This window comes from Bacteroidota bacterium, assembly GCA_016720935.1.
GTDB lineage: Bacteria > Bacteroidota > Bacteroidia > AKYH767-A > 2013-40CM-41-45 > JADKJP01.
Map to the genome: position 1 here is coordinate 288,358 of JADKJP010000004.1, position 115,343 is coordinate 403,700.

The following is a 115,343-nucleotide window of genomic DNA, read 5'->3' on the forward strand; positions in this document are numbered from 1 at the left end:
GAGTATCAATTTCTTTACGGCGATAGAAACGTTCTGTCTCAGGAAGGAAAAGCTCAGCAAGCGTTTCTTCATTCTGATCATCATCCCACTTGATTTTCTCGCGCCAGTTAATTCTTTCTCCATATTCACCCTCTTCAATGAGGTGCTCTCCACCAATCAGACGGTGAGCCAATGAATCACGCACCCAATACACGAATTGGCGGTATTCGTTATTGGTGATTTCGGTATTGTCCATGTAGAACGCAGGAATGGTCACGGATTTCGCTTGTGCAGTAATTGCATAAGGTACGTCCTGATCACTCGGGCCCATGTTATAGGAACCAGCCGGGATATAGACCATCCCGTAAGGGTCGGCCTGATACCATCTTTCCCTGTTCGGAACGCCGGTGAGTTCACCCTTGTTCCCGCTGCCGCAGCCCGCCAGGCTCAACAGAACAATGGAATACAGAAAACCAAATTTCTTGATCCCTAAGGTCTTGAGATTCATTTTTTTATGAGAAGTTGAACTGTTTCCAAATAAGAATTTGCACTCAATCAATTGAAGCCAGTTTTGGTGTGACATCCTTTAACGGCCTGATACACCTTTGGTTTCATCAAATCTAAGCAATCATTTCCCTCAATAACTGTCAATTGTCACAAGAATCTTACATTCCGGTGGAACTGACGCTTTACTACTTTATTAGGTTTGAAACAATACCCCAGCATCACCTCGTGCGTTCCGCTGCTGTATGTTTTGATATCTGATGTTGTCAGATCGTAAGAATACCCCAATTTCAGGTTCGGTACAATTTCCAGTCCTGCCAATAGTACGATAGCATCCTGTAAACGATATGAACCCCCGACCCAGAAACGATTATTGATCCAAAGATTCGCGTTAAAATCAGCCTGCGTAGAAACCGCATCCGATTTCAGCATTATCATTGGTTTTAGTGTTAACGAAGAAGTTAAGTCAACATTGTATCCTGCCATTAGATAATAATGGCGGGCAAGAGAGGTGGTGATGTTACTATACTTAATATCACCTTGTGTTAGGTGCTGGGCCGACAGACCCACATACAAACGATCGGTATTATAATAAGCTCCAAATCCAAGATCGAAAGTACCTCCGCTCACGGAATTCAGAGGGATACTCTGATCACCGATGTCGTTGTAAATGAATTTAGAACCATCGATAGACTTCTGATGATAACCCAGATTTACTCCGATACCAATTCTTCCTGCACCCAGGTCTGCGCGATACGCGTAAGCGCCTCTCAGGCTAAGATTTTTTTCAGCACCCAGATTATCGGCAGCATAAATGGATAAGCCAACTGCTCCATGGATCACATCCAAAGGCATATCAGCTGTAAACAACATGGTTTTCGGCTCGCCGCCAAATCCTGTCCACTGATTGCGGTACAATAAGGTTCCACAGATCGCGTCATTAGCGCCTGCGACACCTGGATTCACCGACAATTTGGTGAACATATTTTGGCTGAATTGGGGGTCCTGTTGTGCAAGAGCAGCCAGGCTGCTCCCCAGGATGGCAATAAAAAACGCAACCGTAAGTGTTTTACGCATCTTCGGACTTTGTACTGGAATGCGGTTTTTGCATTCCAAATCGTGTTGAGCGGGTAAAGTAATGAAAAAATAAAACTATAAACAAAATTTTTTTGAGTAGCCCGATGTTAATATTCGCCCGGATTTTTCCATGACTTTTTCGCCTGATTCTTACACGTTAAGAATCAGCAAAAGTTACCCCTTCAGAAAAAAAGACTTAGCTGAGTTTTTGAAATGCCTGCCACCAGCGTTCCGGCATCTCGTCATTGCACGCGGTTTCGTAATCCCTGTATGAGCAGGGCACAAGATGGTGCTTGTGATACCGGACTTTATTACCCGGATACGGTACTTCCATCCACCAGCGTTCGCTTTTGTTACTCTTGTAAAAAACAATTTCCTGGTCCGACTTCTTGATATTCACCCGGTACTTGATAAATTCTGTCTTGCTCTTCAGCGGAACATCTTTTTTGCGATTGTAAAAACCATCCATCAGATACCAGATCATCTGAGCTGCCAGATGAGAAGTTTGATCATGGTTGTCGAAAAGCGGATTGATCTCGTAGAGGCCGAATGATGTAAGCTTATCACTCAAACCGGCATAACGAACTATCTGGCAGGCTTCCTCACCATAAAAACCATTGGGTGTCGCGTTGCCATTTCCGGGTGCATCACTCTGACGAATTGCAGTAATATCAAAAGAAAGAATATCCGCGTTCCGTACGATGGGTTCAACTTCTTCCATATCCCTTCGAACCTGCCCGAGGCGATACGCATCAAAGTAGAGCTTCTCCATCAGATCGATCTGTTCATGACCTACAAAATAAGTCTGGTAACCGATATTGCTGAAGTTGAACAGAAAATTCGGCTCGTGCAAAACGATTTTTCCAAGATATGAATCTGAATTATTCGGTTCTTCTGAGGTTCCCAGATCGAAACGCGCATCCACCGAAACTATATTGACGGTCTCTTCCAATTTCTGATATGCTACATACTGCGCGAATGTGAGATCCTGACTGCCGCCAAGTATCACAGGAAGAACACCTTCTTTAAACAACTCAACCAAAATTGCCGAAACAGCAGCATAGGTATCCGTGAGACTTTCACCCGGAATAATATTACCAAGGTCAACTACTTTGTAAGGATAACGGGCTGTGCGTAGTGTGTAAAGTTTCTCACGAACAACATCCGGTGCTCTTCCACAACCATCATTGTGTACAGCTCCACGGTCTTCCTCAACACCAATAATCGCAATGTCGCAACCCGTAAAATCAGGGAACTTCTCCGGATCAATAAATTTCTGAACCACCGAGCCCAGACAATTTTTTTGCTCCGTCGCCGCTCCGAACCTGTCGGGATTTAAGGGTTTGAAATAGAGAGAAAGATCCAAGATGAGTGTGAGTGTGGGGTGTGAGGGTGAGTGTGGGTGTGAGTGTGAGTGTGGGTGTGAGTGTGGGTGTGGGTGTGAGTGTGAGTGTGAGTCGGGAGTAAATGGGCTTTTATCCGAGATTATCGGTTATCGAAACGAGAAGATAATCTTTTGCAGTTTTCGTATCCTTTTTCTAAGCACCACCCACTAAGCACTAAGCACCAACCACTAACAACTAAGAACTAACCACCAACATCCAATCACGCCTTCTTCTTCCGCCATGCCGCCTTTTTCTTCGGGGTCACAGGAGTGGAAGCGGCGATTTCGTGAATTTCAGTGAGGCTGAGGGATTTGGGATCACGGTCTTTGGGGATCTTTATATTACGATCTCCATAAGCGATGTACGGGCCCCATCGACCGTTGAGTACCTGAACGGTTTTATCCTCTTCGAAGGATTGAATTATTTTTTCCGCGTTTGATTTTCTTTTTTCTTCGATCAACTCAACACAGCGATCATAAGTGATCGTGTATGGATCTTCTTCTTTCTTGATAGAAACATAGAAATCACCAAGACGCACATATGGACCAAACCTTCCGATCGAAACCTGTACTTCAGTATCTTCATACAAACCAAGTTTGCGCGGCATTTTGAAAAGATCCAGCGCTTCCTCGAGCGTGATGGTATCGAGACGCTGATCGTTTCTCATTTTTGCATAGCGTGGCTTCTCAGTTTCTTCTGTAGTTCCAATCTGCGCCATCGGACCAAAACGACCTACTCTTACCAATAATGTAAGTCCGCTTACAGGATCCTTACCAAGAATTCTTTCTCCGGTTACGCGTTCTGATTCCTTTTCGGTAGTTGTGACAGTAATATGGAACGGCCCGTAAAACTCCTTGATCATTTTTTGCCATTTCAATTCACCATTGGCGATATCGTCGAATTCTTTTTCGACATAGGCAGTAAAATTATAATCAAGAATCTCTTTAAAATTCAGAACAAGGAAATCATTCACCAACATACCTATATCTGTAGGGAATAATTTATTTTTTTCTGCTCCGGTAATTTCCGTTTTTGTCTCGGTAGTGATTTTACTCTTTTTCAAAGTAAGCACCTGGTAAGGACGTTCTCTTCCCTGGCGTTCTTCTTTCACTACATACCCACGTTTTTGAACGGTAGAAATTGTCGGCGCATAGGTAGAAGGACGACCGATACCGAGTTCTTCCAGTTTTTTTACGAGGGATGCTTCTGTATAGCGTGGTGGCGGATATGTGAATCGTTCTGTAGCTGTAACCTCATTGAGTTTGAGTTTGTCGCCAACTTTCATCGGAGGCAAAATGCCTTCCTGATCTTCCGGAGCTTCATCATCCGTACTTTCCATGTACACTTTCAGGAACCCGTCGAATTTGATTACTTCACCGGAAGCGACAAAATCTTCTTTGGTTTGTGTGGAAGTAATGGTCACAACCGTTTTTTCCAATTGCGCATCCGCCATCTGTGACGCGATGGTACGTTTCCAGATGAGGCTGTACAGTTTTTGTTCGCGTGAATCCGCTTCCACCTCTTCTACGGCAAGATCAGTCGGACGAATGGCTTCGTGAGCTTCCTGAGCCGAGGCGATTTTATTTTTGTACTGATGTATCTCTACGTATTTCTTTCCGTAATTTTTTGTGATCACACTTTCCGCCATGGTGAGTGCATCCTGTGACAGCGCCACAGAATCGGTACGCATGTAAGTGATCTTACCACTTTCATACAATCGTTGAGCAAGAACCATAGTTTGCGCGACGCTGAAACCAAGTTTTCTGCTGGCCTCCTGCTGGAGAGTAGAAGTCGTGAATGGCGCTGATGGTGAACGTTTGCCGGGTTTTATTTCCAGATTTTTTACACTGAAATTCGCGCCGATACATTGTTCCAGAAATTTCTGAGCCTCTGCCTGAGTTTTAAAACGTTTTGGCAATTCGGCTTTAAACGATTTTCCATCCGCTTCAAAAATTGCTACGACTCTGAAAGAAGAAGCGACTTTGTGCGCGTCAATTTCGCGTTCGCGTTCAACGATGAGTCGTACTGTTACGGATTGTACCCGACCGGCCGAAAGCTGAGGGCGGACTTTTTTCCAGAGAACCGGTGATAACTCAAAACCTACAAGCCGGTCAAGAATTCTTCTGGCTTGTTGCGCGTCAACAAGATGTTTATCAATCTTCCTGGGATGTTTGATGGCTTCCGTGATCGCTTTTTTTGTGATCTCATGAAACACAATACGATGTGTATTTTTATCATCCAGTTTGAGGGCTTCAAACAAATGCCACGAAATGGCTTCTCCTTCTCGGTCCTCATCCGTCGCGAGCCAGACAACATCTGCCTTCTTCACCAACTTCTTCAGATCATTGATCACATCCTCCTTGTCCTTGCTGATTTCGTATACAGGTTCAAAGTTTTTCTCAACTTTAATTCCCATTCCACTCTTCACCAGATCGCGGACATGACCATAACTGGATTTCACGGTATAGTCTTTTCCGAGATATCCTTCAATGGTTTTTGCCTTTGCCGGTGACTCAACGATTACAAGATTTTTTGCCATCCTTTATATTTCAGTGGGCGCAAATAAAAGAATTTTCTTTTTAATAGAACAAATCCTTTGTCTTCTGCCGATTTTCAAATGTCTTCAAATCCTTTATTGACGCGGAAATCAAGTGATTGAAAATATTTTTGTAACAAAAACAGAATCTATCCAATTTCTCTGAATCATTGATTTTGATTTTTTTCGCGAAAATTTTCTCAAACACCGAAGAAAGATGTTTTGAATTTTTTACACAATTTTTGTTCGCAGGTTTTTAAAAGTTCCCTCTTTTTTAAAACAAAATAATTGATTGGCTAAAAAATCCAACGCTCAATTTAATGGAATCTGAATGTTTCAGAATATTGAATAAAAAAATCAGGAACGAAAGAAGAAGTCTGATGGATTATTATTATTCAATTCCAATTAATCAAAACCTTTTGAGATCCCGGCAAAATCACAGAACAATCCAAACGCGATGGAAGAATTTTATTCCGTTTCTTCACCCCAAACATCCGATAAATACAACCATTTGTTGTTGCATTTAATCCGGATTCTATATGCCTTGAATTTGCCATTGTCAACCATCTTCCTTGCAGCCTCAACAAAAGTGGAGATGATATCTATTTCTGAACGCTGGTTCATTAGCGCATTTTGAATCGCGGTTGATGTAATCTCAAAACAATCAGAAAACCCCGAATTATCGGAACTTACAGAGAGGCAAAGACTTTCAAGTTTGATGGACATATAAAATCTGTAGAAATTGAATTTTAATAGATTGGCAAGATAAGGAGTCCTGTTTCAATCTAACCCCTGGGGGTAGAAAAATAATTTCACGCTCATACTTCGTTCGAATTCCATCTTATGATATAATTAATACGTTGCATATCAACAATCTGATTCAATCCTTAACAAATCGTGATGTGTACAACTTATGCCCGGAAATGATTCTGAGCATATACACTCCCTTCTCAATTCCGCTTAATTTCAGCTCAACATCAAAGGAATTCAACATTTCCCTCATCACTTCTTTTCCCGTCAAATCATATACTATTAATATAGGTGTAACATTCTGTTCCGAAGGAAAGCGAATATGAAGCAGTGATCCGGCAGGATTTGGAGATAAAACCAACCCTTCCTCTTGTGGAAACCGGGAATTAAGACTAAGAATCAATGGCATTCCCGGCACACAAGAAGCAACATCTGTAAAATCATTATTTGGAAATGGAATCACTTGCTGAATACTCGCCTGATTTCCAGAAAAACTGAATTGAACTATTGATGAAGGATATTGGGAATTTCCACTTCCGAAAACAACATAGAATTCATCATTAAGAAGAAAGCATCCATATGCGTGAGTTGTATTCACACTTATTGCAAAAGACCGTATTAAGTTTCCTGAAGGGTCAATTACCACAATGGAATCAGATTGAAGGGCTTGTGTTCCAACCATACACCAGATATTGCCCAACGCATCTACCGCAATATCTGCAATGGTGAAATTATGTCCATACGGTAAGATGAAAATTGTATCCTGATGAATTCCATCAAAACGGATGATCGCATCGCTTAATGAACCATGTATCAACGCCTGAAAATAAAGATATGAATGGTAGCCTCCTGCATTGGGAACTGTGGCTCCACCGGGAAAAGGAAGTGTATCCCAATCTTGTCCATTGTAATAATACAGGTCACTTCCATGATAGGAATTTGATCCATAAAATGTTCTTGAAAGCGTTCCCCCATTGAGATTATCCGTATAGGCAATCGAGACCATTGGAGATGTTTGAAAAATCGTGTCCGTCAATGAAACAGAGTTGCCGGATAATTGCCATTGTAAAATGGCACCCTGAGCATCAACTGTCCAGAAATTCAATTCTTTGCAAACAATTTCGGTCAACAGTGAAGACTGTTTTTGAAGATTGCTTTCGATTAGCGGTTGCGTATTTGAACTTGAGAGACTCCCATCAACCGAACTTAGCGTTTGAGCATCTGTCTTACCGATTCCAAGCAGGAAAAGATTGGCAATGACAATAAAAATCAACCAGAAGAGCGTTGATTTCCTGATTTCCTGATAATTTGATTCTTCGTGTGTCATGATTGGACCAAAGTATGTTAATTACACAAATCCCGAAAAAAGAAGTTCTCAAACCTGAAATAATTGCCGTTGAACGGGAATTTTGGATTTCCAATCGGGAATGCTCTCTTTTAATGTGGACGAGTTCCTTTGAAAATCCAATAAAGCGGAATAGCAATTTACATTCAAGATTTTACTTCATCAGAGAATTAAAGATTTTCATGTTATTGAATTACAGCTATTTACTTTTGTTAAAGTAGATTCCAAATCACTCTGCCATCTTGTCAGACACCATTTTAAGATGTATCTTTGCATTCCCCAAAAAATCTTGAATGGAAAGTGAATTGAACAAAGTAATTGATGAATCGCGGCAGGGAGAAGTTCTTGTAAAAGAAACGCCATTGAACACGGGTAAAAAAATGTACCTGGAGAGTTATGGCTGCGCGATGAATTTTTCGGACAGCGAGATCATTGCGTCCATCATGACTGATTTGGGGTTTCAGACAACATCCTCCACGGATGACGCGGATGTAATCTTTTTAAATACCTGCGCGATCAGGGACAATGCTGAACAACGAATTTGGGCGAGACTCAAAGATTTTCGTCAGAAGAAAAGGAAAAATCCGGGACTGATTGTTGGCGTTCTGGGTTGCATGGCGGAACGACTGAAGACAGAATTACTCGAGAAAGAAAAACTTGTAGACATCGTGGTTGGTCCTGATTCATACCGTGATCTTCCAAACCTTGTGAAAGCTGCAGGCTCAGGACAAAAAGCCGTGAATACGCTTTTGTCGAGAGAAGAAACTTACGCGGAGATCAGTCCGGTTCGTCTGGGTTCAAATGGAATCACCGCGTTCATTTCAATCACACGAGGATGCGACAACATGTGCGCATTTTGCGTGGTACCGTTTACACGAGGCCGTGAACGCAGCCGTGATCCTGAATCAATAATCAAAGAAGCTAAAGAATTATTTGATCAGGGTTATCGTGAAGTTACTTTGTTGGGACAAAATGTTGACTCCTACCTCTGGTGGGGTGGTGGTCCGAAAAAAGATTTACCGGAAGATAAAGCACATGCCGCGCTCTCACACAATCTCCCTGAAGATGAACAGGCACAGTTTACCACCTTCGCGGATTTACTGGATCGGGTAGCAGCTGTAGATAAAAAACTACGGATTCGTTTTTCAACATCCAATCCGAGAGACATGACAGATGCGGTGTTGTATGTTATGGCAAAACATGAAAACATCGCGAAATACATCCACCTTCCGATACAAAGTGGCAGTACGGCAATCCTGGAAAAAATGAATCGTGGGTATACACGTCAGCAATACATGGACCGAATTGAATCCATTCGAAGGATACTTCCGGGCTGCAGTTTGTCTACGGATATCATTACCGGTTATTGCACGGAGACAGAAGAAGATCACCGTGAAACTTTGAGCATAATGGAATGGGCAGGATATGATTATGCTTACATGTTTAAATATTCTGAACGTCCGGGTACGCTTGCCGCGAGAAAATATCCTGACGATATTCCTGAAGAAGTGAAAAGCAGGAGATTGACAGAGATAATCGACATGCAGAAAAAATTATCTCTTGAAAGTAATAAGAGAGATATCGGTATAACAGTAGAAGTATTGATTGAATCCATTTCAAAGCGTTCGGAAGATCATTTATCCGGAAGAAGCAGTGAAGGAAAAGTTGTTGTATTCCCAAAAAAGAATTTTAAACCGGGTGACTACGTTCATGTGAAAATAACGGATTGCACAGGTGGAACACTCATTGGTGAAGTTCTTTAATAAAGAGGGAAAGAACAGATTAATCTACCAACACAATGACCATTAACGAAATAAAAGCCCGCTTCGGCATCATCGGGAATTCTCCCCAGCTCGAACATGCCATTAATGTAGCGCGGCAGGTTGCATCTACGGATGTATCCATTTTGATTTTCGGGGAAAGCGGAGTTGGAAAGGAAGTTTTTCCTCAGATCATTCATCAACTCAGCGCGCGTAAACACGGTACTTATATCGCGGTAAACTGCGGTGCAATTCCTGAAGGAACGATTGATTCCGAATTGTTCGGACATGAAAAAGGTTCATTCACCGGCGCTCATGAAGCACGGAAAGGATATTTTGAAGTCGCCAATGGAGGAACAATTTTTCTGGATGAAGTAGGCGAACTTCCCTTAAATACCCAGGTACGTTTGCTTCGCGTACTTGAATCAGGTGAATTTATAAAAGTTGGCTCATCGAAATCCCAGAAGACAAATGTTCGTGTTGTCGGAGCAACGAATGTAGATCTCATCCAGGCCATAGAACACGGAAAATTCAGGGAAGATCTTTATTACCGTTTGAATACTGTTCCGATCCGTGTCCCTCCATTGCGTGACCGGAAAGAAGATATATTATTGTTGTTCCGGAAATTCGCGCATGACTTTGCTGAACGTTACCGTGTGCCGGCTTTGAGTCTGCAACCGGATGCACAGAAACTTTTGATTGATTACCGATGGCCGGGAAATATTCGTCAGCTTAAGAATCTGTCGGAACAAATGTCCATTCTCGAAAAAAATCGTGAGATCACCGCTGAAACACTCATGACCTACCTGCCTCCTGCTCCGCTGAGCAATTTGCCGGTATTGTTGCGTGATGATTCGAAAAGCAGCCAGGAATTTTCGGAAAGGGAATTGTTGTACAAAGTTTTGTTCGACATGAAAAAAGACATGAACGACATGAAATCACTGATCAGTGAAATCATGAAAGGCGCAGGCAATGATCCATCCTGGCACGAAAGAAACGCGACGCTGATCAATTCCATTCATGCCGAGGCTCAGCCGGCAATTTTCCCTACATCCAATCCCGGTGTAACTATACAACCCAGCAGTATTCAGCCAAATGTTACTGTTAGTCCGATTCAACAACACACGGAAGTAGAAGAATCCTTATCATTGGAAGAAAAAGAAAGAGAGTTCATTCAGAAGGCACTTCAAAAACACAAAGGCAGAAGAAAAATGGCAGCCAAAGAGCTGGGTATCTCTGAACGGACTTTGTACAGGAAGATGAATGAGTATAATTTGCATTAAGGAGGGACGGGAGACGAGGGACGGGGGACTGGGGACTGAACTAAGAAAAACATTAAAACACAGTATCTGGTACATTGTACCTAATACCTTATACTTAATACCTTATACCAATTACCATAACAACAAATTGAAAAAAGCACTATCACTTTTTTTTCTTCTCATCTCATTTGCGGCGTGTAAGGTAAACTACTCCTTGAGTGGTGCATCGATATCACCGGAGGTGAAGACAATTACGGTGAGATTTTTTCAAAAGACAGCAGCTTTGGGGCCGGCTTCCCTGAGTCAGACTTTTACGGAAGCATTAAAAGACAAATTCATTTCACAAACGAATCTGAATCTGGTCGACAGGGAAGGAGATCTGACATTTGAAGGAAGCATCAGCAATTATACCATTCAGCCTCTTGCCATCCAGGCGAATGAAACGGCGGCCAAGAACAGATTGAGTATTACCGTGAATGTAAAATTCACTAACTTGAAAGACGAAAAACAGAATTTCGAAACCGGCTTTACACGGTATGCTGATTTTGAAAGTTCACAGAATATATCATCCGTAGAAGATCAGCTGATCAAGGAAATCAACGATCAACTGGTAGACGATATTTTTAACAAAGCAGTGATTAACTGGTAATGGATCAAAGGCATTTCAAAGAATTGATGGAAAGCAGTCGGATTACCGGCAAGGAAAACCTTTCTTCCCTGCAGGAAATGACGCGTGAGTATCCGTACTTCCAGACTGCACATTTTTTACTTGCAAAAGCATACCATGACCAGGAACATGTTCGTTACGACAGGCAATTAAAATTGGCTGCAGCATATGCCGGTGACCGGAAAATGCTTTTTGAATTGATTCACCGTACTACAGCTCCTGCTCAAAAATTATTTACTCCGGCTGAAGACATTTCATCCCCTTTCATTCTGGATGAAAAACCAAAGACAGAAACAAGTCCGGTTAATTCTATTTCACTTGAATCAGCAACTGCTGATATTCATCCTTTCATTGAAAGTCCGGTCAGTATTCCGGAAAATGAAAATGAAATAAAAGCGAAAAATTCTGCCGAAGAATTTAACAGAGAAATTTTAAATCTTGTTCAATCCGCATCCAGAGAAGAAGAAACATTTTCATCCGGATTCAGTGAGGAACAAGAAGTAGAATCTCTGCCGGCTGATTTAAATCCGGCTCCCTTTGAAGATCCCAGAGAAGTACTGAAGAGGAGACTAACAGAAATACTGGGAGAGACGACAGAAACATCAGTCCCTGAAAATAAAGTTGCTGTTCCTGAAGTAAGCAAAGAGGAGACTCCGGTAATTTCTGTACCGGAAAATTCATCGTCAGAATTAAAAACTACAGAAGTAATTGTAAACGAGAAACACATTACGCCTGAATCTGAGATTCCACTTCTCCCTGAAGAAACGAAATTGAATGAGCCGGAGATGGAAGCTGCTGAAATTATTCTTCAGGAAAGTCATAAGCCTCTTGACATCATTGAGAAAACTGAGCTCGAACATGCCCTGGAAGAAACGCTGCTTCATTCGTTGGAGAATCTTCCGGTGATTGAGAAAGAGGTTGTCTCAATTTTTCCCGGGGAGAAAAAAAGTTCAGAACACATTGAACCTGAAAATATCACTCCCCGTTCTTTTGCTGATTGGTTAAAATCGCGCCACAGCACTAATTTTGGTTTTGTGGAGGAAGTGCACGCGGAAGACAACAACGCCTTCCCGGCAAATATTGATGTCAAAAATCACCATCAGGCTATTGAGTTTCAACCTGAAACATCTTCAGTTGAAAAGGAAAATGCTCCTATTCCGGTAGATTCAAGCTCAAAATCAGCTCTGATTGACCGTTTTATTGCCACCGAGCCGAGGATAGTTCCTTCGAAAGCGGAGTTTTATTCGCCGGTAAGTCAGGCAAAAAAGAGTGTTGCCGAACACGAAGATCTTGTTTCTGAGACACTTGCAAGGATTTATTTACAGCAAGGCAATTACCACAAGGCCAGATGGAGTTATGAAAAATTAAGCTTGCTTCATCCCGAAAAAAGCAGTTACTTTGCCGCCCTTGTCAAGGAAATTGACGAGCAATTCAATAAACTGAATAAAGAAGATCTGTAATGTATACTGTAATTACCGTATTGATCATTTTAGCTTGTGTACTCCTTGTATTGGTAGTACTCGTTCAAAATCCAAAAGGCGGCGGTATTGCCTCCGGAATCATTGGTTCCAACCAGTTGATGGGCGTTAAGAAAACAAGCGATTTCGTTGAAAAACTGACTTGGGGCTTAGCTGTTTCCCTGGTAATCCTCTGCCTTGCAGCAAGTTTTTCACTTCCGAATAAAGACCAGCGTACCGTTGGATCTTCCATGCAGGAACAAATTGACGCGGGCGCGGCTCCTTCCAAAACTCCGGTAGCGACTCCTCCGGCGCAGAACCAGCCTGGTCAGGCTCAGCCACAACCGGCACAGCCAGAACAAAAATAATCCGAATGATGAAAAAGCCCCTCTTCCAGAGGGGTTTTTTATAATATCCCTGTGATCGAATCAGGAAATCCTCTTCACCGCAGAAAGGATGATCTGGAAAGAATTCTTCAGGTGTCAGCGTGTCACACATTGCTGACAAGATATTTCATCCCTTCAACCGAAACTGGAAATCTTGTCAGAAAACGGGCAAATCCGCGCTGCTGGCATCATTTCTGACCTTTGCAAGAGGATTAAATTTCACATTGTATTTTATTATTAAAACTTAAAAACACATAATCAAATGGGTAAAGTTGCATTGAAACCGTTGGCAGACCGCGTGCTTGTTGAAGCAGCAGCTGCAGAAGAAAAAACAGCAGGTGGAATTATCATTCCGGATACCGCAAAGGAAAAACCACAACGCGGTAAAGTTATCGCTGTAGGTACAGGAAAAAAAGATGAGCCCCTGACTGTTAAAGTTGGCGATTCTGTTCTTTATGGTAAATATGCCGGTACAGAAATTACCATCGAAGGACGTGAATATCTTATCATGCGTGAATCTGATATTTTCGCAGTGATCTAAACTGAAAACATTTTCGCGGGAGAAATTTAATTTGAATTCTTTCCTGCTTTTCTATTAAACCTAAAACTAAATCCAAATCAACAATGGCAAAAGATATCACATTTGACATCGAAGCGCGTGACCGTCTGAAAAAAGGCGTGGATGCATTAGCAAACGCAGTAAAAGTTACCCTCGGACCGAAAGGCCGTAATGTTATCATTGATAAAAAATTCGGCTCACCAATTATCACAAAAGATGGTGTAACTGTAGCGAAAGAAATCGAACTGAAAGACGCCATCGAAAACATGGGCGCTCAAATGGTGAAGGAAGTCGCTTCCAAAACCGCTGACGTTGCCGGTGACGGTACAACAACAGCTACCGTGCTTGCACAGGCAATTGTTACTGCAGGACTGAAAAACGTAGCTGCCGGAGCGAACCCAATGGATCTGAAACGCGGAATCGACAAAGCTGTCGAGAAAGTTGTTGAAATGCTCCAGAAGATGAGCAAGAAAGTTGGCGATGACAACAAGAAAATCGAACAGGTTGCTTCTATCTCCGCTAACAACGACCACGAAATCGGCAAACTGATTGCTGACGCGATGGCGAAAGTAAAGAAAGAAGGAGTTATCACTGTTGAAGAAGCAAAAGGAACAGAAACTACTGTTGAAATTGTAGAAGGTATGCAATTCGACCGTGGTTACATCTCTCCTTACTTCGTAACCAACGCTGACAAAATGGAAGCTGTTCTTGAGCGTCCACACATCCTGATTTATGATAAAAAGATCAGCAACATGAAAGAACTGTTGCCGATTCTTGAGAAACAAGTACAGACAGGAAATCCATTGCTCATCATCTCCGAAGAAATCGACGGAGAAGCACTGGCTACACTTGTTGTGAATAAAATCCGTGGTTCATTGAAAGTCGCTGCTGTAAAAGCTCCGGGCTTTGGTGATCGCCGCAAAGCAATGCTTGAAGATATCGCGATTCTCACCGGTGGAACACTCATCAGTGAAGAGCGTGGTTTCAAACTTGAGAATGCTGACCTCAGCTACCTCGGTAAAGCGGAGAAAATCACTATCGACAAAGACAACACAACTATCGTTGGCGGTGCAGGTAAAAAAGCCGATATCACAGCGCGTGTAAATCAAATCAAAGCTCAGATCGAATCTACTACATCTGATTACGATCGCGAGAAACTTCAGGAACGTCTGGCGAAACTGGCCGGTGGTGTTGCGGTTCTGTACGTTGGTGCAGCTACTGAAACTGAAATGAAGGAAAAGAAAGATCGCGTTGACGATGCATTGCACGCTACCCGTGCTGCTGTTGAAGAAGGTATCGTACCGGGTGGTGGTGTCGCGTACATCCGTACCATCAACACGCTCGAGAAGATGACCGGCGATAACGATGACGAAACAACCGGTATCATGATCGTGAAACGCGCTCTCGAAGAACCTCTTCGTCAGATTGTGGCGAATGCAGGTATCGAAGGTTCTATCGTGGTTCAGAAAGTTCGTGAAGGCAAAGAAGACTTCGGTTACAATGCCCGCAGCGATAAATACGAGAACCTGTATGCAGCAGGAGTTATCGATCCTACTAAAGTTACACGTGTAGCTCTTGAGCACGCGGCTTCTATCGCCGGCATGTTGCTGACTACTGAATGTGTACTTGCTGATATCAAAGAAGACAAACCAGCTCCTGCAATGCCAGGCGGTATGGGCGGCGGAATGGATTACTAAGAATCCCATCCCCATGATAAAAACAAAGAGGCTGTTCGAAAGACAGCCTCTTTTGCTTTTTACAGCTCCCGATAAAATACTACCTTTCCTCACCAGGAATTTACAAGGTGAAAATTTCCCGCTTACTCTCTTCTTTATTTTTGTTCTTGTCTGTCGCAGTGAACGGACAACAAACTCTCACCGGCGAATATCACGGCAAGATCAAAAGTGATTCGGTTTTTATTTTTGTGGATGAAATTTCAGGTTCTTCCATCAATGGAAGAATTCAGAATGCAGATGGATTATTTCCCTTTGAAGGAAGCGTGAATGGCAATGAAATCCAAAGCGCGAGGATCCATCGTGAAAAACAATATCAGAATTTCCGTGGTCGATTCCTTAGCGACCGGTTGTCACTGACTTTTGATCTCTTTGATGAAGTAAAGCTGGAACACAAACAGGCGACCACAGAGTTTCTGAAAATAAGCCGGGCAAGTATCGCCGTCATCACTGACACATTTAAGATGGGTTCCGGCGGTGAAGGGCCCCCTGTTCCCAATGGAAAATCCGTGATAACATTTGAACACGACTCAAGACTTGTAGGACTCTGGGAATCCATTACAAAGCACAGCAATCCAAAGCCACCGGTAGCAACTTCTGAAACACGTACCTTGCATGTTTTCTTTGCTGATGGAGGCTGTGGCAGTAGCAGCGGAAAACCGTATCGCCCGGGGTCAATTGACACAAGTGATTTCAAAGTAAGCATTCCAACCAGGGACAGCGCTTTATCGTGGTACACTACAAACAATACACTTATATTTTTCGAAAAACCAAACCCTTTAAAACCGATTTACAAAGTAAAATACCAGTTTACAGGTGAAACACTTTATTTCATCAATCAGAATGGATCCTCTGTTAAGCTGAGAAGGAGAGAAAACAAATAGTGGGTTTTAGATTCGCCAGGAACAATTTTCATGAATAATCAATGTAGTTTCTAAAAATCATACAGGCTTTTCTGAGGAATCAAGGATATCTTTATACAACCGAATCTCTCCGCCATGATTTTCTCAAAAATAAATTTAGAAAACGAACTCATTCGTATTCGTACACAAAAGCAACATTTAATTGACGATGTTCACGAGATTCTTCAGGCAGCCCAAAAGGATGACGAGAAAATTCTTGGGCGTTTAAAATCTACCTCCGCGGAAAGAGATCTTGGCATCCGGATCAATGACAAAGACAGGAACAGGATTTTTTCAGTTGAAGACATTAAAACAATCTGCATCCGTTATCGTCTGCGTTTTCTGGACTCGCATTATTTCCGTTCCGAATATCCTTATGAAGCCATTGCACAGATCAGGCAGTTTGAAACGGAGTATGGATTAAAAATCGGACAATTTAAAATCATCGCGCCTGAACATACTTTCAACCTGGAAAACATCAACAAAGACCCTTTGCTTTTCGCACGTCTTGATGACAATACTTTTTATCTCATTCACAAATGGGGGCAGGACCTTGCCTGGTACAAACGTTTTCTTCTCTGGCCATTGCAAAATCTGCAAACCTATCTCATTTCACTTTTCCTGATCGCAGCAACATTTTCATTTCTCCTCCCCGCTTCCGTGATGAATATCTGGAACATTGAAAGCGAACTCTACCTTCGCATCTGGCTCACGCTCCACACCTTCATTGGTATTTTTGGCTTGAGCTTGTGGGCAGGACTATCGTTTGACAAGACGTTTAGTTCGATGAATTGGGATAGTAAGTACTACAATTATTAGTTCGAGGCTCGAGGTTCAAAATTTCATCAATTATTTCAGGTAGGGTATTGAAACTAATTTATTCTTTTCGATCATACGCCCATCCTTTTAAAAAAATCTTACTCTCCTGATTTTTCTCATTCATGAACTCACAGGTTTTATTATGTCAATCCTGAAAGATGACCGTCTTCCATAAGGATTTATTTTATGGGCTCGCAAAATTTAATCTGTGTCCCCTACATCTTCATGCAGTCAGCCAATTAGTGAGAAAAGATAATTTTGGTATATCAATAAAGCATCCATTCGCTTCAATATTCCAAATACTATTAGATTATGAAAATTCCCAGGCTTCTAATCTTTATGTGCTTCATTTCTCTTGTCAAACCAGCCTATCCTTCTATGACATTTTGGGCAGACCGTTGGAATATTTTAGAAGCGGCTCCCGCAGCATTCCATGCGGTACCGGATTTTGGATTACCAGGAGCAGTGTATATCTGGAGAATAAATAACACCATAGTTCAAAACGGTCCGGATGCGGATTATTATATCGCCTATGTTTGTTTTGAAGACCTGAAAAATCTATCCTGTGAATACACCGATGGAATAAACAGTACAACAGCTGGAATTGAACAAGGAATGACAGACGGAAATTATATTATTGAATTTCCGTATCCAGCTGTTAACATGGTTCAAACAAACCCCTGCATGGGAACATTAGTTGATTTTGTTGCCGTGACGAACGCGGACCCTGGAAGCATTGTAGATTATGACTGGTCCGTGAAAGATCAAAATGGAGTTATACTAGACATATTTCCGGGAGAAGCTGAGACTTTTTCATACGTAATTGGAAACAATGGTTGGATTGTCACATGTACGATCAATGCCATCTCATTATGCGGTCCTATTGTAGCCTATTCAAGAGAATATTCTCCTGCTATGGAGGATGGCATACCTGATGTGTTCCCACTAATTACCTGTTCAGCAGACCATTCACCAATTTGTCCGGGAGGAGTGAATACATTAACAATAACTGTTGATGATCCGACAGGTATTTTATTGAACACAACCTATACCTTCGCCCGAAATGGAGTTGAAATTCTTCAAACCGGGCCTTCGAATATCTATACAACCTCGTCCTTAACCGCCTTTGACACGGTTCAATTTGGTACATATTCAAACTTTACAGAGCTTTGCCCACCATATGGTCTTGGTATTTCCGGGGGGTGGCAAAGAAAAATCCGGGTAGATCCTTGTAATAACGAAGTTTCTCTTGTTGTCTCCGCTTTTTTTGACGGCTACTTCATGATGTCCGATCCAAATAAACCATGGGTATCCCCTTTACACGGTGGAATAATGGAAACCCGTCTTTCTAATGCTGAACCTGCACACTATTACAATGCTGTTGATCACATCACTATTGAATTACATAACTCCACTACACCATTTTCACTGGCGGCTACAAGTATTGGAATTATTAATATTTGGGGAGAGGTGACGGTGGTCTTCCCCGCAGCCATTGCAGGACAATCCTATTTCATTGTAGTCAGGCATCCTGGTTCCCTAGAAACATGGAGTACAAATCCTGTACTATTCAATGCTCCTCAGATCAGATACGATTTTACCAACAGTGCATCAACTGCCTTTGGAAACAATTTAAAAGAAGTGGCACCTTCCATATTTGCAATTTACAACGGCGATATCAATGGCGATGGAGCCATTGACATCAACGACGTGAATGCTGTCGCCAACCAGGCTTCCCTTCATGCTTCAGGATATGTTCCCGAAGATCTCAACGGAGATTTGCTTGTTGAATCCGCGGATTACAGCCTTGCTGAAAATAACCTGGCCCTTGGGGTTAGTGTGATGAGACCATAATTTCCAGATTAGAGATCAAACACTAACTGGAGTAGATATCAGCAGTTTTTATTTTAAAAAATACAAGCTTCTATCAATCACCTTCCACACTTCACTTGACCAAAATTTCATCCACAAAAATATGTGAATCATAACCTGCTCCGGGATGCCAGGAAGGTAAGGGTCCGTAGGTGGTAGCGACAATTTTTAGATAGCGGGAGGAAACAGGATTTATTTTTCCTGTATAATCTTTTACCTGTGCTTTCATGTCGGTATCCGGAATGGTATTGGAAATTTTCAGAACAGAAGAAAAATGTTTCCCGTCATTCGAAGTAAAATATTCTACTTTCTTTGGGAACATTATCCACGGACTAACATCCTGTAAAAAGCCGGCGCCGACTTCTGAAATTTTCTGAACGGATCCCAGGTCAACAACAGCGACAAAATCCTCTCCCTGGTATCCCTGCCAGCATCCTTTTCTCCAATCGGTAGTTCCTCTTACCCCGTCAATAATTCCATTATCACCACCGGCAGTATACTGAGCACTGTAATGCGAAAGTATTTTCACTTTCCAGTTTGGGTGTTTGTTCCGGATAAAACTTGCGGTGGCAACAGCACTACTCACATCTTTTCGAATCGCTACGGCTTTAATGGTGGTATCGTTGTCGATGAAAATTGGATTCGAGTAAACTGTAGAAGCTGTAGTCGGTTCAGAACCATCCGTAGTAAAGAATATTCTCGCCCCATATCCCGCTTTAATTTCAATCCGGGTGCTGTCAGTAAATGTAACACCGGGATCACTGAACACCGGAGTTGTTACAAGATTGAGCACCTCCGGTTCACCCGGCATTGTTGATGGAGGGAAATCAGTCCCGAATGTTTTTTCTGGAACAGGTGACATAGTATATTTCAATGTGCCACCTTCGCGGAGAATCGCATTCTTAATCCAATTCAATGTGTAAGGCTTATCGTTAAGTGTGATCGACGAAACATAAAAGTTCTCCTTCGAAACAGACGGAGCAAGGGTAGTGAATGACTTTCCGTTCTCAAGGTGAATCACAGTTTTCTGAAACAATGGTGTACCTAAACACAAATAACCGGAGCCGGGAGTTACAGAATAAATGCCCAATGCACTGAGTACATACCACGCGCTCATTTGTCCGCAATCTTCATTACCGCTCAATCCATCCGGACTACTGTGATATTGTCCGTCGAGAATTTGGCGTATGCGCTGCTGTGATTTCCATGGTTTGCCAACATAATTGTAGAGATAAGCCATGTGATGACTTGGTTCATTACCGTGAGCATACTGACCAATCATTCCGCTGATATCCGCCTGTTCTCTTCCGGTGGTGGAACTATTGGTTGAAAACAAACTATCCAGCTTCGCTTCGAATTTTATTGGACCACCCATCGCGATGATCAATCCCGGAATATCCTGAGGAACAAAAAAAGAATACTGCCAGGAGTTCGCTTCTGTATAATGATTGTTCACCTGGTAAGGGTCGAAGGGAGAAAGCCAGGCAGCATTTTTCTTTGGCCGCATGAAATGAGTTTCCGGATCAAAGGAATTTTTCCAATACTGCGCACGTTGATAGAATTTTTTTGATTCCTCAAAATTGTATTGCAGTGAAGCATATTTCGCGATGCACCAGTCATCGAAGGAATATTCCAATGTTCTTGAAACAGATTCCGGCTGATCATTCACATCGAGTCCGGCGTGTTCCATATAGGCGCCAAGGCCAAAACGATTTTTGGATTGCGCGCTTTTTAACATCGCCTGTAAAGCCTTGCCTTCATCGAAACCGCGAATACCATTGATGTAAGCATCCAGAATTACAGGAACAGCGTGATAACCAATCATGCATTCCGTTTCGTAGGCCGACAATTCCCACACCGGCAACAATCCACCTTGCTCGTATTGATTCAAAAATGTTTTGACATAGTCCAGTGTACGTTTACGATCAATGATGGCCATTAAAGGATGCAATGCGCGAAATGTATCCCAGAGCGAAAAGACGGTGTATTGCTGAAAGCCGTCAGCAGTGTGAACTTGCTTATCCATTCCACGATAACGACCGTCAACATCCGTATACAAATTCGGAACCACCATGCAATGATAAAGAGCTGTATAAAATGTGACTTGTTGATCCTGTGTTCCACCACTCACTTCAATTTTTGAAAGCTCTTTATTCCAGGCAGTCCGCGCGTCCGCTTTTACTTTTTCAAAATTCCAATCAGGAATTTCTTCTTCAAGGTTATGTCGCGCGTTTTCTTCTGAAACGGCGGAAATACCAACTTTTACGTATACTACTTCGCTTTCATTTGTATTGAAATGAAATGCTATCCGGATGATTTTAGAATTGTATGTCTTTTGAAGGTTTTTTCCTTCTAAGAGCACCGAATCAATGACACCACTCACTCTGCTATATGGCTTTGAAAATTCCAATGCAAAATAAACCAACTGATCCTTAGACCAGGCACTCGAACGTCGGTAACCTTGAATGTGCATGGAATCAACAAATGTTATTTCGGAGGAAAGAACTTCATCGCGATGAGTAAGATCGAGGAGAATTTTTGACTGATCGGATTTTGGAAAGGTATATTTATGAAAACCTGCTCGTAAGCTGCTGGTCAGCTCTACGTTCACTCCGCTTTCAGAAAGTTTCACAGAATAAAATCCCGTTGATGCTTTTTCGTTTGCATGAGAAAATGTTGATTTGACTTTCTTATCACTTTCAAATTTCCCAACAAAAGGCATAAGTAAAATATCTCCGTAATCCGAACAACCTGTACCACTCAGGTGTGTGTGGGAAAAACCGTAAATTATTGAATCGCTGTAATGATAGCCTCCGCAGCCATCCCAACTACCATCGATGCGTGTATCCGGGCTCAATTGAACCATCGCGAAGGGCAAAGTAGCTCCCGGGTAGGTATGTCCATGACCGCCGGTTCCGATGAAAGGATTGACGAGAGCAGCATAATCAGCTTGCGCCATAGAAGAAAATCCGGTTAAAATTAAAATGGCGAACAGCAGATTTTTTTTCATGAAAATTTATTTGGCTCTTAAGATTTCGAAGTTATCCATTCCCTTTTTATCATTCAGGAATTCCGCCTCCAGCTTCATTTCTTTTCCCGTGATTCCCGCAGGTATTTGTATTCGTGATTCTGCATTGGGTAGTATGTCAAAATAATTTAATTCAAACTGATCATTTCCGTTTGCACGAAGGCTGAGGTTTTTGATAAGAACCTTGGATCGAATAGAAAGGAAAGTACCGCTTGAATCTAAACTAAATTCCGGTTTCGCTTTGGGAAGGATCAGGTCTTTCGGTTTTCTAAAATAAAACACCCTCTGATCCAGCGTAACGCCATTACTGACCACTGATGCAAGCAAATATCCTTTCGCAGGATCGATCTTTTGCTTTGTAAAACCGGTATCAATTGAAAACGAAAGTGTACTACTCCCCGCTTTTAAAGACAACTTCTGCTGATGCAACCAGCGTTCTTTTCCATCAAATGAAAATAATTTAAGAACGAGGATGCAGGAAAGGTCATTAATAGAATCTGAAACGATATAGGTATTCAGGTTTGATCCTTCAATCACCGGAGAAACAATGACATTTTTAAATCTGTCTTTCACAACATAAGCAGATGCTTTCCAATTTCCATAATAATCAAGGGCACTCCAGGAAATTCCGGGCCAGGGATCATTCCATTGCCAGAATAATGTTCCCATACATTTCGGCTTTGCTCTGCGATGCGCTTCAATCGCAGTTTGCAGACCATCCGCCTGTAACAACTGGGAGTAATACCGATATTGATTTGCATTCATTGGCTCGGGATAATCCCGTTTCATGTATTCAGAAATTGTCTCAAAACCGGTCGGATGTTTCTGATGTGATTTCAGCACAGGATCAGACGTTTTCCAATTGGCTTCTGTGCCAAATGATTCAATGGTTGAAGTTGATGGTAATCCCTGGAAACCATATTCAGACATAAATCGTCCAACTTTATTTTCGTAATTACTAAAGGGTTCCATTCCCCACCACACACCCCAGTAATGTGAATCTCCTTGCTGTAAACTTTCTTTATGCCCCCAGCCTATTGAAGGAGAGGATGGCCAATAAAATCTTGCAGGGTCTTCCTGCTTTAACACTGAAGGAATCACATCCGCAAACAATTTATTGTAATCGTTCCAGATCTTTAAAGAATCAACTGATGAATATTTGTATTGCTTTTGCCAACCCCAGTTTTTCCAGCCTTCATCCGCTTCATTATTACCGCACCACAATGCAATACTTGCATGATGCCGAAGCCGGCGAACATTATCTGTTATCTCCTCACGAACAGAAGAAATAAATGCTGAATCGCCGGGTAACATAGAACAGGCAAACATAAAATCCTGCCAGACCAGGATTCCTTTTTCATCACAACGTTTGTAAAATGCATCGTCAGGATAGATGCCTCCGCCCCAAACGCGCAGCATATTCATATTGCATGTTGCCGCATCATCCACCAGACTGTCAATTGTGCCTTGACGAATATTTCCCGGAAACATATCCATAGGAACTACGTTTGCTCCTTTTGCAAACACTGGAACTCCATTCAATTTAAAATAGAAGCTCTTTCCAATGCTGTCTTTCTCCTGTACAAGTTCAAGAGTACGTAAACCATATGAAAATTCTTTCCTGTCAAAATTCCCTTTGAAATCAGCGCCCTCAAAATAAAACGTATAAAGAAAAGGTTCGCCATATCCATTGCACCACCATTTTTTTGGTCCAAAAATCTGATAATCGTATGAAATGGTATTCATTCCCTTTTTCAAATCTTCGTTCCTGCCAAGACGCTGTCCATTTCCTTTGTTGATCATTTTTAAATTAAAAAAACCGGTATCATTCGCGAGCACATCGACTTCCATCCGCAAAGTGGCGCGTTTGTCTGTCAGTTCTTTCAGCTGAATTCGAACATCCTGAAAAGTGAAGTGATTCCAAAAATGCAGTTCAATTGGTTTCCAGATACCACATCCCAACAGTCGTGGCGCGAAATCCCATCCAAATTGATAAGCAGCTTTTCTGGTAAACACACGATCTTCTCCGGGAAGAGTATATGAAATTTCTGCAGCCGCTTCAGATGCTTTTTTCAAAGCGGAATAAAAAACGACACGCAGTGAATTCGCCCCCGGTTTAATCAGTTTCTGACAATTGACTTTCCAAGTGCGGAACATATTATCCGCCTGAAGGATATTTATATCATTCAAAAAAACATCAGCGTATGTATCCAGACCTGAAAGTTCCAATTCCACCTCCTGGCTTTTAGCCAATTCGTCGGATAAGATAAAGGAACTCTGGTATTCCCACTCTGCACTATCGACCCATTGAAGGTGGTCAGCATTGTCTTTCAAATATGGATCCGCTATCAGCTTGTTGGACAACAAATCAGTATACACACTGCCGGGCACTGTAGCCGGATGCCAGTTGGCATCACCAACTTTCCGGAATTTCCAATCGGAATTTAACTTTACGATTTCCGCACCATTGGTTATTTGCAGGAGAGAAACCGACAAGCAAAATAAAACGAGAAATCTTTTCATCATTGTCACGTACCTTTTTCTGAATTGAATACTATTTTTTTTAATCTGCGAATATCCTCCGGATCAGGAATTGGATTGGATACATTCGAATCTCTATTTCCATGACCTGTAAGATTATTCAACGAAAATCCCTTATGAGAAGACCCAAAATTAAGACAAGAAGAATGTATTTCCGATGATCCCGTAAAACGAATAATCTCTGAAACATTTTCCTCTCTGACTCCACCTCCCGGCATAACAACTAATTTATTCTTGCTGAATAAGATAAGCTCGCGAATTCTTTCTTTTCCCAACAAGGCATTTGAAGCCTGGCCGGAAGTTAACAATCGGTCACATCCACAGGAAATAACATCTTCTAAAATCTCAGGGTAATTTGCTGCAACATCAAAAGCACGATGAAAAGTGACTGACATTGGTTTGGCAAGAGAAACCAATTCGCGTGTTTTGTCAGTATCAATTTTCCCATCCGGTAATAAACACCCCAGAACAACACCTTCAACTCCGATGTCTTTGCAGAAAAGAACAGAATCCTTCATGAGCAACAACTCTTCTGCGGAATAAACAAAATCACCCGATCTTGGTCGAATCAATACATGCAGAGGCAGTGGTGAATTTTTTTTTGCTAATCGGATAAAATCAAATGATGGGGTTACACCACCTGTCTCCAGTTTCTCGCATAGTTCAATCCTGTCGGCACCGCCTTGTATTGCCGCATGCACGGATTCGATGTTTGTGCAAACTATTTCCAGGAGCATTTTACAAATTGAAAATCAGTAGTGGCTTTTAGCATCAATCAGTATATTCGAAACTGAATTGGAATACACAGCATAATTAAATCCTGTTTGGAGACAGTAAGAGCCGTATTCGCCGTGCTTATTCAATGCCAAAAATCCAACCTGAATTTCTTTTGATTTTTTTGGTTGATTTTTAACAATACGTTCAACAGCGATGCGGCAGGCTTCTTCAGGATTTTTTCCCTGACGCATCAACTCAACCACTAAGTGTGAACCACAAATGCGGATGACTTCTTCACCTACTCCGGTTGAAGTGGCTGCTCCAACTTCATTATCTACAAATAATCCGGCACCAATAATCGGGGAATCTCCTACCCTTCCATGGAGCTTATAAGCCATACCACTGGTGGTACAGGCACCGGATAAATTTCCCTGCTGATCCATAGCGATCATTCCAATAGTATCGTGATTTTCCCAATTAACAACAGGTTTATACTGCGATGTTTTTAACCACTCCTTCCAGGCAGCTTCTGATTCGGGGGTAAGCAGGTTTTCTTTTTTGAATCCCTGGTCAAGCGCGAATTTCAAAGCGCCTTCTCCAACCAGCATCACATGAGGAGTTTTTTCCATCACCATTCTTGCAACAGAAATCGGATGCATGATATGTTCCAGAAAAGCGACAGAACCACAACCCGCATTTTCATCCATGATGCATGCATCCAGAGTAACACGACCATCGCGATCAGGAAGTCCTCCATAGCCAACAGATGTAACTTTCGGATCAGCTTCCGGTATTCTCACACCCGCTTCCACCGCATCCAGTGCCCGTCCACCCTTTGAAAGAATTTCCCATGCAGATGCGTTTGCAGGAATACCATGCGACCAGGTGGAAAGCACAATAGCTCCTGAAGAGGTCACAGGTTTTTTCTCTGCAAATAATTTGGGGAGGTTTAGAAAAACCAGGGAACCAAGACCGGAGATTTTTATAAAATCTCTTCTGCTTTTCGTAGCCATGTATCTAGTGTTATTCAATCATGATTTCATCACAAAATAGCCAGGCAGGATTTCCTTCTCCGGCTTTACCGTTTGGAATTGTTCCGCTATTTTCCGCGATGACTTTTACAAATTTCGCTGTTGTTCTCCCGAGATTTAGTGTGATGAGTCTTTGTCCGGGTTTAATTTCAGAGGAAGAAATTTTCTTCAAGGACTTAAAAATTACACCATCATCACTTACCAATACTTCTACTGATGTCGGTAAATAGATCCAGCTTGCCTCATCCTGAAGAACATCGACACTTACTTTTGTAAAAGTAACTGGACGACTAAGGTCAATAGTAGCATCCAGGTTTTTTCCACTCCAGCCCAGCCAGTCTGAACCATTCCAGGGTAAATTTCCGGTAACACCATTCAACAATGAGAATCCGCCCCCACGACAATATTCTTCATGAGGTACATCTTTTAAAATGATCTCTTTTCCTGTTGCAAAATTGAGTTTGAACACCTGAGAAAAGTCACGGCCACGCTTGAACTGTCCATCGAAAACCGCAGCTTTGATATTTGCAGATTGTCCCAATGGAATTCTTCCATTGTAAACAGGTGATTGCAATTTAGGTTCAGAGCCGTCATCCGTATAATGAATCACTCCTCCTTCGTACTCGGTATTCAGTTCGAGTGCGACTCCTTCTGATCCGCTGTTTGGATACACAAAATAATTAACATCAAACACCGCTTTGGAATAATTCACCTTCAGAAAATCGAGCATTTTAAAATGACCTACGAGCCGGTGGGTAAAACTCTTGTAATTCTTTTGTTCTGAGGGTGACCATAAAACTTCCGAGAGCGCTGCCATCCGTGGCATGACCATGTATTCTACCTGTGAGAAATCAGGTATATATTCTGTCCAGAGATTTCCCTGCGCACCTAATATATGTTTGCGTTCTTCTGCATTGAGTACATCCGGACAAGGTTCAAACTGATATACACGATCCAAAGGAAGATAACCTCCGATCGCGAGCGGTTCTTTTGCATCTCTGGACTGATAATAATCAAAGTAGCAGGAGCCTGTCGGAGTCATCACTACATCGTGATTTTGTTTCGCGGCCTCTATTCCTCCACTGTATCCTCTCCATGACATTACAGTAGCTTCAGGTGGAAGGCCACCTTCCAGAATCTCATCCCAGCCTATCATTTTCTTCCCTTTTGATTGAAGATATTTTTCGATTCGGCGGACAAAATAACTTTGCAATTCATGCTCATTCTTTAAGCCCTCCTTTGCCATCAACTGTTGGCAATGCGAGCATTGTTTCCAGCGATCTTTCGGACATTCATCTCCACCAACATGAATATATTTTCCGGGAAACAAATCAGAGACTTCACTTAACACATTTTCCAGAAAAGTAAACGTCTCTTCTTTGGGACAATATACATCCTGAAAAACGCCCCAGGTTTTTCCTACTTCAAATGGCCCTCCCGTGCAGGAAAGTTCGGGATAAGCTGCAAGCGCCGCAAGAGCATGTCCTGGCATTTCAATTTCAGGAACTATGTTCACATGTCGTTGCTTCGCATAGGCTACGATCTCACGAATTTCATTTTGTGTATAATAACCACCGTAGCGAATGGTGTCATAACGTTCAGGAATTTCTCCGTAATGACCGATTAGTGTTCCTTTGCGATACGCGCTGATTTCCTGAAGCTTTGGATATTTTTTTATCTCAATGCGCCAGCCCTGATCATCGGTAAGGTGCCAGTGAAAAGTATTCATCTTGTACATTGCAAGATGATCAATATATTTTTTTACAAACTCCTTTGAAAAAAAATGTCTGCATACATCAAGATGCATTCCTCTCCAGGCAAAGCGTGGATAATCTTCAATTTTAGCTGTAGGAATTTTAATTGTCGGTGTTTTACCGGCAGGTAATAATTGTATCAAGGTCTGGATACCGTAAAATACACCTGCTCCGGAACCGCCGTGTAAAGAAATTTTCTCAACACCAATATCCATGTGGTAAGCATCCGGAGTAAGTTTAGCATCCGTTGAATCCCGAAAAAAATTCAGTGCCTTTTTACGCTCTTTTATCGAAGTAGAAATTTCCAAACGGAAACCGTAATGATCAAAGAGATATGCATTAAAGAGAGCTGCATCCTTTCTGGAATTCTCATCGTTAACAACAATCTGCGTTTCCGGCAAGAGCTGAAAACTGCCGAAGCCAGGTAAAAAAGATACCGGTTTTGGAATCAGCGGGAATTTATCAAGATTATCTTGCGCCTGCGAAGACAGGTTCATGACGACTAGTATCAAGATTGTTAATTTCCAATTAAAGCGAATGATCATGTGTGATTTCAAACTAATTTTTTATCCAACTCCTTCCATGCAAGAGAAGCCGCGCCGAGGATGGCAGCATCATTTTCAGGCAAAGAAGATGGAAGAATTTTTATTTTGTTCTTATAGATATTCAGAAGATTCTTTTCGAAACTCAAAATTGTCGGATTAAAGAGAAGTTCTCCCGATTGCGCTAGCCCACCAAACAGAAATATTGCTTCCGGGCTTGTGTATGCGACACTATTTGCCAGCGCAAAACCAAGTAATTCTCCGGTATAATTGAATGCATAAAAGGCAGCTTCTTCTCCTGCCAAAGCCTTATCATAAATTGTTTTTGCATTGATCTTATGAAAATCAATGTTGTTGTACATAGCCGGATCATCATTTTTCAAAATCTCCAGATAGGTTTTAACAATTCCTGTTGCACTGCAATATTGTTCAAGGCAGCCTCTTCGCCCGCATCCGCACAACCGACCATGCTGGATGATGAGGGTATGACCTATTTCCCCTGCGAAACCATCATGGCCGTAAACCAATTCTCCATTCACAACAATACCACTCCCGAGTCCGGTACCCAGTGTGATGAATAAAAAATCCTTCATTCCTTTAGCTCCACCGAAGTACATTTCACCAAGGCTGGCGGCATTGGCATCGTTGGTAAGCACAGAAGGAACCTGAAGTTGATCGTGGAAATATTTGGCAAGAGGAATCACACCATACCATTTCAGATTGGGCGCGAATTCAATGGTGCCTTTGAAATAATTTCCATTCGGGGCTCCAATTCCAACTCCAACAATTTTTGCATCAAAATCAAAAGAGGCCAACTGTTTTTCTGCCTGTTTGCAGACAGCTTTTACAAGATCTTCGGCTTGTGGAAAATCGCTTGTAGCTATTACATTTTTCGGATAAATGTGTCCTTGCCGGTCCACAAATCCAAACGATGTGTTCGTACCTCCAATATCTATACCCAGCGCTAGTGTTTGCATAGAAATATCCGGAATCCGGCGATGCTTGATTCTGTTTTCTGAAAGCCAAAGTAAATGAAACTATTGAACGGAAATACTATTCCTTCCGAAGAAATCAGTTTCCAATCAGGTTTTTATTATCAAAAAAGCAATTTAATACAGAACTCTCAAATTCACCTGAATCATAATTTTTTAGAGAATTCCAATAAGGTTTGGAGTTTTGCTCGAAATAATCACATCATTCTCATTTTCAGTGATATATGCTTGATCTTCTCCGTTTGATTCGGCAACATTTGAATGATAATTAGTATTCATCCTAAAAACCATTATCTATGAATTTCATTCATAAAATTGAAACATGGGGTGATTTCCATCAGTCAAAATGGTTCGCATTACTCAGATTGAGTCTGGGATTGATCATTTTTTTCAAAGGGATTGTATTCATTCGCGACACTGGGGCGATTATTGGAATGATTGCAAACAGCGCTGGTTCTATTTACGCTGTTATGCTCGCTCAATATGTGGCGCTGGTTCCTTTCATGGGCGGCTTTTTAATTTCCATCGGATTGATCACCAGAGTTGCGGTTTTGTTCCAACTACCGGTGTTGATGAGTTTATGCGGACGCATGAACACACGTGAGGGATTTTGGATTTTGGATTGTAGATTTTAGATTGATGATTGTAGATTTATAAAATGGTTTGTGAGTCGACAATATTCTTCATTTGTTAAGGCTAAATAATCTAAAATCAGCAATCTAAAATCTACAATCCAAAATCTTAAATAAAAAAAAACGGGAACCTCGAAAAGGTTCCCGTGGCAGACGGTAGTTATTTTTCGTTACTGGATCTTTCTCACGTTAACTGCATTCTGGCCTTTTTTGCCATCAATAACTTCAAACTCTACTGAATCGTTCTCACGAACTTTTTCGATGAGACCGCTGTGGTGAACAAACACCTCAGCTGCGTTGTCATCAGCTACTATGAATCCGTATCCTTTGGACTCATTGAAGAATTTTACTTTACCGGTTTTCATTGGGTAATGGTTTACTTCACAAGGGTCAGCTGCAACCCGCGAGCAACTGCCGTTGCGAGTAATTAATTGTCAAATGCGGGTTTAGGAATTTCAAAGGTAATAATCTATTCCAAACACGCAAATCCTGAAAGGCCTAATTTCCGGAAAGGAGTTCTTTAACCAATTGGGAAACGATTTTATTATCGGCTTTTCCGGCAAAAAATTTAGATGCGGCACCCATTACTTTTCCCATTTCCTGTGGGGAACTGGCCCCAACTTCGGAAATAATTCTTTTTAATTCGGACCGGATTTCGCTTTCGTCCATTTGTTTTGGGAGGAATCGCTCGATCACAGCAATCTCTTCGAGTTCCGGTTTTGCCAGATCAGGACGATTTTGCTGCTGATAAATTTCAACAGATTCTTTTCTTTGCTTCACAAGTTTTTGAATCATTTTGATTTCATCCTCCGCGCTCATACTTGTTGCACCCGATGTTTTTGCCATCAGGATTCCTTGTTTGATCGCGCGCAATCCACGAACAGAAGCTTCGTCTTTTGCAAGCATAGCGGTTTTCAATTCGCTATTGATTCTTTCTTCGAGAGTCATGTTGTAGAATATTTAATTCCGGGTTAACCCGGTGTTTGCATTCAATGACGAAGATACAAATAAAAAAACCCTCCCCGTGAAGGGAGGGCAGGGATCAAAACTTAACATGAAAACTAATCGCGTAGACAGCTCACGGAAATTGCCGGGAATTAATCTACATTATCGTGTAAGAAAGAATTGTTCTGACGCAATTCTGTCTTTTTCTCATCTTCGTTGGTGAGCGTATATCTTGAAACACTGGATTCACTGGAATGAGGAACTGAATCCAGTTTGATATTCCTGCGTTTGTAAGCCGGCTCCTTTTCCATATCGGTAATATTTGTGTTTCCGATACGGTAGCTGAGTGATTTCAATTTGAGAATACGCTCACGGGATTTGCGAAGCTGTTCTTCCGTAGGATCCTCTTCCAGAGTATGATCATGAAGGTTGTAAACTACAGGATCTTTCTTCTCTGACGGTTCATCGCGTTTCTCAGCGATAGGTGTACCGATAGCTGATTCCTTACCGGCCGGACCTACATTGAATTCGAAACTGATTTCATTGCTTTCGGAGTAAGTCTCTTTATTTTCAGTAGTGTGAACCGATTCGTTTGACTTCATCAAAGTCGGCTCCATCGATGATGGCTCCTGGATCTGTTCTTTCTGAATAGAAGGAGCAGGATTAGCCGGAGTTTCTTTTCCGAGCACATGTACTACTTTCGCGGATTGTTTCACCACTTCAAGATCGTGACCCAGTTCTTCACGGGTTTTAAAACCGGTAGCGATGATTGTCACGTTGATTTTATCTCCAAGCGATTCTTCATGACAATTTCCCCAGATGATATCCGCTGTTAAACCGGCTTGCTCCTGGATGTAATCCGTGATTTCACCAATCTCATCCATAGTCACTTCACGTGTACCGGAAGCGATGTTCATGAGAATATATCGAGCACCTTTAATGTTATTGTCATTCAGCAGAGGCGAAGCCAATGCCTGTTCAACAGCTTTGATAGCTCTGTTCTCGCCTTCCGCCATGGATGAACCCATGATCGCAACTCCACTGTTCTGCACCGCGGTTTTTACATCTTCGAAATCCACGTTGATGTAACCTGTCACCGTGATAATTTCAGCGATACCTTTTGCCGCGGTTGTAAGAATATCATCGGCATGAGAAAAAGCTTCTGACAATTTCAGATTGCCGAACATTTCACGAAGTTTCTCATTCCGGATAATCAGGATTGTATCCACACTGCGCTTCAGTGCTTCGATACCTTCATCCGCCTGGATCTTACGTTTCTTTCCTTCGAAATCGAATGGAATTGTAACGATACCAACGGTGAGGATTCCCATTTCGCGGGCTGTCTGCGCGATAATCGGCGCTGCTCCGGTTCCTGTACCACCACCCATTCCGGCGGTGATGAAAACCATCCGGGTATTATCAAGAAGAATCCGGCGGATGTCTTCTATATTTTCAATCGCTGCATTTCTTCCGACTTCGGCGATAGATCCCGCTCCGCGTCCTTCGGTAAGGCTTGAACCCAACTGAACTTTCGAAGGTACAGGTGACATTTCAAGAGCTTGCGCGTCGGTATTGCAAATAATAAACTCCACACCCTTGATGCCCTGACGGTACATGTGGTTCACCGCATTGCTACCTCCTCCACCAACTCCAATCACCTTGATGATAGAGGTATGTTCTCTCTGAAGATCGAATTCCATGTGTAAATAGTTTTTGTTAAGTTTTATTTATTCCCTTTGTTGTTGATCACTTCAATTCATTATCGGGTTCCTCTTCGAAAATCTTTTTGATGGCATCAAAAAATCCACCACCTGTACGGCTTGGCGATACGAGTTTGCCAGGCTTTCCTTTCTTTTCGGAATCCTCCTTGTCGCGCATTTTTTTCTGAGCGAGTTTCTTTTTCTCCATTTCCTGAAATCCTTTGATGACCAAACCTACGCTGGTCGCATACATCGGACTCTTCAGTTCATCCGCGCCTTTTGCCAGATGCTCATTTGGGTAACCGATTCGGGTATCCATACCGGTAATAAACTCGACCAGCTGAACAATATGGCGCAATTGCGCGCCACCACCCGTGATCACAATTCCCGCAACAAGTTTTTTCTCAAAACCTGAATTTTTTATTTCGTAATAAACGTGCTCTACGATTTCTTCCATCCGGGCCTGGATGATGTTAGCCAAGTTGCGGATCGAAATCTCTTTTGGCTCCCTGCCGCGCAAACCGGGAATAGAAACGATTTCATTTTCCTGGTTCTCACTGGCCAACGCGGAACCGAAACGAAGCTTGAGCAGCTCAGCCTGACTGCGGATAATAGTACAACCCTCCTTAATATCTTCAGTAATAACATTTCCACCGAAAGGAATCACTGCAGTGTGCCGAATGACTCCATCCTGGAAAATAGCGATATCGGTAGTACCACCACCGATGTCCACCAACACAACTCCTGCTTCTTTTTCCTCATCGGTCAATACCGCTTCGGAAGAAGCAAGGGGCTCCAGAAACAATCCTTCTGTATGAAGTCCTGCCCTGTTTACACATTTGTAAATATTTTTCGCTGCAGTAACCTGTCCGGAGATGATATGACAATTGGCTTCCAGGCGGATACCAGACATTCCTATCGGATTTTTAATCCCCTGTTCGCTGTCGACGATATATTCCTGAGGAATCACATGAATGATTTCTTCTCCCGGAGGCATTGCCAGTTTGTACATGTCTTCAACGATCGCATCGATATCGGTCTGGCTGATTTCGTCCTCGAGAGAGTTACGCATTTTCTGTCCGCGGTGCTGCAAACTTTTTATGTGCTGACCGGCAATGCCGACATACACATTTCCAATTTCAACATTGGATCGCCCGGAAGCTTCCTGTACGGACATTTTGATGGACTCGATTGTATTCACGATGTTTGTTACGACACCACGGGTTACTCCCAGTGATTCGCACTTCCCATAGCCGAGAATATCAATTTTCCCAAACTCATTTTTTTTGCCGACAATCGTACAAATTTTTGTTGTACCGATGTCGAGACCTACAATGATATCGATCGTTTCCATCTTATTTTTTCGTGCAGACCACCTGGTCTTTGTATTTTAAATTAATGACTTTGTATTTGTTCCATCCTGTTTTATTTAAACCTTCAGTATAGAACAAAAACAATTTTTCAAACTTTTCTTCAATGTGTTGATCATCTCCTAAAACAATGGAATGATCTCCCACACGCGGTATCAATTCCAGATCCCCGTTGGCATTGACATAGATCTGTTCGATCTGTGCATTCCAGAAATCGTGGTGGTGAATATAATCTGCAACTCTGAATACTTTTTCAATCCGCGAAAGGTGAACACTCGTATCAACAGGATCTTCATCAATCACCCTTACACTTCTTTCAACTTCTTTATCGAAAATATATCCATTTGCAACAGGTACACGTGCTGTATATTTCTCCGACCTGGGCATGAAAACTCCTTTGTCGTCAATGTAAAAGCTTTCATTATTAAAGTTCATAATTCTTACTACAGGAAGACGTTGTTTTACTTCAATATTCAGCTTTCCATCAACGGTTGAAAATACTTCGGCTCTCGAAATGAATGGGTTGTTATTAATGATTTTTTCCAACAAAGCAATGTTGATAGAACTAACCGGCTGACCTTTCAATTCTCCAAACTTGTCGTGGAGGATATTTTGAATATCTGATGTTTCAACAAATGCGAATCCGGTTGAATCCTCTACCACAATGCGAACGTCAGTACAAAGAAGGTTCGCCTGCTTGCTTTCCGTAAACCCAACGGTCACGGCAAAAGCAATCAAGACAAGCACCCAGGTGCTCACTTTCCCTGCTTTTTTCCAGTTTATATTCATTTTCATCATGATAACTAATCAATTATGAACCAAAAGATATTCCCTGATCGGACTAACCAACTGATCAATGTCACCTGCTCCGAGGGTAAGCAAAACGTCAAACTCATGTTTATTAAGAATGCCGGGGAAGTCAGACAAATGTGCCAATGACTTATTTTGAAGTGTAACTTTATCAAGAATCAACCGGGAATCTACTCCGGGAATAGGTTTTTCCCGTGCAGGATAAATGTCAAGCAAGACCAAATCATCCAGCATCGAAAGGGAATTTGCAAAACCGTCGGCAAAATCCCGGGTTCGCGTGAACAGATGAGGTTGAAAGACACCCAGAATTTTCTTTCCGGGGTAAAGCTCCTTGGCGGATGCTATGCAGGCTCTCAATTCCTCAGGGTGATGAGCATAATCATCGATATAAATCACATTTCCATTCTTCACCTGGTAATCAAAACGTCTTTTGACTCCGGTATAAGCCGCCAGCCCTTGCCGGATTTTATCTTCTGCTATTCCGAGTTGCCTTGCAACAGCGATCGCCGCGACAGCATTTTCTACATTGTGCAGTCCGGGCATTTCTGAAGTCAGGTCCTTAATCGTCCCCAACTTATCATTCCAGTTAAAATGATAACGGTGATTCTCTATCCGGATTTCAGTAGCAGAATAATCGCTGTTTTTATCGACTGAATAATTGAAATAAGTGTGATCTCCCTGAACAGGACCAATAGGCAAATCTTTTTTATAGATCAACTTTCCTCCCGGCTTGAGTTGACGGGCAAATAAACGATAGGATTCTTCCATATATGTTTTGTCACCATAAATGTCCAGATGATCAGCATCCATGGATGTGATAACGGAAATATCCGGAAACAAAGTAAGGAAGGAACGATCGTATTCATCCGCTTCAACTACGACTGTGCTTTTTGCAGCACCTGAGCCAATGAGGAGGTTAGTATTGTAATTTTTTGTAATTCCTCCGAGAAACGCGGAACAATCTACTCCGGCATAACGAAGCAAATGAGCAATCATGGAAGATGTAGTGGTCTTCCCGTGTGTTCCCGCAACAGCGATGGTGAAACTGTTCTTTGTAATCAAACCCAACACTTCCGACCGTTTCATGACTACATAACCATTCGCCTTCAGAAAATTTAATTCCTGGTGATCCTTTGGCACTGCAGGTGTATACACTACCAGGGTTGTATTTTGCGCTTCATTATTTTTAACAATTGCAGAAGGAAGCAGAGAAACCTCATCCTTGAAATGCACCTCTATTCCTTCACGAATCAATTCATCTGTTAAAGGTGTTGGTGTTTTATCATACCCTGCTACTTGTTTTCCAATGGCTTTGAAATAACGTGCCAGCGCAGACATACCAATGCCTCCGATGCCGATAAAATAGACGTTATTTAGCTTATTGAAATCCACAAAATTTATCTTTTACTTTTATTTCCTGCCAACTCATATACAATCTCTGCGATTCTTTTTGCTGAATCCGGCAATGCCATTTTTTTTATCTCAGCAGACAATTGAATTTGCATTTTTTCATCATGAACCAAATCCAGTACCGCCTTTATCATTTCTGTTTTTGCATTCGCATCCTTCACCAGAACCGCTGCATTTCTGTTGACCAATGCCATCGCGTTCTTTGTCTGATGATCCTCCGCTACATTGGGAGAAGGCACCAATATGGAAGGTTTTCCGGTGAGGGTCAACTCCGAAACCGAACTTGCTCCTGCCCTGGAAATCACTACATCCGCTGCCGCATAAGCCAGATCCATTCGTTGAATAAACTCTGTTATACAAATCCCTTTCTTTATTGCTTCAGACTTCAGACCGGAAACTTTCGGAAAGAAAAACTTTCCTGTTTGCCAGATCATTTGAATATTCTCATCTGCAATTTTTTCCCAACCCTCCAACAGGCACTCGTTAATCGTTCTGGCACCCAGACTTCCGCCAATCACCAACACAGTCTTTTTTCCGTCTGATAAACCGAAGGCACGAAGTCCTTCCTCTTTTTTCCCTTCCAGATTAAGTATATCCTGTCGGACAGGATTACCGGTAAGCACAATCTTTTCTGCAGGAAAATACTTTTCCATGCCTTCATAGGCCACACAGATTCGCTGCGCTCGTTTTGAGAGAATCTTATTGGTGATTCCTGCAAATGAATTTTGCTCCTGGATCAGCGTTGGAACATGCATTGATCCCGCAGCATATAACAAGGGACCGCTGGCATAACCGCCAACACCTATCGCGACATCAGGTTTGAAAGAACGCACTATGGCTCTCGCTTTGAGAACACTTTGAATTATTTTGAATGGAAGTTTCAGATTTGACAAACTGAATTTCCGTTGTATGCCACTGATGTTTAATCCTTCAATCCTGTAACCTGCGGCAGGCACCTTCTCCATTTCCATCCGGCCATTGGCACCCACAAACAGGATTTCATTTTTTTCATTCATCGCCTTCAGCGCATTCGCGATGGCAATGGCCGGGAAAATATGTCCGCCCGTACCACCTCCGCTGATGACAACTCTTATCTCAGGCTGCTGCAAGCTCCTGTCCTCCTTCTTTTTTCTCTTTTTCTACCTGCCGGCTTACACTCAACACTATGCCAATGGAAATACTCGTAAACCATATGGATGTACCTCCCATACTCAGCAGGGGCAGGGGCTGACCGGTTACCGGAAACAAATTCACAGCGACGGCCATATTGATCATCGCCTGGAATACCAGGCTGAACGCGCATCCGATGGCAAGCAATGTTCCGAATGCCATCGGACTGTGATGAATAAACCGAATGACACGGAAGAATAACCAGATGTACAGGAAGATGATTAGCACACCTCCTATTAAACCATATTCTTCAATGATGATTGCATAGATGAAATCAGAATAGGGATGCGGAAGATAATTTCTTGCTTTGCTGTTCCCGGGGAATCTTCCAAACAATCCACCACCCGCGATAGCAATTTTAGCCTGATCGGTTTGGTAATTATCCTGATTGTCATCACTCGTAAATCTTTCAACCCTGGCTTTCCAGGTTTCTATTCGCCCTGTTTTACCAATAGCCAGGGAAACAACTATGAATAAAGTAAACAATACAATAGCAACACCGAAAAGACCCAGGATAAACTTCATGTTAATCCTGCCGATAAACATCAGAAAAGAACAGGAAATAAATAAAACAGCAGCTGTCGAAAAATTCGCCGGAAGAATCAATGCACAAATTCCTATTATTGGAAGGACAATGGGCAGAAACGCGCCTTTAAAACTTTTGATCTCATCTTGTTTTTTTGAAAGCATCCTCGCTACAAACATGATCAGTGCAAGCTTCGCGAAATCTGAAGTTTGAAATGTAATATTCATCCCGGGCAATGTTATCCAACGACTGGCTTCATTCAGATTTGTACCGCTGAACAAAGTCAAAATCAGCAATGGCAGGGAGAGAAGGAGCGCTATTGTTGAAAATTTCGAATAATAAGTATACCGAATAGCATGAGCTGCATACATCAATCCAAGTCCCAACACAAGAATAGACAGGTGCTTGATGAGATAATATTCAGTATTCCCGCTTTTGAATTTATATGCAAGCGTCCCCGTACTGCTGTACACTGCAAGTAATGAGAATATGGAAAGAATAAAGACGATTAACCAAATGGTTCTGTCGCCTTTAAAATATTTATCCAGCCAGGTAGCCTGCATTGTATTCGGGGATTTTTTGTGAAAGAAATCTGATGATGTTTAACTCAGCATTACTCAGAGCGCTTTCACCGCTTTTTTAAACTGGCGTCCACGATCTTCATAATTTTCGAACAAATCAAAACTCGCACAGGCCGGCGACAACAATACTACATCACCCTTCTTGCCAATTTTATAACTTGCCTGAACGGCTTCTTCAGCAGTGGAAGTCTCTACAATTTGTTCAACTACATCCTTAAACGCTTTGATGATTTTCTTATTGTCGGTACCCAGACAAACAATCGCCTTTACTTTTTCTTTCACGAGATCGTGAAGCATTGTATAATCGTTTCCTTTGTCAACGCCACCCAGGATCAAAACCACAGGGCGATTAAAACTCTCCAGAGCATACCATGTAGAATTTACGTTTGTAGCTTTTGAATCGTTGATAAATTCAATGCCGTGAACTGTCGAAACGTGTTCCAGACGATGTTCAACATTTCTGAAATCAGAAAGACTTTCGCGGACTACTTCTTTCCGGATTTCCAGAACGCGGGACGCAATGCCTGCCGCCATGGAATTATACAAATTGTGTTTACCCTGTAGTGCAAGTTCATGGATCAGCATAGAGAAGTGGGGTTGGTTGGTTAGTATGTTTATGATTATATTTTCATTTTCAAGCCACGCGCCTTCTTCAAGTTTCTTTTTGATAGAAAAAGGAAAGCGGTGAGCTCTGATATCGACCTCGCCGATATGAGCATTGGTGATCTCGTCATCCACGCAGTAAATAAATGCGTCAGTAGAGGTCATATTTTGTGTGATGCGGAATTTTGACATCACGTAATTTTTCAATTCATAGTCGTACCGATCGAGATGATCAGGAGTGATGTTTGTAAGAATCGCGATGTCACATTTAAAATCGTACATGCCATCCAGCTGGAAACTGCTCAGTTCGATGACATAATAATCATGATCCTTTTCAGCTACCTGCAGAGCAAGACTCTTCCCCACATTACCGGCCAGTCCTACATTCAAACCTGCTTTCTGAAGAATGTGATACGTCAGCAATGTGGTGGTCGTTTTACCATTGGTACCGGTAATACCAATCATCTTTGCTTTGGAATATCTCCCTGCGAATTCAATTTCGCTGATCACCGGAATTCCGGCTTTGCGAATTTTCTTTACGATCTCCGCTTTTTCAGGAATCCCAGGACTTTTTACAACTTCTGTAGCATTCAGAATAGAGTCTTCCGTATGCATTCCTTCTTCGAAACGAATCTGATGCTGTTCGAGTAGATTTTTGTACTGATCCTTGATTTTTCCTCCATCCGAAACAAATACATCATAGCCCTTTTTCAAACCAAGCACAGCAGCCCCCACTCCGCTTTCTGCGGCGCCGAGGATGACGAGTCTTTTCTGATTTGAAGTTTGCATTTGATCTGTTTATTTAATCCGACGAATTCAGCTTTTATCTCAATTTCAGCGTTACTACAGTGAAAATGGCCAGCATGATTCCGATGATCCAGAATCTTGAAACTATTTTCGCTTCGTGATATCCTAATTTCTGATAATGATGGTGCAAAGGAGACATCTTGAAGATCCTTCTTCCTTCACCATATTTTTTCTTTGTGTATTTGAAATAACTGACCTGGATCATGACAGAAAGATTTTCAACTACGAAAATTCCGCACAACACCGGAATCAGTAATTCTTTGCGAATGGCTATCGCGAATGTGGCGATGATTCCACCCAAGGCCAGACTGCCGGTATCGCCCATGAATACCTGGGCAGGATAAGCGTTGTACCATAGAAAACCCACGCAGGCTCCAACGAAAGCAGCGATGAACACCACCAACTCGCCTGCATTTGGGATATACATAATGTTCAGATAATTCGCGAACACTGTATTACCGGAGACATATGCCAAAATGCCGAGTGTAGCTCCGATAATTGCCGATGTCCCTGTTGCCAACCCATCGATTCCGTCGGTGATATTGGCTCCGTTCGAAACTGCTGTTATAATCAGAATGACAACCGGAATAAAAATGAGCCATGACCAGCGACGATAATCCGGTCCCATCCATTTCAGGAAGGACGCATAATCAAACTCGTGACTCTTTACAAAAGGAATTGTGGTCTTGGTGCTCTTCACGGACTGAGGAGAAACAAGAATATTTTCATTCTGACGAATATTCTCAATAACATTTGTCGCTTCGGTGTGCAGACGAATTTCACTCTTACTCGATTTCTCTTTTACAACAACATATGGATTGAAATATAGAGTGCAACCGATAATAAGTCCCAACCCAACCTGTCCCATAATTTTAAAACGACCGGCAAGTCCAGCTTTATCTTTTTTGAAAACCTTGATGTAGTCATCAATAAAACCTATCAGACCAAGCCATACAGTTGTAACGATCATGATGATGACATACACATTGAGCAATCGGGCAAATAATAATGTCGGAATGAGAATCGCGCCGAGCATGATCAAACCGCCCATGGTTGGCGTTCCCTGCTTTTCTTTTTGTCCATCAAGACCTAAGTCACGCACAGTCTCTCCAACCTGCATGCGATGCAGGTATTTGATAATGCTCTTACCAAAAATCAACGCGATGATGAGCGACGTAATGATCGCCAATGCTGCTCTGAACGAGATATACTGGAACACTCCTGCTCCCGGCAGGTCGAATTCTTTGTGTAAATATGCAAACAGGTAGTAGAGCATGTCAGTTCATGAGATTGAAAAAATCCTGTAATACTTTTTTATCGTCAAATGGAGTACGCACGCCTTTTACTTCCTGGTATTTTTCATGTCCCTTTCCTGCAACCAGGATAATATCTCCGGGTTGAGCAAGAGATACCGCCGTCTTGATTGCTTCTTTCCTGTCAACAATGGAAAGTGTTTTTCTCACCTCACCCATCGGAACACCTTTTTCCATTTGCTGGATAATTTCTGTCGGGTCCTCTGAACGGGGATTGTCGCTTGTCAGAATAACACGATCACTCAATTCACACGCGATCTTGGCCATGACCGGACGTTTCGCCGCGTCACGATCACCTCCGCAACCGACAATAGTTATTACTCGTCCCTGACCGGATCTCACATCATGAATCGTGGACAAAACATTTTGTAAAGCGTCAGGCGTATGTGCGTAATCGACTACACCAACAACGTTGGCTCTGGACGTAAGAAAATCAAATCGACCTTCCACGGGAACCAGTCTGCTCAGCGCAGTGAGCGCTTCCATTTTTGATTCATTGAGAATGACTGCCGCTGCATAAGTCGCTGTAAGATTGTACGCATTAAAACTTCCGATCAATCTGCACAACACTTCGTGTCCGTCAAGATTCAGGAGCAATCCGGAAAAATGATTTTCAATGAGTTTGCATTTGTAATCACTCATTGAACGGAGACTATATGTATATTTTCTTGCCTTAGTATTCTGAAGCATCACCACACCATTCTTATCGTCAAGATTCACGAGCGCGAATGCCGACTCAGGTAATGCGTCAAAAAATCCTTTTTTAGCTTTGATGTATTCTTCAAAAGTCTTGTGATAATCGAGGTGATCATGAGTGATATTTGTAAAAATGCCACCAACAAAACGAAGTCCCGCAATACGTTTCTGAACAACTGCATGCGAACTCACTTCCATAAACGCGTGAGAACATCCATCATCAACCATTGCTGACAGCAGCGCATTCAGTTGCAATGGATCAGGTGTAGTATGTGTGGACGGAATCACCTGGTCGTTGATCTGATTTCTTACGGTAGAAATCAATCCGCAGGGATGACCAAGAGATCTGAATAACTGAAAAAGCAAAGTCGCTGTAGTCGTTTTTCCATTGGTTCCGGTAACTCCTACCAATTCCAGTTTTTCAGAAGGATTGCCATAAAAGTTGCTTGCTATCTGTGCAAGAGCGAGAGAAGAATCACTCACTTTTACATAGGTCACGCCACTGATCAATTCATCCGGAAATTTTTCACAAACGATAGCAATTGCACCTTTCTCAATGACAGCCGGGATGAATCCATGTCCATCCGCTTGCGTACCACGCACAGCAACAAAGAGACTTCCTTCTCTGACCTTACGGGAATCAAAACACACATCCGAAATGATCGTGTCCGTAAATCCGGCCACATCAAGGATGCCTGTCTTGTATAAGATATCTTTCAGTACACTCATTGCTCAGCTTAATTCAATCAGGATTTGTTGCCCTTTTTTAACTCTTGATCCCGCCTGGATTGATTGTCTGGTTACCCAGCCTTTACCATTGATACGGACATTGAGTCCGGCATTTTCAAGGATGTATAATGCATCTCTCAAACCCATACCAACAACATTTGGCACTAGTCCTGAAATAGTTTTTCTTTCGTTCGTTTTTAGTTGGGCAGACCTTGCATCAACACTCACCCAGTATGCATCCGGATCTGATGATTCGTTTGTGAGATTCAGTTTGGCAAGTACTTTATTCAAATCCTTCTGCTGACCTGCTTTCGCTACAGGGATTGTTTTTACAATGGAATCTGTTTGAATTGGAGATTCGTTCATGTCAAGGTGGTTCGAATAAACCTTATCCGCGATCTCCTTGAAAATTGGTGCGGCTACTGCTCCTCCGTAATACACATCATTGGATGGAGCATACACCACTACTATGCAGGAATATTTTGGCTTGTCAGCTGGAAAATACCCGACGAATGAAGCCTGATAAGTCATGTGCTCCTTATCGTATCCGTACTTGTTATTAAAGATTTGAGCCGTACCGGTTTTCCCTGCGATCTTATAGGGTGATTTGTTCAAAACCGAAGCTGTTCCGCGTTGAACAACACCTTCCAGCAATTGTCTTGCTTTCGCAAGTACATCGGGAGAAGCGATGGAATCCCTGATAATTTCAGAGGAAAATTCACGAATCACTTTTCCGTGATTGAGAATTTTACTTACAAACATCGGTTTTACAACCCGACCGTTATTCGCCACAGCATTATAAAATGTAAGTGTTTGCAGTGGTGTTAATTTGGATTCATAACCGATAGAAATCCATGGAAGCGATAAACCTGACCAGCTTTTATCCGTAACATTTTTTATAAAAGGCTGACCTTCTCCTTCAATCTGTAATCCGAGTTTCTGAGAAAGTCCAAAAGATTTTAAACGGGAAACAAATGCCTCAGGACTCTTGAGGTAATGCTGATAAATCACTCTTGAGATTCCGACGTTTGAAGAAGTTTCAAATGCCTGTTGAATTGACAACTTGCTCGATTTCGGCGCATGCGCATCCGGCATTTTCTTTCCATAATAGGTCGCTGTTCCGTCGCCTACATTCACAGTATCTGTCAATTCAATCAATCCGTCCTGCAAAGCAGCCATCAATGAAGCGAGCTTGAAAGTGGAACCGGGCTCTGATGCTTCAGCTATTGCGTAATTAAAATTCTCCACGTATTCGCCCTCTTTGGTACGGGAAAGATTCGCGATCGCTTTGATAGCACCTGTAGATACTTCCATCAACACCGCGCAACCATGATCCGCGTTGTGTTCCCGGAGATGTTGTTCCAAAGAATGCTCCGCTACATCCTGAATATTGATATCGAGTGTAGTCACCAGGTCATTTCCATCACGCGGTTCGACTTCATCCTTATCACGCACCGGCATCTTGACATTGCCGCCAATTCTTTGCATCAGCCTTTGTCCGCCGGCACCTTTAAGATCGCTGTTGAAAGAAGCTTCGACACCAACAGGTTTAATATCCCGAACAGTTCCGATCGTTCTGGAAGCCAGCTGTCCGAAAGAGAGCTGACGCATATTTTTCTCATCGATAATAAGGCCGCCCTTGTTGCGTCCCATCCGGAGAATTGGAAACTTTTTAAGTTGCTGGAGTTCTGTATAACTCACATTTCTTTGAATGAGGTAATACCTGTTCTTTTCAGACCGGGCTTCTTTAATTTCATGATGATAATCCTGCCAGGTTTTATCTTTAAAGAGTGTTGACAAAGCCTGAGCAAGTGAATCGATTCCGGCATTAAAAACTTCATCGGTCAGTGAATTCGCGCGGGTATCAAAACGGATATCATAGATGGGAACTGAAGTCGCGAGCAGACTGCCATCATCTGAAAAAATATTTCCGCGGGAAGCTTCAATGGGTTCAAAAGAAAGTGTCATGCTGTCTTGCTTGGCTCTCCATTCATCCCCCTGTACAAACTGAATGCGTACGATCTGAACAATAATCGCCAGGCCCATCGCACAGATGAGAAGAAACGCGAGGTAAATCCTCCAGAGAATGTCTTTTTTCACGTCCATCTTCTTGCCTTCAACTACTTTTTCTTTCTAATCGGATCCGTCACGATAATCATCTTTGGCGGCTCCGTTGTTTCCTTTATGTTTACGGATTCAAGAGCTCCGGCAACCTGCGACTGGCGACTGTTGTTCATCAGCATGGATTTTGTGGAAATGTATTCCGCTCTTTTTTCCTTCAGTTCCGATTTCGTTTTATCGATTTCGCGGATCACACGCTCAGCATAATAGCTGTTGGCGATGTATCCGATGATCAGCATTGTGACAAAGAGTATAAAAGGCATTGCATGTACGATCTGGTTTCGGTCCAGAACGCCAAAAACATTCACCATTTTAATCAGGCGTCTTGCGGGACGAGAAGAGCGTTTTCTCGGCTTTGGCTCCGGAACAGCTTCCTCCTGAACTTCTTCTTTCAATTTATTCTCTGCCATAAATTATATTCTTTCCGCTATTCTGAGTTTCGCGCTTCTTGCTCTTGGGTTTCGTGCTATTTCTTCCGGGCTTGCTTCCAAAGGTTTTTTGGTGATGGCCCGAAATGGCACTTCCACTGCGTTTCCAAAAAGGTCTTTTTCTGTTTCTCCCTCAAATTTTCCCCTTGCAATAAAATTTTTCACCAGCCGGTCTTCCAGAGAATGATAAGCGATCACCACCAGCCTCCCTCCCGGCTTTATTATTTCAGCGGATCGCATCAACAATTCCTTCAGCGCACCCAACTCATCATTCACTTCTATTCTCAGTGCCTGGAATACTTTGGCATAGTATTGCGACTCATATTGTCTGTCCACACACGGAGAAATTCTTGTTTTAAAATCTTCTATCTCGTCAAACTTCTTTTCCTTTCTCAATTCCAGAATCATGCGAACAAGACTCCTGGCATTTCTTACCTCTCCATATTCAGAGAGCACTTTCAGCAATTGCGCCTCCGGATATTCGTTCAGCACACGAGCCGCGGTGAGATCCGATTGTCTGTTCATACGCATATCCAGGGGTGCATTAAAACGAATTGAAAACCCCTTCGAAGCTTCATCGATCTGGTAAGAAGAAATGCCCAGATCAGCGAGCAATCCATTCACCGGAAGCACATCGTAATACCGGAGAAATTGTCTGACATAACGGTAGTTGTGACGAACAAGTACAAAGCGAGGATCCCTGATTTGATTTCGCTGCGCGTCCTCATCCTGATCAAAACCGATAAGCCGGCCTTTGGGTCCGAGATGCTTCAGGATTTCCCGGCTGTGACCTCCTCCACCGAAGGTGACGTCCACGTAGATTCCATCCGCGACGATATTCAGCGCATCAACGCTTTCGGTCAGTAATACCGGATCATGATACGTCGTCGTCATCCCGTTGCTTCTTACCCATCACATCTTCCGCAAGCTGTGCGAAATCAGATGATTCATCCTTCATCATCCGTTCGTATTCCGCCTGAGCCCAGATTTCAATGCGATTCCCATATGCAAAGAGCACAATGTCTTTTTCAATACCTGCAAAATCAGCGAGTGTCTTGGGGATCAACAAACGATTGGTTCCATCCAGATCAATTTCTGTAGCGCCTCGGTTGAATTTGCGGATGAACTCCCTGTTCTTCCGCACATAGAGATTCAGCTCGTTCACTTCCTCGCTGATTTTCTCCCAGACCTTCTTTGTGTAAATGATCAGGTGCTTTTCAATACCGCGATGCACCACAAAATGCTTTTGCTCCTTCACCGGAATCTGCTTCTTCAAAGCAACCGGAAGGAGGAATCGCCCTTTTGCATCAATCGTGCATGGAAACTCTCCGATATAACCCGCCATCACTGATTTTTAGATGCGCTAATGTAGAAAAAATATTCCCACTTACTACCACTTTTTACCACTTTGTTGAAAACTTTCAAAAACGAGCCATGGACGCGGTTTTCCAAGGGCATGCTTCGCCCCGGGTTCGGTTTATTGGGTCCGAAATGGATATAAAAACCGGAATTTTTGTTCCCCGTGGTAATTTGTGTAAGCCCTAAAAATGTGGCTCTCCGGACTGGTTTCATTACAAATCCGGTCGTTCCGACATTCAATTTTTTTCCAACACCACGTTCATCGTAAACAATCAAATTGTCCGTGTCATTTTTCTTTTTTTCTATACATTTGGAAAAACAATTCAGTATGCGTTACGAAATCAAACGCGAGAACGATTTCCAGTACATCGAAGAAGGACAAGGAAAACCTTTGATCCTGTTGCACGGCTTGTTTGGAGCACTCAGCAACTGGATGGATGTCGTGGAGAAATTTTCGAAAGAATACAGAGTCATTATTCCTCTGATGCCCATTTACACCTTACCGGTGCTCAACACCAACGTAAAAGCACTGGCGGATTTCGTACACGACTTCATCACCTTCAAACAATACAAAAACCCCATCCTGATCGGTAACTCACTCGGCGGACATGTAACTCTCGTTTATGTCAAAAAACACCCGGAAGTCGTGAGCGCGATGGTTCTCACCGGAAGTTCCGGCCTATATGAGAATGCGATGGGTGGCTCATTTCCCAAGCGGGAAGACTATAACTTCATTCGCACCAAAGTTGAATACACTTTCTACGATCCTAAAACCGCGACAAAAGAACTGGTTGACGAGGTTTTCGGAATTGTCAATGATAAAGGCAAACTGATCCGTATCCTGAGCTTAGCAAAATCAGCGATTCGTCACAACATGAGCGAAGATCTCAAGGATATGAAAATGCCGGTTTGCCTCATCTGGGGCAAACAAGACACGATCACTCCTCCTAAAGTCGCGGAAGAATTTCACCGCTTACTGCCGAAAAGTGATTTGTTCTGGATCGACAAGTGCGGCCATGCTCCGATGATGGAACAACCACACGAATTCAACGACATACTCGATGCCTGGCTGAAAAAATTTCAAGCTTCGCAGTCGGCCTGATATTTTCTGATTAATTCTGATTTCCTAAAATTTCCTGATGACCATTCGTGAAGCGCGTTTTATTGCAAGCCAGACAACTTATACCAAGTGCCCTGAGCCTGTTTTTCCTGAATACGCCTTTATCGGTCGTTCAAATGTGGGCAAGTCTTCACTGATCAATATGCTCACCGGAAAAAAAGGATTAGCAAAGACTTCCGGAACACCCGGCAAGACTCAGCTGATCAATCATTTCATGATCAACGAAGCCTGGTACCTGGTTGATTTGCCCGGTTATGGATTCGCAAGGGTCGCCAAAACGGCAAAGGCAACCTGGGATAAAATGATCCGTGACTATCTTCAGAAAAGAACCAACCTGATGACGGTGTTCATTTTGATTGATATCCGGCTTGATCCGCAAAAAATAGATCTTCAGTTCATTCAATGGGTTGGCGAAAACAACATTCCTCTCGCATTGGTTTTCACCAAAGCTGATAAGCTTTCTAAACAACAGGTTATTTATTCTGTTGAATCTTATAAAAAAGAATTGAGAAAAACCTGGGAAGAACTCCCTCTGCTTTTTATTACTTCAGCAGAAAAGAAAACAGGCCGTGATGAAATACTGGATTATCTTGAACTGACCAACAAAGATTTTGTCAATCCTTCGGCATCACCTTTTAAATTCAAGACCTGATTATTTACCTGCCGACTCAGCGATTTTTTTTCCAAATGCCTCAGCAAACTGCCTGATTTCTCCGGCCAGTTGAGGATCATTGGTCGCGCGCAAATAAGTATCTGCCATCGTCACAAAATTTTCGTAGAAAAAACGTTTCATGTCGTCTACGAGCATGTCCTTTGTCCAGAGATCTATTCTTAACGTCGTATTCTCCTTTGGATCCCAGATCGACATCATCGTAGCATTACAGGGTTTTCGACCTTCTATTCCGCTATCCGTCGCTTCCCATTCCAAACGGGAAGGAATTTTTTCTTCATCAAGAGTTACCAGAAATTTTATTTCAGATGTTTTCATTTTCGATTTTTTTTAACTCTAAAAACGCATCCAATATTTAACGTGCCGGTTTGTATTTCGACTCCTGAAATACTTTTTGCAAGTCCTTATTCTCCATCAATTGTTGCAGTGAAATATCAGGATGATGATCCATATACGATTGAACAATTTTCCAGCCTATAAACTGCCCGATATTCCCGGGAGATTCCTTTGGAAAACCATTGGTGGTTGGCGCATCGTTAACATACTTCATGAGCAGGTTTGGATCGGTACTGAACAACAATTGCTGGTCCACAAAAAACGACCATACTTTCGACTCGTTCTCTCTGCACCAATTGAGCTGTGCTCCTGTATAACCAATCTTTAAACTGTCAGGAGTTTCAGGAAAAAGTAAATCAAGCGCATAGATAATTTTCCCTTGTGAAATCATCATCTCAACCATCTTGGCCTGGGATTCATCCACCATGTAATCACTTTGCAGCCACCCGCGCAAAGCATCAATCGCGGCGTATTCGCGGGTCATCCGCAAGCGTAAATACAAGGGCAAGGGAGGCTCTATCGTGGAATAATAACGATAAGATGTTCCCAGATACATGTCCAGTCCGATTCCCAAATGATTCGAATCGGCAACAACCGGAAATGAAAAGGCGGACAACAGAGTAATCACCTCCGGCACCTGTTTGCCCGGAAAATAATACCTGTAATATTTAAACGCTTCAGAAAGTTCTTTCTTCAAAGATTCGCCATCACCAAATTCCTTCTGGATATCGCGATAAACAGCTCTGAAATTCGTATCCGTGATAAACTGCCTGAATTTATCACGGGTCAGGATGGAATCAGGAGAACCCAGACTGGTGATCCTGTAAGCGAAGAGATCAAAAAAGTTCCCATACTTGCTTTTTAACTGCGCAAGTGATGACCCCATATTATTGGTGTCAAGTGAAAATAAATCCTGATCGAAATGCCGGAAAGAAAAGGAACCGTCTATGGAACTCACGTCCACTTTTTCCCTGTCGTGACTACAAGAAGTAATCAACAAACCGATGTATAAAAAGGCGCTGAATATAAGCGCCAGCCGTAGCCTTATTTTCATTAACATTGCAGTATAATCCGGGCAAAAATACCGATTTGAAACGGCTCTGGTTCAAAATTATAAAAAATACTACTATGAAAAAGATTATTTTCCTCAGCATCCTAATGATCAGCACACTTGCAGTGGTGGCACAAGATGAAAGCAATGTTCATTTCGGATTAAAAGCTGCTCCGTCTTTTGCATGGCTCAGAACCGATTCCAAAAATTTCAGCACGAATGGCTCAAAATTTGGCTTCAGTTACGGCCTTATGACCGAATTCAATTTCACCAAACGTTATGCCTTCGCGACGGGTATTGATGTAGCTTATCGTGGTGGCAAATTAAAATCAATCATCTCCCTGCAAAATGCATCCGGCGTTGATACTGCCATTTTTACGACGGAACAAGCAATGACTCTTCAATACATCGAAATTCCGCTGACGTTGAAATTGAAAACAAATGAAATTGGCTACCTGACCTACTACCTGCAAGTCGGGGTTTCTCCCGGAATAAATATTCGTGCAAAAGCAGATTATAAATCAAGCAATCAGATAAATGGTGTTACAACAACCTCATCAGAAGATGCTGCGGATATCAAAAAAGATATCAATAGTTTGAATTTATCCATGATCATCGGTGGTGGAGTTGAATACACGCTCAGTGGCTCAACCTCTCTTTTATTGGGTGTTCAATTCAACAATGGCTTCATGGACATCGCTGATGGCGATGATTTGAAAGCAAATAGTAACTATCTGGCCCTCACCGTAGGAATTTTATTCTAAGAAAGGTTTATCTACCTTTGTCCCGTCAGGTGAAAAACCCTGACGGGATTTTTTTTATGCGTATCGCACTCGCACAGCAAAATTATGTCATCGGCGATTTTACGGAGAACGTCCGTAAAATGAAGTCGGCAATCCGTTTGGCAAAAGAAAAAGGCGCTACCCTCATCGTATTTCCGGAACTTTCCATTTGCGCTTATCCTCCACGTGACTTTCTGGAGTTCGGAGACTTTATTCAAAAATCGCGGGAAGCTGTCTTAGACCTTGCGACTGAATGTACAGGCATCACTGCCATCGCGGGGTTACCGACAATTAATGAAAAGCCGGAAGGAAAAAATCTTTTCAATTCCGCCGTTGTTTTGAATAACGGGAAAATTTCCGATACAGTACACAAAGCGCTTTTACCGAATTATGACATCTTTGATGAATACAGATATTTCGAACCGAACAGACAGTTTCATTGCATTGAAGTAGATGGAATAAAAATCGCGCTTACGATTTGCGAAGATCTTTGGAACATCGATGATGATCCCATGTATGTGCATTGCCCTATGGATACCTTAATCAATGAGCGGCCAAAACTCATGGTCAATATCGCTGCATCTCCTTTTGATTACACACATGCCAATAAAAGAAAAGCGATTCTTTCCAGAAATGTCAAACAATACCAGATTCCTTTGCTCTATGTAAATCACGCAGGAGCCCAAACAGAATTAATTTTTGACGGAGGCTCACTCGGAATTACCGTGGATGGAAAATTCATTGGCGAATTAAATTCTTTCCATGAAGATCTTGGCTTTTTTGATTACGATGAAAAGACAGGTTCCCTCGATGCCTTACCGCAAGCGGTTTCTGGCACAGTTCCGGCAACCGATAAAATCGCTTCCATCTACAATGCTTTGGTGCTTGGCATTCACGACTATTTTAAAAAACAAGGGTTCACAAAAGCCATTCTCGGACTTTCCGGAGGAATTGATTCAGCTGTTGTAACTGCGCTGGCAGCAAAAGCCCTCGGGCCTGAAAATGTTAAGGTACTTCTCATGCCTTCTGAATTTTCTTCTGAAGGTTCTGTGAACGACTCACTTGAACTGATAAAAAACCTGGGGGTCAGTTATGAAATAATTCCGATCGCTCCTGTTTACAAACAATATCTCGAATCGCTACAACCGGTATTTAATAACCTGCCATTTAATGTAACCGAAGAAAATATCCAGGCCAGGATCCGTGGAGCATTGTTGATGGCTATGTCAAACAAGTTCGGTTATATACTCCTGAATACATCCAACAAAAGTGAAATCGCCGTCGGTTATGGTACTTTATATGGCGATATGTGCGGAGGAATTTCAGTTATCGGAGATGTTTACAAAACCGAGGTCTTCGAACTGGCCCGTTTTATCAACAGGGAAAAACAGATCATCCCCGAAATAATCATTACAAAACCTCCTTCAGCGGAATTACGTCCCAATCAAAAAGACTCCGATTCATTACCCGATTATTCAGAATTGGACAAAGTTCTTTATCAATACATAGAACAACAAAAAGGCCCCTCCGAACTGATAGACATGGGATTTAACGAAAGCCTTGTCAAACGGATTCTTAAATTGGTTAATACCAATGAATACAAACGTTATCAGACTCCCCCTATTCTTCGTGTCTCTCCGAAAGCTTTCGGGATGGGCCGAAGATTACCGATTGTTGGAAAATACCTGTCCTAAAAAATGTAAATAAATGAAAAAAAGACAGTTTTTATAGTAAATTTGTTCAACCACTGATTACATTTACATTTCAGAAATTCTCAGAAAAAAAATTCTAACTGAACAATTCACTCAAATTCAATCATTCACCTAACAAATTTTAATTATCAACCCACTAATACATTCACACATGAAAAATCTAATCAGTTTAAAAAAATCCTTAAAGCTTGCGCTTGCTTCTGTTGCACTTCTCGGAATGCAGGCAGTTCCAACTAATGTATTTGCTGCCGACCCTGCTTTTGATCAGGGTTCTAATACAATTGCATTGGGTGTTGGATTTGGTGTAAATTATTATTCTAATGCCACGGTTTCCCCTGCATTCGCTTTTATTTATGATCATGGCTTCTTTCCTGAAGTAGGGCCGGGAACAATTGGAATTGGTGGAATCATCGGATATAAATCAGCATCCTACGATTGGGGTTTCGGTGGCTACAAACAAAAATGGACAAATACCATCGTTGGAGTACGTGGTACATATCACCTCACCATTCTTGCTGATAAGAATAATAAATTTGATCCTTATGCCGGAATAATGATTGGACTTCGATTCAATTCCTATTCAAACAAAGGATACGATGATTGGTATTACAATAACTTTGGCTACAATTATAACTACAACTACAACAAAACTGACCTGGTGAGCGGCGCGTTCATCGGAGCAAAATACAATTTCGCTAGTGCAGTGGGTGCTTTCGCTGAACTCGGTTACGATATTTCATATGCGAAAATCGGAATCAACTTCAATTTCTGATCACGAAAATCCACAAACAAAAAAGACTCGTCAATGACGGGTCTTTTTTTTTCTCAACTCCAAATAAAAAAAAGCGTCCCGACGGAACGCTTTTGAAATTATCATTTTAAAGATTAATTGATCGTCCAGGTTTCTCTGCCCTGTAAAAGAGCATCCAGATCACCGGCACCTTTTTTACTCTTCGCATCAGTCAATTGCTGCTGCATTTTATCTTCGTAACGACCACGGTCCTCTGTGTAGAATACACCAAATGGACGTGGCAGGTGATTCGGATTTCTTGGATTGTCAAAGAAACGGGAAAGAATGCCCGCTTTCACACGGTCAGTCTCATCATGAATCCAGCAATCATTCGCTGAGATTCCGTCACCAAGAGTAACAACAACCGGAGTGAAACCATCGAGTTTAATTCCCTTGTCATTGTTTTCTCCAAACACCAGCGGTTTGCCACTTTCCATGAAAAGCGTTTCGTTTTTCTTGGAAGTCTTTTCAGTGAATACCTCAAATGCTCCGTCGTTGAAGACATTACAATTCTGATAAATCTCCACGAAAGAGGCACCACGATGATCGTTGGCTCTTTTGAGAACAGCTTGCAAATGTTTCGGATCACGATCCATGGAACGAGCCACAAATGTCGCGTCAGCACCCATGCACAAAGCAATCGGATTGAACGGATGATCCACAGAACCCATCGGAGTTGATTTCGTTACTTTACCTTCTTCCGAAGTTGGTGAATATTGACCCTTGGTCAAACCGTAAATTTCATTGTTGAACAACAGGATATTCACATCAAAATTCCGGCGAAGCATATGAATCGTGTGATTTCCTCCAATGGAAAGACCATCACCATCACCGGTAACAATCCAGATACTGAGTTCCGGACGAGACGCTTTCAAACCACTTGCAATCGCGGTGGCACGACCGTGAATCGAATGCATACCGTATGTTTCCATGTAATACGGGAAACGGGAAGAGCAACCGATACCGGAAATGAAAACGATATTCTCACGCGGTATTCCGAGATCCGGAATAACTGTTTGAGCTTGTTTCAATATTGAATAATCTCCACAACCCGGGCACCAGCGAACTTCCTGGTCGGTCGACAGATCCTTCGATGTAAATTTCTCAACTGGAGTGCTTGGAATTTCCATGCTATATTTTGTATTTTATTTGTTAACCGAAATTGTAATTGCGTTCAAGCCGTCATTAAATATTATTTCAACGTCTCTTCAATTTTCACGAAAATTTCCTCCGCGCTAAATGGAAGCCCCTGAACTTTATTCAAACCTTTCGCCGGGATCAGGAATTTATCACGGATAACTTTAATAAGCTGACCGCAATTCAATTCAGGGATGAGTACATGTTCGAAGTTATACAACATCTCGCCGAGGTTTTTCGGGAATGGCTTGATGTAACGCAAATGCGCATGGGAAACATCGTAACCCTGTGCACGCGCTTTCAATACCGCGCTCTTGATCGCACCAAATGTTGATCCCCAACCGAGGACAAGCATTTTGCCTTTGGAAGCACCAACTTCAGGCTGGATATCCGGAATGTAGTCTGCAATTTTTTCCACTTTGGCTTCACGCATATGCACCATGAATTCGTGATTCATTGGGTCGTAACTGATGTTTCCTGTTTCGTGTTGTTTTTCAAGACCACCAATGCGGTGCTCGAGATCTTTTGTTCCGGGAATAGCCCATGGACGAGCAAGCAAATCATTGCGCTTGTATGGCAAAAACTTTTCTCCGTCGCCGGCAGGTTTCGCGAACTGAACTTTTATTTCAGCGAGATCACTCGCTTTCGGGAACTGCCATGGTTCAGCACCATTGGCAATATATCCGTCTGTTAAAAGGATAACCGGTGTCATCGATGTAAGAGCGATACGACAGGCTTCATAGGCCATCGTGAAACAATCGGAAGGAGTCGCAGCGGCAATCACCGGAATCGGAGACTCACCATTCCGGCCGTATACAGCCTGAAGCAAATCACTTTGCTCCGTCTTTGTTGGCAATCCTGTAGAAGGACCTCCACGCTGAACATTCACAATCACCAATGGAAGTTCCAGCATCAAAGCCAGACCCATCGCTTCTGTTTTCAACGCGATACCAGGACCGGATGAAGTAGTCACGCCCAATGATCCGCCAAAGCTTGCGCCGATGGTTGAACAAATAGCCGCGATTTCATCTTCAGCCTGGAAAGTTTTTACACCAAAATTTTTATGACGGGATAACTCATGCAAGATATCGGATGCAGGAGTGATAGGATAGGTTCCACAGAACAATTGCAAACCTGATTTCTGTGAAGCAGAAATCAGACCAAGCGCAGTAGCCTGGTTACCCATGATGTTTCTGTAAACACCGGGCTGCATTTTTGCCGGACCAATTTTATATCGGGTAGTAAATTCTTCTCTTGTATCACCGAAATTATAACCTGCACGCAACACATCAATGTTCGCTTTCAGGATATCCGGCTTCTTACCAAATTTTTCATTAAGAAATTTCTCGGTATGCTCCATCGGACGATTGTACATCCAGTACAGGAAACCAAGCACGAACATGTTTTTCGCGCGATCAATTTCCTTTGTGCCCATTCCGCTTTCCGCCAGAGCGGCACGCGTCATTTTGGTCACGTCCATTTTGATCACCCGGTAATTTTCGAGCGACCCGTCTTCCAGCGCGTTCTTCCCTTCAGGAATTCCGGCGAGACGTAAATTTTTAGGATCAAAACCATCTGTATTTGCAATGATAATCCCGCCTTTGCGGAGATTACGGAGATTGGCTTTCAATGCAGCCGCGTTCATCACTACAAGCACATCACAAGAATCACCCGGTGTGAAAATTTCAACACTTCCGAAGTGAAGCTGATAGCCTGATACTCCTGCAAGAGTTCCTTGCGGGGCCCGGATCTCGGCAGGGAAATCCGGAAATGTGCTGAGGTCGTTGCCAAACAAGGCAGCTGTGTTGGTAAATTGTGTCCCGGTTAACTGCATACCATCACCGGAGTCACCGGCAAACTTGATGATAACATTATCAAGGATTTCATTCTGACGTTCCATAGGAATTGTATAGGTAGTATTGGATAATGAGAAAGGTCCGCAAAGATAAGAATTTTCAGGCTTGCGACCTCTGGAATGTGTAGTGGGAGCGCAATTTAAGCGCTGCAGTTCATTGTACTATGATAATAATCAGCTGTTAATTAAAGCCACTTTTGCCCCAAAATATCATGTGTGTGATAGCTGATAATAATGCCGGCACCTGCACGGGCGAAAGCATACATATTTTCCATCACAATACGTTGTTCATCGATAAAGCCCATTTTTGCGGCTGTTTTGACCATGGTATATTCCGCTGAAACATTGTAGCAGGCAACCGGCAAAGTAGTGTTCCTGCGGACAGCCCGGATAATATCCAGATAGGCCAAAGCAGGCTTTACCATCACAATATCAGCGCCTTCTGTCTCATCAATTTTGGCTTCACGAACTGCTTCACGGGCATTTCTATAGTCCATCTGATAGGATTTCCGGTCACCTTTTCCGGGTGCCGAATCCGCAGCTTCCCTGAAAGGCCCGTAATAAGCGGATGCAAATTTGGTTGCATACGACATCAAAGCGGTATTTTCAAAATGATGCTGGTCCAGCATCTGGCGTATCGCGAGAACCCTTCCATCCATCATATCACTCGGAGCCACCATATCGGCACCGGCTTCGGCGTGTTTTAAAGCCATCTTGGCGAGTATATCCAGAGTCGGGTCGTTCTGTACATAATCATGCTCCAGAATGCCACAATGGCCATGGGTGGTATAAGCGCACAGACAAACATCGGTAATCACATACAAATCATCCGCGAAGTTCTTCTTCAGCAGACGCACCGCATCAGCGACAATACTGTGATCGTCATAAGCTGAATGTGCATCCTCCGCCTTGTCTTCCCCAACCCCGAACAACAACACTTTATTGACTCCCATCTTAAGTCCTTTTTCCACATCCTGCATCAAAGTATCCGCCGAAAAACGGCTGATGCCCGGCATGGCTTCTATCGGTTGATTTACTTTCTTTCCCTTAGTAACAAAATAAGGATAAATAAACATGTCCTTGGAGAGTCTTGTCTCCGCTACCATTTCGCGAACGATAGCGTCGCGTCGCATTCTTCTGGGTCTGTGTAACATCTCAGTTTTATTTTTTTATCCGGATCAGTGTTCTATTTTCAATATCACCCGACTCCGTCTATTGTTTGTTGATTTCAATTATTCCTTTTCTCGCATTCAAATATCCTTACCACTCATTCCAAACACCGACCGTACAATTCCTGAATCATCAAATGCATCAGGTTTGGTCAATTTCATGACTCCAAACTGACGCAAAGCGTTCGCTGTGGCGTCACCCATGGCAATTACTTTATGATTGGATTCAACACGAAAACGTTCGAACCACGCTTCTACATTGGAAGGAGAAGTAAATACAATCATGTCAGCCTCCGGCATCTGTCCATCGTTTTTCTTGATGGTTTCATACACGATAAGATCAATTACCTGTTCAGCTTTCACGAATTGTTGCTGGATAGAACGCATGCTTCCTTTTGCCTGTGGAAACAACACCTTGCCGGAACCAACTTTTGCCGCGAATTGTTTCCCTGTCATTTTTGTATCTGTAGATGAACCGATGAAGTCGGCACGCTGACCATACTTTCTCAATTCCTCTGAAGTGGCCTTGCCAACGCAAGCGAATTTTTGTCCATTCAAATTCGGTTTCTGACGGAAGAAAAATTTCACAGCTTGCTTACTGCTGAAAAAGATCCAGTCACAATCAGGAACATTCTGAAACGGTACGGCTACTGTTTCAATCAAAGCTCTTCCTTCCAGCTTGAATCCCAAACCTGGCAAAACATTTTGCAAATAATTATCAGGACGTAGGTCACGAGTAATAAACACCCGACAAGGTTTTACCTGTCCGATTTTTTCGACGATACGTTCCGCCATTCCTTCGGGAGAAGCTGACTCCATATATACAGAAACAGGAAGTGTATCCCAGGCTGCCGCTTTGCTGGCTCTCACTTTATACAATTCCTGATCCTCATCGTACTCAGCGTAAACACCAACAGGCATCTGACATCCACCCTGAAACAGGTTCAGCACTTTACGCTCGATGCCGATGGTATTGGCAACAGCCACATGATTCATCGACTGAAGGGCTTTGTATAAATCAGTATCGGAGGCACGGATTTGTATTGCAAGAACACCTTGTGCAGGCGCCGGAATAAATTCCTTTGGATCCAGTTTCTCTACATGAAAATCACTCAGATCAATTTCCAAACGCTCCACTCCTGCAGCCGCGATGAGAATAGCATCATAACTTTTCTCACGCAATTTGTTGATCCGTGTGGGTACATTCCCTCGAAGTTCTTTCAGTTGAATATCCGGACGAAAAGCCAGCAACTGCGATTTACGTCTTGCAGAGGATGTACCAACTTCCGCTCCATTTTTCAGGGAGAATTTTTTTGAAGGATCTACTGCTTCCTTACGGATCAGCAACAGCTCGGATGGATCTTCACGGTCGGATACTGCCGCGATCATCAGCTCTGCAGGAGATTCAGTAGGTAAATCTTTGTGCGAATGAACGGCAATATCTGTTTCACCGCTCAACAAGGCCGCTTCGATTTCTTTTGTAAAAAATCCTTTGCCTTCGAGTTTGTCGAATGACAAATGTTGGATCAGATCGCCTTGAGTTTTGATGATTTTTATTTCACTGGGGAGACCTATACCTTCCAATAAACTTTTAACAAAATGTGCCTGCCACAATGCAAGATCGCTCCCGCGGGTTCCAATGATTAAAGGACTACGCATAAAATTAAGACTGAATAAGATGAGAATCGGAAAATACGCACAAAATCCAAAAGCCCTGTAAAAAGAATTCGGAAAAACGGGTTTATATCAATTGGATGTTTCAAGGATAATCTCCTTCGCCAGGACCATGGGGACACTGATGCACTTTTTCTCCATGTAATCCAGCACTTTACTTAATAACTCTCTTGACTTTTCATCCATCCCTTCGATCTCCTTGGCGAAAATATCATTCAATGCCCGATCCTTTATTTCACGGATCTTTTCAGGCACCTCTTTCATTTTCAGTTCCAGGGAACGAGTACGGTGAAGATGACGGAATTCATGGATGTTCTCATCAATGATTTCCTCGGCCGACATGAACTCAGACTGGCGTTCTTCCATATTCTTATCAGCGACAGCACGTAGCTGGCTGATGTCTATTAGTGATATGGAAAAATTATCGGCAACATCCGGATGTACATCAGCAGGCACAGCCAGATCAATCAGAATTTTTTGGTTAGTATCTCCTTGCAAAAGGGATTCATAAATAGAAGGGGTAATCACAGGTGTCGCAGAACCTGTGCAGGTGATCAGCACATCAAACCCACGATTGTAGGTGCTCAGTTCGGTGAGCGTGTGTGCCGTTGCAGCGATCTCAACAGTGCCGGTTTGACGTGCTAATACTTCGGCATTTTTTAATGTTCTGTTAAAGATCGCGAAATCTTTGAAGCCTTGTTTAACAAGGTATTTAAGAAGATTCGTATTGGTTTCACCGGCTCCGACGATGAGGAATCGAGCGTCTTTGGGAAGATTATGTTCACGTAACTTACGCTCTGCAAGAGATACAACAGAAACCGGGTTATTGGCAATTTTTGTTTCAGTATATACTTTCTTTGCGGTTGTGATTGTGCTTTTGACAACAAGTCGCAACAAATCACCGGTAAGTCCTTCCGCGTTGCAGGTATCGTATGATTTCCGAACCTGTGTAATGATTTCACGTTCTCCAACAACCAGTGAATCAAGTGATGAAGCTACACGATAAATATGACGTAACGCTTCTTCGCCTTCATATACCTGTGCATGTTCTACAGCAAACTCAATCTCTTCATTGGTCCAGTCAACTCTGAAATTTCTAAAAAATCTTCTGAGATATTTTTGATCACAATCAAGGTGACTGGTAAAAATAAATTCTATGCGGTTACAAGTAGCCACATATAAAATCTCGCTGATATCTGTAGAAAACTTAAGAAAAGCCAGTCGCTCTTTACGATTCTCCTCATGCAAAAAGAACCTGTTGAGTTCCTTTATAGGAGTGTGGCGATGGGTAAAAGCTATAGTTTTTAACAGATGCAATGGGATCTCGTGTTTTTCCGGCTGCAAAGGTCTTAACCATGAATTTTTTTCTGTCATGGTAATGTCACGAGAAATCCGGTTTAAGATCATGGCTGTAAAGAAAGAGGACACCGTGTAATGGCAACATGATACATGTCATGAATTGCTTTGGAAGATGTCAGTTAACAGTGTAAAGATCACCTATGATTCTGTAAGAATACTGAGGGAGATAAAAACTGTTGTCTTTATTAACAAAAAAAAATGCATTGTCATAAAAGTGTCAGCCACACTTTAGTTCAATTGGAAATTTCTTTTTTAAAATAACAATGTTTAAGAAAAAAAAAAGAAACCATCCGGACAAAACATACGGACAGGCATTAATCCTCTGCAAGATCTTCTAAAACTTTTTCCTCGAGCCATCGGAAATCAGCAATCTGCCGTACTTGCCGGATATCCTCCAGAAGGACTTGCAACTTTTTCTTATTCCCGGAATCCCGCAACAGTCTTACTATATAGCGAACAAAATTTCGGTAAATCTTTCGCTGATAGTCCGACATCAATCTGTTCCGGCTAAGAAACGAACGGAAAGCGGAAGCCTGGTAATAGAAAGGCTCATCATCGTCTAATTCAAAATATGTCTTCAATAAGATTGCTCTCACATCCAGCTGGTAATACAAATCCGTGAATTCCACTTCCTGAAAAAGTTTTAAGGTTTCCTTATATTCCTTCCTGAAAAAATGCCAGTTGGCCAGATTGTAAACCATGGCGTTATACTGCTGGCCTGCTTCGATGTACTTATTATAATCATCAATGAATTTTCGGACCCACTCAAATTCTTTCATCCTTAAACCGATGGTCACAATGTTTTTGTATTCCCATGGCGACATTTTCTCACTCCTCAAAGCTTTTTTATTCTGCAAACTGAGTTTATAGATTTCGAACAACTGCTGTACAAATTCCGATTTCCCCAGGTTGATTTGTTTGATGCAAAAATTCTTCAGATACTGAACAATTTCCTTTTGTTCTTTCAATGAAAACAAATCTCCTTTTTCCACAATGAACTTTTTCAATTTTTCAAAATGAATATATTTTTCAGGTTCTGTAAGGGATAAATAAATAGTCTGATACAGCTCAATGGATGGTACAGATGCGAATTCAACATCCGAGGCTAATGCATTCACCTGATCCAGAAGTCTTGAACGCAATTGCCCGGCAATCACGTTCTGAGCATTGATTTGCCCGGAAGCGATTTGTAATTTACGTGCAACATAAAATCTGTCGAGATAAGAACTGATTGCTTCAAAATCAAAGCTTGATTTCCGGCTTTTTTGCACTGCCTGAAATTCCATTTCATTTAATGCGGAATCATGCATGGCAAGCAGCACTCCAGAATCCTGATTCCCTTCATCAAGTAACTGTCTGACTTCAGCAGTCACATATTGAAAAGCTTTCAAACAGTTCCTGTCCATCAATGCCTTTTGTTTTGCCAATACGAAACTTCGTGGAAACTCCTGCATCCATTTCTGCGTGATAAAATTTTCAAGGTGCTTTGTCAGTGAAGAAGAAAGGTATCTGAAATGTTTGTCATCAAATTTTCCGCTTCCAAATACTACTGCATACAACATCTTTTTATCCTCAGGGAATGGCTTCTTTTCAATCCAAAAATTGTGAATCACATCGTAAAAAAGGAGAAGTTCCTGATCCTCATTGAAAAATGGTGATGACAGATATTTCCGGGCACGATTGTAATCATGCCCGTCAAATGTACCCAGAAGTTCGTATAACTTACTTTTAGTCAAAATTTTTTGCTTGGCAATTTGTAAATATAGTGAGTTTTTTATTTACTTTTTGTTCTTTTATTTCACTTTTTTAAGCTTTTTTACATATTTTATATAAATACATTGTCCGGCTAACTTACTTTTTTGTAATTGTTTTTGAAGCATTCTGAATGGTATGTTTGTATTGTGGAATTCCAACCTCTACAAAAATTCTCAACAGGAAAAAACACATAATCCTTCTACCATGAAAAGGACTCTCAATTTCTTCATAGGAGTAATGACCACACTCCTGATGTCATTCCAGGCAAATGCTTCCCACATCATGGGAGGAGATGTCAGTTATAGCTGGCTCGGAGGAAATGACTATCAATTTGAACTTACTCTATACAGAGATTGCTCAGGCATTCCCGCCCCGGCAAACTTTTTCCTGTATATGTCTTCCCAATCCTGCGGCTTAAGTGATACCCTTACCTTGACACAAGTAAATGGAACTGGTCAGGAAATCACTCCTATTTGCCCGGGAGTTCAAAGTACCTGCAATGGGGGTACTGCAATGGGAGTTCAGAAATATGTATATCAGGCAACAACAACCCTGGCAGGGAATTGCAGCGACTGGGTATTCTATAGTACAGATTGCTGCCGGAATGCTTCCATTACAAATATCCTGACTCCGGGATCTTACGGAATCTATATTTCCGCGACACTCGACAATTTGAATTTCCCTTTTAACAACTCTCCTTCTTTTGGAAATGATCCGATCGTCTTCCTGACAACCGGAAGCACTCATACTATCAACAATGGTGCTTTTGATCTGGATGGAGATTCCCTGGCTATCTCTCTTACTTCTGCATTGGATATGACCGGCTACTCTGTAAACTATGCATCCGGTTTTAGTCCAACCAATCCTATCATGTCTTCTCCCGCAATGGTGACGAACCCATTTAATGGGGATATTACCGTAACACCAACACAAATGGGAGTGGATGTTGTGGTTTACAAAGTGGACGAATACAGAAACGGACAATTGATCAGTTCGGTATCCAGAGATATTCAGGTTATTATTAATAACTCAACAAATCAGCTTCCTTCAATTAGCGGAATCAATGGCAGCGGATCATTCGTCACCAGTGTTTGTGCCGGAAATACTCTTCAGTTCACCGTCCAAAGCAATGACGCGGATGCAGGCGACAGCACATTTATCAATGTTCAGTCACCTGGAAATTTAAACCCAACTATCTTGTCTTTCGGCGGGCAACAAGACTCTGTTAGTATCACCCTTCCTACTGACACGAGCATGATCAGTGCTCAACCGTATATCTTTTATATTACTGTAATTGACAATGCCTGTCCATATAAAGGACAACAACAATACGCCATCGAAGTTTACATCAATGCCTGCAGTCAGGATGTTTGGCCGGGCGATGCAAACTCAGATCTCACATGCGACCTGTACGACCTTCTTCCAATAGGCGTAGCCTACGGCGCAAGCGGCCCTGTTCGTTCAGGCGCATCCACTACATGGGTGGCTCAGCCATCCACAGACTGGGGACAAACTTTAGCAAGCAGCGTGGACTACAAACACGTGGATTGCAATGGTGATGGAATAATTGACGCTAATGACACAACGGCAATCGGTTTAAATTACGGCCAGACGCACCCCCTGCGTCTGGCACCGATGCCGTCTATCGATGCAGTCAACAACATTTATCTCATCGCCAGCAGAGATTCTGCAGGACCAAGTGACACCTTCGCGGTGCAGACTGTTCTCGGAAGCAGCATGAATCCGGTAAGCGCAATCTATGGAATCGCATTCCGTGTGGAATTCAGTCCGACAGTTGTTGACTCTACCGCATCTTCATTACAGTTCATCAACTCTTCTCTTGGCACGCCCGGAACTGACCTGCTCACATTTGTAAGACCAAACTGGGCGGCAGGGTTCATCGACGCGGTAGCGGTTCGTACCGACCACTCCAATGTCTCATCAGATTCCACGATCTCCCTTTTTGATGTAGTGATCATCGACAACGTTTCCGCGCGAATGACCTGCAATTTCCGACTTAGCAAAGTTCGTGGTATCATGAATGACGGTACCATCCAGAATTTTGTACCAATTGACGACTCCGTAAATATCGCGAGCAGCACTACCGGAATCGCAGGAGTGGACGCAGCTTCCAACTTCTTTGCTTTCCCAAATCCGGCGCGTGACATTGTTACTCTTTATTCGAAAGCTGAAATAAATGCTGTTTCAATTCTTGATCTCACAGGCAAACAAATGATGAAGATCAGAAATTACACTTCCGGTACTTCTATTGATGTAAGTTCTTTACCGCAGGGTTGCTACATTCTCCGTACAGAAAACAACTCAGGGCTTCATCAAAAACTTTTGAATATCACGAGATAGTTTATTGTTGATTGATTCGAGGTCCTCCCGGCATAAAAAACCGGGAGGTTTTTTTTGTCCGTTTGTTAAGGTAAATGACTTTGGAAATGAATATCGCTGAGCAATTTTCAATAAATATCATGAGCATTATAAAATCCATTTTTCCTGAACCTATTCTTATGACATTGAATTGACACTGCGAACGTTTCATTAGGATAATTTTAGTTTATGATTATAAATTTTATCCAATGAATACTAATCGGAGTATTTTCGTAGTGTTTGTTTTGCTTTGCACGCAAATTTTCGTTGCATCGCCATGTTATTCTGCAGAAGGAAAAATAAAAATCACTGTTCTCGAAGAGGGCACCAACGAGCCCGTCCCATTTGCTTCAATCAGTCGAATTGAAGGAAATAAAATAACTCCGATTTCAGTTACAGATATAAATGGAGAATGTTATCTTGAAGGGTTAGTTAAAAATTCGAAACTGAAAATTTCATGTGTAGGCTATACTTCCACTGAAGTTAAAGTCAATAAAAACAAAGGTCAGCTTGATATTCATCTTAATATCGGAATTCTCCTGCACGAAATATCGATCCGTTGTTTCGAAACAACAATGCATGCATATGCAATCCGATGTGGTTATACTAACTGTACTCTTCACCCGGTGGCTACCCGCGGGGATAGCGCTAAGGTTGACTCTATAATTAAGAAACAGATTGAACCGGAGAATGAGAATTTGACAGTGTACCCAAACCCTGCCGTCAGCAACGTTTATCTCCGTTCGAATGTCTTGAAATATTCACTTGAAATATTTGACACATCCGGTAAATTAATTTTAAGTATTGTAGAATTCAGCGATAACAACACACTCAATCTTGAAGACCTGAAACCCGGCACCTATATTGCCAGGATAACCTCCGGAAAAAATATGAAAACTGCGCGCTTCGTAAAGAATTAAATTTGAAAAGGCTAAAATAAAAGGAAATACAAGATCCTTAATTACCCTGATTTTTCCTTAACTCCTGAAGCATAACAATAATTTTGTCAAGCTTTTCAAGTTCTATTGTATTTAATTGCTTTTGCAAAGCTTCTATTTCCAGTTTTGCATCCAGATTTGTCTGGTAATCCGCCTGAGCCTGTACACGATCTCTTTCATTCTGCCGGTTCTGGGACATCATGATGATAGGCGCTGCATACGCTGCCTGTGTGGAGAAAAGCAAATTCAGGAGAATGAAAGGATACACATCCCAGTGATACACAAAACCGATCATGTTTAGGGTCATCCAGAGAATGACCAGGATGGTTTGAATAATAATAAACTTCCATGACCCCATTCCATTCGCAACCTTATCCGCCAGCCTTTGTCCAAACCCCAAAGCTTCCACATGTTCCTGATGCCAATTTTTATTTTTTGCCATATAAATTATTTTTCAAACACCACTAACAACTAAGCACTAACCACCAAGCACTAACCACTAACAACTAACAACTAACAACTAATTCAACGCGCTTTTCGAAAACCCCATCACCTTCAAACAAGCCAACTCAGGGGATCGTTGTGCAAAAAGAATCTTTCCCACTTCTTCAAAACAATCATCTGTAAAAGAAAAAAGTTTCTCCAGCTCTTCATTTCGCTCACTTTTGCTAAGGTTCATGACATAACTTCCGTCGACTCCAAAAGAAATAATCAGTTTTCCTGTTTGCTCAAGGAGCAATAACCTGAATTCACTCTGGTACATTGCATGCTGATCGGTAAATTCACGAATGAGTCTGAACTTTTGTTTCGGAACAATTATCGGAAGCTGAACACTTGCGATAAAGTTGCCATAGGGATGATGAAGTGAAAAATGACCTTCCGCTCTGCATTTCTGCAAATCAATATCCGCGAAATAGATTTTACGGTCTTCGGAATCCCGAAAGAAAAAAGAACACCCACGCTCAGTCAGCCACTCTGCCACCCAATTATTTTGCGACAACTTTTCTGTGGCTTTCAAAACAGCCTCCTCCGTCAATTCCTTTTCCTTTTTGCTTCGGGCTCTGGATTTAAAATAACTCACAATAAGAATCACAGTGATGTAAATAATAATACCTGGTATCATTGTTTCAGCTTTTGGGTGAAATTTGAATTTATTAAAACATTGAAATATAAAGGTAAGCAAATTGGTTATGGAAAATCCTTCACGCTCATGTGAATTCCAAACTCAGATTCAGATTACGCAGCTTGGCAGAGCTTAAACTCCATTTGGTTCACCATCTTTCTTTCTTTTTTGAAAATCCAAGCTGTTTCCTCAATACCTTTATTCCCTCATGCCTGAGTTCACATCCTTTTTATAAGACAACCAGAACAAGAATGAACCCGGCAATCAACCTTATTTTTATTACATAAAATGGAATACAGAAAACTTGGAAATTCAGGATTACAGGTGAGCGCATTATCACTTGGGAGCTGGCTGACATTTGGAAAATTGATTTCCGACGAAATCGCGGAAGAACTCATGATTACAGCTTACGATGCAGGGATCAACTTCTTTGACAATGCAGAAATCTACGCCCGTGGCAAATCGGAAATTGTCATGGGGAAAATTCTCAAAAAACAAAACTGGGATCGCAGTTCCTACCTTGTCTCAAGTAAGGTTTTTTTCGGTCTGGGTGAAGCGAAACCAAACCAGCGCGGATTGTCCAGGAAACACATCGTAGAAGGTTGTCATGGCGCTTTAAAACGGCTTCAAGTGGATTACCTCGACTTGTTCTTTTGTCATCGCCCGGATAAAAACACTCCGATCGAAGAAACGGTCTGGGCTATGCACAATTTAATTTTACAGGGAAAAATTCTTTACTGGGGGACATCTGAATGGAATGCTTCTGAAATCATGGAAGCTCATCTTGTTGCCAGACAAAATCACCTGATTGCTCCTCTCATGGAACAACCACAATACAACATGTTTACCCGTGAAAAAATGGAAAAAGAATATCTCCATTTATTCAAACATCATGGCCTTGGAACCACCATCTGGTCTCCCCTGGCTTCCGGAGTACTGTCAGGAAAATATCTTGATGGATTTCCGGAAGGAACACGATTGGGCGCTGAAGGACTAGAATGGCTGAAAGACCGTTGGGTGCGAGAAGATCTGTTATCCAAAACAAAAAAACTAAAAACAATTGCAGATAACCTGAAAACAACCCTCCCGAAATTGTCACTCGCCTGGTGTCTGAAAAACCCGAATGTAAGCACCGTGATTCTTGGGGCATCAAAAGTGTATCAACTGCAGGAGAACCTTGGAGCAATTGATTTACTCCCTCAATTGGATGCTGCTGTGATGCTGTCGATAGATGATATACTGAGCAATAAACCCGTTCAGCCGGAGTTCTGAATATTCTCCCATAAAAAAGAAATGGGGCCCGTAAAACGAGCCCCATTTCTTTTTTAGATAAATCTTTTGTTTATGCTTCCCCTGGTAAATTTGATTTTGGAGTCGCTGAATACGGAACAGTCTGAGGAATGAAATCATCATCAGCTCCCGGCTTGCCGTAATCATATGGCCAGCGGTAAACTGTAGGAATTTCACCGGGCCAGTTGCCATGGAGGTGTTCTACAGGAGCGGTCCATTCAAGAGTGTTTGAACCCCATGGATTCTGAACAGCTTTCTTACCTCTGCTCATGCTGTAGAAGAAATTCACTACAAAAATCAATTGAGCCAATCCGCCAAGGATTGCAAATACACTTACCAGCGCATTGATATCGAGAGCTGCATTAAATCCTTCATAAGCTGTGTAAGCATAATAACGACGTGGAGCGCCTGACAAACCAATAAAGTGCATTGGGAAGAAGGTTCCATACACACTCACAATGGTGAGCCAGAAGTGAATGTAACCTGCTCTCTTGTTCATCATCCGACCAAACATTCTCGGGAACCAGTGATAGACACCGGCAAACATTCCAAAGATCGCTGAACTTCCCATTACAATGTGGAAGTGAGCTACAACGAAATAGGTATCGTGTATATTAATATCCAAAGCGGAATCACCGAGGATGATCCCTGTCAATCCGCCGGAGATAAAGAACGAAACCAGTCCAATGGCAAACAACATCGCTGGCGAAAGCACGATGTTCGCGCGCCAGAGTGTAGCCAGGTAATTAAACACTTTCACCGCGGAAGGAATCGCGACCAGCAAGGTTGTAAACACGAATACTGAACCAAGGAATGGATTCATACCTGTTACAAACATGTGGTGACCCCAAACGATAAAGGAAAGGAACGCAATCACAAGCATAGAACCGATCATGGCTTTGTAACCGAAGATAGGTTTACGGCTTTGCGTAGAGATTACTTCCGATGCCAATCCAAGTGCAGGAAGAAGTACGATGTATACTTCCGGGTGACCAAGGAACCAGAACAAGTGCTGGAAGAGAATCGGGCTACCACCGGAATGTGCCAGCGGAGCGCCGTTGATGAAGATATCGCTGAGGTAAAAACTTGTTCCAAAACTGCGGTCAAACAACAACAACAAAGCAGCTGCAAAAAGAACCGGGAAGGAAAGGATACCAAGGATGGCAGTAATAAGGAAGGCCCAGATCGTCAATGGAAGACGGGTCATGCTCATTCCTTTTGTACGCAGATTCAGGATGGTAACCACATAGTTGATACCACCCAAAAGCGCTGATGCAATGAACATCACCATACTCACAAGCCACAAAGTCATACCAAGACCCGATCCCGGAATCGCCTGAGGCAATGCGGATAATGGAGGATAGATTGTCCAACCGGCGGATGCAGGTCCTGCCTGAACAAATAAAGAAGCTGTCATGATCGCGCAAGAAGCGAAGAAGAACCAATAGGAAAGCATATTCAGGAATCCCGATGCCATATCCCTCGCTCCAACCTGGAGAGGAATCAGCAGGTTACTGAAAGTACCCGACAATCCACCTGTCAGTACAAAGAACACCATGATGGTTCCGTGAATTGTTACCAGGGCGAGATAAAAATTCGGATCCAGTTTGCCGTCTTTGCCCCAATGTCCGAGTACAGTTTCAAGGATGGCAAATTTTTGGTTCGGCCATCCCAATTGCAGACGGAAAATGAGCGACATAATCATCGCAAGCAATGCCATCACAATGGCAGTTACCAGAAACTGCTTTGAGATCATTTTGTGATCCTTACTGAACACGTACTTCGTCCAGAATGAATCGTGGTGTTCGTGATCATGATGATCATGCCCCGCATGGGAATCCACAGCGTGATCGTGGGAATGGGTAGACATTATAGCCTTGTTTATTGACGTTAATTTTTTCTCTACTTACCTGCTCCTGTAAATTTCAGCAATTCAACAGCAACCAGGTTAAAATTCTTATTTGGATGCAACTATTTTTCCCTTTTGAACAGCAACTTCAGCTGTTTTCACTGTATCGGTGACAGCAGCTGCAGGTACCGCGGCAGGAGCCGGCTCAGGTCGTACGAAAACATAAGGTTGTTGCTTGTACCACTTTTTAAAATCATCAGCCGGTTCAATAACGACTTTCATTTTCATCATGTAATGCGCGACTCCGCAGATTTTATTACACAACAATACATAATCAAAATTAGGATTGCCGGTAATCAGACGCATACTGTCGGTAGTAATCGTAGGCTCAACAAAAAATTCTGTTGTCATACCCGGAACACAGTTCATCTGCGCTCTCAGATGCGGGAAATATGCACTGTGAATGACATCACGTGAATGAAACTTAAAGATCACTTTTGAACCAATAGGCAAATGCAGTTCACGGGCAATCTTGTCATCTTTCCCATTTTCATCTGTTGAATCAACACCCAGTTGATTGTCGTCGGTGATCAGTTTGTAATTTGATTTTCCAAGAACATTGTCTCCACCGGAATAACGTGCAGTCCAGTCGAATTGTTTACCATACACTTCAATCACCATGGCTTCTTTCGGAGCCGGAGCTGTGATGTTCACCCAGAGTTTCAAACCATAAACGATCAATCCCATCAGTACTACCGCAGGAATGATGGTCCAGATGAACTCGAGTTTATGATCAACCGGATAAAAGAATGCTTTTTGTCCTTTTTTATGCTGGTATTTCCATGCAAAATAGAACAGCAAAATCTGTGTGATAAAAAAGACCACAATGATCAATGCAAAGTTGATGTACAGATAGTCGTCAGTCAGGGCTCCATGCTTAGAAGCGGCCACCGGCAACAAATACTTCTTTGCATCAATGGTAAACCAGACCATGCCAATCATTCCCAGTGCGAGGAACCACAACATCAGACGGCCATTGACCCGGTTGTCTTTGTCTGTAATTTGTTCATCCTCGCCACGCAGGTCGCGCACCAGTTCCAGTACCCGCATGAGCCGCCAGATGGTTACCGCAGCCAGCGCAATTACGATCAGTGTCAGTAGCTTTATCATGGAAATATATTATCCTTTAAATATCTTTTCTAAACTCCTTGTTTGATTAAATGTGATGGTGCAGACTCTCCTGCAACATCGGGTGATTTTTTGGTACCAGTGTCGCTTTGGACAATTCTGAAAGTGTGCTCCAGATAAACAAACCAAGATAACCAATCATTGTTCCGAATTCGACAAATCCCAAGTGCCAGTCCTTGCCCATGATCCCGGGAGTCACCATCATGAATACATCCAGCCAGTGACCGAGTATGATGATGCATCCACCTACCCAAAGGATAGCAGCCTGACGTTTCGCGTCGCGAGTCATCAGAATCAGGAATGGTGCGCAGAAATTAATCAGCAGATTAGCCACCCAAAGCGTGCGGAATTGCTCCCAACGCAATTGATAGTAAACTACTTCTTCAGGAAGATTGGCGTACCAGATCAGCATGAATTGTGAGAACCAGAGGTAAGTCCAGAATACAGAGAAGGCAAACATGAATTTACCAACGTCATGCAAATGGTTTTCTGTAATGTGATTCATGTATCCACGACCACGAAGGTAAAGGATGAACATAGCCATCATGGCCAGTCCGCTTACAAACAATCCAGCAAATGTGTACCAGCCAAACAATGTTGAAAACCAATGCGCGTCAATCGACATCAGAAAATCCCATGCGGAGGTTGAAGATGTTACCGCGAACAATACGATGAATACAGCAGACAAGGTGACGGAACGTTTGTAATGATCCAGTCCGCCTTCCTGATCTTCCATCAAGGAATGTTTACGAAGCATCATGGTAAATCCAATCCAGATAGCGGCGTATGCAACGAGTCGGATCACAAAGAATGGAATATTCAAAAAGCCTTGTTTCCCGGCGAGGATGTGATCGTATTCAGGACTCGCCTTATCATACAATTCAGCATGAGTCCAGTGGTAGAGGTCATGATGTCCGAGGAGGAAAATCACAATCATTCCGACCATTCCATATTTCAGAAATCCACCCATTGCTTCAGGTACACGTTTGATACCTACTGCCCAACCTGCCTGTGCCACATATTGAAAGGCTACAAAGAAAGTTCCGGCCAATGCCATGGCTGTAAAATAAAAATTGTTCTGCAACAAAGCTGCCCATGTCCGGGTTTTGTCGGTCATGAATCCCATGACAATCGCCACCACTCCGACGGCGATCATAATGATTGGGATCAGTTTGTTATTCTTGGTAAGCTCGTATTTTCTATCCATCGTAACGAACGTTGAAGCGTAGAATTATAAATTACATTTTTGCCGGCGCGGCGTTTTTTACAGAATCTGCTGGTGCTGCGGCAGTACCGCCAGGCATTTGCAATGTCTGAACATACATGATGATTTTCCAACGCTGTGAAGCGGTCAGCTGCGAAGCGTGTGAACCCATCATGTTTTTACCGTATTCGGTTGTATGAAACATTTTTCCTTCCGGAAGATTTTTCAGCAGATCAGAATTGTAAGCAGGTGGTTTCGGTCCATTCTTCAGTACAACCGGACCATCTCCCAATCCTTTTTCACCATGACAGATGATGCAATAATTCTGGTAGAGACGCAAACCTTCAGCCATGTTTGCTTCAGTCTTTTGCAATGGATTTTTCAATTCCAGGCCAGCCTGTTCGTATCCTTCAGGAGTATTCGGATACGTGTATGGCATGCGGTCCATGTCGGAATAAATAGCATCGCCACGAGCGATTGTGCCATTTACAGGCTGACGAGCCGTCATGCTATCCGCGAAATTCGGATTCGAGGAATACGTTTCGTAAGATGGTGAACGGTACATGTCAGGCATGTATTCGTACCCCGGCTTTTTCGGATCTTCGTTACTGCACGAAGAAGCCATCGCGATGAACGCAACCGGCAAGATATATTTGAGGATTTTATTCATGGATCTGCTCACGAAAATTGCATAGAATTTAACAGTACATCGGAAGCGCCGGAACCTTTGAGGAATCCTGCCACTTCATTCACTTTTGATTCATCCTTCACATCTACGTGCAACACGAATTTATCATCAGTCAGACGTGGATGTGGAATCGGAGCTGTTACGCCCGGAAGAATTTTACTGCGTAATAAGAATGTCAACGCCATTCCATGTGCCGCGCAAAAAACGGTCATTTCAAATGTCACAGGAATGAAGGCCGGAAGATTGAGGTAGAACATGAAATTCGGTTTACCCCCGATATTGATAGGCCAGTCATAAATCATCATGTACCAGGTCATCAGCAACGCCAATGAAGTACCGGTGATACCATATAGGAAAGCAGTTGTAGAAATGCGTGTACGAGGAACACCAATCAGTCCGTCAATTCCGTGAATCGGAAACGGACTCTGTACATCCTTGCACACAACACCTTGCTGTTTCAGCGTAGGAATCGCGTTCAACAGGATTTCTTCGTCATCGAATATACCGTAGATTCTTTTTGCCATGATTTAAAGAACTCCTTTCTTTTTAAACTGTGAACCTGTCTTTTTCAGAATCGATTTGAGCTCTGCCAAGGCGATTACCGGGAAGACACGGGAAAAGATGAGGAATAGAGTGAAGAACAAGCCAATTGTACCAACGAAAATACCTACTTCGATATATGTCGGTGAATACATCACCCAACTGGAAGGAAGGTAATCTCTGTGCAGGGATGTAACGATGATCACAAAACGTTCAAACCACATTCCGATATTCACAAAGATGGAAATCACGAAAGTGGCCATCACACTGGTACGGATTTTTTTGAACCAGAAGAGCTGAGGAGTGATAACGTTACAGGTCATCATGCTCCAGTATGCCCACCAATACGGACCGAAAGCTCGGTTCTGGAATGCATAGGATTCATATTGTACGCCGGAATACCAAGCCATGAAGAACTCAGTGATATACGCCACCCCTACAATAGAACCGGTAAGAATGATGATTTTATTCATCAGCTCGATGTGTTGGTTGGTGATGTATTGCTCAAGACCGAGGACTTTACGCGCGATGATCATTAGTGTCAATACCATCGCGAATCCAGAGAAGATCGCACCGGCAACGAAATAAGGAGGGAAGATTGTGGTGTGCCATCCCGGAACGATGGACGTGGCGAAGTCAAAGGATACGATGGTGTGTACAGAAAGTACCAGTGGCGCAGACAATCCGGCAAGTACCAGAGACACTTCTTCAAAACGGTGCCAGTCACGCGCTGTACCTTTCCATCCAAAAGAAAGCAATCCGTAGATGAAACGTTTGGTTGGCGTAACACAACGATCACGTACTGTAGCGAGATCCGGAAGCAATCCGAGATACCAGAATACCAGAGACACAGAAAAATATGTCGAGATCGCGAATACGTCCCAGAGCAATGGCGAGTTAAAATTCACCCAAAGTGAACCGAATTGGTTCGGAAGCGGAAGCATCCAGTAGTCGAGCCATGGACGGCCGGTGTGAAACAATGGAAACAATCCCGCGCAGACAACGGCGAAAATGGTCATCGCTTCCGCGGATCGGTTGATGGACATTCTCCAGCGCTGACGGAACAACAACAGGATCGCTGAAATCAGCGTTCCCGCGTGACCGATACCGATCCACCAAACGAAGTTGGTGATATCCCAGGCCCAGCCTACAGTTTTATTCGCCCCCCAGCTACCGATTCCGGTACCGATGGTGTACGAAAGACAGGTGATACCCCAGATCATCGTCGTGAAGGCGATGACAAAGGCTACCCACCAGTACTTATTTGCCTTCCCTTCAATCGGACGGCAAATATCCTCCGTCATTTGATGGTAGGTTTTGTTCCCGAGAATTAACGGATTCCGGACGACCGCTTCATGATTTCCGCTCATGTTGTTCAAACAGGTTTTCTGAAAATATTTTTTTCAGTTGATTACGCTTCTTTTCCTTCTTCTACATTCCGGACTTTCGTCTGGTAATATACATTCGGCTGAACATTCAGCTCACCCAACAGGTGATAACTGCGTTCTTCAGGTTTCCACATTTTGTTGAGTTCACTTTCCGGATTGTTGTAATCCCCGAAAGTAATGGCGTGTGTAGGACAAGACTGCGCGCAGGCTGTCTTCACTTCACCGTCAACAAGTTTGCGGCCCTCTTTCTTTGCAGTCAGTTTTCCTTCCTGCAAACGCTGTACGCACATTGAGCATTTTTCCATGACTCCGCGTGAACGTACTACTACATCCGGATTGAGTACCATTTTCCCGAGATCATCGTTCATATGGAAATCAAACTGAGGATTATCAGAATATCTGAACCAGTTGAATCGACGCACTTTGTACGGACAGTTGTTCGCGCAATAACGTGTTCCGACGCAACGGTTGTATGTCATTTGATTGAGTCCCTCTGTACTGTGACTTGTCGCGATAACCGGACAAACAGTTTCACAAGGAGCGTGAGCGCAATGCTGGCACATCACAGGCTGGAATACCACTCGCGGCATATCGCTTGGGTCTTCCATCTTTTTGATGTCGCCGCTTTCGCCTTCTTTCGGATCCGCGTCACTGCTGTAGTAACGGTCGATACGAATCCAGTGCATTTCACGACTACGGTTCACTTCATCTTTACCAACAACAGAAACGTTGTTTTCAGCGGTACAGGCAACGACACAGGCACCGCAACCAATACAGGAATTCAAATCGATTGACATTCCCCAATGGTGATTTCCTGAATCAAAATCAGCCCAGAGATTCATGTCTCCGGCTTTTTTCTTTACCTCTTCACCTTTACCAACTTTCACAGTCAGCATTTCCTCATCGTTTCCTGCTGCAGGATTTTTCAGCCATTCACCGAGAGTCGTTTCTTTCACAATCGCACGTCCCATCATGGTGTGATGCGTTTGTGTAGCGGCAAGCATATAATCTTCGTCGGCAGTTTTTTGAATATCCAGCCCGGAAGCCGACATATTCAGATTACCACCATTGAAATTTGTAAAAGGATAAGCATTCACACCACGGTTGTCGGCAACCTTACCGGCAACAGTACGTCCATATCCGATAGCAAGTGAAGCTGTACCAAATGCCTGTCCGGGCTGAATAACCACAGGAGCTTTCACAGTGATACTGCCCACTTTCACACTTACTACATTTCCCTGCTTCCAGCCTTTTTCACGGGCATCTTTCGGGGATACTGAGATATAGTTGTCCCACGTAACTTTACTGATCGGATCAGGTAACTCCTGCAACCAGGGGTTGTTGGCCTGTTGACCATTTCCTAATCCTACTTTTTCATATACAACGAGTTCCATTCCGCTTGCATTCATTTTGCCAATCGCGTCAGCGGCAGCATTAAGATTTGCAGCGGTTTTATAATTCTTAGCGGCAGCGGCAGGAAGTTCGAATACTCCATCCTGAAGAACTTTATTCCAGTTGCCGGATGCTTTAGAGAAAATATTTGAAGTCCAGTAGGACGCCATGTAATCATGAAACACAGCAGGAGATCCTGCCCATGTCAAAAGACTCTCTTGTGCCTGACGTGTGCTGAACAAAGGAGAAATTGTTGGCTGTCCAAGCGAGTATGCTCCGGTGCGTGGCTCCGCATCGCTCCAGGATTCCAGCGCATGGTGGTCCGGACAAACAAACTGACAAAGTGAAGATGTTTCATCCGGGCGATCAGAGAATGAAACGGAGAGTTCCATTTTTTTCAATGATTCACCGAAAGCAGCGCCATTCGGAAGTGTATACACCGGGTTGGAATTGTAAACAAATACAGCGGAGACTTCTCCTTTATTCACTTCTTCGAGGAATGACAGTACATCCGCGTCTGAACCCTGACGAAGCGCATTCGCGTTGTCCAGGTCGATGGTCGTACCATAGTTTTCCAGCAAGGAATTGATTCCATTCACAACATTTTGAATGGCTGTATTGTTGACACCGCATACAACAAGGGACTTCCCTTTGTTTGCCAGCAGTTCTTTTGCAATTGAAGAAATTTTCTTTCCTACCTCCGCATCGATTGAGGGAGCTGAGATGGCTGCTGCACCAGTACCGCCAGCAATAGCATTGTACAAATTGGCGGCAACAGCACCTTGTTGTGAAGGTTTCACCGGAATACGCTGATCCGCGTTACTTCCGGTAACAGAAAGCGCTGTCTCAAACTGGTAATGACGAGACATGTTTTTCTTTCCCTCATTCAGTTTGCGCGTTTCCGCATACTGACGTGCATGTTCAACAGGAGAGTTCCAGTTGACAAGGAAATCGGCATCCAATGAAACGATGACATTCGCTTTATCAAAATTATAAGTAGGGATTAAAGAAAGACCAAAGCTTTCCTGATTCGCCTGACGCATTGCCGACATAGAGACGGCATCGTACATCACATGTTTAGTTGTTGGATATTTTGCTGTAAAATCAGCGATAACTTTCTTTGTTGAAGGACTGATGATGGTAGAGGAAAGAATACGGATCTTTCCACCTTTCGCAGCAATGGCTGTCAGTTTATCCAGAATAGATTTATCAACCTCAGGCCAGGTAGAAGCATTTCCTCCAACAGTAGGAGTTTTCAGACGTGCACTGTCGTAAAGAGATAAAATAGCGGCTTGTACACGCGCGTTGACGCCACCTTTGGTAACTGAACTGAGAGTATTTCCTTCCAGTTTGATTGGACGGCCTTCACGAGTTTTAACGATGACACTGCAATAGTCGTAGCCATCAAAATAAGTTGACGCATACCAGTTTGCAATACCCGGAGTAATTTGCTCGGGGCGAATCAGGTAAGGAATCGTCTTACGAACCGGGGCTTCACAGGCTGCCAGAGATGCGGCAGCGACACTAAATCCGAGGAACTTCAGAAAATCCCGGCGGGGCGTGGTGTTCACATCCTGAGCTTTCTTGTCGATTGCCTTATCAAGAGGCAATTGCTCATAGAACTCGTTGTTTTTCAACCGGACGAACTCCGCATCGTTGCGAAGTTCTTCAACACCTTTCCAGTATTTTTTGCTCATTGGTGGTTAGCTAAAATTATATTGATGTGTTGGTGGAGAGTTTCTGAAGTAATCAGTTATTCCTCCAAAACATTAAAATCTGTTTTTTAATAATGACAACGTGCACATTCTAAACCACCGATGGTCGCAACCGTCAGCAATGAATCCGCACCATATTTTGAAAGTAATTGTTTGTGGAAGTCGTTGTAATACGCATTTCCGGCCATATTCACTTTTGTGGTACGGTGACAGTTGATACACCATCCCATTGTGAGAGGTGAATACTGACCGGCTACCGTCATGCTGTCCTGAACCGGGCCGTGACAAGTCTGACAAGCCACTTTACCTACAACTACGTGTTGAGCGTGATTGAAATAGGCGAGATCCGGGAGATTGTGAACACGAACCCATTGGATCGGCTGTTGGTTTGGACCATACGTTCCTTTATCAGGATCATAATCCAATGCCTTATAAATTTTCGCGATTTCAGCAGTTCCGGTAACAGGCCCTTTGCGAACGTATTTGTGACAATTCATACATACGTTCGCTGATGGTACACCCGCAACTTTTCCGCGTTCCGCTCCGCTGTGACAATAGATACATGGAATCTGCATTTGTCCGGCATGGAGAATATGGGAATAAGCAATCGGTTGTTCAGGAGTATAGCCTTGTGAAATACCGATGGACATCAATGAATACCATCCCTTTACACTTCCGTAAAGCGTGAGGAAAATCAAAATTACGGCTACAAGTTTTTTATTATTGCGAATCCAGAAACGAGTGCTTTCCCAACGTGTCATTGGCGCCGGTTCAGGTGTACCCGCGTTTTGGCGAACTGTACGAGCAAGTGTGTGTTGAACACGACCCAATACAATGCTCAAAAGATAAAGTACTGCTGCCGCAATCAGGAGGTACAACCAAATTGGCTGTGGTTCTTCCTGCGCGACAGGAGCTCCCGGTGTTGTTCCAGGAGCAGCTGCATCGGGCTTTTGTTCTTCAGCCTTGATGTATGCAAGCATTGCCTTGATTTCTTCGTCTTTCAGACCGAAAGAAGGCATGGCTACCTTGTTATTCTCATTGAAAATCTTGACAGCGTACTCATCGCCGCTCTTCACAACCGCTTGTGAATTCCTGATCCATTTGATCAGCCATTCTTCGGAACGACGTTGACTTACCCCTTTCAGGGCAGGACCGACCATCTTTTCCTTCACGGCATGACAGGAAGTACAATTGGCTTTGAAAAGCGCTTCACCATCTTGTGCGTTTACAGCGGTGAATGAAAAGAGCGCAAGTGAAAATACAGTGACAAGGAACGTAATGTGCCTGGTAATGTAGCGGTTGCTCATGTTGTTTTTATTAGCGCGTTCGGTTAGAACGTGTAAGGCAAAAAACCAAAAGAGATGGCCAGCAGCGTGGTCATCAAATTGTCAGTTTTTTGAACGGGTGCAAATTTATTAGAAACAACATTTCTGGAAAGAATTTGTGAAAAAAAATTTAAAATCGAGTGTTTGTTGGACTTCTTATGAAGGAGAAAATCTACCTTTTAACCTCATATTGTCAAATTAATTTAACAAGGATTTTTATCATAATTAGCATTGGTCAAACAGTAAACCTCTTGTATGCCATATCCATACGATTACTTATTAGAATGATTCTAAATAATTAATTCTCATAAATGATAATTCTCAATTCGGGAAGATCCTAAACAAATATTTATGTCATGAAAATAATTTCCCTGAATATCAACACTATATATCGAACGGCAAATGTCAAATTGTCTTGAAAAAAACCAAAATTTCCAGCCTCAGGCTTTTATCATCCTGTAAAGCAGAGGTTTACTGGGACTGGCATCATTTTCAAAGGAGGCTATTTGTAAATTGAGAAGATAAGAACCATCCTTGATTTCGTCTGGCACATAGATCAATTCAGTGATTGTAGCATCCTTTCTTGTGTTTTCAGGGTAATTCCAGAATTCGTGATGTGCCGACAATTTGCCTCCATCCTCTTCTTTGTCGACAGAAGGCAGATCCAGCAGGAGATGCTCAATTCCGCAATCACGAATAAAAGCCGCTGCCTCATGATGTAAATAAGCGGGATTTGTACCGGAATAATGTCTGTTGATTTTAAGACCCGGATTCGGGCGGGTGCGGATGATCAAAGCTTCCGGTCGCTTTTCGCCTAGTGCATTTTCAATTTGATCTCGTTTAATAATATGATCGTTAAAAACAGACTGAGGAGTAACTGAAATTAATTCTGATATAAAAAAGAAGCGACGCAGACTTTGATTGATTGTATATGGCTCTGTAGAAATATGACCTACACACTCGGTATGGGTACCGTTTCCATGCGGATTAAAAAGGATATTGTTGACATTACATGAACCACCTTGTTTGACGTCACCGACAAAACCACCGGCTCTGAACGGTTCTATTTGTACAGGAGGAATATAAAACGCGTTTACATTGATTTCTCCGGCTCGCAGAGGTATAGAAATGTCATGTGGTTTGGATAAATCCACACGGAACAAATTTCCATCTATAACACAGGTAATGATCATGATCCTTGTCTGAAAAATTCAGGCAGGAAGGTACAAAAAAAGAAGATGTTTATTTCTTGATCAGCTTCGTTACATATTGTTCTCCATCAAATGTGAGGTGAACAAAATACACGCCTTGAGAAAGATCGGACGGCAGCGACAGACCAATTGTCCGGCTTCCCCGACTGAGCATTTCTTCGTTACTGTAGACAGTCTGTCCAATTGAATTTTCGACCTGGATCAAAAGTTTTCCCGGTTCATTTGCCTGAAGATATAAATACGGATCGGCATTAAATGGATTGGGAGATACCGCGATTAATTCAAAATTTTTCCCAGAATTAAACAGTACCACCACAGCTTCTGATTCACGGGATTGCCCGTCGTAATCAACCTGTTTCAATTTGTAATAATTCTTTCCCTGAACAGGTTGTTCATCGACAATAGAATATTCGAATTGCTGAGAAGTAGTTCCGTGACCCTCCACAAACGCAATCTTCTGGTAACCAAAAATACCTGCGTTTTCCCGCGCTGCATACACTTCAAAATAATCATTATTGATTTCCGACGAAGTTGCCCATGAACACAAGACAGAAGATTTTCCACTCTTCTCCGCTGAGAAATAAAGCAGTTCTACGGGTAGTGGAGATGGTCCATTGCCTGCGCCTGCAAAACCACTGAATGAGGACAATCCGTCACGACGGGCTCCTTGCAAAGTGGCGGCAGAAACAGAATACATCGCCAAACCGGTATTCACACTGATATCCGCTCCATCGTGAGTACCTGCAGATGTAATCCATGCACCCTGGCCGGTACTATCCGGTACGGCTACACTGGGGCGTTTTACAAGACGCAATTCGGATCCGGTTAGTCCATCCATTGCCTGGAGATTGAAACGATCTCCGGCACATTCTATACTGTAATCCACCGGTCCTAATGCTCCCGGGAAAATAGCAGGATCACCGGAGGTGTTGGCACCGTTATTCTCCTGGAAGTCCCAGTAAAAATCACCAACCATATCAATTTCATGATTCAGACAAGTTGTTGCTGTTGCTCCGCCCTGATCATCAATCTCGAAAGGATTACCACAACCATGACCTGTATTTCCAATGAACACTCCATCCACCACAAAATTATTATTATTGTTCAGGTAGGTACCAACAAGGTAGTTGTTATTGGTAGCAGAAGCGAACTGCACAAGGGATGGACAATAGTAATAATCACCCAGCACTCCGGTTCCACCGGTTTGACGGAAGCCCAAAGGATAGAGGTATTCGTTTTTTGTTCCGACTGTGATAATCTTACGGTTCAGACGACCTTCAAAAAATCCATTGCGTGTATTCTGTGCTCCGATAGTCTGGCGGGTGACGGCACCCGGGTCATCGTTCAATATATTGATCGTCTTAAAATTTACACCGGTATTTTCATCCGCGTCATATGTTGCTCCGTTGCGCGATAAAAGTACACCGTTTGTAAAATCAAGTGCATACAGAATATTCAGATTTCCTTTCAGTATTGCTTCATGACGATTGGACGCAACTCCTGTAGGTTGGATCTTATTAATACGCAGCCGACAAATTTGTCCGGGGAAATTACCACTGGCATTTCGTATATCGAGGATTTGTTGCTGAGTGGCGCTGGCTACATCAATCAAACCTTCAGTAATGAGTCCTCCTGCACTTGCACCGGTACAATCACACGTTCCATTAATGCTGATATCCCCGGTAACGGTGATGGAATATGTTGCAAGATCAATAGAACCGCTCTTTGCAGGAGTAGCATTTTGCTGTACTGTAAAATCATTTACTGTTACATTTCCACAACCAACACCTGCCTGAAGCAATGGATAATTGGGACGGTTGTCTTTGATGATAACATCCGCGGTAGATGGCGGAACAACCTCTCTGTCCCAGTTGCAGGCTTCACACCATTTATTATCCACTGAACCCATCCATGTGTAAGCTGTGCCGGCAATACTTCCCGGATCAAATTCATCAGCACCAATATCAATACAGGAAGGTCGTGTAAAGACATCATAGTCATCTGTGACCGTCGGGGAAAGAGAAATACCGGCATTCCTGACATTGTAATCTGCAGTATGCAAATCCGTTACCGAAGTGAAAGCAACTGTAGCCGTTTTAGACGCGGTAACAGGATCTCCTCCTCCGCAATTCGCATTCCAGACTGTGAGATTCGCGCAATCAACTCCCGCATAATTCGCCAATGGAGCAGCTGTGGTGTACAAGAGGTTATTGGTTCCCTGGGCAGCAGAATAGGCAGGAGATGAACTTCCAACCATACGAATGGCATAATGCTTTCCACTACCACCCGACCGTTCATTGTAGAGGATGGTATTTTTTATCGATAAAAAAGTAGAAGAGGTGTTGTAATTGTAAGCATACGTATTTGTTGTGCCGCTTGGTGAACCCAGGATACGAATTGAATTGAAATAACAGTAACCAATACCTGTTTGATGTTCGATACCGTTAATGATAATGTCGTTGGACAAACCATTACCCAAACTAATAAAATTATTATAGGCATTTACCTGGTTTGTATTCTTCATGGTGATGCCTGTAATCGAAGAAGTATTGGTTGAACTGGCAACCGATAATGTATGAATCCAGCATTTCTGAATGGTACTGATGTTGGATGCTCCGCCTTTACAGAATATACCACGCACCTGAATAGAGCCACTCGCAGCGGTGTTTGACAATCCGGAAATTACATTCTGAGAAATCAATGTTGCTGCAGTACCTGCAATAGGGATATCAAGGACACCGATAATGGAAGCCTGTTCGTCCACACCTGTATTGGCACCACTCACCGTCAGATTTTGAATAGTATTATTGCTGATAGTCACAGCAAACAATGCAACAGTATTGTGTATGCCGACCATATTCGCAAATCTGTGAACAGAATTGATACTGTTTGCAGAAGAGTTCCCGATGGTATTACCGGTAATGCTGATTGATCCACCGGATGAACTGTTGTAAATTCCGACAAACCCGACACGATCTCCATTACCGCTACCCGGTGAAGGGAACAAAATTGAAATGCCTCCGATTGAATTGCCGGTTATGTTTTCCGCTCCGGTATTACCGGAAACAATGATTCCACAAGCCGGAACAAAAGATGTGAAGACCGAATTATTTGTTGATTTGATCAGGATACTGTTGGTTCCGGCAACTGCACCAATAACATTATTCGATACTGTTGTCGGGCCATTTTCAACATAAATACCATAAAAAATACCTGTTCCCGCGGTACCGGAAGAACGACTTGAAGTGATGTCAAAACCTCCGATTACATTGTTGGATACGGTAGAACTTGCACCGGTGACAGTGTTAATAATGATCACCTGTACGGAACCAGCAAAATTTGAAACTGTATTTGTGATGGTTGTATACCCTGTGCCGGCCGCATTTGCAAATCCACAATAATTACCGGTTACAGTATAACCATTACCCGCTTTTATAACAATCGCGCTATATGTATTGGCAGGATATGGATTTCCGCTAATATTCAAAGCCAGCGAGTTGGTTTGGTAAATCCTGTTGTTTGTAATGGTCCATGTCGAACTACCTATAAACGCATAAATACCGGCACTCATTTGTCCGGATGAATAATAGTCGTGGATCGTATTAGTTGTAATGGTAATATTACTGTTATCCTTTCCCACGATGGAGTTATGACTCTTGATATATATGCCTGGAAGGTTTGCTCCTGACGGTGCCAGGTTATTGTTTGAAATAGTATTGTTATCATTTCCGGCACCCGTACCTGAATTAGAAAACCAAATAACAGCTCCATCTGCAGCTGCATTATAAACACCCAGAGAAGAACCTAAAATCGTACAATTGGTAACAAGGTTATTGGTTGCATCCAAAACAAACTTAATGGTCGCGGCTTGATTGGAGGCACTCGTATTTGAAAGGGTCAGGGAATTCCCACCTGCATTCAATCCATTGATGGTCACATTATCCGCGCCATTCAGTTGAATAAGAGGACCGGCAATGGCTCCTGTAATCGTTCTCACACCGCTGGGTTGAATGGTGAGTGAAGCCCATACTCCTGTACTTTGATTGAGGGATGCTGTAACCAGTTCCGTTGTATTACCGGTGATTGTGATAGTGATATTGAGCGCATTTTGTGCCCTTGCATTGATGGCTGTGAAAGCTGCATTCAATGTTGCAAAGGTTCCATTGGGTGTCAATGGATTTGCTCCCGCCACCGTAACATTTTGCCCGGACGACCTTAAAGAAAAAAACAGGCCACAGAAAAAGATTATTAATCTTATGTGAGACCGTTTGAAAATCGCTCTATCCATTCAGAATATTTGTAAAAACGCCAATCTCGCGAGTTTTGAATCTTCAAAAATAGGCAATCAGCTTGAAACAATCTATTAAATAAAGGTAAATTCATTGTAAATCTTGGTGAATTCAGCTTTTAATATGTTGATAACCCGAAAGAATGGGTGAATCAACTTAAAAGTTTGGCAAATAGAAAGGCAGCTGCCGCTGCAAGCACCCCGATCATGGTGGTCCGTAAAGCCCCCTTTACCGGATTCTGGCCAGTCACCTTACTTTTAAAATAGCCAAAAATCATCAGACAAATCACTGTTATAATCGCGGAAAAAAGCAATCCGGAAACCGGCTTATCTGTAAAAAAATATGCTGAGAGCGGTACGATACCGCCGACTATATATGCCAAACCAATATTTCGTGCACTTTGACGCGCTCTTCTGATATCCGGTTTTTCAAGACCAAGCTCAAAACGCATCATAAACTCAACCCATTTGTCGTGATCCTTTTCCATCTCATTCATGATGGTCTCTTGTGATTCAGCAGACAAACCATAATTGCCAAAGATCTCTTTCACTTCTCTCCGCTCCGTTTCATAATGTGTTTTTATTTCGCGGTATTCCCTTGCGAGTTCTGAATCATAATGTTCAATCTCCGTTTTTCCGGCAAGGTATCCTCCCAGGCCCATGGCAATGGAACCTGCAACAATTTCCGCAAAGCCTGCCGTGATAATGATCGCGTTATTCGACACCGCGCTGCTAAGACCTGCTGCCAATGCAAAAGGAACGGTCAGGCCATCTGCCATTCCGATAACAATATCCTTTACGGTATCAGTTTGTTCGAAATGTTCTTCTTTGTGTGAATGATGATGACCCTGAGCAACTGACATATTGTTTTTTGTTTTTGAAGAGTTCAAAAGTAGGAAAAATGTTTCTGGCAATCCTTTTAAAAAATTCCATATTCTTTTTTGAATGCCGTACTTTTGATTCTCTCATTCCAGAACTTTACACGAATGGCAATTTATCTTGATTACAATTCGACGACTCCGGTTGACCCCCTGGTTTTGGAAACAATGCTACCCTATTTTACAACACGATTCGGTAACGCATCCAGTAAAACCCATTCTTTTGGCTGGATCGCAGAACAGGCTGTGACTGATGCGAGACAACAGATAGCAAAGTTCATCGGCGCCGAAGATTCTGAGATCATTTTTACTTCCGGAGCAACTGAAGCGATCAACCTTGCTATGAAAGGGGCCTTTGAAGCATATTCCGGCAAAGGCAAACACATCATCACTTCAGCGACTGAACACAAGGCCGTCCTGGATACTTGTGCTCATCTTGAAAAATCGGGAGCGCGTGTTACCATTCTTCCGGTGCAACCTGATGGATTAATCGATCCTTCCGAATTAACAAGCGCGCTTACGGATCAAACCATTCTTGTTTCCATCATGTACGCTAACAACGAAACCGGTGTGATTCAGAATATCAGGGAACTTTCCGCGATCACTCATGCAAAAGGCAGTATTTTTATGAGTGATGCGACACAAGCTTGTGGAAAAATCAGAGTGAATATAGAAGAAGACGGAATTGATCTTTTAGCAATGTCTTCGCATAAGATCTATGGCCCCAAAGGTTGCGGAGCTTTGTTTGTCCGCAGAAAAAATCCGAGAGTAAAACTGATCGCGCAAATCGATGGCGGAGGTCATGAAAAAGGACTTCGGAGCGGAACCCTCAATGTCCCGGGTATCGTGGGTTTTGGAAAAGCCTGCGAACTGGCACATGAAAGAATGTGGGAAGACAATCTTCACATTTCCAAATTACGTTCTATGCTTGAGCAAGGCTTGATTGATCTTGGAAACATTTCTGTAAACGGAAGCACACGCAATCGCTTGCCCAATACAAGCAATCTTGCATTCACAGGAATAAAAGCCTCCACGCTCATGAAGCATTTGCCGGATATTGCTGTTGCCAGCGGAAGCGCGTGTACCTCCGCATTAGCTGAACCGTCACATGTACTAAGGGCAATGCAAATTTCAGAAGATGTCGCCTATTCATCTGTTCGTTTTTCGATTGGTCGACATAATACTACGGATGAAATAAATATTTGTATCGAAAAAATCCGCGAATTCATTTCAAAAGAAATTTAGCGAATTCATCTCAAACCGTTAATTTCTTTTTTTCGTTGAATCATTTTTTCAAACTCAAAAAACATCATTTATTTATTGAATTCCACTTTTAATATCCCAACTAATTATTTGGCATTTTGATTCATGATTGTTATCATGATAAATGTCATAATTAAACAGGTCCTTTGTAAAGCATACCGTGATTTTTGAAAAATCACACGAAAAAAATCCGAATGAATACTTCAGAATTACACACATTCCACATTCCTGTGATGGGACTGGGATTTACTATTGATACTCCTTTAAAAGTCGCACGCTTTGGAATTTCATCCGTTGTTTCAATCATCGAAGATGAATTGGTGGAGCAAATGAGAATGTATCACACCAAAAAATCCGGATTAAATTACATTCCAATCAGCGATGAAACTGAAGACTCCAGGGCAAAAAGAATCACCGCTTACCTGAATCTGATTCAGGAACTTGTTTCAAAGCAAACGGAGGAATTGAGCAACCTGCCATTTGAAGTATCGAATGAACTTTCAAAATATTTTGAATTACTTCCCGAAAATTCACCGGTGAAGGAATTGTATCTTGAGATGCTGGAGACATCCGACAGCACTGAAAAAATCAGGAAACAAACGTTGCTCAGAAAAAAAATAAAATCCGGCGCTATTGATGTAAACATTATGTCAAAGGTGGACCGTACAAACTACAATCAAAACGGTGAGGCATTACCTGCAGAATTTTCAGATGCTTTATCTGCCTTCAGAGGCTTTGCAAAAAGTAGTTTGAACTCCTCGGTCGTATTATCCGCCGGATACAATCCTCGCTTGTATACATACATCGAAACCTTTCCTGATTTTTTCCCGGACGAATCCGGCACATTGAAAAAGAAAATTATTCTGAAAGTAAGCGACTATCGTTCCGCGCTGATCCAGGGAAGATTACTGGCAAAAAAAGGGATCTGGGTTTCTGAATTCCGAATTGAATCCGGATTGAATTGCGGCGGTCATGCTTTCGCTACCGAAGGACTCTTGCTGGGTCCGATTCTCGAAGAATTCAAACTAAAGAAAAAGGAAATCGAAGAAGAGTTATTGATGACATGCACCATTGCATTGAATTCAAAAAGTCTTCCGGTATTTAAGGAAGCACCGGAAATGAAGGTTACAGTTCAGGGAGGTATAGGAACTGCAAATGAAAATAAATTTCTTCTGGATTATTATGGAGTAAACGCCACCGGATGGGGAAGTCCATTTTTATTGGTTCCCGAAGCCACCAATGTTGACCCTGATACATTATCAAAATTAACGAAAGCACGAAAAGAAGATTATTTTCTGAGTAACGCTTCCCCACTTGGTATCCCGTTCAACAACTTCAGAGGAAGCACTTCCGAAACACAACGTAAAATCAGGATTGAAAAAGGCCGTCCCGGAAGTCCGTGTTATAAAAAATTTCTCTCATCAAATACTGAATTCAGCAAGACCCCGATATGCACTGCTTCACGTGAATATCAAAGTCAGAAAATAAAAGAACTGGAAACAAAATCGTTTTCGAAAGAAGCATTTGAAATGGAGTACAACAAAATCACAGACAAAGATTGTTTGTGCGAAGGACTGGGTACAAGTGCTTTGATTACAAACGATCTGCCTCTCAGTCATCAGCTGAAAGCTGTAGCGATTTGTCCGGGACCCAATCTGGCTTATTTTTCCGATTCATTTTCTCTGAAACAAATGGTGGATCATATTTACGGAAGAATCAACATTCTTAACACACTCCGCCGTCCGAACATGTTTGTAAATGAACTCGTCCTTTATGTAGATTATCTGAAAAAAGAAATCCGGGAGAATCTGGAAACCGCGAATAGCAACAAAACCCGTTACATCAATAATTTCAAAAACAACTTGCTCAGTGGAATCGATTATTATAAACAGTTGATTCCTCGTTTGAAGCTTGAAAAGGAAGAATATATCTCACAAATCAAAAAAGATCTCGAGAATCTGGAAGCGACCGTTTCGTCCATCTTCATTCCACGTGTTGTTTGAAGATTTTCCGGAAGAATTGCTGTGCAAAAAGCACGCATTGTAGCACTATTATCCATTAATTTTCACTGAGAATATTTCGGTTTTGTTCTTCAATGAAAAAAAACAATCCTGCTTTAGAGGCTGAAATCGCTCTTTTCATCACGAGTTTTGTGAATTCCAATACTATTCATCTTCAAGAAAGAGAATAAACGTATCTTACAACGCGGTTCGGTTTTAAGCTGTTTGTGCTTTTGATCCCTGCATCAAAAAAATTTAAATTCAACTATGAGCAAATCACAAGAAACATTCAGTAAAAAAGAAAAAGAAAAAAAGCGTCAGAAAAAGCGCTTGGAAAAAGAGCAAAAGAAAGAAGATAGAAAAGCTAATTCACAGGGTGCCAGGAGTTTCGAAGAAATGCTGGCCTATGTTGACGAAAACGGAAGACTCTCTTCCACCCCACCCGATCCATCCAAAAAAAGAGTCATCAATGCCGAAGATATCGAAATCGGAGTAGCACGACGTGCGGCCGAAGATCCGATTCATCTAGGAGTTGTAACCTTCTTTAATACTGAAAAGGGTTATGGTTTTATTAAAGATAAAGAAAGCGGCGAAAGTGTTTTTGTGCACATCAATGGTTTGATGGACTCAATTAAAGAAAACGACAAAGTAACTTTTGAAACTGAAATGGGACCAAAAGGTACCAATGCGGTTCGGGTGAGACTGGCACCAAAAGCAGAAGCTCCGAAACCGGAAGCTGCCAAGGCTCCATCAACACAAGCGCCGAACGCCGCTCCTCAGCCACCAAAGTCAGAATAATTTCTAATTCCGTTGTTGTTTTTACCGGCAATAACCATTGTTTGCACATATCAATTGTTGGTTTTAAAAATACAGGAATCATGGCAAAAAAAATGGTCGCAGAAGGCCGTGTGGTATTAAGGGACAAAGCATTCTTTTATGAATTCTGGTCGGATAACCTGCAGGTAACCATCAAGATTTACCGTCATGGTAACAAAGGTGAATCCATAGAATTTATCCGTCACGACACACTCAATTTGAAAAATGAAATGGAAGTGGCGTTGGTGAACGCGAAAGTTCTTAAATAAACCAGAACAAGTCAAAACAAAAAAATCGTCCGATACCCGGACGATTTTTTTGTTTTAAACCAGATGTTAGATCTGTCAAAAATATTTAATCGGTAATTACAATTTGCGCAGTGTAAGATCTTGAATTCTCCGGATCAATTTTTACAAAATAAACTCCTTCCGGCAGCCCCTCTTTTCTTATCAGGATTTTTCTCGCATTGACATATTCAGTGGATTTGATTTCCTTCCCCATAGTATCATAAATATGAACGGTCAATTTTGAATTCCGTAAATCCTGCGGCAATTCAATGCTTGTCGATTCATTGAATGGATTCGGGTAACAATTCAAAGTCTTAGTGTTATTTTGATTTTCTCCGACTGAAACCGGACTCAAATCAATCACAACATTGTCGAAAGCGTATGTCGACCATGCGGCACCAATTGTTTTATATTTAAATGCGATGTAACCGCTGTCGGAAACGAATGGGATGTTTACAATGGTATCCAGCCATTGGAATTGAGGTTGCATATAGGAGAGATTGGCGATGACGGTAAAACTACTAAGCGCCGGATCCTGAATATTTGTGCCAAACAGTACTTCAAAATTATCAGGAAAGGGAGTGCTGAAACCGCTGGTAAGAACCTTCACTGCCAATGTTCCTTCAGATGTAAAATTCAAAGGTGGTGAAACATACCAGTCTACAACCGTGTCGGTTTGCGCTCCCCCTACATTGTAATCATGTGAAATACACATTGAGAAGAATCCTCCACCTGAATTAGACCAGGCATAGTTGCTTAAAAAACCTGTGCGGTATTGTTGCCAGCCTGCCATTTCTGAGGGCGTGTCAAAGCCGCTTGAATAAGGCAGCGAAATTCCCTGCGAAAACAGGATGCCAATGCTGAAGCACTGAATAAAAAGAATTAAGGGTAGCGTTTTTTTCATTTCAAATAATTTTTACAGCGTTGAAACTACAATCGAGGAAGTGAAAGAGATGCAAATTACTGTTTGATTACTGAAAAATTATAACGCTAAGACAATTTAACTATCCGTTGAAAATAGAACAATGCCTTAATCAATCCAGATAAAATACAGGGTTCATATTACATTTCGAATCCTAAAAATGTTCTTGTACAATAAAGAATTCGGCAGAAAGAGGTGGTCTCCGAAAAACTGATGAATTGCAAAATTCTCCCTTAAGCCTTAGATGTATTGATCCCAATGTTATCAATGAGACGCACTTTTCCCAAACGAACGGCAGTACAAACCCTGATCGAAGAGGCATCATTCCAGTCCTTCACCGGTTCAAGTGTATCTGAATCCGCTGCTGATACATATTCAACTTTCATGATTCCATTTTTCTCGATCATTGAAATGGCGTGCATGATGAGAACATCAAGCGGTCTGGATTGCCAGTTGTCACGTATATAAAACAGCGCTTTCGAAATTGCGGTCGCTTCTTTTCGTTCTTCTGGCGAAAGCAGGGTATTTCTTGAACTCATGGCGAGACCGTCATTTTCCCTTACTGTCGGACAGCCGATAATACTTACGGGCAAATTCAGCTGTCGGGTCATTGTACGAATGACAGCCAATTGCTGAAAATCTTTTTCCCCGAAATAGGCTACATCAGGCTGTACGACACGAAACAAATTTGCCACGACCTGCATAACTCCTTTAAAATGGCCGGGGCGATGGCTGGCTTCCATGACCTGATCCAAGGTACCCAGATCAATGCTTGGAACCTCAGGCAGCTGTCCTTCCGGATACATTTCGTTAACAGAAGGGGCAAATACAAGATCGGCTCCAATGGGTTCGAGTAATTTCAGATCAGTCTCGAGGGTTCTGGGATAATTTTTCAGGTCCTCAGGATTGTTAAACTGAGTAGGATTTACAAAAATACTCACCACTACTCTGTCGTTTTCCCTACGAGCTTTTTCTACTAAGGCAAGGTGACCGGCATGCAAAGCCCCCATGGTAGGGACGAAGCCAATACTTAAACCGGAGGCTTTCCAGGCAGAAATCTCTTTTTGGAGGGTAATTTTATTATCAATAACCTGCATCATGACCATAATGGTTCGCTATTTCGGCTTTATACAATCATTATCGGACCTTTGACCAATACCTTTTCCCTTGTTTATCAGCAAATTATGTCCTTAACCTGTTAAAATTTCAATAAAAAACGCAAATTTCCGCTATCGGTTCTTGCATCTATTGAGTGATACTCTTATTATACGTATCTTTGCATGCCAATATTAATAAATCCGATCTGTAAATGAAGAAAGCGAAAGTTTTATTTATTTCCCAAGAGATCACTCCTTTTCTAGAAGTGACAGAAGTATCGAACATCGCCCGGTTTTTACCACAGGGCGTTCAGGAAAAAGGGAAAGAAATCCGGACTTTCATGCCTCGTTTCGGTTTGATCAATGAGCGCAGAAATCAATTGCACGAAGTGATCCGGCTGTCCGGTATGAACCTGATTATTGATGATTCAGATCACCCTTTGATTATTAAAGTAGCTTCCATCCAAAGTGCGCGGATGCAGGTTTACTTTATCGATAACGAGGAATATTTTCAGCGCAAAATGGTTTTCCGTGACGCGAAGAAGAAATTCTACAAGGACAACGAAGACCGTATGGTCTTTTTCTGTCGCGGCGTTCTGGAAACGGTTAAGAAACTCGGCTGGGCTCCGGATGTAATCCATTGCCATGGCTGGATGACTTCCCTGATTCCATTCTTTGTGAAAACAGGTTACAAGGATGAGCCAATGTTTAAGAATTCCCGTGTAGTATATTCAAGCTACCTCCAGGATATGGAAGAAACATTCAGTCCGAATTTCACCAAGAAGCTGAAAATGGACGGTGTGACTGCTGATGACATGAAGCATTACAAAGAACCAACGATGGCAAACATTCATCTTGCCGCGATGAAACTGAGTGACGCTGTAATCAAAGGATGCGACACAAAACACGCTACCGTGGATTCCTGGCTTAAAAAATCCACCAAGCCTGTATTAGAATATAAACCCTTTGATGATGAAGGCGGATTTGTGAACGCCTGCTCAGATTTCTACGACGAACTCCTCGAACAGGAACCCGTTCTCCAAGACTAAATATGAAGATAGCTTTTCCGGAAGGATCATCCTCCCGAATTTTCCGCAAGAATATCAATACCACTATCAACAATTCAGAAAATATTTCCTCCACCAAAACGTGGAGGAAATATTTTTTTCTGCTCACCTTGCTGGGAGGAATTGTGTTGCAACCCGGTTGTAAAGATCCGGATGAAATCGGGCTCGGAGTTATCCCGGCATCGGATACATTAGGTGTTTCCGCCTCGGATACATCTACGGTATGGACACGAACAGTTTTGGAAGACACCCTTCGATCCGATGAATTATCCCTGCAATTGCTGGGAAGCATGAACGATGATGTCTTCGGAAAACATACAGCTTCCATTTATACACATGCTGTTCTTGCCGGAGTTCCCAATTTTGGCGGGATCCGACAAGCAGATTCACTTGTTTTGAGTTTGTCCTATGCAGGTTATTACGGAGACACAACAACTTTGCAAAATGTGGAAGTCTTCGAAATGACTGAAGACATGGATATTGACAGCTCCTATTATTCCAATAAAAATTTCAGCTTTGATCCGGTTGCTCTCGGCACCCTTGCTATTCGTCCAAAACCCAACACGGAAGTTGTTGTAGCCGGTGATTCGGTTTCCCCGCAAATGCGCATTCCTTTGAGCCTGGCTTTGGCTGACAGTATTATGGCACTGGAAGGTCAATCACAATTGTCAACAAGCGACAATTTCAATGCTTATTTCAAAGGGCTTTACATTCGCACAGACCAGGCGGCTAGTCCGGGTTCGGGTTCCATCTCTTACTTTAATTTCTCCAATTCTAAGATGACCCTTTACTACCACAATGCCGATACGGTGGTAAAGAGCTATTCATTTTCACTTGCAGGAGCCCGTGTAAATTCATTTTCACATGATTATACAGGAACTGTTGTCGCTACTCAGATCGCGGATTCAAACGCGGTTGACTCCCTTGCCTTTTTGCAATCCATGGCGGGGGTAAAAACAAAAATTACATTGCCATTTTTGAAACATTTTGCGGATTCTGGCAGTATTGTAGTAAATAAAGCCCAGTTGGTCCTCACCTCCCAGGCAGGCACACCTATTAAATTTGGTGTGCCATCGAAATTGCTGTTAGTCGCGATTGATTCCGTCGGGGGATCTTATTTCCCGATCGATTATTATGAAACAGGAGGGTATTTTGGTGGAAACATCAATTCTGATGGAAGAACCTATACTTTTAACCTGGCCCGCCAAATACAGCGTATTCTCGACGGAAGACTGAGGAACGATGGTTTTTATCTGGTTGTTTCCGGTTCGTCGGTTCAGGCGAATCGATTGGTGATCGGCAGTGGAAAAAATGCCAGTTATCGGGCAACACTGAAATTATACTATACGCATCTTCCTTAACCTCAGACAGGAGTTTTATTTCTGATCTTTGCAGAGGAATTATTTTAACACAATTCTTATTCTAAAACTATGTGTGGAATCGTAGCTTATATCGGTAAGCGGGATGTTTACCCGATCCTGATCAAAGGCCTTCAGCGTCTTGAATATCGTGGTTATGACAGTGCAGGTATCGCGATCCTGAACGGTGATTTGAAAGTTTTCAAAAAAGCCGGAAAGGTTAGTGACCTTCATGCATTCGCGAAAGACAAAGACACTTCAGGTCACATCGGAATGGGACATACCCGTTGGGCCACTCACGGTGAACCGAATGATAAAAATGCTCACCCGCATTATTCCCAAAGCGGCAACTTCGCGATCATCCACAATGGAATCATTGAGAACTATTCTTCCATCAAAGCGGAGCTTACCAAGCGCGGACATATTTTCAAAAGCGATACTGATACAGAAGTATTGGTACATCTGATTGAAGATATCTTTGAGCATGGAAATGTATCGCTGGATGAAGCTGTTCGTCTGGCTCTTGGTGAAGTTATCGGAGCTTATGCTATCGTGGTATTGTCAAAGGATCATCCGAATGAACTGATCTGCGCACGTAAAGGAAGTCCGATCGTGCTTGGAGTAGGTAAAGAAAAAGGAGAATTTTTTGTCGCTTCAGACGCGACTCCGATTATTGAATACACCAACAACGTCATCTATCTCAACGATGGTGAAGTGGCCTATATCAACAACGGTACACTCACGGTGAAGACGATTGAGAATCAGGTAAAGACTCCATACATCCACGAACTTGAAATGAAACTCGAGCAGCTTGAGAAAGGCGGCTATGAGCATTTCATGCTGAAAGAAATTTACGAGCAACCGCGTTCCATCTGGGACAGTATGCGTGGACGTATCGACGCAACAAAAGGATTCCTGCGTTTGGGAGGAGTTGCTGAATATGAAAATAAATTCGTGAACGCGAAACGCATCCTGATCATCGGTTGCGGAACATCCTGGCATGCAGGACTGGTCGCTGAATACCTGATTGAAGACCTTGCACGGATTCCTGTTGAAGTAGAATACGCGTCCGAATTCCGTTACAGAAATCCGATCATTACAGAAAACGATATTGTTATTCCGATTTCACAGTCGGGCGAAACCGCGGATACATTGGCCGCGATTGAACTGGCCAAATCAAAAGGCGCGACAATTTTCGGAGTGTGTAATGTTGTTGGAGCATCTATTCCACGCGCAACACATGCCGGAGCATATACACATGCCGGTCCGGAGATTGGTGTTGCATCAACAAAGGCATTCACCGCGCAGGTGACTGTTCTCACATTGATCGCTCTTCAGATCGCACACGCACGAGGCACAATTACAGATTCACGTTATCATCAACTGATGAATGAGCTGGAAGCGATTCCCGCGAAAGTAGAACGCGTCCTCAAAACCAACGATCAGATCATGAAGCTTGCGGAAAAATTCAAAGACGCCCGCAACTTCCTCTATCTCGGTCGTGGTTATGGTTTCCCTGTCGCTCTCGAAGGCGCTCTGAAGCTGAAAGAAATTTCTTACATCCACGCGGAAGGTTATCCTGCCGCCGAAATGAAACACGGTCCGATCGCTCTGATTGACGACGAGATGCCGGTGGTTGTAATTGCCAATAAAAACGAAACCTACGAAAAGGTTGTCAGCAATATCCAGGAAGTAAAAGCGCGTAAAGGAATCATCATCGCCATCGTTACAGAAGGTGATCAGGTGGTGAACAAGATGGCCGATTACGTGATCGAGATCCCTGAAACAGACGACGTACTTATGCCGCTGATCTCTGTTGTACCACTTCAACTTTTATCCTACCACATCGCGGTATTACGCGGTTGTAATGTCGATCAGCCGAGGAATCTGGCGAAGTCGGTGACGGTCGAGTGATTGAATTGATGATTGATGATTTGTTGATTGATGATTGATGATTGATGATTGATGATTTTAATAATATAAAATCCGGGATGGTTTTCATTCCGGATTTTTTTTGGTTCAATTGTTTTGATTTTTTCTTATTCTATGATTAACCATTTTTTTCGGATGGGTAAAATTTTGTGATTTTGTTCTTCGATTCCTACGAGATAGATACCTTTTCCGTGAACATTGTAGAGCTCGACATCTTTTAGTTTTTCAAGCGGTTGATTTGAAATTGTCCGACCGGCAAGGTCTGTGATGACCAGATTTAATTGCAATCCTGAAATACTTCCTGACAAATGGAAATGTGTGCTTCGGGATGAGGGATTTGGAAACAATTCAAAGGAAAGATTATTCTCGGGAAAAGAATTAATTCCGGTGGGATCTTCAGCAACATTCACCGTATCACAAACTTCACATCCATTGGTATCCCTTGCACACAAAACATAAATTCCTGCAGGTAAATCCGTCACCATTGTGTCTGAAATAGTTCCAAGGTTAGGAACAATAGACCATGAATAAGGAGCAATGCCGCCGGACAATTGAACCTGAATCGAACCATTGTTGCAGCCAATACAGGTTGTGGATTGAACGACAGTCTGAATGGATACAGGAGCCGGAGCGGTAATGGCTTCTGTTTGTGTGAAGGTACATCCGTTTGCATCCGTGATCGTGGCAGAGTAAACGCCAACTGGAATATTTCTCAATTCCACCTGGAATGAATCGGGCATCGTCCATGGTAATGACACAGTAAAAGGAGCTGTTCCACCGACGACACAATATTTCAAAAAACCGCTGCTGTCATCTGAACAATTTAACCAGGTGACGTTTGAATCACATGGAATAAACGCCATTGGCGGAGCGCCCGGTATGCTAACCAATGCTGTGACTGAACAGCCATTAGCATCCGTAACAACAACTCTGCGGGACCCTGTAGAAAGATTTACTGCGGTAGCTGTAGTTTGTAAAAGCGGATCATTCCATTGGTATTGATATGGAGAATTTCCGCCACTTCCTGCAACTGTAGCCGATCCATCATTGTTAGCCGAACAAAGCGTTACAGGTGAAACAGAAGTAATGGTTACCGAAACGGAATTATTACTGACGGGAACAATAAATTTTTCTTCAAAGCGACAAGCATTTGCATCATAAATATAAACCGTATAGGTCCCGGGAAAAAGGTCGGACTGATTTTGATTCGAAGGATCATGAACAGAATCTTTTGGAATATTTTTCCATTCAAATCTAAAAGGCGGACTCCCTCCGCTGAGATTTAATTGAATGGAGCCATTGGCCTCACCATCACATGATACAGGTGTAATGATTGGATTTACTACCGGTCCGCCTGTTGGTACTGTTCCAATTGTGTAGGATGCGAAATAAGAACAAGCAACATCGTAAACAGTACTGATCAGGGTGTATGTACCCGGATATAAATTCTGAATCGAAGAAACCTTTTCACCAGTACTCCAGACATAGGAAACGGGATTGTAATTTGCAGGATTAAACACAGCATGCAAAGCTCCATTCGCGCTGCACGATGTAGCAGGGATTGAATCTGCCTGAATGCTGAGTGAATACGATTGAACAGGCGAATCCGTAACAAGAACATCATCGGTTTTTATACAACCAGTATACGGATCAGTAACAGTGACACTGTAATTCAATCGGCCAAAAGGAACCGTAATCCTGTCTGTTGTTTCTCCCGTATTCCATTGATAAGTTACACCACCTTCTCCATAGCGTGATGGTGCAGCAGTTGTATCCGTTGCATTCGCGATAATTGTGACAGTGTTATTTCCATTGCAATGCGCATTCAGATGCATCATTGGGTTGGGTTTGGCCTGAATGTAAATTGTATCGGATAAGCCGCCACATCCACCTGCATTTGTAACAAAACAGGAATAATGACCTGTTTGAGTTGCCTTGTAGGTGAGTGTTACAGCACCGGGAATAATTCTTCCATCACGATACCATTGATAGCCGCTCCCGGGTGTGGCTCTTAACCATGAATAAGATCCTTCACAAAAAATGCTGTCACCCCAGAGCGAAAGTTTCGGAGATCCTGCAACCAGCACTTGCTGATCGCATTGGTATCCGCCACATTCAGCATTGCCTTCATATTCCAAACGAAGATGTGCTGTATATCTTCCTATGGGTAAAATACACACAGGAAAAATCGATGTGTCGGCGAATTCAATAGATTTTCTTCCAGCAGCAGTGCCAATTGGCGGAAGATAGCTGGTTGAAATTCCGGTAATGCGCTGTCTATTGTAAGGGTACACTGACACAGAATCGGAGTCACGTGAGATCCAGAAAGAATAGGCGATCCCTGTTTCCGGAGGACCGATATAATTGAAAATAACCTGTGCAGTGCCGGCTGTGTTGCAACGAGGACTTGTTGAATAAAAGGTCAATGGATTTTTAAGTGCATCAAACATGTAGGATTTAGAAAACCACATGGCGCCACCGGGCTGAATTACATTTTCATGAGGAGAGTTAATTTGTGTGTATGGATGATTTCTCCAGGAACCGTAAAAAAGCATTTCTGCTGTGAATATATTGTTCGTGTACGCAAGCGGGAACCACGATCCGAGATAATCCGCAAAACCTCCCTGATCTATTGACTCAGCATAAAGTAATGGATGAAAATCGGTGCTGTCAGCCGTAAGTGAATCAGCGAACTGAAAGGTATACGAATGCACATAATAATTCGGATTACCGGTAAGGAAGGATATTTGTTCCCGGTCAATAATTTTTGGATGTGGATTACCGCAATTCGCGCATGGAGAACAATTTGAACAACCATCACACAAGTGTGCCACATCCGTAATCGAATAAGGAGTAGTACAATTAACAAGATTGGCGAGATAATCTTCCGTGAAGACAGGATATAGAGGATACAAATTATTATGTAACTGTTTGATAGAATACATATAATTTATCAGATCAGCATAATCCTGATAATCGGATGCACAGGTGTACCAAAATTCCAATTCAACATTCAACACATCGATATTCGCACCACATTCAGCGCATCGGTTCAGATCAGAAAGACGTAAGTAAAATTTGATAAATTCCGCAAGACGCTGTTCTCGTGACCCGTCAGGGTAAGTATTTTCTGCCATGCGCAAAGCGGGATTAAAGACCGGAGAATTCAATTGCTCCTGACGAAAACGGTATGGTTCTGTAGGAGGATAGCGTTCTGTAAAAGTCATGAGAGAATCAAAAAAAGATTCATTCCCGGCAATAGCACCAATCTGATCGATGCAATATTCATTTTTTGCTTTCTGAATAAATCGGCAAAAATGTTTTTCGAGGTCTTCATACTGCCGGGTATTTTCATTCCAGGCGGTACGATTCCGGCCCAGAATTTTTCCCATATCATAGGGAGCAATGTAGGTGATGTGATTTTGGGCACAATATTCCAGGATGGCATCTTCCCGCTCAAAGATACCGTCGCGGTTTGTATCCACAGACAAAACCGAAAATGCCTGATCAATTTCACCAGACGGTAATATCTTCAGAAAATGATCTAAATACATCCCGCGATGTGGATTTGATTCAGGTGCTACCTGTGCCAGGAGCATTGAATGAACCATGAATACATTCAAAACAAAAAAGCATAGAAAAGTGTAGTATATATTTTTTTTCATGAAATAAATTTAAGGATTAAAGCGAGCGAAAAAAGGACACCTCCCTTGTCCATAGGATAAATTACGTGAACGCTAAAAATTCAGTTGCGAAATTCGAACCCGAAAAAAGCAGGCATTGAGGATGATTTTGAGGGAAATATGAGAATCCCGGATCTTGTTAAAATCTTCTGTGTTTCAGGGGAATTATTTTTCATTGATTTCGTTACATTCGTCAACTACTTATTCTCTAAACAAATGAAACTATTGAAACAATCCCTTCTGCTGGTAACAGCCCTTCTTTGCGGGGTATCCGTTTATGCCCTCAATCCTTCCAAAGAATACAAGACTAAACCGGAAAAATACGGGATGACTTACAAGGAAGAAAAAGTGCCTACAAAAGACGGCGCCACTCTGAATGCCTGGTTTTTTGATTCCCCGAAAAAGACTTCCAACTGGATGATCATCAGTGGTAGTGGTGACGGGAACATGGCCGACAACATCGAAATCGCCGGACAATTCCTTTCCGCAGGATGGAACGTTGCGATGTATGATTACCGTGGTTATGGAGCAAGCAGTGAATTCGCCATCGATCCGGATACTTATATCTATCCTCAGTTTCTGAATGATCTCAATGCGATGCTGGATTACCTCCGCAAATCACGCGCGATCACAAAATTTGATCTCTACGGACAGAATATTGGCGCTGGCATTTCTCTGGGTGTTGGCGCGAATCGCACGGAGACCCGTAAGATCATCGCTGATGGCCCATGGACAGGACTCGAAATCATGAAGAAAAAAATGAAAGAGAAAAAAGGAAAAGATGTGATCATTCCTTTTGGTTTCGATAAAAACTACGAGCCAATGTATGCCTGCGACCGTACACGCGTGACTCTGAAAGGTGTGATGCTGATTGTATCTCCTCAGGATGAAATGCTCAATCCGAATGACATGAAATCATTGAAATGTGTTTCACAAACCTATGTTGTGAATGCCAGTCCGGGCAACGCGGAAAATTTCAATACAGATAAGAACGCCTATTTTGAGCGAGTGAATAAATTCCTCAATCAATAAGCAGTGATTGAGCATTCAGGTTTGGCTTGATTGCTTAATCTTAGATCTGATTAAAAAGACAATTATGATTTTAGCTGCCGGAAATTCCGGCAGCTTTTTTTTGTGATGTATGGAAATAAAAACGGGCTGTTGATTTTCGCAACAGCCCGTTTTCTATAAATTATTTTTAAGATAATTATGCGAGTGATTCTTCGTCTTCCTGAATGGCTTTTACCTCACGGATTTCCGGAACACTGCGGAGGATAGCCTGTTCGATTCCCGCTTTGAGCGTCATCGCGCTCATGCTGCAGGAACTGCACGCTCCATGAAAACGCAAACGCACAACCATGTCATCCGTGATATCGATCAGGGAAACATTGCCTTTATCGGCTTCCAGGTAGGGACGCAAAGTATCCAGGGCGTCTTCTACTCTCTTTACTAATTCAGGGGTGGTCATTTTTTTGGTTCCGAATTGATATTAAGTTATTGGGTTATTAAGTTATTAGGTTATTGAGTTATTAAGTTATTTCGCCACATTTTAAAGCTGTGATAATCTACAATCAACAATCTAAAATCAGCAATCTATTCGGTTATTAAGTTATTTCGCCACATTTTAAAGCTGTGATAATCTACAATCAACAATCTAAAATCAGCAATCGATTCGGTTATTAAGTTATTTCTCTACATTTTAAAGCTGTGATAATCTACAATCAACAATCTAAAATCAGCAATCTATTCGGTTATTAAGTTATTTCGCCACATTTTAAAGCTGTGATAATCTACAATCCTCAATCTAAAATCAGCAATCAACATTCCCTTCAATACGCCGACGCCACAACTTTCTCCGTCGGTGATTTTTCGGCGTTGCGGATGGCAACTTGTCGGATGACATTATCGGCAACGTCTTCGAAAGCTTTTGAAACCGGGGAGTCTTCGTCGAGCGCGATTGGAATACCTGTATCGCCACCTTCACGTACACTCTGCACCAATGGAATCTCACCAAGGAAAGGAACATTCAGTTGTGTAGCCATATTCCTTGCGCCTTCTTTTCCGAAAATATAATATTTATTCTGCGGCAATTCAGCAGGTGTAAAATAAGACATGTTTTCAATCAGTCCAAGTACAGGAACATTGATCTGTGGCATCTGGAACATGCTGATGCCCTTGCGCGCGTCGGCGAGAGCAACGTGCTGAGGAGTGCTCACAATTACAGCTCCGGTCACAGGGACAGCGGACACAAGCGTCAGATGAATATCGCCGGTTCCCGGAGGAAGATCGATGAGCATATAATCAAGGGCTCCCCATTCCGCGTCGCTGAACAACTGGTTCAGAGCTTTTGAAGCCATTGGTCCGCGCCATGGAATCGCCTGATTGGGATCTACGAGCATGCCGATGGAAAGTACTTTCACTCCGTATTTTTCAAAAGGCAGCATAAAAGTTTTGCCATCACGTTCGTTGACGAACAATCTTTCGTTTTCCAAACCAAACATGATGTGTTGGGACGGACCGTAAATATCCGCGTCAATCAGACCAACCTTCGCGCCTTTTTTCGCCAGCGCGACAGCAAGATTTGCAGCGACAGTAGATTTACCCACACCGCCTTTTCCGGAAGCAATCGCGATAATATTTCTTACTTCAGGAAGGAGCGCCTGGTTACTTGCCCGTGTACTGCTTGTACGTGCGGTCATGTTCACCGTAACATTTGCCTTCTCATCCACAAAATGAATGATGGCATTGATACACGCGTTACGAATCAGATCTTTGAGCGGACAAGCGGGAGTTGTAAGTACCACTGTGAAACTTACATTCATTTCATCCACAACAATATCCTCCACCATGTTGAGGGTGATCAGATCCTTTTTCAGATCCGGTTCAATCACATTGCGGAGAGCGTCAATTACCAGTTCTTTTGTAATAGCCATATCAAAATGTTAAGACAGCAAAGGTACAAAGAAGCAGGCTGAAAGCCTATTCCGGAGGCAGGATCTATAGCTTCAATTCCGAGGCCGGATCCCAGAAAATGGCCGAAAAATTAACAACTTTATCGTCTTTGATTTTAACACCTTCCTTTTCGAGCAATTCCTGCATCCGTGTGGGTGTACCAAAATGATGTTTTCCGGTGAGTAAACCATTCCTGTTAACCACCCTTTGCGCAGGAACTTTAGGGCGAACCGTATGCGCGTTGTTCATCGCCCAGCCCACCATCCGCGAAGATCTCGCCGATCCCAGGTACTTAGCAATCGCTCCATAGGACGTCACCCTTCCTTTCGGAATGAGGCGGACAACCGCGTAGACCTGATCGAAAAAGGATTCGAGTGTGGGTTTGCTTGAGGGCATATTGGCTTCGTGCAATGCTGCAAATGTATTTTAAATCCGGAAAATAATTTGGAACGAAAGTGCATTTCATTTTACTCCCGCCCTGCCCGTGCTTTGCTCGTTCCTCGCGGCGCCCGGGGTTAGGTTGCAGGGTGATTTGCGGTTCAATTGGTTGTTGGTTGTTGGTTGTTGGTTGTTGGTTGTTGGTTGTTGGTTGTTGGTTGTTGGTTGTTGGTTGTTGGTTGTTGGTTGTTGGTTGTTGGTTGTTGGTTGTTGGTTGTTGGTTGTTGGTTGTTGGTTGTTTATGAAAATTTAAAAAATCAACAATCTAAAAACCAAAAAAATATTGCGCCCTATAAATATCTGCTGAAGCGCGTGCCTTATAAATCAATTAAGTGATTGGAATAATGCATAGCTCTGAAACTATTTTTTTTCAATTGACCTAAAAGATCTCTGCGAGATGACGATCGCATGGTAAACATTATGTCGTCCAGATCACGCCGAATATATTTGGTAATATGAAACAAAGTTAATTCGGCGTGATCTGGACGACATAAACAAGATCAAGCTGCGGTCATCTCGCAGAGATCTTTTAGGTAATTTAGTATTATTCTCAATTGCAAAATAAGCAGTCCTCCATTTGCTCCAATTAATATCATTGTTCTCCCTTTGCAGAGGCTTAGGTTGTGGAGTGTTCTACAACAAAAGGCAGAAATTAAAATCTAAAATTATTTCTCTTTGCCAGGAAGTTTACGACTTGCTCTCGGGGTCTGAAATAATTTACTTAATTTAACAACGAGCTTAGTTTAGCTTATTCGTTGAGGCAATAAAAGTGGATTAAAATCCCACAGTTAAAAGACAACGGATGAATATCCGTCGAAGCGCGTGCTTAATAAATCATTAAATTGAAGAAAATAATGCACAGCTCTGAAACCATTTTTTCAGTTGACCTAAAAGATCTCTGCGAGATGACGATCGCATGGTATACGATCGTGTCGTCCAGATCAGGCTGCAGTCATCTCGCAGAGATCTTTTAGGTAATTTAGTATTATTCTCAATTGCAAAATAAGCAGTCCTCCATTTGCTCCAATTAATAACATTGCACTCTATTTGCAGGGGCTTAGGTTGTGGAGTGTTCTACAACAAAAGGCAAAAATTAAAATCTAAAATTATTTCTCTTTGCCAGGGGGTATACGACTTGCTCTTGTCAGCCCCCCAATAATTCGACCATTTAAAAAATAAAATAAGTAATGAAATAAATCACTCAGCAACCTAACCCCGGGCGGCGCGAGGGACGAGCAAAGCACGGGTGGGGCGGGATTGAGTAGGAGGAACAGGTCGTTCCAAAAAAAACTTTGCGCCCTCTGCGTCTTTGCGTGAAAATTTTTCGCCCCAATGGAGCAGAGGGCGCAGAGAGTTATAATGAAAATTTGAGGTAGCAGATGTTCAGTCCTTCTTTGAGCCAGATTTTTTCGTAGGTGGTTTTGATGGAAAGGACATCGTCCGCGAATTCGCTTTGATACAAATGATCGGTTTGAATTTCGATTTTTAAATTTTGTTCACGGATGACATCGAGTGTGAAATCGTAGAGAAATCGGCTGTCGGTTTTGAGGTTGACAAATCTTCCGGGTTTCAGAAATTGTCTGTACAAAGACAGGAATCGTGGCGAGGTAAGTCTTTTGTGATCGTGACTTTCACGGAGATGCGGATCGGGAAATGTGATCCAGATTTCATCGATTTCATCCGGACCAAAAAACGAGGCGATGTTTTCTATCTGGATGCGAAGAAAGCCCATGTTTTTGATCTTCTTCTCTACGCCGGTTTTCGCGCCGCGCCAGAGACGTGCTCCTTTCCAGTCGATACCAATGAAATTCTTTTCCGGAAATTTTTCCGCGAGATTTACGGTATACTCTCCCCTGCCACAACCCAATTCAAGAACGATGGGCGCCTGGTTCTGAAAAAAATTCTCATGCCACTTCCCTTTCAGACTGTGATCTACCGGCGGGTAGGTCACATAAGGTTGAATGAGATTTGGAAAGGTTTCATTTTCCGCGAAGCGTCGCAATTTATCTTTTCCCATAGTTCTTTGAAGCGGGCACGAAAATAGAAAATTCGTGCGAGATCAAATTATCACGTTTCGAATCAATCCTGACGGATCACTTCAAAGCGAAGTGTTTTTGTTTCTTTCTCATTGGCAACGCGTAGAAAATAAACACCTGCAGCCAAACCGGAAACATCAAAACTACGGATGGATGGAACACTTGTCCAGCTGCGCAGAATTTCACCGGTAGTGTTCAGCACAGTAACAGTGTATCTTGATGTTACTTGTCCGGGGATATTCAGTGTGATGAGATTGGAAGCAGGATTTGGATAAACCTTTACTGCTGCCTGATTCAATTCCGGAACACCAACACCAAGACTTCCATTCACTTCGATATTCTGTACATAAATGTCTGTGGATGTTCCGCTGCGATCATCCTGCCATGCGACAACGACCTGACGATTCTTCTCCTCGGTAACAGTAGCATTGCTCTTACCACTTGATGAAGTCGCGACGGATAAAATCTGATTCGACCATACAAAATTTCCGGTACTGTCGAACATGGCCGCAGAATAGGTATTTACCGGGAAAGCATCATCAGAATAATTGATCAGGAAACCTCTGCTGGTTTTTTGTCCGTAGGTCTGAGAAAATGAATTGACCGCAGTGACGACCATTGCTCCGTTAGCTCCAAGGAGTAGATTTCCGGATGGATCAACTTTCTGCATGTAGATTTCCGTACTTGTATTGTAGAAAGCATAAATATTTCCTGCATCATCGAGTGCCGCGGAAATATTATCGAGTGCGAGCGATCCCGGAACAGATACAACATCCTGTCCGTTCGCCGCAAGCAATGAATTTCCGTTTGCATCGATGTGTTGCACATAACCATCAAGATAAACACCGCTTCCGCGGCCGTCCATCCAGGCAACAACGCAACCTTCATTGCCATCTGAAAACGGATTCATGGTGAGGATAAAGGGAATACTTCCTGCAGTTTGAAAACCGATATCGCCACCCCAGAGCGATTGCGCGCTGAGTCCGAATTTATTGATGGAAAGTTCCAACTGCGATGCCGAGAAACCGGGAGCATTCGCTTTCTTAAAGAGCAGATAAAAGCTGGTATCGTTGCAAAGCACAAGACGAGGATAGCTGAAATAACGCAATCCGGTTCCGCTGTGTTCGTAGTGTAAATAACCGTTCTGTCCCCACAATCTTGTTCCGTCAGCGGAAACACGCTGAATATAAATTCCCGTTGAATCATCAGATTGCCATGCGATAATCGTGGACTGATCGGGCATTGGCAATACTTGCGGATTCACATCCGTATTCGCGCCGAAGGAAAGCTGCAAGCCACCATTGCCCCATACGAGGAGACTATCTGGAGAAACACGTGAAGCAAAGACATCAAAATTTCCTGTACGGCTGTCTTCCCAAGCGGCCACAGCATGATCTTCCGGACCCATGGCCATGGAATATACGGTTGTAAAAGTTTGGGAGTGATCATCATCACTCAGCAATTTACCGGTGCTTCCCCACTGTGGATAACCAAGCGCATCCACTTTTTGCATGTAGATGCTGTATCCTCCTCCATTTGGAAGACGATAACTGATATAAGTATTGCCGGAGCTGTCGGCAACAGCGATAGGATCCACACATTCCTGGCCCAGGGCGGCGAGTGTATTGAGTGCAGGATCACTTGCCCATTGAGCGTTGGCAATTACAAAGGAAAACAGGGATAATACAAGCGTAGATATTCTTTTCATCGGTTTGAATTTGGCGATCTAAATTAAACAATAAAATTGATCCTGATTTGGCAAAAACACATCAGGTGAAAGTTCATTTCGCCCTTTCTTTTACGTATCTCTTGTCCACTATTTTAATAATTCTGCTTAAGATCCCTGAGGTGCACATTCATAAGCTAAACGGCTCGAAAAATACTTCATTCCTGAAACACGGAGGTTCACAGAGTATCCCACAGAGTAACGCAGAGAAAACATGGCATTTGACGTATGGATTGATCATAGAAAATTACCTTAACTTTACTTTTTTGAAAGGAAAATGTCTTCACCGAAACGCATACTTGTTGCTCCGCTGGACTGGGGCCTTGGTCACGCCACGCGCTGTGTGCCGCTGATCCGGCGTTTCCGTGAGGAAGGACATGAAGTGATCCTTACCTGCAGTGGAAATGCGGCAACATTTTTACGGAGCGAATTTCCGGATCTCACTTTTATAGAAAGAAAGGGATATGGAATCCGTTACTCTTTGCACATTCCAATGACGCTGATAATGTTTTTGCAGGCGCCAAAAATTTTACTCAGCATTTACCGGGAACATCAGTGGCTGAAAAAAATTCAAAAGCAATTTCAACCTGACGAGGTTGTTTCGGATAATTGCTACGGCTTGTGGAACAAAAACATGCGAAGCATTTTCATGACGCATCAGCTGATGATCAAATGTCCTCCCGGTTTGAAATGGATGGAGCCACTGTTGCATCGCGTGGTACGATGGTTTGTCTCGAGATACGATGAATGCTGGATTCCCGATGTTGCCGACAACTACAATCTATCAGGCGATCTCTCCCACAAATATTCCTTGCCGAAGAATGCAAAATTTATCGGGAGCCTGAGTCGATTTGTTTTTTCTCAGAATGACACAACAACAAAATATGATTTGTGCATTCTGCTCAGTGGTCCAGAGCCACAGCGAACAGCTCTGGAAGAAGAATGTTTACTTGCATTAAAAACTATTAAAGGAAAAGCAATTCTGATCCAGGGAAAACCGGGAGCTAAAGAAAGTTCCACTGGAAATGAAAAACTAAGGATTGTTTCTCATCTGGAGAGTGATGAACTCCAATCTGTCTTGCAGCAATCGGAAAGAATCATCTGTCGGTCAGGTTACTCTACAGTGATGGATTTATTTGAGCTGAAAAAAGGAGCCCTTTTAATTCCAACGCCCGGACAAACAGAGCAGGAATATCTTGCTGTTTATCTTGATGGAAAATTTGGTTTTAAGACTTTAAATAAAAATGAACGCATATCCGACTGGATAAAATCGATTCCGGTTAAAACAGAGCTGGAAAAAGTAAAGAAAGAAGAAACCCTGATCAGTGTGTATTGAAAATAAATTCAGGAGTAGTGATCGTGTTGCTTTGATGCAGACCGCGATCGTAAATGAAAATATCGTATTTCATCGTATCGTTCACGAGAGGAAAAGGAAGATTGAGTTCGCGGAGAATTTCTCCTTTCAAAGCTTTGTTTTTTCCATCCGGAGTCAGGTAAGGAATGCGTGAACTCACGGGAGTATCAATGGTGTTCCAAACTCCGTTTTGTTTGATGAACATTTTTACAATAAAATTATTGTAATACTGACTTGTAGGATCGTCAAAAATCGGGTCGTTTTCTCCGGACTCACGACTCTTGTAACCGATATCTCCGTCTCCATCGGTGAAAGAAATGGTCACATAAAACAACTGATCAAAACCCTGCTGATCTTTTGTGGTATAGGCTGATTTGTATTCAATTGCAGGTATAACAGGATACTCTTCGGGCTTCTTGCAGGCATAGACCAGCAGTGTAGTGAAGATGAGGACTGTAAAAAATCGGAAGTACTTCATGGATACAATTGAAAGGCTAAATTTACAAAATATTTGAACGAAATTTCCAGCAAATTCATTTTATGGCACTTCTGTTACCTGTTAAAGGAATCCACCCTGTTTTTGGGGAAAATTGTTTTTTGGCGCCAAATGCCACAGTCGTTGGTGATGTGGTGATGGGAAAAAGCTGCAGTGTATGGTTTAACGCTGTTGTGCGCGGAGATGTGCATTCTATCCGTATTGGCGATAAAGTCAATATCCAGGACGGAGCGATTATCCATTGCACCTATCAGAAAGCGGCAACCGTGATCGGTAACAATGTGAATATCGGACACAATGCACTGGTGCATGGGTGTACTTTAAAAGACAATGTCCTGGTTGGAATGGGCGCGATCATCATGGATCATGCAGTTGTGGAACCGTTTAGCATCGTGGCTGCAGGATCAATAGTTCTTGAAAACACCATTGTTGAATCCGGATTCATTTATGCCGGAGCCCCCGCAAAAAAAATCAAAGCCATCAGCGCCGAACAAAGACTCCTACTCGAAGAACTGGCGGACAGGTATGTGATGTATAGTGGGTGGTATAAGTGAGGGACGATTGGATTGTTGATTGATGATTGTAGATTGATGATTGTAGATTATCGCGAATGTAAAGAGCCGTCAAATAACCGAATGGATTGATGATTGTTGATTGCTGATTGTAGATTGTAGATTATCGCGAATGTAAAGAGCCGTCAAATAACCGAATGGATTGCTGATTGTAGATTGCTGATTGTAGATTATCCGAATGTAAATTGCCGTCAAATAACCGAATGGATTGCTGATTATAGATTGCTGATTGTAGATTATCGCGAATGTAAAGAGCCGTCAAATAACCGAATAACTCAATAACCCATTAAACCAACCCGGAACCCAACCTACATCCAAATATCCTTCTTCTCCAGATGTATTTTATTTTTGAAAAAGTACTTGGTGCTTTCTTCGAATGATTTTGTAAAATCGGAAACGTAGAAATGGTGTATGGGTTTGCGTTTGGGGGCGAGTTGCTTTTCTTTTTTCAGAATATCTTTCACTGAATCCGCGACGACGCCGGCGGAATCGACGATATCAATTCCATTTTTGTAATACTCTTCTACTTCTTTTTTAATGAGCGGATAATGAGTGCAGGCGAGAATGAGGGAGTCGATCTTCGCGAGTTTCCGGCTATCCAGATAGGAAGCAATTACTGTCCGGCTGATCTTGTTATCAAAGAATCCTTCTTCGATCATTGGAGCAAGTAATGGCGTGGCGAGTGAAGCCACTTCCAGTTTTTTTCCTTTGGTATGAATTTTCTTCGCGTAGATATCGCTTTTGATGGTGCCTTTGGTACCGATCACGCCAATTTTATGATGCTTCTTATTGCCAGTAACATAATCCACAACCGGATCGATTACATTGACGACCGGTACGGCATTGCCTACAAAATCTTTGACGGTTTCGTAAGCCATTGCGGAAGCTGTATTGCAGGCGATCACGATCATTTTACAATTTTCCTTGAGCAAAAACTGACTGATCCGGATCGCGTAATACTTGATCGAATCGGGCGATTTGTCGCCATAAGGCAAATGCGCGGTATCCCCGAAATAAACGAGGGATTCATTCGGCAATACATTCTGAATGGCGTTGGCGACAGTCAGCCCGCCGATTCCTGAATCGAAAATTCCGATGGGACGATTGGCGGACACTCCGCCCGGCTTCTTTTTAGCAGTCATAGGTAAGGCAAAAGTAAAACTCCACAGCGTTCAGAAAGCCTCTGTCTCAAAATATTTGTTCACCAAATAGCTCAGGCTTTTTTCCTGCCGAGTTTGCCACGGACATCCAGATAATCGATGTAGTACAGGAGTTTCAATGAAAAGCTGTTCAGCTGATCCGCGGCGAGCGTACGGTCGAGGTTGCGGAAATAGGGATTGATCAGATCCTGACCGACATCCTGGATACTGTTTTTCCAAACCAGATTGAACTCGCTGCCCGGCGCGAAATGCCAGGAATAGACCATGTCAACATTGAACAGATTGAAATTGATATTTGTATTTCCCGTAAAGCTTGTATTCGGCGTCAGTTCTCCGTCTTCCAGGAGCGTGTAATATTGCTTGTCGTTCACGTTTGAAAAATAGTGTCTTCCACGCAGCTGAATACCCATGGCATTGTTGAAAGTATATTTTATACTCAGGATGTTTTCAACCGTTTTCCGGTCCCGGCGTGCAAACAGAATATCATTGTTGCTTTCATCAACGGTAGCATACCCTGCATAATTGTAACGCGGACCGATGATCGTTTCAAAACTTACAGCCAGGTGATCATTGAATCTGAAATTCTGATATAGGTCTGAATCAAAACCCCAGCCTTTAAAACGGTCTTTGAATTTTACATAGTAGAAATAACTTACGTAATATTTTTTGGAATAATTGGTCGAGAGGTTAATTCCAAAACCGTTATAAGGCAATTCTTTGTACACTCTTCCGGGCTGACGGGCCTCATAAAAATCATTGGCATATACCGGATTGAGATCGGCGTTGAGATTGAGCGACCATAGGTTTTTAAATTGTGTATAATTCCAGATGTAGAAATAAAAACTCTGGAAAGATCTCGGAAGATATCTGGAAAGATACCACATCCCTACTCCTGTATTGTTTCTGTTATACCATTTGCCCGGTTTGAAAATATTATAACTCATGTCGACCTGCTGGTCAATTTCATTGTTGTTGAATAAAATCCCAAGGTCGTTCGGGTCGTATTTATCATCCCACAAGTATTGACCGAGAGTAAATGAGAATTTTCCGCTAGTTTTTCCCGCGGTAACCATGTAATGATAGCCTTCAAGAGTATGATCTGTGAGGTTGTATTGCCGGCTGGTTGCCACTTTACCGGAGACATTGTAGGTATTGGTTTTGTCATTCACCGAAAACATACCTGCTGTGAGATTCGCGTCATAGGTTGAACCGTTGCGAATCACATTTGTATTGAGCAACGTGACGGATGAACTGTTTTTGAGTGACTGGTCAAAGACAAGAATATTGTAATTCGTCAAAGGCTGAGTTTCAATTTCGCGTTTTTGTCCTTCTGTACTTTCGAGTGTCGCGTACATCGGTCGTGTCACAGCATTGAATACACCTATTCCCAGACCGCCACTGGTGCGGCCGGAGACTTTGGTGGCATTGAGTAATTTTGATTCCGAAGGATTTTTGATGACTGTTTCGTCAGCGCCGGCTTCATCGTAAGGTTTGTAATAATTCACCGGTTCGCTTCCGATCCGGCGGGAGTAGAAAAATCCACCTTTATTAAACAGCTCAGTTCCTTCTGTAAAAAATCCGCGGTTCTCATTGTAACGGATTTCAAATGGTGTCAGGTTCAGAATCCGATTGTCTGATTGCACCTGTCCAAAGTCAGGGATCAGTGTCATGTCAAGCGTAAAACTCTGACTGATTCCATATTTCAAATCCATTCCACCATTGATATTGGTATTGGTGTTTTTTAGTCCGGTTGTATTGTATGGGTAATGATCGATGTAGGCGGAAATATAGGGTGAGAGCGAAAGCCTTACCGGTGGTTTGATGTTTTTGATCTCTGACATTTCTCCCCATTGTGTCATAAAACCATTCACTGAAGGATCCACTTTACTCCAGAACAATTGCTGACTGGAAACATCACGTGTACGCATGAAATTGACGGCCCAGGTTTGCACTTCTTTTTTCGGAAAACGAAGTGCAGAATAAGGAATTCTCAATTCAGCATACCAGTTGTTTCCTTCTATTCTGGTGGCACTTTCCCAAACTGCATTCCAACTTGGATCTTCGGGCTACCGATATTGTCACGTGTGCTAAGTTCATGATGGATGCTATCGGGCGAAACATCGTGCATACAGGCAGCGACATAAACAGCCATATCATCATAAGAAATATATACTTCAGTGGAAAGATCATCGCGTTCCGAGCGGCCGGCAACGGGTCTGGTTTCGGTGAAGCCTTTTACTTTACAGGAAGATTTCCAGCAATCGTCATTGATGATTCCGTCAATTTTTGGAGGCTGTGAAATTCTTTCAGCCTTGAGAGCACGGCGAACTTCATCCGTTGCAAAAATTTGCATTGAGTGTAAAGAAAAAAGAAGGAAAAAGAGCAGTAGGCGTTTAATCATGGGATCAATGGATAATACTGGGACGCTTTAAGCCGGTAATTTGTTACAATGCAGAATGAATCCAGGCTTCCTGTAAATTAACGCAATCGGACCTTTGAACTTTGTTAACGAAATGTCAATTATTCAGGATTTGTTAAATTTTATTTTGGATTGAAAATTTTAAAATTCCACCGTCAAGTTCGTCAGAAACATCCTACTTTTACAAAAATGAATTCCACTGCCTATATCTCCTCCGCATTGGGCTGGCTTGAAATTGCTTCATCGGGTGAGGCAATTTGTAAGTTGAGTTTGCTCGATAAAGAACCTGCACTCTCATCCAGAATCAGCCGTCTCCTGTCATCAAAACCTGTATCGAAGAATTGCATGCATTTTTCGAAGGGAGCCTAACTCAATTCAGTGTTCCGGTTGCACAGGAGGGAACAATCTTTCAGCAAAGAGTTTGGGCCGAGCTTTTAAAAATTCCTTTTGGAGAAACGATCAGCTATCTTGAACTCAGCCGACGGATAGGCGATGAAAAAGCAATCCGCGCTGTGGGTACAACGAATGGCAAAAACCAGATCGCGATTATTGTTCCATGTCATCGGGTAATCGGGTCGAATGGTACTTTAACAGGTTATGCAGGTGGACTTTGGAGAAAGCAATGGTTGCTGGAGCATGAAATGAAAATTAAACATGGGGTGAGGATGTTGTTTTGAATTCTCCGTTGATTTTCTGGCAATATTCAAGAGCTAAAAATTTTTTCGCGCAAAGGCGCAAAGGTGAGACGCAAAGGGCGAGAAGAGGCTTGTGAAATAGAAATCAACCACCATTTGCTTCAATAAAAAAGCCCCGTGAGTACGGGGCATTTTTTATTGAGCGTTAATTATTTGTTCTTAATCAACTTTAATAAATTTTCTGAGTTGTGTTCCATCGCTGCAGGAAACACGCACGCAATAGGTACCGGCCGGCCATTCTGCGGTGTTCAGACGGATATTTTGTTTTCCATTAGCGGCATTCTCCTGATGTTGTTTCCAGACACAATTACCGAGGAGGTCAAGAACCTGGATGTCGACTGTGGATCGGTGATCCAGTACAAAGCTTAGTGTCGCGGTTTCCTTTACAGGATTCGGATACACCATCAGCTTGTCGTCTTTTTTGAGATTTTGGAGTTTCATTTTGCACACCGGTAGAAAGAGCAGTAGGTTCTACACGGAAGAATCCCATGGATGTTCCGGCCAAGACAGAACCGAATGCAAGATCCGGAACCAATTCACCCGGTAAACCACGATAGATATACATAGCTGAATCTGTCAGCGCATTGTACACAAGGATATCCCTGCGGATAGCTGTATAAACACTGTCAGGATACGTTTGGTTGATACACACTGATGTGAATGCACCTTCTCCGCTTGCATTGATGTTAGCATAGCTTGCTCCTCCATCGGTAGATTTTACGAATGCATAATCTGTATTCGAACCGCAGGCAAGATAGAGTGTATCTGTTCCACGAGGGTCAACGGCAAGATCATAGATCGGAAGATTTGTGATGCCCGGATTGTTTGTCGCTGTCGGACCAAAATTGATTTGTGTCCAGGTTGCACCATCGTCTGTCGATTTCCACAATGTTCCGGGATCAGCCATGCTGCCTGACAAACCTGTACCACAATAGATCACGTTATTTCCATTGACACTTCCTTTGCCAAGTGATTGTCCGTTGCTGAATCCAACAGGACTCACATTTGTCCAGCTTGCTCCACCATCTGTAGAACGCCAGATATTTCCTTTTCCGCTATGACTGCTGTTGTCGCCACCTGTTGTAGCAAGTACAATGGATGAAGAAACAAACAACAGATCATGCACCGCAGGGTCATCGTTGGCTACATTGTAACCGGAGGGATTTACATTTGAGAATCCGGAAACACCGGTAGTTGTCACAGAGAATCCGTTTGAATATCCCGCGATGACATGCAGACTATCATTCGGATCAATCGCGACAGCGGAAACACCTGCATCGTCACCGACATATGAAATCGGGAATGAACCGTAAGGTGTATTCCATTTATCATATCCTGCAACCGCATCATCGAGATAAGCGGTTGTATATGCAAGTCCTGCGCGTGTAGCGATATAGAATGTTCCTTTACTTGCGGTACGCGCGATCTTTTTAATTTGTACAGCTTCCAAACCATAATTCGGAGCG

At 42.6% G+C, this 115,343-nt stretch carries 93 protein-coding genes (2 of these 93 only partly in view); 31 read left to right on the top strand and 62 right to left on the bottom strand.

Annotated features, from left to right (window positions below; translation table 11 throughout):
• The 6 genes from IPP86_05315 to IPP86_05340 all read right to left on the bottom strand — a co-directional run.
• Positions 1-487, bottom strand: the beginning of a protein-coding gene (locus IPP86_05315) for an SUMF1/EgtB/PvdO family nonheme iron enzyme (GenBank protein ID MBL0137932.1). 800 nt of this gene lie to the left of the window's left edge; only the first 487 of its 1,287 coding nucleotides appear in the window; the start codon lies at positions 485-487; its stop codon lies off the left edge, out of view.
• Positions 488-633: 146 nt separating this feature from the next.
• The gene (locus tag IPP86_05320) at positions 634-1,560 is read right to left on the bottom strand and encodes a type IX secretion system membrane protein PorP/SprF (protein MBL0137933.1); all 927 of its coding nucleotides are present in this window, start codon (positions 1,558-1,560) and stop codon (positions 634-636) included.
• Between the two features lie 196 nt (positions 1,561-1,756).
• Positions 1,757-2,926, bottom strand: coding sequence for a formimidoylglutamase (locus IPP86_05325; GenBank protein ID MBL0137934.1), 1,170 nt, complete (start codon positions 2,924-2,926; stop codon positions 1,757-1,759).
• A 239-nt stretch (positions 2,927-3,165) separates the two neighbouring features.
• On the bottom strand, positions 3,166-5,484 hold the full coding sequence (gene topA, locus IPP86_05330) for a type I DNA topoisomerase (protein ID MBL0137935.1): 2,319 nt from the start codon (positions 5,482-5,484) through the stop codon (positions 3,166-3,168).
• Positions 5,485-5,949: 465 nt separating this feature from the next.
• Positions 5,950-6,207 (bottom strand): hypothetical protein, encoded by a 258-nt coding sequence (locus IPP86_05335; GenBank protein MBL0137936.1) that lies wholly within the window; start codon positions 6,205-6,207, stop codon positions 5,950-5,952.
• Positions 6,208-6,361: 154 nt separating this feature from the next.
• Entirely contained in the window at positions 6,362-7,558 is a 1,197-nt protein-coding gene (locus tag IPP86_05340) for a T9SS type A sorting domain-containing protein (protein MBL0137937.1), read from the bottom strand.
• 323 nt (positions 7,559-7,881) lie between these two features.
• Between IPP86_05340 and miaB the strand changes: the two genes are divergently transcribed.
• The 10 genes from miaB to IPP86_05390 all read left to right on the top strand — a co-directional run bounded on the left by miaB (position 7,882) and on the right by IPP86_05390 (position 18,975).
• Entirely contained in the window at positions 7,882-9,339 is a 1,458-nt protein-coding gene (gene miaB / locus IPP86_05345) for a tRNA (N6-isopentenyl adenosine(37)-C2)-methylthiotransferase MiaB (protein ID MBL0137938.1), read from the top strand.
• Between the two features lie 35 nt (positions 9,340-9,374).
• Positions 9,375-10,619, top strand: a complete 1,245-nt coding sequence (locus IPP86_05350; GenBank protein MBL0137939.1) for a sigma-54-dependent Fis family transcriptional regulator — start codon at positions 9,375-9,377, stop codon at positions 10,617-10,619.
• On the top strand, positions 10,600-11,247 hold the full coding sequence (locus IPP86_05355; protein ID MBL0137940.1) for an LptE family protein: 648 nt from the start codon (positions 10,600-10,602) through the stop codon (positions 11,245-11,247). The genes IPP86_05350 and IPP86_05355 overlap by 20 nt, the downstream gene beginning before the upstream one ends.
• Positions 11,247-12,725, top strand: a complete 1,479-nt coding sequence (locus IPP86_05360) for a hypothetical protein (GenBank protein ID MBL0137941.1) — start codon at positions 11,247-11,249, stop codon at positions 12,723-12,725. Before IPP86_05355 ends, IPP86_05360 begins: the two co-directional genes overlap by 1 nt.
• Positions 12,725-13,090 (top strand): preprotein translocase subunit SecG, encoded by a 366-nt coding sequence (gene secG / locus IPP86_05365; GenBank protein ID MBL0137942.1) that lies wholly within the window; start codon positions 12,725-12,727, stop codon positions 13,088-13,090. The genes IPP86_05360 and secG overlap by 1 nt, the downstream gene beginning before the upstream one ends.
• Before the next feature lie 280 nt (positions 13,091-13,370).
• Positions 13,371-13,649, top strand: a complete 279-nt coding sequence (groES, locus tag IPP86_05370; GenBank protein MBL0137943.1) for a co-chaperone GroES — start codon at positions 13,371-13,373, stop codon at positions 13,647-13,649.
• An 83-nt stretch (positions 13,650-13,732) separates the two neighbouring features.
• Positions 13,733-15,364: a chaperonin GroEL gene (gene groL, locus IPP86_05375; protein ID MBL0137944.1), complete on the top strand. Its 1,632-nt coding sequence runs from the start codon at positions 13,733-13,735 to the stop codon at positions 15,362-15,364.
• A 107-nt stretch (positions 15,365-15,471) separates the two neighbouring features.
• On the top strand, positions 15,472-16,284 hold the full coding sequence (locus IPP86_05380) for a hypothetical protein (GenBank protein MBL0137945.1): 813 nt from the start codon (positions 15,472-15,474) through the stop codon (positions 16,282-16,284).
• Positions 16,285-16,398: 114 nt separating this feature from the next.
• Positions 16,399-17,121 (top strand): hypothetical protein, encoded by a 723-nt coding sequence (locus IPP86_05385; protein ID MBL0137946.1) that lies wholly within the window; start codon positions 16,399-16,401, stop codon positions 17,119-17,121.
• A 378-nt stretch (positions 17,122-17,499) separates the two neighbouring features.
• A complete protein-coding gene (locus tag IPP86_05390) occupies positions 17,500-18,975 on the top strand; it encodes a hypothetical protein (GenBank protein MBL0137947.1) in 1,476 nt (491 codons plus the stop codon).
• A 91-nt stretch (positions 18,976-19,066) separates the two neighbouring features.
• Here the strand turns inward: IPP86_05390 and IPP86_05395 are convergent, their stop codons facing one another.
• From IPP86_05395 to IPP86_05420, 6 genes are all read right to left on the bottom strand, one after another.
• The gene (locus IPP86_05395; protein ID MBL0137948.1) at positions 19,067-22,003 is read right to left on the bottom strand and encodes a GH92 family glycosyl hydrolase; all 2,937 of its coding nucleotides are present in this window, start codon (positions 22,001-22,003) and stop codon (positions 19,067-19,069) included.
• Positions 22,004-22,009: 6 nt separating this feature from the next.
• Positions 22,010-24,544 (bottom strand): glycoside hydrolase family 2 protein, encoded by a 2,535-nt coding sequence (locus tag IPP86_05400; protein MBL0137949.1) that lies wholly within the window; start codon positions 24,542-24,544, stop codon positions 22,010-22,012.
• A gap of 5 nt (positions 24,545-24,549) precedes the next feature.
• A complete protein-coding gene (locus tag IPP86_05405; GenBank protein ID MBL0137950.1) occupies positions 24,550-25,299 on the bottom strand; it encodes a copper homeostasis protein CutC in 750 nt (249 codons plus the stop codon).
• 15 nt (positions 25,300-25,314) lie between these two features.
• Complete coding sequence (locus tag IPP86_05410; GenBank protein ID MBL0137951.1) at positions 25,315-26,292, bottom strand: N(4)-(beta-N-acetylglucosaminyl)-L-asparaginase; 978 nt, start codon at positions 26,290-26,292, stop codon at positions 25,315-25,317.
• 10 nt (positions 26,293-26,302) lie between these two features.
• A complete protein-coding gene (locus IPP86_05415) occupies positions 26,303-28,555 on the bottom strand; it encodes a family 20 glycosylhydrolase (protein ID MBL0137952.1) in 2,253 nt (750 codons plus the stop codon).
• A 62-nt stretch (positions 28,556-28,617) separates the two neighbouring features.
• Complete coding sequence (locus IPP86_05420; GenBank protein ID MBL0137953.1) at positions 28,618-29,583, bottom strand: ROK family protein; 966 nt, start codon at positions 29,581-29,583, stop codon at positions 28,618-28,620.
• Positions 29,584-29,894: 311 nt separating this feature from the next.
• On the opposite strand from IPP86_05420, the gene IPP86_05425 reads away from it, so the two are divergent.
• Positions 29,895-30,233, top strand: coding sequence for a DoxX family protein (locus IPP86_05425; protein ID MBL0137954.1), 339 nt, complete (start codon positions 29,895-29,897; stop codon positions 30,231-30,233).
• 167 nt (positions 30,234-30,400) lie between these two features.
• On the opposite strand, the gene IPP86_05430 is transcribed toward IPP86_05425, so the two are convergent.
• The 15 genes from IPP86_05430 to mraZ all read right to left on the bottom strand — a co-directional run bounded on the left by IPP86_05430 (position 30,401) and on the right by mraZ (position 46,784).
• Positions 30,401-30,595, bottom strand: a complete 195-nt coding sequence (locus IPP86_05430) for a cold shock domain-containing protein (protein MBL0137955.1) — start codon at positions 30,593-30,595, stop codon at positions 30,401-30,403.
• A gap of 133 nt (positions 30,596-30,728) precedes the next feature.
• Positions 30,729-31,178 carry a GatB/YqeY domain-containing protein gene (locus IPP86_05435; GenBank protein ID MBL0137956.1) on the bottom strand — a complete coding sequence of 150 codons (450 nt, stop codon included), beginning with the start codon at positions 31,176-31,178 and terminating at the stop codon, positions 30,729-30,731.
• A gap of 149 nt (positions 31,179-31,327) precedes the next feature.
• Positions 31,328-32,875, bottom strand: coding sequence for a cell division protein FtsZ (gene ftsZ, locus IPP86_05440; protein MBL0137957.1), 1,548 nt, complete (start codon positions 32,873-32,875; stop codon positions 31,328-31,330).
• Between the two features lie 46 nt (positions 32,876-32,921).
• A complete protein-coding gene (ftsA, locus tag IPP86_05445; GenBank protein MBL0137958.1) occupies positions 32,922-34,229 on the bottom strand; it encodes a cell division protein FtsA in 1,308 nt (435 codons plus the stop codon).
• Between the two features lies 1 nt (position 34,230).
• On the bottom strand, positions 34,231-35,043 hold the full coding sequence (locus tag IPP86_05450) for a hypothetical protein (protein ID MBL0137959.1): 813 nt from the start codon (positions 35,041-35,043) through the stop codon (positions 34,231-34,233).
• 9 nt (positions 35,044-35,052) lie between these two features.
• Positions 35,053-36,447 carry a UDP-N-acetylmuramate--L-alanine ligase gene (locus IPP86_05455; protein ID MBL0137960.1) on the bottom strand — a complete coding sequence of 465 codons (1,395 nt, stop codon included), beginning with the start codon at positions 36,445-36,447 and terminating at the stop codon, positions 35,053-35,055.
• Positions 36,448-36,452: 5 nt separating this feature from the next.
• Positions 36,453-37,574, bottom strand: coding sequence for an undecaprenyldiphospho-muramoylpentapeptide beta-N-acetylglucosaminyltransferase (gene murG / locus IPP86_05460; GenBank protein ID MBL0137961.1), 1,122 nt, complete (start codon positions 37,572-37,574; stop codon positions 36,453-36,455).
• Positions 37,561-38,724: an FtsW/RodA/SpoVE family cell cycle protein gene (locus tag IPP86_05465; GenBank protein ID MBL0137962.1), complete on the bottom strand. Its 1,164-nt coding sequence runs from the start codon at positions 38,722-38,724 to the stop codon at positions 37,561-37,563. Before IPP86_05465 ends, murG begins: the two co-directional genes overlap by 14 nt.
• Before the next feature lie 54 nt (positions 38,725-38,778).
• A complete protein-coding gene (murD, locus tag IPP86_05470; GenBank protein MBL0137963.1) occupies positions 38,779-40,134 on the bottom strand; it encodes a UDP-N-acetylmuramoyl-L-alanine--D-glutamate ligase in 1,356 nt (451 codons plus the stop codon).
• A 34-nt stretch (positions 40,135-40,168) separates the two neighbouring features.
• A complete protein-coding gene (locus IPP86_05475) occupies positions 40,169-41,428 on the bottom strand; it encodes a phospho-N-acetylmuramoyl-pentapeptide-transferase (protein ID MBL0137964.1) in 1,260 nt (419 codons plus the stop codon).
• A gap of 1 nt (position 41,429) precedes the next feature.
• The gene (locus tag IPP86_05480; GenBank protein MBL0137965.1) at positions 41,430-42,890 is read right to left on the bottom strand and encodes a UDP-N-acetylmuramoyl-L-alanyl-D-glutamate--2,6-diaminopimelate ligase; all 1,461 of its coding nucleotides are present in this window, start codon (positions 42,888-42,890) and stop codon (positions 41,430-41,432) included.
• 3 nt (positions 42,891-42,893) lie between these two features.
• Positions 42,894-44,990, bottom strand: a complete 2,097-nt coding sequence (locus IPP86_05485; GenBank protein ID MBL0137966.1) for a transpeptidase family protein — start codon at positions 44,988-44,990, stop codon at positions 42,894-42,896.
• A 20-nt stretch (positions 44,991-45,010) separates the two neighbouring features.
• Positions 45,011-45,421: a hypothetical protein gene (locus IPP86_05490; protein MBL0137967.1), complete on the bottom strand. Its 411-nt coding sequence runs from the start codon at positions 45,419-45,421 to the stop codon at positions 45,011-45,013.
• A 3-nt stretch (positions 45,422-45,424) separates the two neighbouring features.
• Positions 45,425-46,333 (bottom strand): 16S rRNA (cytosine(1402)-N(4))-methyltransferase RsmH, encoded by a 909-nt coding sequence (gene rsmH, locus IPP86_05495; GenBank protein ID MBL0137968.1) that lies wholly within the window; start codon positions 46,331-46,333, stop codon positions 45,425-45,427.
• Positions 46,314-46,784 carry a division/cell wall cluster transcriptional repressor MraZ gene (gene mraZ / locus IPP86_05500; GenBank protein MBL0137969.1) on the bottom strand — a complete coding sequence of 157 codons (471 nt, stop codon included), beginning with the start codon at positions 46,782-46,784 and terminating at the stop codon, positions 46,314-46,316. The genes rsmH and mraZ overlap by 20 nt, the downstream gene beginning before the upstream one ends.
• Before the next feature lie 342 nt (positions 46,785-47,126).
• Here mraZ and IPP86_05505 point away from each other — a divergent pair, with 342 nt between their 5' ends.
• Together IPP86_05505 and IPP86_05510 are read left to right on the top strand one after the other, a co-directional pair.
• Complete coding sequence (locus tag IPP86_05505) at positions 47,127-47,900, top strand: alpha/beta hydrolase (protein MBL0137970.1); 774 nt, start codon at positions 47,127-47,129, stop codon at positions 47,898-47,900.
• A gap of 37 nt (positions 47,901-47,937) precedes the next feature.
• On the top strand, positions 47,938-48,570 hold the full coding sequence (locus IPP86_05510) for a YihA family ribosome biogenesis GTP-binding protein (protein ID MBL0137971.1): 633 nt from the start codon (positions 47,938-47,940) through the stop codon (positions 48,568-48,570).
• Here the strand turns inward: IPP86_05510 and gldC are convergent, their stop codons facing one another.
• Together gldC and IPP86_05520 are read right to left on the bottom strand one after the other, a co-directional pair.
• A complete protein-coding gene (gene gldC, locus IPP86_05515) occupies positions 48,571-48,906 on the bottom strand; it encodes a gliding motility protein GldC (protein ID MBL0137972.1) in 336 nt (111 codons plus the stop codon).
• A gap of 37 nt (positions 48,907-48,943) precedes the next feature.
• Complete coding sequence (locus tag IPP86_05520) at positions 48,944-49,978, bottom strand: hypothetical protein (protein MBL0137973.1); 1,035 nt, start codon at positions 49,976-49,978, stop codon at positions 48,944-48,946.
• A 74-nt stretch (positions 49,979-50,052) separates the two neighbouring features.
• On the opposite strand from IPP86_05520, the gene IPP86_05525 reads away from it, so the two are divergent.
• The 3 genes from IPP86_05525 (at position 50,053) to IPP86_05535 (ending at position 53,241) form a co-directional block, all read left to right on the top strand.
• The gene (locus IPP86_05525; protein ID MBL0137974.1) at positions 50,053-50,739 is read left to right on the top strand and encodes a PorT family protein; all 687 of its coding nucleotides are present in this window, start codon (positions 50,053-50,055) and stop codon (positions 50,737-50,739) included.
• A 56-nt stretch (positions 50,740-50,795) separates the two neighbouring features.
• Positions 50,796-52,451 carry an NAD+ synthase gene (locus IPP86_05530; GenBank protein MBL0137975.1) on the top strand — a complete coding sequence of 552 codons (1,656 nt, stop codon included), beginning with the start codon at positions 50,796-50,798 and terminating at the stop codon, positions 52,449-52,451.
• Positions 52,452-52,620: 169 nt separating this feature from the next.
• Positions 52,621-53,241: a hypothetical protein gene (locus tag IPP86_05535; protein ID MBL0137976.1), complete on the top strand. Its 621-nt coding sequence runs from the start codon at positions 52,621-52,623 to the stop codon at positions 53,239-53,241.
• 113 nt (positions 53,242-53,354) lie between these two features.
• On the opposite strand, the gene IPP86_05540 is transcribed toward IPP86_05535, so the two are convergent.
• The 6 genes from IPP86_05540 to IPP86_05565 form a co-directional block, all read right to left on the bottom strand.
• Entirely contained in the window at positions 53,355-54,389 is a 1,035-nt protein-coding gene (locus tag IPP86_05540; GenBank protein ID MBL0137977.1) for a 2-oxoacid:ferredoxin oxidoreductase subunit beta, read from the bottom strand.
• Between the two features lie 62 nt (positions 54,390-54,451).
• Positions 54,452-56,296 carry a 2-oxoacid:acceptor oxidoreductase subunit alpha gene (locus IPP86_05545; GenBank protein MBL0137978.1) on the bottom strand — a complete coding sequence of 615 codons (1,845 nt, stop codon included), beginning with the start codon at positions 56,294-56,296 and terminating at the stop codon, positions 54,452-54,454.
• Between the two features lie 140 nt (positions 56,297-56,436).
• Positions 56,437-57,405, bottom strand: coding sequence for a porphobilinogen synthase (gene hemB, locus IPP86_05550; GenBank protein MBL0137979.1), 969 nt, complete (start codon positions 57,403-57,405; stop codon positions 56,437-56,439).
• A gap of 96 nt (positions 57,406-57,501) precedes the next feature.
• Positions 57,502-59,079: a hydroxymethylbilane synthase gene (hemC, locus tag IPP86_05555; GenBank protein ID MBL0137980.1), complete on the bottom strand. Its 1,578-nt coding sequence runs from the start codon at positions 59,077-59,079 to the stop codon at positions 57,502-57,504.
• An 87-nt stretch (positions 59,080-59,166) separates the two neighbouring features.
• Positions 59,167-60,468 (bottom strand): glutamyl-tRNA reductase, encoded by a 1,302-nt coding sequence (gene hemA / locus IPP86_05560; GenBank protein MBL0137981.1) that lies wholly within the window; start codon positions 60,466-60,468, stop codon positions 59,167-59,169.
• Between the two features lie 299 nt (positions 60,469-60,767).
• Complete coding sequence (locus IPP86_05565; protein ID MBL0137982.1) at positions 60,768-62,189, bottom strand: hypothetical protein; 1,422 nt, start codon at positions 62,187-62,189, stop codon at positions 60,768-60,770.
• Between the two features lie 223 nt (positions 62,190-62,412).
• Between IPP86_05565 and IPP86_05570 the strand changes: the two genes are divergently transcribed.
• A complete protein-coding gene (locus tag IPP86_05570) occupies positions 62,413-64,569 on the top strand; it encodes a T9SS type A sorting domain-containing protein (GenBank protein ID MBL0137983.1) in 2,157 nt (718 codons plus the stop codon).
• A gap of 227 nt (positions 64,570-64,796) precedes the next feature.
• Complete coding sequence (locus IPP86_05575; protein ID MBL0137984.1) at positions 64,797-65,507, top strand: T9SS type A sorting domain-containing protein; 711 nt, start codon at positions 64,797-64,799, stop codon at positions 65,505-65,507.
• 37 nt (positions 65,508-65,544) lie between these two features.
• On the opposite strand, the gene IPP86_05580 is transcribed toward IPP86_05575, so the two are convergent.
• Together IPP86_05580 and IPP86_05585 are read right to left on the bottom strand one after the other, a co-directional pair.
• Positions 65,545-65,967, bottom strand: a complete 423-nt coding sequence (locus IPP86_05580; GenBank protein MBL0137985.1) for a DUF1003 domain-containing protein — start codon at positions 65,965-65,967, stop codon at positions 65,545-65,547.
• A gap of 78 nt (positions 65,968-66,045) precedes the next feature.
• A complete protein-coding gene (locus tag IPP86_05585) occupies positions 66,046-66,648 on the bottom strand; it encodes a hypothetical protein (GenBank protein MBL0137986.1) in 603 nt (200 codons plus the stop codon).
• A gap of 288 nt (positions 66,649-66,936) precedes the next feature.
• Here IPP86_05585 and IPP86_05590 point away from each other — a divergent pair, with 288 nt between their 5' ends.
• On the top strand, positions 66,937-67,920 hold the full coding sequence (locus tag IPP86_05590) for an aldo/keto reductase (GenBank protein MBL0137987.1): 984 nt from the start codon (positions 66,937-66,939) through the stop codon (positions 67,918-67,920).
• Between the two features lie 70 nt (positions 67,921-67,990).
• On the opposite strand, the gene IPP86_05595 is transcribed toward IPP86_05590, so the two are convergent.
• The 11 genes from IPP86_05595 to IPP86_05645 form a co-directional block, all read right to left on the bottom strand.
• Positions 67,991-69,808, bottom strand: coding sequence for a cbb3-type cytochrome c oxidase subunit I (locus IPP86_05595; protein ID MBL0137988.1), 1,818 nt, complete (start codon positions 69,806-69,808; stop codon positions 67,991-67,993).
• A gap of 87 nt (positions 69,809-69,895) precedes the next feature.
• Positions 69,896-70,957 carry a cytochrome c oxidase subunit II gene (locus IPP86_05600; GenBank protein MBL0137989.1) on the bottom strand — a complete coding sequence of 354 codons (1,062 nt, stop codon included), beginning with the start codon at positions 70,955-70,957 and terminating at the stop codon, positions 69,896-69,898.
• 46 nt (positions 70,958-71,003) lie between these two features.
• Positions 71,004-72,182, bottom strand: a complete 1,179-nt coding sequence (locus IPP86_05605) for a quinol:cytochrome C oxidoreductase (protein MBL0137990.1) — start codon at positions 72,180-72,182, stop codon at positions 71,004-71,006.
• 31 nt (positions 72,183-72,213) lie between these two features.
• Positions 72,214-72,849 (bottom strand): cytochrome c, encoded by a 636-nt coding sequence (locus IPP86_05610; GenBank protein ID MBL0137991.1) that lies wholly within the window; start codon positions 72,847-72,849, stop codon positions 72,214-72,216.
• A gap of 8 nt (positions 72,850-72,857) precedes the next feature.
• Positions 72,858-73,391: a DUF3341 domain-containing protein gene (locus IPP86_05615; GenBank protein ID MBL0137992.1), complete on the bottom strand. Its 534-nt coding sequence runs from the start codon at positions 73,389-73,391 to the stop codon at positions 72,858-72,860.
• A 3-nt stretch (positions 73,392-73,394) separates the two neighbouring features.
• Positions 73,395-74,777 (bottom strand): polysulfide reductase NrfD, encoded by a 1,383-nt coding sequence (gene nrfD, locus IPP86_05620; GenBank protein MBL0137993.1) that lies wholly within the window; start codon positions 74,775-74,777, stop codon positions 73,395-73,397.
• Positions 74,778-74,818: 41 nt separating this feature from the next.
• Positions 74,819-77,884 (bottom strand): TAT-variant-translocated molybdopterin oxidoreductase, encoded by a 3,066-nt coding sequence (locus IPP86_05625; protein MBL0137994.1) that lies wholly within the window; start codon positions 77,882-77,884, stop codon positions 74,819-74,821.
• 86 nt (positions 77,885-77,970) lie between these two features.
• Positions 77,971-79,209, bottom strand: coding sequence for a c-type cytochrome (locus IPP86_05630; protein MBL0137995.1), 1,239 nt, complete (start codon positions 79,207-79,209; stop codon positions 77,971-77,973).
• A gap of 458 nt (positions 79,210-79,667) precedes the next feature.
• Positions 79,668-80,420: a cyclase family protein gene (locus tag IPP86_05635; protein MBL0137996.1), complete on the bottom strand. Its 753-nt coding sequence runs from the start codon at positions 80,418-80,420 to the stop codon at positions 79,668-79,670.
• Between the two features lie 49 nt (positions 80,421-80,469).
• On the bottom strand, positions 80,470-84,630 hold the full coding sequence (locus tag IPP86_05640; GenBank protein MBL0137997.1) for a T9SS type A sorting domain-containing protein: 4,161 nt from the start codon (positions 84,628-84,630) through the stop codon (positions 80,470-80,472).
• 248 nt (positions 84,631-84,878) lie between these two features.
• Complete coding sequence (locus IPP86_05645) at positions 84,879-85,589, bottom strand: VIT1/CCC1 transporter family protein (protein MBL0137998.1); 711 nt, start codon at positions 85,587-85,589, stop codon at positions 84,879-84,881.
• A 123-nt stretch (positions 85,590-85,712) separates the two neighbouring features.
• Between IPP86_05645 and IPP86_05650 the strand changes: the two genes are divergently transcribed.
• The 4 genes from IPP86_05650 to IPP86_05665 all read left to right on the top strand — a co-directional run bounded on the left by IPP86_05650 (position 85,713) and on the right by IPP86_05665 (position 89,952).
• Positions 85,713-86,849 (top strand): cysteine desulfurase, encoded by a 1,137-nt coding sequence (locus IPP86_05650; protein MBL0137999.1) that lies wholly within the window; start codon positions 85,713-85,715, stop codon positions 86,847-86,849.
• Between the two features lie 212 nt (positions 86,850-87,061).
• Positions 87,062-88,870: a hypothetical protein gene (locus IPP86_05655; GenBank protein MBL0138000.1), complete on the top strand. Its 1,809-nt coding sequence runs from the start codon at positions 87,062-87,064 to the stop codon at positions 88,868-88,870.
• Between the two features lie 264 nt (positions 88,871-89,134).
• Entirely contained in the window at positions 89,135-89,665 is a 531-nt protein-coding gene (locus IPP86_05660) for a cold shock domain-containing protein (GenBank protein ID MBL0138001.1), read from the top strand.
• Between the two features lie 80 nt (positions 89,666-89,745).
• Entirely contained in the window at positions 89,746-89,952 is a 207-nt protein-coding gene (locus IPP86_05665) for a hypothetical protein (GenBank protein ID MBL0138002.1), read from the top strand.
• Between the two features lie 85 nt (positions 89,953-90,037).
• Here IPP86_05665 and IPP86_05670 read toward each other — a convergent pair whose 3' ends face one another.
• Together IPP86_05670 and IPP86_05675 are read right to left on the bottom strand one after the other, a co-directional pair.
• Positions 90,038-90,874 (bottom strand): T9SS type A sorting domain-containing protein, encoded by an 837-nt coding sequence (locus tag IPP86_05670; protein ID MBL0138003.1) that lies wholly within the window; start codon positions 90,872-90,874, stop codon positions 90,038-90,040.
• A gap of 251 nt (positions 90,875-91,125) precedes the next feature.
• Positions 91,126-91,989, bottom strand: a complete 864-nt coding sequence (locus IPP86_05675) for a pantoate--beta-alanine ligase (protein ID MBL0138004.1) — start codon at positions 91,987-91,989, stop codon at positions 91,126-91,128.
• A 212-nt stretch (positions 91,990-92,201) separates the two neighbouring features.
• On the opposite strand from IPP86_05675, the gene IPP86_05680 reads away from it, so the two are divergent.
• The 3 genes from IPP86_05680 to glmS all read left to right on the top strand — a co-directional run bounded on the left by IPP86_05680 (position 92,202) and on the right by glmS (position 96,328).
• Positions 92,202-93,038, top strand: coding sequence for a glycogen/starch synthase (locus IPP86_05680; protein MBL0138005.1), 837 nt, complete (start codon positions 92,202-92,204; stop codon positions 93,036-93,038).
• 2 nt (positions 93,039-93,040) lie between these two features.
• Positions 93,041-94,417, top strand: coding sequence for a DUF4270 domain-containing protein (locus IPP86_05685; protein MBL0138006.1), 1,377 nt, complete (start codon positions 93,041-93,043; stop codon positions 94,415-94,417).
• 69 nt (positions 94,418-94,486) lie between these two features.
• Positions 94,487-96,328: a glutamine--fructose-6-phosphate transaminase (isomerizing) gene (gene glmS, locus IPP86_05690; protein MBL0138007.1), complete on the top strand. Its 1,842-nt coding sequence runs from the start codon at positions 94,487-94,489 to the stop codon at positions 96,326-96,328.
• A 125-nt stretch (positions 96,329-96,453) separates the two neighbouring features.
• On the opposite strand, the gene IPP86_05695 is transcribed toward glmS, so the two are convergent.
• Positions 96,454-100,011: a hypothetical protein gene (locus IPP86_05695; protein MBL0138008.1), complete on the bottom strand. Its 3,558-nt coding sequence runs from the start codon at positions 100,009-100,011 to the stop codon at positions 96,454-96,456.
• A gap of 234 nt (positions 100,012-100,245) precedes the next feature.
• Between IPP86_05695 and IPP86_05700 the strand changes: the two genes are divergently transcribed.
• Positions 100,246-101,061: an alpha/beta hydrolase gene (locus IPP86_05700; GenBank protein MBL0138009.1), complete on the top strand. Its 816-nt coding sequence runs from the start codon at positions 100,246-100,248 to the stop codon at positions 101,059-101,061.
• Between the two features lie 175 nt (positions 101,062-101,236).
• Here the strand turns inward: IPP86_05700 and IPP86_05705 are convergent, their stop codons facing one another.
• From IPP86_05705 to IPP86_05725, 5 genes are all read right to left on the bottom strand, one after another.
• Entirely contained in the window at positions 101,237-101,497 is a 261-nt protein-coding gene (locus tag IPP86_05705) for a NifU family protein (GenBank protein MBL0138010.1), read from the bottom strand.
• Positions 101,498-101,858: 361 nt separating this feature from the next.
• Positions 101,859-102,962, bottom strand: coding sequence for an Mrp/NBP35 family ATP-binding protein (locus tag IPP86_05710; GenBank protein MBL0138011.1), 1,104 nt, complete (start codon positions 102,960-102,962; stop codon positions 101,859-101,861).
• Positions 102,963-103,026: 64 nt separating this feature from the next.
• The gene (locus tag IPP86_05715; protein MBL0138012.1) at positions 103,027-103,377 is read right to left on the bottom strand and encodes an MGMT family protein; all 351 of its coding nucleotides are present in this window, start codon (positions 103,375-103,377) and stop codon (positions 103,027-103,029) included.
• Between the two features lie 1,396 nt (positions 103,378-104,773).
• On the bottom strand, positions 104,774-105,436 hold the full coding sequence (gene trmB, locus IPP86_05720; protein ID MBL0138013.1) for a tRNA (guanosine(46)-N7)-methyltransferase TrmB: 663 nt from the start codon (positions 105,434-105,436) through the stop codon (positions 104,774-104,776).
• A gap of 62 nt (positions 105,437-105,498) precedes the next feature.
• The gene (locus tag IPP86_05725) at positions 105,499-107,163 is read right to left on the bottom strand and encodes a T9SS type A sorting domain-containing protein (protein MBL0138014.1); all 1,665 of its coding nucleotides are present in this window, start codon (positions 107,161-107,163) and stop codon (positions 105,499-105,501) included.
• 295 nt (positions 107,164-107,458) lie between these two features.
• On the opposite strand from IPP86_05725, the gene IPP86_05730 reads away from it, so the two are divergent.
• A complete protein-coding gene (locus tag IPP86_05730; GenBank protein ID MBL0138015.1) occupies positions 107,459-108,517 on the top strand; it encodes a glycosyltransferase in 1,059 nt (352 codons plus the stop codon).
• On the opposite strand, the gene IPP86_05735 is transcribed toward IPP86_05730, so the two are convergent.
• Positions 108,504-109,013: a hypothetical protein gene (locus IPP86_05735; GenBank protein MBL0138016.1), complete on the bottom strand. Its 510-nt coding sequence runs from the start codon at positions 109,011-109,013 to the stop codon at positions 108,504-108,506. The two genes, IPP86_05730 and IPP86_05735, sit on opposite strands and share 14 nt — an antisense overlap.
• 62 nt (positions 109,014-109,075) lie before the next feature.
• Between IPP86_05735 and IPP86_05740 the strand changes: the two genes are divergently transcribed.
• Positions 109,076-109,585 (top strand): gamma carbonic anhydrase family protein, encoded by a 510-nt coding sequence (locus tag IPP86_05740; protein MBL0138017.1) that lies wholly within the window; start codon positions 109,076-109,078, stop codon positions 109,583-109,585.
• 326 nt (positions 109,586-109,911) lie between these two features.
• Here IPP86_05740 and IPP86_05745 read toward each other — a convergent pair whose 3' ends face one another.
• The 3 genes from IPP86_05745 to IPP86_05755 all read right to left on the bottom strand — a co-directional run bounded on the left by IPP86_05745 (position 109,912) and on the right by IPP86_05755 (position 113,164).
• Positions 109,912-110,745 (bottom strand): glutamate racemase, encoded by an 834-nt coding sequence (locus IPP86_05745; protein ID MBL0138018.1) that lies wholly within the window; start codon positions 110,743-110,745, stop codon positions 109,912-109,914.
• Positions 110,746-110,816: 71 nt separating this feature from the next.
• The gene (locus tag IPP86_05750; protein MBL0138019.1) at positions 110,817-112,757 is read right to left on the bottom strand and encodes a hypothetical protein; all 1,941 of its coding nucleotides are present in this window, start codon (positions 112,755-112,757) and stop codon (positions 110,817-110,819) included.
• 23 nt (positions 112,758-112,780) lie between these two features.
• Positions 112,781-113,164, bottom strand: a complete 384-nt coding sequence (locus IPP86_05755; GenBank protein ID MBL0138020.1) for a hypothetical protein — start codon at positions 113,162-113,164, stop codon at positions 112,781-112,783.
• Positions 113,165-113,314: 150 nt separating this feature from the next.
• Between IPP86_05755 and IPP86_05760 the strand changes: the two genes are divergently transcribed.
• Both IPP86_05760 and IPP86_05765 read left to right on the top strand, forming a co-directional pair.
• Positions 113,315-113,551: a hypothetical protein gene (locus IPP86_05760; GenBank protein MBL0138021.1), complete on the top strand. Its 237-nt coding sequence runs from the start codon at positions 113,315-113,317 to the stop codon at positions 113,549-113,551.
• Positions 113,479-113,859, top strand: coding sequence for a methylated-DNA--[protein]-cysteine S-methyltransferase (locus tag IPP86_05765; protein MBL0138022.1), 381 nt, complete (start codon positions 113,479-113,481; stop codon positions 113,857-113,859). The genes IPP86_05760 and IPP86_05765 overlap by 73 nt, the downstream gene beginning before the upstream one ends.
• 177 nt (positions 113,860-114,036) lie before the next feature.
• On the opposite strand, the gene IPP86_05770 is transcribed toward IPP86_05765, so the two are convergent.
• On the bottom strand, positions 114,037-114,282 hold the full coding sequence (locus IPP86_05770) for a T9SS type A sorting domain-containing protein (protein MBL0138023.1): 246 nt from the start codon (positions 114,280-114,282) through the stop codon (positions 114,037-114,039).
• A protein-coding gene (locus IPP86_05775; GenBank protein MBL0138024.1) for an exo-alpha-sialidase crosses the window boundary here: on the bottom strand, positions 114,197-115,343 show its end. Its footprint extends 1,772 nt past the window's final position; only the last 1,147 of its 2,919 coding nucleotides appear in the window; the start codon falls outside the window, past its right edge; it ends in the stop codon at positions 114,197-114,199. The genes IPP86_05770 and IPP86_05775 overlap by 86 nt, the downstream gene beginning before the upstream one ends.

Bases quoted from the DNA above. Each gene is read 5' to 3' on its own strand.
- IPP86_05390 (MBL0137947.1), top strand. From the start codon at position 17,500: ATGACATTTTGGGCAGACCGTTGGAATATTTTAGAAGCGGCTCCCGCA.
- IPP86_05675 (MBL0138004.1), bottom strand. From the start codon at position 91,989: ATGCAGGTTATTGATAATAAAATTACCCTCCAAAAAGAGATTTCTGCC.
- IPP86_05725 (MBL0138014.1), bottom strand. From the start codon at position 107,163: ATGAAAAGAATATCTACGCTTGTATTATCCCTGTTTTCCTTTGTAATT.
- IPP86_05435 (MBL0137956.1), bottom strand. From the start codon at position 31,178: ATGACTCTCGAAGAAAGAATCAATAGCGAATTGAAAACCGCTATGCTT.
- hemC (MBL0137980.1), bottom strand. From the start codon at position 59,079: ATGCGTAGTCCTTTAATCATTGGAACCCGCGGGAGCGATCTTGCATTG.
- IPP86_05570 (MBL0137983.1), top strand. From the start codon at position 62,413: ATGAAAAGGACTCTCAATTTCTTCATAGGAGTAATGACCACACTCCTG.
- IPP86_05665 (MBL0138002.1), top strand. From the start codon at position 89,746: ATGGCAAAAAAAATGGTCGCAGAAGGCCGTGTGGTATTAAGGGACAAA.
- IPP86_05450 (MBL0137959.1), bottom strand. From the start codon at position 35,043: ATGATGAAAATGAATATAAACTGGAAAAAAGCAGGGAAAGTGAGCACC.
- IPP86_05605 (MBL0137990.1), bottom strand. From the start codon at position 72,182: ATGGATAGAAAATACGAGCTTACCAAGAATAACAAACTGATCCCAATC.
- IPP86_05405 (MBL0137950.1), bottom strand. From the start codon at position 25,299: ATGCTCCTGGAAATAGTTTGCACAAACATCGAATCCGTGCATGCGGCA.
- IPP86_05595 (MBL0137988.1), bottom strand. From the start codon at position 69,808: ATGTCTACCCATTCCCACGATCACGCTGTGGATTCCCATGCGGGGCAT.
- IPP86_05580 (MBL0137985.1), bottom strand. From the start codon at position 65,967: ATGGCAAAAAATAAAAATTGGCATCAGGAACATGTGGAAGCTTTGGGG.
- IPP86_05350 (MBL0137939.1), top strand. From the start codon at position 9,375: ATGACCATTAACGAAATAAAAGCCCGCTTCGGCATCATCGGGAATTCT.
- IPP86_05625 (MBL0137994.1), bottom strand. From the start codon at position 77,884: ATGAGCAAAAAATACTGGAAAGGTGTTGAAGAACTTCGCAACGATGCG.
- murD (MBL0137963.1), bottom strand. From the start codon at position 40,134: ATGCAAACTTCAAATCAGAAAAGACTCGTCATCCTCGGCGCCGCAGAA.
- IPP86_05695 (MBL0138008.1), bottom strand. From the start codon at position 100,011: ATGAAAAAAAATATATACTACACTTTTCTATGCTTTTTTGTTTTGAAT.
- IPP86_05420 (MBL0137953.1), bottom strand. From the start codon at position 29,583: ATGCAAACACTAGCGCTGGGTATAGATATTGGAGGTACGAACACATCG.
- IPP86_05475 (MBL0137964.1), bottom strand. From the start codon at position 41,428: ATGCTCTACTACCTGTTTGCATATTTACACAAAGAATTCGACCTGCCG.
- gldC (MBL0137972.1), bottom strand. From the start codon at position 48,906: ATGAAAACATCTGAAATAAAATTTCTGGTAACTCTTGATGAAGAAAAA.
- IPP86_05355 (MBL0137940.1), top strand. From the start codon at position 10,600: ATGAGTATAATTTGCATTAAGGAGGGACGGGAGACGAGGGACGGGGGA.
- IPP86_05545 (MBL0137978.1), bottom strand. From the start codon at position 56,296: ATGGAACGTCAGAATGAAATCCTTGATAATGTTATCATCAAGTTTGCC.
- hemB (MBL0137979.1), bottom strand. From the start codon at position 57,405: ATGTTACACAGACCCAGAAGAATGCGACGCGACGCTATCGTTCGCGAA.
- IPP86_05715 (MBL0138012.1), bottom strand. From the start codon at position 103,377: ATGCCCTCAAGCAAACCCACACTCGAATCCTTTTTCGATCAGGTCTAC.
- IPP86_05660 (MBL0138001.1), top strand. From the start codon at position 89,135: ATGAGCAAATCACAAGAAACATTCAGTAAAAAAGAAAAAGAAAAAAAG.
- IPP86_05700 (MBL0138009.1), top strand. From the start codon at position 100,246: ATGAAACTATTGAAACAATCCCTTCTGCTGGTAACAGCCCTTCTTTGC.
- IPP86_05510 (MBL0137971.1), top strand. From the start codon at position 47,938: ATGACCATTCGTGAAGCGCGTTTTATTGCAAGCCAGACAACTTATACC.
- IPP86_05735 (MBL0138016.1), bottom strand. From the start codon at position 109,013: ATGAAGTACTTCCGATTTTTTACAGTCCTCATCTTCACTACACTGCTG.
- IPP86_05710 (MBL0138011.1), bottom strand. From the start codon at position 102,962: ATGGCTATTACAAAAGAACTGGTAATTGACGCTCTCCGCAATGTGATT.
- IPP86_05680 (MBL0138005.1), top strand. From the start codon at position 92,202: ATGAAGAAAGCGAAAGTTTTATTTATTTCCCAAGAGATCACTCCTTTT.
- IPP86_05615 (MBL0137992.1), bottom strand. From the start codon at position 73,391: ATGGCAAAAAGAATCTACGGTATATTCGATGACGAAGAAATCCTGTTG.
- IPP86_05425 (MBL0137954.1), top strand. From the start codon at position 29,895: ATGAATTTCATTCATAAAATTGAAACATGGGGTGATTTCCATCAGTCA.
- IPP86_05430 (MBL0137955.1), bottom strand. From the start codon at position 30,595: ATGAAAACCGGTAAAGTAAAATTCTTCAATGAGTCCAAAGGATACGGA.
- IPP86_05745 (MBL0138018.1), bottom strand. From the start codon at position 110,745: ATGACTGCTAAAAAGAAGCCGGGCGGAGTGTCCGCCAATCGTCCCATC.
- IPP86_05520 (MBL0137973.1), bottom strand. From the start codon at position 49,978: ATGAAAATAAGGCTACGGCTGGCGCTTATATTCAGCGCCTTTTTATAC.
- mraZ (MBL0137969.1), bottom strand. From the start codon at position 46,784: ATGGCGGGTTATATCGGAGAGTTTCCATGCACGATTGATGCAAAAGGG.
- IPP86_05590 (MBL0137987.1), top strand. From the start codon at position 66,937: ATGGAATACAGAAAACTTGGAAATTCAGGATTACAGGTGAGCGCATTA.
- IPP86_05600 (MBL0137989.1), bottom strand. From the start codon at position 70,957: ATGATAAAGCTACTGACACTGATCGTAATTGCGCTGGCTGCGGTAACC.
- IPP86_05530 (MBL0137975.1), top strand. From the start codon at position 50,796: ATGCGTATCGCACTCGCACAGCAAAATTATGTCATCGGCGATTTTACG.
- IPP86_05655 (MBL0138000.1), top strand. From the start codon at position 87,062: ATGAATACTTCAGAATTACACACATTCCACATTCCTGTGATGGGACTG.
- rsmH (MBL0137968.1), bottom strand. From the start codon at position 46,333: ATGACGACGACGTATCATGATCCGGTATTACTGACCGAAAGCGTTGAT.
- topA (MBL0137935.1), bottom strand. From the start codon at position 5,484: ATGGCAAAAAATCTTGTAATCGTTGAGTCACCGGCAAAGGCAAAAACC.
- IPP86_05635 (MBL0137996.1), bottom strand. From the start codon at position 80,420: ATGATCATTACCTGTGTTATAGATGGAAATTTGTTCCGTGTGGATTTA.
- groES (MBL0137943.1), top strand. From the start codon at position 13,371: ATGGGTAAAGTTGCATTGAAACCGTTGGCAGACCGCGTGCTTGTTGAA.
- IPP86_05525 (MBL0137974.1), top strand. From the start codon at position 50,053: ATGAAAAAGATTATTTTCCTCAGCATCCTAATGATCAGCACACTTGCA.
- IPP86_05630 (MBL0137995.1), bottom strand. From the start codon at position 79,209: ATGAGCAACCGCTACATTACCAGGCACATTACGTTCCTTGTCACTGTA.
- IPP86_05705 (MBL0138010.1), bottom strand. From the start codon at position 101,497: ATGACCACCCCTGAATTAGTAAAGAGAGTAGAAGACGCCCTGGATACT.
- nrfD (MBL0137993.1), bottom strand. From the start codon at position 74,777: ATGAGCGGAAATCATGAAGCGGTCGTCCGGAATCCGTTAATTCTCGGG.
- ftsZ (MBL0137957.1), bottom strand. From the start codon at position 32,875: ATGGAATTCGATCTTCAGAGAGAACATACCTCTATCATCAAGGTGATT.
- IPP86_05540 (MBL0137977.1), bottom strand. From the start codon at position 54,389: ATGGAAATTCCAAGCACTCCAGTTGAGAAATTTACATCGAAGGATCTG.
- IPP86_05535 (MBL0137976.1), top strand. From the start codon at position 52,621: ATGAAAAATCTAATCAGTTTAAAAAAATCCTTAAAGCTTGCGCTTGCT.
- IPP86_05465 (MBL0137962.1), bottom strand. From the start codon at position 38,724: ATGCAGGCTACCTGGCTGGATAAATATTTTAAAGGCGACAGAACCATT.
- IPP86_05685 (MBL0138006.1), top strand. From the start codon at position 93,041: ATGAAGATAGCTTTTCCGGAAGGATCATCCTCCCGAATTTTCCGCAAG.
- IPP86_05585 (MBL0137986.1), bottom strand. From the start codon at position 66,648: ATGATACCAGGTATTATTATTTACATCACTGTGATTCTTATTGTGAGT.
- IPP86_05400 (MBL0137949.1), bottom strand. From the start codon at position 24,544: ATGAAAAGATTTCTCGTTTTATTTTGCTTGTCGGTTTCTCTCCTGCAA.
- IPP86_05320 (MBL0137933.1), bottom strand. From the start codon at position 1,560: ATGCGTAAAACACTTACGGTTGCGTTTTTTATTGCCATCCTGGGGAGC.
- IPP86_05610 (MBL0137991.1), bottom strand. From the start codon at position 72,849: ATGAATAAAATCCTCAAATATATCTTGCCGGTTGCGTTCATCGCGATG.
- IPP86_05755 (MBL0138020.1), bottom strand. From the start codon at position 113,164: ATGATTAAACGCCTACTGCTCTTTTTCCTTCTTTTTTCTTTACACTCA.
- IPP86_05490 (MBL0137967.1), bottom strand. From the start codon at position 45,421: ATGGCAGAGAATAAATTGAAAGAAGAAGTTCAGGAGGAAGCTGTTCCG.
- IPP86_05670 (MBL0138003.1), bottom strand. From the start codon at position 90,874: ATGAAAAAAACGCTACCCTTAATTCTTTTTATTCAGTGCTTCAGCATT.
- IPP86_05505 (MBL0137970.1), top strand. From the start codon at position 47,127: ATGCGTTACGAAATCAAACGCGAGAACGATTTCCAGTACATCGAAGAA.
- groL (MBL0137944.1), top strand. From the start codon at position 13,733: ATGGCAAAAGATATCACATTTGACATCGAAGCGCGTGACCGTCTGAAA.
- IPP86_05360 (MBL0137941.1), top strand. From the start codon at position 11,247: ATGGATCAAAGGCATTTCAAAGAATTGATGGAAAGCAGTCGGATTACC.
- ftsA (MBL0137958.1), bottom strand. From the start codon at position 34,229: ATGGAAACGATCGATATCATTGTAGGTCTCGACATCGGTACAACAAAA.
- IPP86_05480 (MBL0137965.1), bottom strand. From the start codon at position 42,890: ATGAGTGTACTGAAAGATATCTTATACAAGACAGGCATCCTTGATGTG.
- IPP86_05770 (MBL0138023.1), bottom strand. From the start codon at position 114,282: ATGGTGTATCCGAATCCTGTAAAGGAAACCGCGACACTAAGCTTTGTA.
- IPP86_05395 (MBL0137948.1), bottom strand. From the start codon at position 22,003: ATGAAAAAAAATCTGCTGTTCGCCATTTTAATTTTAACCGGATTTTCT.
- IPP86_05575 (MBL0137984.1), top strand. From the start codon at position 64,797: ATGAATACTAATCGGAGTATTTTCGTAGTGTTTGTTTTGCTTTGCACG.
- IPP86_05385 (MBL0137946.1), top strand. From the start codon at position 16,399: ATGATTTTCTCAAAAATAAATTTAGAAAACGAACTCATTCGTATTCGT.
- IPP86_05730 (MBL0138015.1), top strand. From the start codon at position 107,459: ATGTCTTCACCGAAACGCATACTTGTTGCTCCGCTGGACTGGGGCCTT.
- IPP86_05340 (MBL0137937.1), bottom strand. From the start codon at position 7,558: ATGACACACGAAGAATCAAATTATCAGGAAATCAGGAAATCAACGCTC.
- hemA (MBL0137981.1), bottom strand. From the start codon at position 60,468: ATGACAGAAAAAAATTCATGGTTAAGACCTTTGCAGCCGGAAAAACAC.
- IPP86_05740 (MBL0138017.1), top strand. From the start codon at position 109,076: ATGGCACTTCTGTTACCTGTTAAAGGAATCCACCCTGTTTTTGGGGAA.
- secG (MBL0137942.1), top strand. From the start codon at position 12,725: ATGTATACTGTAATTACCGTATTGATCATTTTAGCTTGTGTACTCCTT.
- trmB (MBL0138013.1), bottom strand. From the start codon at position 105,436: ATGGGAAAAGATAAATTGCGACGCTTCGCGGAAAATGAAACCTTTCCA.
- IPP86_05410 (MBL0137951.1), bottom strand. From the start codon at position 26,292: ATGGCTACGAAAAGCAGAAGAGATTTTATAAAAATCTCCGGTCTTGGT.
- IPP86_05645 (MBL0137998.1), bottom strand. From the start codon at position 85,589: ATGTCAGTTGCTCAGGGTCATCATCATTCACACAAAGAAGAACATTTC.
- IPP86_05335 (MBL0137936.1), bottom strand. From the start codon at position 6,207: ATGTCCATCAAACTTGAAAGTCTTTGCCTCTCTGTAAGTTCCGATAAT.
- glmS (MBL0138007.1), top strand. From the start codon at position 94,487: ATGTGTGGAATCGTAGCTTATATCGGTAAGCGGGATGTTTACCCGATC.
- IPP86_05650 (MBL0137999.1), top strand. From the start codon at position 85,713: ATGGCAATTTATCTTGATTACAATTCGACGACTCCGGTTGACCCCCTG.